Annotated in this window: 101 protein-coding genes and 2 pseudogenes (1 of these 103 only partly in view); 53 read left to right on the top strand and 50 right to left on the bottom strand. The window is 72.6% G+C overall.

Going from position 1 to position 111347, the window contains the following annotated elements; genetic code table 11:
- Window positions 1–87 precede the first annotated feature (87 nt).
- From ACZ6RC_RS03775 to ACZ6RC_RS03760, 4 genes are all read left to right on the top strand, one after another.
- Complete coding sequence (locus ACZ6RC_RS03775; protein ID WP_391140847.1) at window positions 88–447, top strand: arsenate reductase family protein; 360 nt, start codon at window positions 88–90, stop codon at window positions 445–447.
- Window positions 448–647: 200 nt separating this feature from the next.
- Window positions 648–1802, top strand: a complete 1155-nt coding sequence (locus tag ACZ6RC_RS03770) for a Mucin-2 (RefSeq protein WP_469579085.1) — start codon at window positions 648–650, stop codon at window positions 1800–1802.
- Window positions 1799–3280, top strand: a complete 1482-nt coding sequence (pdxR, locus tag ACZ6RC_RS03765; protein WP_469579083.1) for a MocR-like pyridoxine biosynthesis transcription factor PdxR — start codon at window positions 1799–1801, stop codon at window positions 3278–3280. Before ACZ6RC_RS03770 ends, pdxR begins: the two co-directional genes overlap by 4 nt.
- Window positions 3281–3363: 83 nt before the next feature.
- Window positions 3364–4041: a hypothetical protein gene (locus ACZ6RC_RS03760; RefSeq protein ID WP_469579081.1), complete on the top strand. Its 678-nt coding sequence runs from the start codon at window positions 3364–3366 to the stop codon at window positions 4039–4041.
- Window positions 4042–4098: 57 nt separating this feature from the next.
- On the opposite strand, the gene ACZ6RC_RS03755 is transcribed toward ACZ6RC_RS03760, so the two are convergent.
- Complete coding sequence (locus tag ACZ6RC_RS03755; RefSeq protein ID WP_469579079.1) at window positions 4099–5013, bottom strand: Gfo/Idh/MocA family protein; 915 nt, start codon at window positions 5011–5013, stop codon at window positions 4099–4101.
- 160 nt (window positions 5014–5173) lie between these two features.
- Here ACZ6RC_RS03755 and ACZ6RC_RS03750 point away from each other — a divergent pair, with 160 nt between their 5' ends.
- The 6 genes from ACZ6RC_RS03750 (at window position 5174) to ACZ6RC_RS03725 (ending at window position 8697) form a co-directional block, all read left to right on the top strand.
- On the top strand, window positions 5174–5452 hold the full coding sequence (locus ACZ6RC_RS03750; protein WP_356847521.1) for a GlsB/YeaQ/YmgE family stress response membrane protein: 279 nt from the start codon (window positions 5174–5176) through the stop codon (window positions 5450–5452).
- 128 nt (window positions 5453–5580) lie between these two features.
- Complete coding sequence (locus ACZ6RC_RS03745; protein ID WP_469579077.1) at window positions 5581–5778, top strand: type II toxin-antitoxin system Phd/YefM family antitoxin; 198 nt, start codon at window positions 5581–5583, stop codon at window positions 5776–5778.
- Between the two features lie 34 nt (window positions 5779–5812).
- Window positions 5813–6181 (top strand): DUF6247 family protein, encoded by a 369-nt coding sequence (locus tag ACZ6RC_RS03740; RefSeq protein WP_391140853.1) that lies wholly within the window; start codon window positions 5813–5815, stop codon window positions 6179–6181.
- Complete coding sequence (locus tag ACZ6RC_RS03735; protein WP_391140854.1) at window positions 6178–6501, top strand: hypothetical protein; 324 nt, start codon at window positions 6178–6180, stop codon at window positions 6499–6501. Before ACZ6RC_RS03740 ends, ACZ6RC_RS03735 begins: the two co-directional genes overlap by 4 nt.
- A gap of 168 nt (window positions 6502–6669) precedes the next feature.
- On the top strand, window positions 6670–7701 hold the full coding sequence (glnII, locus tag ACZ6RC_RS03730) for a glutamine synthetase (protein WP_453615524.1): 1032 nt from the start codon (window positions 6670–6672) through the stop codon (window positions 7699–7701).
- 393 nt (window positions 7702–8094) lie between these two features.
- Entirely contained in the window at window positions 8095–8697 is a 603-nt protein-coding gene (locus tag ACZ6RC_RS03725; RefSeq protein ID WP_469579076.1) for a winged helix-turn-helix domain-containing protein, read from the top strand.
- On the opposite strand, the gene ACZ6RC_RS03720 is transcribed toward ACZ6RC_RS03725, so the two are convergent.
- Together ACZ6RC_RS03720 and ACZ6RC_RS03715 are read right to left on the bottom strand one after the other, a co-directional pair.
- On the bottom strand, window positions 8698–10224 hold the full coding sequence (locus ACZ6RC_RS03720; RefSeq protein WP_469579074.1) for a PepSY-associated TM helix domain-containing protein: 1527 nt from the start codon (window positions 10222–10224) through the stop codon (window positions 8698–8700).
- Between the two features lie 45 nt (window positions 10225–10269).
- Complete coding sequence (locus ACZ6RC_RS03715) at window positions 10270–10947, bottom strand: hypothetical protein (RefSeq protein WP_469579073.1); 678 nt, start codon at window positions 10945–10947, stop codon at window positions 10270–10272.
- A gap of 252 nt (window positions 10948–11199) precedes the next feature.
- Between ACZ6RC_RS03715 and ACZ6RC_RS03710 the strand changes: the two genes are divergently transcribed.
- A complete protein-coding gene (locus tag ACZ6RC_RS03710; protein ID WP_469579072.1) occupies window positions 11200–12192 on the top strand; it encodes an NAD-dependent epimerase/dehydratase family protein in 993 nt (330 codons plus the stop codon).
- Window positions 12193–12326: 134 nt separating this feature from the next.
- A complete protein-coding gene (locus ACZ6RC_RS03705) occupies window positions 12327–13829 on the top strand; it encodes a DUF1996 domain-containing protein (RefSeq protein WP_469579070.1) in 1503 nt (500 codons plus the stop codon).
- 70 nt (window positions 13830–13899) lie between these two features.
- On the opposite strand, the gene ACZ6RC_RS03700 is transcribed toward ACZ6RC_RS03705, so the two are convergent.
- Window positions 13900–14370 (bottom strand): hypothetical protein, encoded by a 471-nt coding sequence (locus ACZ6RC_RS03700; protein ID WP_469579069.1) that lies wholly within the window; start codon window positions 14368–14370, stop codon window positions 13900–13902.
- 117 nt (window positions 14371–14487) lie between these two features.
- Here ACZ6RC_RS03700 and ACZ6RC_RS03695 point away from each other — a divergent pair, with 117 nt between their 5' ends.
- The 4 genes from ACZ6RC_RS03695 to ACZ6RC_RS03680 all read left to right on the top strand — a co-directional run bounded on the left by ACZ6RC_RS03695 (window position 14488) and on the right by ACZ6RC_RS03680 (window position 19559).
- Window positions 14488–15288: a tyrosine-protein phosphatase gene (locus tag ACZ6RC_RS03695; RefSeq protein ID WP_469579067.1), complete on the top strand. Its 801-nt coding sequence runs from the start codon at window positions 14488–14490 to the stop codon at window positions 15286–15288.
- Between the two features lie 222 nt (window positions 15289–15510).
- A complete protein-coding gene (locus tag ACZ6RC_RS03690; RefSeq protein ID WP_469579066.1) occupies window positions 15511–17472 on the top strand; it encodes a hypothetical protein in 1962 nt (653 codons plus the stop codon).
- Between the two features lie 117 nt (window positions 17473–17589).
- Window positions 17590–18474: a metal-dependent hydrolase gene (locus ACZ6RC_RS03685; protein ID WP_469579064.1), complete on the top strand. Its 885-nt coding sequence runs from the start codon at window positions 17590–17592 to the stop codon at window positions 18472–18474.
- Entirely contained in the window at window positions 18471–19559 is a 1089-nt protein-coding gene (locus ACZ6RC_RS03680; protein WP_469579433.1) for a PDR/VanB family oxidoreductase, read from the top strand. The genes ACZ6RC_RS03685 and ACZ6RC_RS03680 overlap by 4 nt, the downstream gene beginning before the upstream one ends.
- A gap of 80 nt (window positions 19560–19639) precedes the next feature.
- Here the strand turns inward: ACZ6RC_RS03680 and ACZ6RC_RS03675 are convergent, their stop codons facing one another.
- The gene (locus ACZ6RC_RS03675; protein WP_469579062.1) at window positions 19640–20104 is read right to left on the bottom strand and encodes a hypothetical protein; all 465 of its coding nucleotides are present in this window, start codon (window positions 20102–20104) and stop codon (window positions 19640–19642) included.
- Between the two features lie 38 nt (window positions 20105–20142).
- Between ACZ6RC_RS03675 and ACZ6RC_RS03670 the strand changes: the two genes are divergently transcribed.
- Window positions 20143–20856 carry a TetR/AcrR family transcriptional regulator gene (locus ACZ6RC_RS03670; RefSeq protein WP_453615547.1) on the top strand — a complete coding sequence of 238 codons (714 nt, stop codon included), beginning with the start codon at window positions 20143–20145 and terminating at the stop codon, window positions 20854–20856.
- Window positions 20857–20952: 96 nt separating this feature from the next.
- Here ACZ6RC_RS03670 and pulA read toward each other — a convergent pair whose 3' ends face one another.
- The 7 genes from pulA to ACZ6RC_RS03635 form a co-directional block, all read right to left on the bottom strand.
- Window positions 20953–26334, bottom strand: a complete 5382-nt coding sequence (gene pulA, locus ACZ6RC_RS03665; RefSeq protein WP_469579060.1) for a pullulanase-type alpha-1,6-glucosidase — start codon at window positions 26332–26334, stop codon at window positions 20953–20955.
- 67 nt (window positions 26335–26401) lie between these two features.
- Window positions 26402–28102, bottom strand: a complete 1701-nt coding sequence (locus ACZ6RC_RS03660) for a carbohydrate-binding module family 20 domain-containing protein (protein WP_469579059.1) — start codon at window positions 28100–28102, stop codon at window positions 26402–26404.
- Between the two features lie 291 nt (window positions 28103–28393).
- A complete protein-coding gene (locus ACZ6RC_RS03655; protein WP_469579057.1) occupies window positions 28394–29455 on the bottom strand; it encodes a LacI family DNA-binding transcriptional regulator in 1062 nt (353 codons plus the stop codon).
- Window positions 29443–31110 carry a glycoside hydrolase family 13 protein gene (locus ACZ6RC_RS03650; RefSeq protein ID WP_391140871.1) on the bottom strand — a complete coding sequence of 556 codons (1668 nt, stop codon included), beginning with the start codon at window positions 31108–31110 and terminating at the stop codon, window positions 29443–29445. Before ACZ6RC_RS03650 ends, ACZ6RC_RS03655 begins: the two co-directional genes overlap by 13 nt.
- A gap of 61 nt (window positions 31111–31171) precedes the next feature.
- A complete protein-coding gene (locus ACZ6RC_RS03645) occupies window positions 31172–32026 on the bottom strand; it encodes a sugar ABC transporter permease (protein ID WP_391141218.1) in 855 nt (284 codons plus the stop codon).
- On the bottom strand, window positions 32020–33033 hold the full coding sequence (locus ACZ6RC_RS03640; protein ID WP_391140872.1) for a carbohydrate ABC transporter permease: 1014 nt from the start codon (window positions 33031–33033) through the stop codon (window positions 32020–32022). The genes ACZ6RC_RS03645 and ACZ6RC_RS03640 overlap by 7 nt, the downstream gene beginning before the upstream one ends.
- A 20-nt stretch (window positions 33034–33053) precedes the next feature.
- Complete coding sequence (locus ACZ6RC_RS03635) at window positions 33054–34328, bottom strand: extracellular solute-binding protein (RefSeq protein ID WP_391140873.1); 1275 nt, start codon at window positions 34326–34328, stop codon at window positions 33054–33056.
- Between the two features lie 345 nt (window positions 34329–34673).
- Between ACZ6RC_RS03635 and ACZ6RC_RS03630 the strand changes: the two genes are divergently transcribed.
- From ACZ6RC_RS03630 to ACZ6RC_RS03620, 3 genes are all read left to right on the top strand, one after another.
- Entirely contained in the window at window positions 34674–36470 is a 1797-nt protein-coding gene (locus ACZ6RC_RS03630; protein WP_469579056.1) for a glycoside hydrolase family 13 protein, read from the top strand.
- Window positions 36471–36495: 25 nt separating this feature from the next.
- Complete coding sequence (locus ACZ6RC_RS03625) at window positions 36496–37524, top strand: LacI family DNA-binding transcriptional regulator (protein WP_391140875.1); 1029 nt, start codon at window positions 36496–36498, stop codon at window positions 37522–37524.
- A 102-nt stretch (window positions 37525–37626) separates the two neighbouring features.
- On the top strand, window positions 37627–38607 hold the full coding sequence (locus ACZ6RC_RS03620; RefSeq protein WP_469579055.1) for a phosphatase PAP2 family protein: 981 nt from the start codon (window positions 37627–37629) through the stop codon (window positions 38605–38607).
- A gap of 42 nt (window positions 38608–38649) precedes the next feature.
- On the opposite strand, the gene ACZ6RC_RS03615 is transcribed toward ACZ6RC_RS03620, so the two are convergent.
- Both ACZ6RC_RS03615 and ACZ6RC_RS03610 read right to left on the bottom strand, forming a co-directional pair.
- The gene (locus ACZ6RC_RS03615) at window positions 38650–40227 is read right to left on the bottom strand and encodes an amidohydrolase (RefSeq protein ID WP_469579053.1); all 1578 of its coding nucleotides are present in this window, start codon (window positions 40225–40227) and stop codon (window positions 38650–38652) included.
- Window positions 40137–41723 (bottom strand): APC family permease, encoded by a 1587-nt coding sequence (locus ACZ6RC_RS03610; RefSeq protein WP_469579052.1) that lies wholly within the window; start codon window positions 41721–41723, stop codon window positions 40137–40139. The genes ACZ6RC_RS03615 and ACZ6RC_RS03610 overlap by 91 nt, the downstream gene beginning before the upstream one ends.
- A gap of 124 nt (window positions 41724–41847) precedes the next feature.
- On the opposite strand from ACZ6RC_RS03610, the gene ACZ6RC_RS03605 reads away from it, so the two are divergent.
- Complete coding sequence (locus tag ACZ6RC_RS03605; protein WP_469579051.1) at window positions 41848–42471, top strand: TetR/AcrR family transcriptional regulator; 624 nt, start codon at window positions 41848–41850, stop codon at window positions 42469–42471.
- Window positions 42472–42520: 49 nt separating this feature from the next.
- On the opposite strand, the gene ACZ6RC_RS03600 is transcribed toward ACZ6RC_RS03605, so the two are convergent.
- Window positions 42521–45514, bottom strand: coding sequence for a bifunctional [glutamine synthetase] adenylyltransferase/[glutamine synthetase]-adenylyl-L-tyrosine phosphorylase (locus ACZ6RC_RS03600; RefSeq protein ID WP_469579049.1), 2994 nt, complete (start codon window positions 45512–45514; stop codon window positions 42521–42523).
- Between the two features lie 165 nt (window positions 45515–45679).
- Between ACZ6RC_RS03600 and ACZ6RC_RS03595 the strand changes: the two genes are divergently transcribed.
- Both ACZ6RC_RS03595 and ACZ6RC_RS03590 read left to right on the top strand, forming a co-directional pair.
- Entirely contained in the window at window positions 45680–46279 is a 600-nt protein-coding gene (locus tag ACZ6RC_RS03595) for a pyridoxamine 5'-phosphate oxidase family protein (RefSeq protein ID WP_391140886.1), read from the top strand.
- Window positions 46280–46290: 11 nt separating this feature from the next.
- Window positions 46291–46722 (top strand): VOC family protein, encoded by a 432-nt coding sequence (locus tag ACZ6RC_RS03590; protein ID WP_453615570.1) that lies wholly within the window; start codon window positions 46291–46293, stop codon window positions 46720–46722.
- Between the two features lie 107 nt (window positions 46723–46829).
- Here ACZ6RC_RS03590 and ACZ6RC_RS03585 read toward each other — a convergent pair whose 3' ends face one another.
- Both ACZ6RC_RS03585 and ACZ6RC_RS03580 read right to left on the bottom strand, forming a co-directional pair.
- The gene (locus tag ACZ6RC_RS03585) at window positions 46830–47261 is read right to left on the bottom strand and encodes an Asp23/Gls24 family envelope stress response protein (RefSeq protein ID WP_469579046.1); all 432 of its coding nucleotides are present in this window, start codon (window positions 47259–47261) and stop codon (window positions 46830–46832) included.
- Window positions 47262–47430: 169 nt separating this feature from the next.
- Window positions 47431–47517: pseudogene (locus ACZ6RC_RS03580) on the bottom strand (glutamine synthetase); the annotation flags it as partial.
- 390 nt (window positions 47518–47907) lie between these two features.
- Here ACZ6RC_RS03580 and ACZ6RC_RS03575 point away from each other — a divergent pair.
- Entirely contained in the window at window positions 47908–48300 is a 393-nt protein-coding gene (locus ACZ6RC_RS03575; protein ID WP_469579044.1) for a hypothetical protein, read from the top strand.
- 75 nt (window positions 48301–48375) lie between these two features.
- Here the strand turns inward: ACZ6RC_RS03575 and ACZ6RC_RS03570 are convergent, their stop codons facing one another.
- Entirely contained in the window at window positions 48376–49737 is a 1362-nt protein-coding gene (locus ACZ6RC_RS03570; protein ID WP_391140898.1) for a glutamine synthetase family protein, read from the bottom strand.
- A gap of 344 nt (window positions 49738–50081) precedes the next feature.
- Here ACZ6RC_RS03570 and ACZ6RC_RS03565 point away from each other — a divergent pair, with 344 nt between their 5' ends.
- The 4 genes from ACZ6RC_RS03565 (at window position 50082) to ACZ6RC_RS03550 (ending at window position 52433) form a co-directional block, all read left to right on the top strand.
- On the top strand, window positions 50082–50459 hold the full coding sequence (locus ACZ6RC_RS03565) for a hypothetical protein (RefSeq protein WP_469579042.1): 378 nt from the start codon (window positions 50082–50084) through the stop codon (window positions 50457–50459).
- Window positions 50460–50538: 79 nt separating this feature from the next.
- Entirely contained in the window at window positions 50539–51186 is a 648-nt protein-coding gene (locus ACZ6RC_RS03560) for a DUF3105 domain-containing protein (protein ID WP_391140900.1), read from the top strand.
- Window positions 51183–51866 carry a DUF305 domain-containing protein gene (locus ACZ6RC_RS03555; RefSeq protein WP_391140902.1) on the top strand — a complete coding sequence of 228 codons (684 nt, stop codon included), beginning with the start codon at window positions 51183–51185 and terminating at the stop codon, window positions 51864–51866. The genes ACZ6RC_RS03560 and ACZ6RC_RS03555 overlap by 4 nt, the downstream gene beginning before the upstream one ends.
- Before the next feature lie 147 nt (window positions 51867–52013).
- Entirely contained in the window at window positions 52014–52433 is a 420-nt protein-coding gene (locus ACZ6RC_RS03550) for a CBS domain-containing protein (protein ID WP_391140904.1), read from the top strand.
- A gap of 5 nt (window positions 52434–52438) precedes the next feature.
- Here the strand turns inward: ACZ6RC_RS03550 and ACZ6RC_RS03545 are convergent, their stop codons facing one another.
- Entirely contained in the window at window positions 52439–53269 is an 831-nt protein-coding gene (locus tag ACZ6RC_RS03545; RefSeq protein WP_469579040.1) for an alpha/beta fold hydrolase, read from the bottom strand.
- A gap of 185 nt (window positions 53270–53454) precedes the next feature.
- Here ACZ6RC_RS03545 and ACZ6RC_RS03540 point away from each other — a divergent pair, with 185 nt between their 5' ends.
- Window positions 53455–55215, top strand: a complete 1761-nt coding sequence (locus ACZ6RC_RS03540; RefSeq protein ID WP_469579039.1) for an NAD+ synthase — start codon at window positions 53455–53457, stop codon at window positions 55213–55215.
- Here ACZ6RC_RS03540 and ACZ6RC_RS03535 read toward each other — a convergent pair.
- From ACZ6RC_RS03535 to ACZ6RC_RS03520, 4 genes are all read right to left on the bottom strand, one after another.
- On the bottom strand, window positions 55181–56464 hold the full coding sequence (locus ACZ6RC_RS03535; RefSeq protein ID WP_469579037.1) for an MFS transporter: 1284 nt from the start codon (window positions 56462–56464) through the stop codon (window positions 55181–55183). The two genes, ACZ6RC_RS03540 and ACZ6RC_RS03535, sit on opposite strands and share 35 nt — an antisense overlap.
- A 218-nt stretch (window positions 56465–56682) precedes the next feature.
- On the bottom strand, window positions 56683–57705 hold the full coding sequence (locus ACZ6RC_RS03530; RefSeq protein ID WP_391140911.1) for an endonuclease/exonuclease/phosphatase family protein: 1023 nt from the start codon (window positions 57703–57705) through the stop codon (window positions 56683–56685).
- 225 nt (window positions 57706–57930) lie between these two features.
- Window positions 57931–58605: a TetR/AcrR family transcriptional regulator gene (locus ACZ6RC_RS03525; RefSeq protein WP_469579035.1), complete on the bottom strand. Its 675-nt coding sequence runs from the start codon at window positions 58603–58605 to the stop codon at window positions 57931–57933.
- A gap of 48 nt (window positions 58606–58653) precedes the next feature.
- Window positions 58654–60432, bottom strand: a complete 1779-nt coding sequence (locus tag ACZ6RC_RS03520; RefSeq protein WP_469579033.1) for an MFS transporter — start codon at window positions 60430–60432, stop codon at window positions 58654–58656.
- Between the two features lie 206 nt (window positions 60433–60638).
- Here ACZ6RC_RS03520 and panB point away from each other — a divergent pair, with 206 nt between their 5' ends.
- The 3 genes from panB to ACZ6RC_RS03505 all read left to right on the top strand — a co-directional run bounded on the left by panB (window position 60639) and on the right by ACZ6RC_RS03505 (window position 63518).
- Complete coding sequence (gene panB, locus ACZ6RC_RS03515; protein WP_391140914.1) at window positions 60639–61502, top strand: 3-methyl-2-oxobutanoate hydroxymethyltransferase; 864 nt, start codon at window positions 60639–60641, stop codon at window positions 61500–61502.
- A gap of 166 nt (window positions 61503–61668) precedes the next feature.
- Window positions 61669–62661 (top strand): ATP-binding cassette domain-containing protein, encoded by a 993-nt coding sequence (locus ACZ6RC_RS03510; RefSeq protein WP_469579031.1) that lies wholly within the window; start codon window positions 61669–61671, stop codon window positions 62659–62661.
- Entirely contained in the window at window positions 62658–63518 is an 861-nt protein-coding gene (locus ACZ6RC_RS03505; RefSeq protein ID WP_469579029.1) for an ABC transporter permease, read from the top strand. The genes ACZ6RC_RS03510 and ACZ6RC_RS03505 overlap by 4 nt, the downstream gene beginning before the upstream one ends.
- A gap of 82 nt (window positions 63519–63600) precedes the next feature.
- Here ACZ6RC_RS03505 and ACZ6RC_RS03500 read toward each other — a convergent pair whose 3' ends face one another.
- Window positions 63601–67176: an AfsR/SARP family transcriptional regulator gene (locus ACZ6RC_RS03500; protein WP_469579027.1), complete on the bottom strand. Its 3576-nt coding sequence runs from the start codon at window positions 67174–67176 to the stop codon at window positions 63601–63603.
- 98 nt (window positions 67177–67274) lie between these two features.
- On the opposite strand from ACZ6RC_RS03500, the gene ACZ6RC_RS03495 reads away from it, so the two are divergent.
- Window positions 67275–68069, top strand: coding sequence for a site-2 protease family protein (locus ACZ6RC_RS03495; protein ID WP_391140922.1), 795 nt, complete (start codon window positions 67275–67277; stop codon window positions 68067–68069).
- Between the two features lie 189 nt (window positions 68070–68258).
- On the opposite strand, the gene ACZ6RC_RS03490 is transcribed toward ACZ6RC_RS03495, so the two are convergent.
- The 3 genes from ACZ6RC_RS03490 to npdG all read right to left on the bottom strand — a co-directional run bounded on the left by ACZ6RC_RS03490 (window position 68259) and on the right by npdG (window position 70245).
- The gene (locus ACZ6RC_RS03490) at window positions 68259–69164 is read right to left on the bottom strand and encodes a MerR family transcriptional regulator (protein WP_469579025.1); all 906 of its coding nucleotides are present in this window, start codon (window positions 69162–69164) and stop codon (window positions 68259–68261) included.
- Between the two features lie 138 nt (window positions 69165–69302).
- Window positions 69303–69482 carry a hypothetical protein gene (locus ACZ6RC_RS03485; RefSeq protein ID WP_453615598.1) on the bottom strand — a complete coding sequence of 60 codons (180 nt, stop codon included), beginning with the start codon at window positions 69480–69482 and terminating at the stop codon, window positions 69303–69305.
- A gap of 64 nt (window positions 69483–69546) precedes the next feature.
- The gene (gene npdG, locus ACZ6RC_RS03480) at window positions 69547–70245 is read right to left on the bottom strand and encodes an NADPH-dependent F420 reductase (protein ID WP_469579023.1); all 699 of its coding nucleotides are present in this window, start codon (window positions 70243–70245) and stop codon (window positions 69547–69549) included.
- A 103-nt stretch (window positions 70246–70348) separates the two neighbouring features.
- On the opposite strand from npdG, the gene ACZ6RC_RS03475 reads away from it, so the two are divergent.
- A complete protein-coding gene (locus ACZ6RC_RS03475) occupies window positions 70349–70951 on the top strand; it encodes a hypothetical protein (protein WP_391140928.1) in 603 nt (200 codons plus the stop codon).
- A 105-nt stretch (window positions 70952–71056) separates the two neighbouring features.
- Window positions 71057–72400 (top strand): MFS transporter, encoded by a 1344-nt coding sequence (locus ACZ6RC_RS03470; RefSeq protein WP_469579430.1) that lies wholly within the window; start codon window positions 71057–71059, stop codon window positions 72398–72400.
- Window positions 72401–72454: 54 nt separating this feature from the next.
- Here the strand turns inward: ACZ6RC_RS03470 and ACZ6RC_RS03465 are convergent, their stop codons facing one another.
- Window positions 72455–72685: a hypothetical protein gene (locus ACZ6RC_RS03465; protein WP_469579021.1), complete on the bottom strand. Its 231-nt coding sequence runs from the start codon at window positions 72683–72685 to the stop codon at window positions 72455–72457.
- A 58-nt stretch (window positions 72686–72743) separates the two neighbouring features.
- On the opposite strand from ACZ6RC_RS03465, the gene map reads away from it, so the two are divergent.
- Both map and ACZ6RC_RS03455 read left to right on the top strand, forming a co-directional pair.
- Window positions 72744–73601, top strand: coding sequence for a type I methionyl aminopeptidase (gene map, locus ACZ6RC_RS03460; protein WP_391140932.1), 858 nt, complete (start codon window positions 72744–72746; stop codon window positions 73599–73601).
- Window positions 73602–73723: 122 nt separating this feature from the next.
- The gene (locus ACZ6RC_RS03455) at window positions 73724–74374 is read left to right on the top strand and encodes a biliverdin-producing heme oxygenase (RefSeq protein WP_469579019.1); all 651 of its coding nucleotides are present in this window, start codon (window positions 73724–73726) and stop codon (window positions 74372–74374) included.
- A gap of 73 nt (window positions 74375–74447) precedes the next feature.
- Here the strand turns inward: ACZ6RC_RS03455 and ACZ6RC_RS03450 are convergent, their stop codons facing one another.
- Window positions 74448–75140: a PhzF family phenazine biosynthesis protein gene (locus tag ACZ6RC_RS03450; protein ID WP_469579017.1), complete on the bottom strand. Its 693-nt coding sequence runs from the start codon at window positions 75138–75140 to the stop codon at window positions 74448–74450.
- 196 nt (window positions 75141–75336) lie between these two features.
- Here ACZ6RC_RS03450 and ACZ6RC_RS03445 point away from each other — a divergent pair.
- A pseudogene (locus ACZ6RC_RS03445) lies at window positions 75337–75558 on the top strand (iron transporter); the annotation flags it as partial.
- Entirely contained in the window at window positions 75530–76522 is a 993-nt protein-coding gene (locus ACZ6RC_RS03440; protein WP_469579015.1) for an SCO2278 family lipoprotein, read from the top strand. The pseudogene ACZ6RC_RS03445 and the gene ACZ6RC_RS03440, both read left to right, overlap by 29 nt.
- A gap of 152 nt (window positions 76523–76674) precedes the next feature.
- Here ACZ6RC_RS03440 and ACZ6RC_RS03435 read toward each other — a convergent pair whose 3' ends face one another.
- Together ACZ6RC_RS03435 and ACZ6RC_RS03430 are read right to left on the bottom strand one after the other, a co-directional pair.
- Window positions 76675–77451, bottom strand: coding sequence for a bifunctional DNA primase/polymerase (locus tag ACZ6RC_RS03435; RefSeq protein WP_391140937.1), 777 nt, complete (start codon window positions 77449–77451; stop codon window positions 76675–76677).
- Window positions 77452–77544: 93 nt separating this feature from the next.
- On the bottom strand, window positions 77545–78165 hold the full coding sequence (locus ACZ6RC_RS03430; protein WP_453615612.1) for a TetR/AcrR family transcriptional regulator: 621 nt from the start codon (window positions 78163–78165) through the stop codon (window positions 77545–77547).
- Between the two features lie 230 nt (window positions 78166–78395).
- On the opposite strand from ACZ6RC_RS03430, the gene ddaH reads away from it, so the two are divergent.
- The gene (gene ddaH, locus ACZ6RC_RS03425) at window positions 78396–79235 is read left to right on the top strand and encodes a dimethylargininase (RefSeq protein ID WP_453615613.1); all 840 of its coding nucleotides are present in this window, start codon (window positions 78396–78398) and stop codon (window positions 79233–79235) included.
- Window positions 79236–79281: 46 nt separating this feature from the next.
- Here the strand turns inward: ddaH and ACZ6RC_RS03420 are convergent, their stop codons facing one another.
- Complete coding sequence (locus ACZ6RC_RS03420; RefSeq protein ID WP_469579013.1) at window positions 79282–80262, bottom strand: small ribosomal subunit Rsm22 family protein; 981 nt, start codon at window positions 80260–80262, stop codon at window positions 79282–79284.
- A gap of 249 nt (window positions 80263–80511) precedes the next feature.
- Window positions 80512–81777: a Bcr/CflA family multidrug efflux MFS transporter gene (locus tag ACZ6RC_RS03415; protein WP_453615617.1), complete on the bottom strand. Its 1266-nt coding sequence runs from the start codon at window positions 81775–81777 to the stop codon at window positions 80512–80514.
- A 79-nt stretch (window positions 81778–81856) separates the two neighbouring features.
- Here ACZ6RC_RS03415 and ACZ6RC_RS03410 point away from each other — a divergent pair, with 79 nt between their 5' ends.
- The gene (locus ACZ6RC_RS03410; RefSeq protein WP_469579011.1) at window positions 81857–82933 is read left to right on the top strand and encodes a Gfo/Idh/MocA family protein; all 1077 of its coding nucleotides are present in this window, start codon (window positions 81857–81859) and stop codon (window positions 82931–82933) included.
- Here the strand turns inward: ACZ6RC_RS03410 and ACZ6RC_RS03405 are convergent.
- Window positions 82920–84551 (bottom strand): alkaline phosphatase D family protein, encoded by a 1632-nt coding sequence (locus ACZ6RC_RS03405; RefSeq protein WP_469579009.1) that lies wholly within the window; start codon window positions 84549–84551, stop codon window positions 82920–82922. The genes ACZ6RC_RS03410 and ACZ6RC_RS03405 overlap by 14 nt on opposite strands.
- 135 nt (window positions 84552–84686) lie before the next feature.
- Between ACZ6RC_RS03405 and ACZ6RC_RS03400 the strand changes: the two genes are divergently transcribed.
- On the top strand, window positions 84687–85442 hold the full coding sequence (locus tag ACZ6RC_RS03400) for an SDR family oxidoreductase (protein WP_469579007.1): 756 nt from the start codon (window positions 84687–84689) through the stop codon (window positions 85440–85442).
- A 94-nt stretch (window positions 85443–85536) separates the two neighbouring features.
- On the opposite strand, the gene ACZ6RC_RS03395 is transcribed toward ACZ6RC_RS03400, so the two are convergent.
- Window positions 85537–85860: a nuclear transport factor 2 family protein gene (locus ACZ6RC_RS03395; protein WP_391140949.1), complete on the bottom strand. Its 324-nt coding sequence runs from the start codon at window positions 85858–85860 to the stop codon at window positions 85537–85539.
- A gap of 142 nt (window positions 85861–86002) precedes the next feature.
- On the opposite strand from ACZ6RC_RS03395, the gene ACZ6RC_RS03390 reads away from it, so the two are divergent.
- The 5 genes from ACZ6RC_RS03390 to ACZ6RC_RS03370 all read left to right on the top strand — a co-directional run bounded on the left by ACZ6RC_RS03390 (window position 86003) and on the right by ACZ6RC_RS03370 (window position 89710).
- Window positions 86003–86317 carry a MazG-like family protein gene (locus ACZ6RC_RS03390; protein WP_469579005.1) on the top strand — a complete coding sequence of 105 codons (315 nt, stop codon included), beginning with the start codon at window positions 86003–86005 and terminating at the stop codon, window positions 86315–86317.
- Between the two features lie 157 nt (window positions 86318–86474).
- Window positions 86475–86657 carry a hypothetical protein gene (locus ACZ6RC_RS03385; protein ID WP_469579004.1) on the top strand — a complete coding sequence of 61 codons (183 nt, stop codon included), beginning with the start codon at window positions 86475–86477 and terminating at the stop codon, window positions 86655–86657.
- A 122-nt stretch (window positions 86658–86779) separates the two neighbouring features.
- On the top strand, window positions 86780–87982 hold the full coding sequence (locus tag ACZ6RC_RS03380) for a serine hydrolase domain-containing protein (protein WP_469579002.1): 1203 nt from the start codon (window positions 86780–86782) through the stop codon (window positions 87980–87982).
- Window positions 87983–88107: 125 nt separating this feature from the next.
- A complete protein-coding gene (locus ACZ6RC_RS03375) occupies window positions 88108–88899 on the top strand; it encodes an SDR family NAD(P)-dependent oxidoreductase (RefSeq protein WP_469579001.1) in 792 nt (263 codons plus the stop codon).
- Between the two features lie 58 nt (window positions 88900–88957).
- Entirely contained in the window at window positions 88958–89710 is a 753-nt protein-coding gene (locus ACZ6RC_RS03370; RefSeq protein ID WP_469578999.1) for a TylF/MycF family methyltransferase, read from the top strand.
- A 66-nt stretch (window positions 89711–89776) separates the two neighbouring features.
- Here the strand turns inward: ACZ6RC_RS03370 and ACZ6RC_RS03365 are convergent, their stop codons facing one another.
- From ACZ6RC_RS03365 to ACZ6RC_RS03350, 4 genes are read right to left on the bottom strand one after another with little or no spacing between them, the layout of a single operon-like run.
- Window positions 89777–90721 carry an aromatase/cyclase gene (locus ACZ6RC_RS03365; protein ID WP_469578997.1) on the bottom strand — a complete coding sequence of 315 codons (945 nt, stop codon included), beginning with the start codon at window positions 90719–90721 and terminating at the stop codon, window positions 89777–89779.
- A gap of 3 nt (window positions 90722–90724) precedes the next feature.
- Complete coding sequence (locus ACZ6RC_RS03360) at window positions 90725–90979, bottom strand: acyl carrier protein (RefSeq protein WP_469578996.1); 255 nt, start codon at window positions 90977–90979, stop codon at window positions 90725–90727.
- 31 nt (window positions 90980–91010) lie between these two features.
- The gene (locus tag ACZ6RC_RS03355; protein WP_469578994.1) at window positions 91011–92219 is read right to left on the bottom strand and encodes a ketosynthase chain-length factor; all 1209 of its coding nucleotides are present in this window, start codon (window positions 92217–92219) and stop codon (window positions 91011–91013) included.
- Window positions 92216–93481 (bottom strand): beta-ketoacyl-[acyl-carrier-protein] synthase family protein, encoded by a 1266-nt coding sequence (locus tag ACZ6RC_RS03350; protein WP_469578992.1) that lies wholly within the window; start codon window positions 93479–93481, stop codon window positions 92216–92218. Before ACZ6RC_RS03350 ends, ACZ6RC_RS03355 begins: the two co-directional genes overlap by 4 nt.
- 169 nt (window positions 93482–93650) lie before the next feature.
- Between ACZ6RC_RS03350 and ACZ6RC_RS03345 the strand changes: the two genes are divergently transcribed.
- Window positions 93651–94787: a glycosyltransferase gene (locus tag ACZ6RC_RS03345; protein ID WP_469578990.1), complete on the top strand. Its 1137-nt coding sequence runs from the start codon at window positions 93651–93653 to the stop codon at window positions 94785–94787.
- Between the two features lie 56 nt (window positions 94788–94843).
- On the opposite strand, the gene ACZ6RC_RS03340 is transcribed toward ACZ6RC_RS03345, so the two are convergent.
- From ACZ6RC_RS03340 to ACZ6RC_RS03320, 5 genes are read right to left on the bottom strand one after another with little or no spacing between them, the layout of a single operon-like run.
- Entirely contained in the window at window positions 94844–95869 is a 1026-nt protein-coding gene (locus ACZ6RC_RS03340; protein ID WP_469578988.1) for an NAD-dependent epimerase/dehydratase family protein, read from the bottom strand.
- On the bottom strand, window positions 95866–96471 hold the full coding sequence (locus ACZ6RC_RS03335) for a dTDP-4-dehydrorhamnose 3,5-epimerase family protein (protein WP_469578986.1): 606 nt from the start codon (window positions 96469–96471) through the stop codon (window positions 95866–95868). The genes ACZ6RC_RS03340 and ACZ6RC_RS03335 overlap by 4 nt, the downstream gene beginning before the upstream one ends.
- On the bottom strand, window positions 96468–97220 hold the full coding sequence (locus tag ACZ6RC_RS03330) for a class I SAM-dependent DNA methyltransferase (protein ID WP_469578984.1): 753 nt from the start codon (window positions 97218–97220) through the stop codon (window positions 96468–96470). The genes ACZ6RC_RS03335 and ACZ6RC_RS03330 overlap by 4 nt, the downstream gene beginning before the upstream one ends.
- Before the next feature lie 45 nt (window positions 97221–97265).
- Window positions 97266–98390, bottom strand: a complete 1125-nt coding sequence (locus ACZ6RC_RS03325) for a DegT/DnrJ/EryC1/StrS family aminotransferase (RefSeq protein ID WP_469578982.1) — start codon at window positions 98388–98390, stop codon at window positions 97266–97268.
- Window positions 98387–99745: an NDP-hexose 2,3-dehydratase family protein gene (locus ACZ6RC_RS03320; protein ID WP_469578980.1), complete on the bottom strand. Its 1359-nt coding sequence runs from the start codon at window positions 99743–99745 to the stop codon at window positions 98387–98389. Before ACZ6RC_RS03320 ends, ACZ6RC_RS03325 begins: the two co-directional genes overlap by 4 nt.
- A gap of 258 nt (window positions 99746–100003) precedes the next feature.
- Here ACZ6RC_RS03320 and ACZ6RC_RS03315 point away from each other — a divergent pair, with 258 nt between their 5' ends.
- A complete protein-coding gene (locus ACZ6RC_RS03315) occupies window positions 100004–101176 on the top strand; it encodes a serine hydrolase domain-containing protein (RefSeq protein WP_469578978.1) in 1173 nt (390 codons plus the stop codon).
- A 38-nt stretch (window positions 101177–101214) separates the two neighbouring features.
- Window positions 101215–102438 carry a nucleotide disphospho-sugar-binding domain-containing protein gene (locus ACZ6RC_RS03310; protein ID WP_469578976.1) on the top strand — a complete coding sequence of 408 codons (1224 nt, stop codon included), beginning with the start codon at window positions 101215–101217 and terminating at the stop codon, window positions 102436–102438.
- Between the two features lie 95 nt (window positions 102439–102533).
- Here ACZ6RC_RS03310 and ACZ6RC_RS03305 read toward each other — a convergent pair whose 3' ends face one another.
- From ACZ6RC_RS03305 to ACZ6RC_RS03285, 5 genes are all read right to left on the bottom strand, one after another.
- Window positions 102534–103568, bottom strand: coding sequence for an LLM class flavin-dependent oxidoreductase (locus ACZ6RC_RS03305; protein ID WP_469578975.1), 1035 nt, complete (start codon window positions 103566–103568; stop codon window positions 102534–102536).
- 14 nt (window positions 103569–103582) lie between these two features.
- Window positions 103583–104314: an SDR family NAD(P)-dependent oxidoreductase gene (locus ACZ6RC_RS03300; protein WP_469578973.1), complete on the bottom strand. Its 732-nt coding sequence runs from the start codon at window positions 104312–104314 to the stop codon at window positions 103583–103585.
- 47 nt (window positions 104315–104361) lie between these two features.
- Entirely contained in the window at window positions 104362–104820 is a 459-nt protein-coding gene (locus ACZ6RC_RS03295; protein WP_469578972.1) for a nuclear transport factor 2 family protein, read from the bottom strand.
- Between the two features lie 130 nt (window positions 104821–104950).
- Complete coding sequence (locus tag ACZ6RC_RS03290; protein ID WP_469578971.1) at window positions 104951–105892, bottom strand: MBL fold metallo-hydrolase; 942 nt, start codon at window positions 105890–105892, stop codon at window positions 104951–104953.
- Window positions 105893–105900: 8 nt separating this feature from the next.
- Window positions 105901–106737, bottom strand: a complete 837-nt coding sequence (locus ACZ6RC_RS03285; RefSeq protein WP_469578970.1) for an AfsR/SARP family transcriptional regulator — start codon at window positions 106735–106737, stop codon at window positions 105901–105903.
- A 376-nt stretch (window positions 106738–107113) separates the two neighbouring features.
- On the opposite strand from ACZ6RC_RS03285, the gene ACZ6RC_RS03280 reads away from it, so the two are divergent.
- Window positions 107114–108283 carry an acyl-CoA dehydrogenase family protein gene (locus tag ACZ6RC_RS03280; RefSeq protein WP_469578968.1) on the top strand — a complete coding sequence of 390 codons (1170 nt, stop codon included), beginning with the start codon at window positions 107114–107116 and terminating at the stop codon, window positions 108281–108283.
- A 50-nt stretch (window positions 108284–108333) separates the two neighbouring features.
- Here ACZ6RC_RS03280 and ACZ6RC_RS03275 read toward each other — a convergent pair whose 3' ends face one another.
- Window positions 108334–109242 carry a nitroreductase/quinone reductase family protein gene (locus ACZ6RC_RS03275; protein ID WP_469578967.1) on the bottom strand — a complete coding sequence of 303 codons (909 nt, stop codon included), beginning with the start codon at window positions 109240–109242 and terminating at the stop codon, window positions 108334–108336.
- Window positions 109243–109663: 421 nt separating this feature from the next.
- Between ACZ6RC_RS03275 and ACZ6RC_RS03270 the strand changes: the two genes are divergently transcribed.
- Together ACZ6RC_RS03270 and ACZ6RC_RS03265 are read left to right on the top strand one after the other, a co-directional pair.
- Window positions 109664–110650, top strand: a complete 987-nt coding sequence (locus ACZ6RC_RS03270; RefSeq protein ID WP_469578965.1) for an NHL repeat-containing protein — start codon at window positions 109664–109666, stop codon at window positions 110648–110650.
- Window positions 110651–110688: 38 nt separating this feature from the next.
- Window positions 110689–111347, top strand: partial view of an acyltransferase family protein gene (locus ACZ6RC_RS03265; RefSeq protein ID WP_469578963.1) — the 5' portion only. It continues 514 nt past the right edge of the window; only the first 659 of its 1173 coding nucleotides appear in the window; its start codon is at window positions 110689–110691; its stop codon lies beyond the right edge, outside the window.

The following is a 111347-nucleotide window of genomic DNA, read 5'->3' as shown; positions in this document are numbered from 1 at the left end:
CCTTCACTCATGATTTTACCCGTCACCACTGACAATCATCCCTGGCCAGAACGGTTTTGGGGCTCCACGGGGGTACCGTTTCGCCCCATGGAGATCTGGATCAATCCCGCCTGTTCCAAGTGCCGCGCCGCCGTCGGTCTGCTCGACGAGGAGGGCGCCGACTACACCGTGCGCCGCTACCTGGAGGACGTACCGTCGCCCGACGAGATCCGGGCCGTTCTCGCGCGCCTCGGGCTCGAACCGTGGGACATCACGCGGACGCAGGAGGCCGACGCCAAGCAGCTGGGGCTGAAGGACTGGCCGCGGGACGAGGGGAACCGGGACCGCTGGGTGGAGGCGCTCGCCGCGCACCCGAAGCTGATCCAGCGGCCGATCATCACGGCCGACGACGGCACGGCCGTGGTGGGGCGGACCGAGGAGGCCGTCCGGGACGCGCTGGGACGCTGACGGGCGCGCGGGCCTACGGGGCGGGGCGGGGGTCACGGGGGTCGGCGCCGTGACTCCGTCCGGCCTGGTGTGGCCGGTGTGGTCGGGGCGGTCGGTCCCGGCCGGTGCGGTCGGGGCGGTCGGGGCGGTCGGGGCGGTCGGGGCGGTCGGGGCATCATGGACGCCGGCAGGACGGTCGCGGACGTACGGGGAGTCGAGGCATGGTCGGGTTCCACTCCTCCGCGCTGGACGGGGTCGCCGCCAACCCGGCCCTCCCCACGCCGCTGTTGCTGCGGCTGCTCGCCTTCGACGGCGGCGGTGAAGGTCCGCCCTTCCAGGCCCTGTACCGGCCGGGGCTGCCCGACGCGGCGGTCGCGGCGATCGTCGCCCATCCCCTCGCCGGCGTACGGATCGACTTCGCGCGCAGCGCCCAGGCGGAGCCCGGGCAGCGGGCCCGGCTCGTCGACGACCCCGATCCCGAGGTGCGGGCCGCCCTCGCCTGGGGCCCCGACCGGAACCACGATCCGCGCAGGCCCGTCCGCCCGCTGCCGGACCCCGTGTGCGGACGGCTCCTCGCGGATCCCGAACCGGCGGTCAGGGAGCGGCTGTTGCGGTCACGCCATCTGGCGCCGCGGTTCCTCGCCGAGGACGTCCACCCGGCCGACCTGGCCCGGAACCCGTCCCTGCCCGCCGACCTGGTGGACCGGCTCGCCGTCCACCCCGACGAGAGTGTCCGGCGCGCCGTCTCGCTCCGCCCCGACCTGACCGAAGCCCGGCGCGCGGCGATCGACCGCACGGTGGGGCCGCTGGTGGGGGCGGACGACGACGTGGACTGGGTGGCGACGGGCATCGCCGATCAGGAGGTGCTGCGCCGGGCCGCGACCTCCTCCCACCCCCTGCTGCGCCGGGCCGCGGCCCGCAGCCCCCATCTGCCGTCCGATCTGCTGCGGCTGCTGGCGCAGGACGAGGACGTCATCGTCCTCACCCACCTGGCCGTGCACCACCCCGACACCCCGGAACGGGTGCTGATGCGCGTGTACGCCCGGCTCGGCGGGACGTTCTCCGCCTGGATGGCGACCGGGCACCCCCACTTCCCGCGCGAGGGGCTCGCCGCCCGCTTCGCGGACCATCCCGAGGGCAGGTACCGGCAGCTGGCCGTACGCGACCCCGCGGCCGGCCCCGGCCTGATCGAGCGGCTCAGCCACGACCCGGACGTACGGACCCGGCAGGCGGCCGCCGCCGACCCGCGCCTGCCGCTCCCCCGGCTCCTGGCGGTTCTCGCCCTGCCCGAGACGGCGTGCGGCGCGGGTGTCAACCCGGCCCTTCCCGAGCGGGAGATGGCCCGGGTCATGGACGGGGCCGGGGTGCCGCGATGACGGCGGGCGGCTGGAGCGACGCGGCCGAGGTGCTCGGAGCCGATCTGCATCTGGAGCTGACCGGGGCGGGGAGCCGGCGGGCCGTGCTGATCAGGGCGTTGCGCGAGGCGGTACGGAGCGGGCGGCTGGAGCCCGGGACGCGACTGCCGCCGTACCGCTCGCTCGCCGCCGATCTGGGGCTGGCCAGGAACACCGTCGCCGACGCGTACGCCGAGCTGGTGGCGGAGGGCTGGCTCACCTCCCGCCAGGGATCCGGGACGCGGGTGGCCCGCGGGGCGGCGGCCCCGGAGCCGGGCGCGGGGGCGGGTATCGGGGCGGGTTCCGCCTGGGCGGGCGTAGGGGCGGGGGTGGGGGCGGCCCGGGCGGGTGTTCCCGGGGGCCTCCCGGAGGCCGTCCCGTACGACCTGGTCCAGGGCAAGCCGGACCCCGCCGCCTTTCCGCGGGCGGCCTGGCTGGCGGCGGCCCGGCGGGCGTTGACGGCGGCGCCGCACGAGGCGTTCGGGATCGGCGACCCACGGGGACGGGTCGAGCTGCGGCACGCGCTCGCCGGATATCTGGCGCGGGTGCGCGGGGTGCGCACCTCCCCGGACCGGATCGTGGTCTGCTCCGGCGCGGCCCACGCCCTGCGGCTGCTCGCCCGTACCGTGCCGGGCCCGTGGGCCGTGGAGTCGTACGGTCTCCCCTTCCACCGGGGGCTTCTGGCCGAGGCCGGGGTCCTGACCCGGCCCGTCGCCGTCGACGAGGGCGGTGCCGACGTCGGAAGGCTGCCCGGGGGCGTCGGCGCGGTGCTGCTGACGCCGGCGCACCAGTTCCCGACCGGGGGGCCGCTGCTGCCCGACCGCCGGGCGGCCGTCCTGGACTGGGCGCGGGAGACCGGCGGGCTCGTCGTGGAGGACGACTACGACGGGGAGTTCCGCTACGACCGGCGGCCCGTGGGCGTCCTCCAGGGCCTCGCCCCGGACCGTACGGTGCTGATCGGTTCCGTCAGCAAGAGCCTGTCCCCCGCCCTCCGGATCGGCTGGATGGTGCTGCCCGCGCCGCTGGTGGACGAGGTCGTGGCGGCGAAGGGGGAGCGCGAGCCGTACTCCTCCGCCACCGAGCAGCTCACCCTCGCCGCCTTCCTCGTGTCGGGGGCGTACGACCGGCACGTCCGCCGGATGCGCCGGCACCACCGGGGGCGCCGCGACCGGCTGGTGGCGGTCCTCGCCGAGCGCGTACCGCGGGTGCGGGTGACGGGGGTCGCGGCCGGGCTGCACGCGGTCGTGGAGCTGCCGGCGGGCACCGAGCGCGCGGCGGTCGGGGCGGCGGCCCGGCACGGGGTGGCGGTGGAGGGGCTGGGCGACTACCGCCACCCCGAAGCGGGCGGGGCGGCACGGGTGGACGGCCTGGTCGTCGGCTACGCGACGCCTCCCGAGCGGCTGTACGGCGCCGCCCTCGATGCCCTGTGCGCGGCGCTGCGGGAGACCTTGGACGCCTGAAGAGCCGCCTCCGATTGAGCGGAACGGGCCCGCTCCGCGTATCTGACGCCACAGGAACCGACAGGAATCGAACGGAGCCTCAGGTGTCACGCAGGAGAACGCTCAGCCGGAAGAAGAAGATCGCGCTGGTGGCCGGGGCCCTCGTGCTCGTCGGGGGGACGGCGGTGGTCCTGACCGGTACGAGTCAGGCCTCCGCGGCCTGCGACGGCATGGCCGCCGCGCTCGCCACCAACGAGCGGTTCATCGCGGATCAACGTGCCCGTCCCGACGCGCTCTCGGGGGCCCGTATCGCCAACCGCGAGGCGGTGATCGCAGAGATCCGACGCCAGCAGGCGGCGGCCGGGTGCGGCGGCGCGGAGGGCGGCGGGGGCGAGGCCGGGGCAGGCGCCGGTGCGGGTGCGGACGGCGGCGCCGGTGCGGGCGGCGGCGCGGCGGACGGAGACGGTACGGGGGCGCCGCCGGCCGGTGCCGAGCCCGCGCCCCCCGCCTCGGCGCCGCCGGCCGACGGGGCCGGTGACGTGGTGTGTGCCGGGTCCACGGTCACCCTCTCCGGCGAGGCGGGCGCCCCGGCGGCGTCCAGCGGGCAGTTCCCGCCCGGGACCCGCCTCAAGGTGACCAACCTCGACAACGCGAAATCGATCACGGTCGAGGTCACGGCCGCCTCCGGAAGCTGCGTCCTGCTCAACAACGAGGCGTTCGAGCAGGTGCGGGAGCCGGGGAAGTTCCTGATCCGCAAGGCGCGGATCGAGCGCGTCGGCTGAGCGCGGGGGGGGGGGGGGGGCGCCTGCGGCGGCCGCCGGCGCCCCCCGACGCCGGACTCAGGCCTCGGTCCTGGCCGCCGCCAGGGCCTCCGCCTCGGTGAGGATCTCGGTCAGCCGCAGACCGAACCGGGCGTCGCATCCGTGCGCAGCCCCCGTGCGGGCCGACTCGAGCAGCGCGTCGACCGCCCGGCCCAGCGCACCCACCGCGCCGTCCCATCCCGGCATGACCGCGCGGCCGTGCTCGCCGTGCAGCGTGAGCGCGGCCTCGGCCGCCCCGGGCGGGGCGCTCAGGCTGAGGGTGGCCGTGCTGCCGGCGCCGGAGGCGTGCCGCAGGATCAGGTGGCGGGTGTCCTCGGGGCCGGGGACGCACGTGATGTCCGTGACGTCGCCGAGCACGGGGAGGAGGACGGAGAGCACGTGGGGGCCGACGTCCCAGAGGCCGCCCTTCTCGCGTCGCCAGGGGGAGGCGGCGTAGGCGCTGGTGGAGCCGGGGGCGAAGAGGGAGCCCAGCCAGTGCGCCTCGCCGAGGAACCAGCCGCCGGCCGCGGCCTGTTCGTCGATCCAGCGGGCGGTCGGCTCGGCGAACCGGAGCGTGCAGAAGACGACGGAGGCGACCTCGGCCTTCTCGACGGCCTCGGCGACCTCCCGGGCCGCGGCGACCGTGGTGGCCACCGGCTTGTCGAGGAGCACGTGACAGCCGGCGGCGGCGGCCCGCACGGCGAGCGGGGCCTGGATGTCCGGCGGCAGGGCGAAGGCCACGGCGTCGCTCGCCTCGAAGAGGGCGTCGACGTCGTCGTAGGCGCGCGTGCCGCAGGCGTCGGCGATCTCGGCCGCCGCCTCGGTCCGCCTGCCCCACACCCCGCTGAACTCCACCCCCTCGTGCGCGGCGAGCGCGGGCGCGTGCGCCCGGCCCGCCCAGGGTCCGGTGCCGAGGAGTCCGATACGGGGCGTGCCGCCCGAGAGCTTGGTCATCCCCCCAGTCTGCCGTCCCGCACCGACACCCGGCCGGGCGGTGCCGCGCCGTCCCGTGAGCGCCCGCGCGCAACGATCAGCGAGGCGGGACGTTTGGAACTCCCGAACCGGTGAAGACGATCGTTGACACGGTCTTTATCCATCGAGGTAGGAGCACATCATGGGCATTCTGGCTTGGATTCTCATAGGGCTGTTCGCGGGCCTCATCGCCAAGGCGCTCATGCCTGGCAAGGACCCGGGCGGCATCATCATCACCATGCTCATCGGCATCGCGGGCGGCCTGCTCGGCGGCTGGCTCGGCAAGGTGATCTTCGGCGTCGACTCCATCGACGGCTTCTTCGACCTCTCGACCTGGATCGCCGCCATCATCGGCTCCGTCATCCTCCTCGCGGTCTACCGCCTGGTCACCGGCAACCGACGCCACCACAGCCACGCCTGACCGGCCCGGCTCTCCCCCCGCGCGATCGATCCTCGCGCCACCGAAAACGGCTCCCCCTCTCCCGAGGGCGGAGCCGTTTCGCATACAGTCAACTATCTCAACTATGATAGTTGGGATAGTTTGGGCGCATGGAGCCGAAGACGTACACGACGATCGACCTCCGGAAGCAGATGGGCGAGATCCTCGACCGCACCCGCATCGCGGGCGAGCCCGCGGCGATCACCCGCAAGGGCAAGACGGTCGCCTACCTCGTATCGCCCGAGTGGTTCGAGCAGTCCGTGGCGCAGCACCCGGACGCCGGCTCCGGCGACCAGGACGCCGCCTGAGCGCGCCGGACCGCAGACCAGGAGCCCCTCAGTCATGACAGCGCAGCCTCTCCACTTCGACGGCCCCGGCGGCGACCGCCCCCGCCCCGTGCCGCCCATGCCCGAACGCACTCCGCAGGCCTTGCGTCTGGCCATTCAGGAACACGCCCCGCACCTGCTGCCGGATTTCGAGGAGCACTGGCACCGCGCGATCGGCGGAGCCTTCAACCTCACCCCGGTCCCGGCCTTCATGCGGCTGTGGTGGACGCAGTACGCCATCGCCCGCGACCCCGGCCTGGAAGCACATCTGCTCGACCTCGAGGACCGCGCCACGAAGTCCGAGGATCCCGAGGAGTCCGCGGCGCTCCTGGCCGAGTACAGCCGACTGCGGCGTCAAGCGGCCGGCGTGGAGCCCGGCCGGTGAGCGATGAGCTCCCATGCCCGCCCTGGCAGATGGACTGGACGGCCGAAGCGTGGCGCGACTTCGAGCTCATGCCCGCGGACGCCCGACAGTTGGTGACTGCGGCACGCGCGGAACTGGTCACGGCCATCGACCCGTACTACCGCGGGATCGACGCGGATGCGCTCCTGCCGCACTGGATCACCGTCCGGCCGCTGGCCTCGACCAGGCCGGGTGGCGCACACATCGCCGATCTCGCCGGCGGCCGCGGCTGGCTCGTCTTCACCTTCATCCGGCGCCACGCCGAGCCTCAGATCACCGTGACCGACGCCTTCTGGACGTAGGCCGGCGGGCCGAGTAACACGGGGTTCACAATCGGGCAACGGGCGGGAAATCCGGTGTTGCGAAGCTGCGCGCAGACACCGAGCACGAACCGAGCACGACATCGCAGCTCTCGCAGCGTCGCGAGCCGCCGCGCGTCCCCGCAGCAGCATGCCCAAAGGATGAGGCCCGTGACCTTCAAGGCTGAGTACATCTGGATCGACGGCACCGAGCCGACCGCGAAGCTTCGCTCGAAGACGAAGATTCTGGCGGGTTCGGGCGCCACCCTCGCCGAGCTGCCGATCTGGGGCTTCGACGGATCCAGCACGAACCAGGCCAAGGGCCACGCGTCCGACCGTGTCCTCCAGCCGGTCTTCGTCTGCCCGGACCCGATCCGCGGCGGGGACGACATCCTGGTGCTGTGCGAGGTCCTGAACACGGACATGACGCCGCACGAGTCCAACACCCGTGCCGCGCTGGCCGAGGTCTACGCGAGGTACGCCGCGCAGGAGCCGATCTTCGGCATCGAGCAGGAGTACACCTTCTTCGACGGCGAGCGCCCGCTCGGCTTCCCGGTCGGCGGCTTCCCGGCCCCGCAGGGCGGCTACTACTGCGGTGTCGGCGCCGACGAGATCTTCGGCCGTGACGTCGTCGAGGCGCACCTGGAGAACTGCCTGCAGGCGGGTCTGGGCATCTCCGGCATCAACGCCGAGGTCATGCCGGGTCAGTGGGAGTTCCAGGTCGGCCCGCTGGCCCCGCTGGAGGTCGCGGACCAGCTGTGGGTGGCCCGTTGGCTGCTCTACCGCACGGCCGAGGACTTCAAGGTCTCGGCGACGCTCGACCCGAAGCCGGTGAAGGGCGACTGGAACGGCGCGGGCGCGCACACGAACTTCTCCACCAAGGCGATGCGCGAGGGTTACGACGCGATCATCACCGCGGCCGAGTCGCTGGGCGAGGGCTCGAAGCCGCTCGACCACGTCAAGAACTACGGCGCCGGCATCGACGACCGTCTGACCGGTCTGCACGAGACCGCCCCGTGGGACGAGTACTCCTACGGCGTATCGGACCGCGGCGCCTCGGTCCGTATCCCGTGGCAGGTCGAGCAGGACCGCAAGGGCTACATCGAGGACCGCCGCCCGAACGCGAACGTCGACCCGTACGTGGTGACCCGCCTCCTGGTGGACACCTGCTGCGAGGCCCTGGAGAAGGCCGGCCAGGTCTGATCCGCACCCGCACGACGCTTGAGGGCGCCCGCCGTGACCACGGCGGGCGCCCTTCCGGCGTTCCGGCGGGGCCACTTGGCCGCCTCGCGCCACGGCGCGGGGTGCGGCATTCGTCGGTGATCCGAGCGGCAAAGCGGGGGTCAGGGGCATTCCCGAGTAGTAGAGTAGGGATATGGCCATCACTCAGAACGACACCGCGACGGGTCGTCACGACCTCGAGCCGTTCTGGCCCTCCCGCCAGCACCACGACTTCGACCGGTGCTGTCGGCGCGTGAGGAACGCGTCGGCCCTCTAAAGCCCCGATCGGCACGGTCCGATCCCCCGGCCTTCGGCCGACGCGCACGACGTACGACGCCTCTCCGTCCGTTCTCGCGCGAAATGAGCTGATCCGTCATGGCCCCCACCCAGAGCGCCTCCCTGAGCACGCCGCTGAACACGTCCCTGAACACGTCCCTCGCGGCCGTCCGTCCCGGCCGGCACCGACTCCGGGCCGTCGATCCGAACGAAGTCGCCGAACTCTCGCGGGTCGCCGAGTTCCTGCCCCCGGGCGCCACCCTGCTGCCCGCACCCCCGCACACCCTGCCGACCCTGCCCGGGCGGCCGCCGATGGTCGGGTACCTCGTCCTCGTCCCGGCCGACCAGCAGGTGACGCTCCCGTCGCCGGCGGGCGCCGGGGCGGCGGCGACGCCGGCGGGCGAGGAGACGCCCGCCGATCGGGGGCCGGTGACGATCGACGGTGCCCAGCGGATCGCCGTGGTCGACGGCGAACCGCTGGACCTCACGTACCTGGAGTTCGAACTGCTCGCCCACCTCGTCGCCCACCCCCACCGGGTCCACACCCGGGACCAGTTGGTGACGACGGTGTGGGGGTACGGGCACGTCGGCGACGGCCGGACCGTGGATGTCCACGTGGCCCGGCTGCGCCGCAAGCTGGGCGCCGAGCACCGCCACACGATCCAGACCGTGCGGCGGGTCGGCTACAAGTACACGCCCTGATCAGACGCTCGGGGTGAGGTCCCGGTCACGGTTCCGGGACCTCGCCTTCGTCACGGCGCCGACGGCGATGTCGACGACCAGGAACGCCAGCAGGCTCAGGCCCAGCATCGGCACGAACCAGCCCACCAGCGCCGTCGCGGCCAGCAGCGGCAGCAGCATCGTCGGCGGGATCTTCCGCCAGGCCCCGCGCGCGGCCGGACGGCCGGGGCGGCGCAGCCACCACATGCGGTAGCCCATGACGATCAGCAGGATCAGCGCGAGCGCCAGCGCGGCGAGCGCCAGCTGGTTGAACAGGCCGAGGAAGACGCCCATATGGGCGTCGATGCCGTACCGGGTGAGCTGGGCGAGCACCGGGTAGTCGGCGAACCGGAGCTCGTCGATGACCGTGCCGTCGGCCGGGTCTACGGCCACCGAGTCCAGGTGCACCGGGAACTGCGCGTCGGTCTCCTTGACGACGTATCCCTTGCCCTCGGTGGGCAGGGTGACGGCCGTCGGGCCGTCGATGCCGGCCGCGCGGGCCGCCTCGACCGCCTTGTCGATGCCGACGTCCGGCCCCTGGGCGGGCGCGGCCCCATGGCCGGCGCCGTGACCCTCGTGCTCCCCGGACCCGCCGGCGGCGGCGCCGTCGAGGGTCGCGGAGACCGCCGGCGTGGCGCCGCCGAGCTGCGAGCGGACCACGTCGATGTTCTCACCGGCATACCGCGACCAGGTCAGACCGGTGGCGGAGAGCAGGACCAGTCCGGCGACCGCCCACAGGCCGACGACGCCGTGCCAGGAGAGGGTGCGGCGCCGGGACTTCGGTCCGCGCTCCGGTACGAACAGGGAGCGGCGGTTCCTGCGGCGGCGGCCCAGCCACAGGGCCAGCCCGCCGAGGGCCACCACCCACAGCCAGCTGGCGGCCAGTTCGCTGTAGTTGCGGCCGAGGTCGCCGAGGTGCAGATCGCGGTGGAGTTCGTCGGTCCAGGTGCGCAGCGGCAGCGCGCCGGAGCCGCCGTAGCTGGGCAGCTGGCCGCGTATCTCGCCGGTGTAGGGGTCGACGAAGACGGCGAGGGACCGCCCCTCCTCGACGTCCGGGTCGGCCATCAGGACACGGGTGGTGGCGCCGGGCTCGGCGGGGGGCCAGACGGCGGTGACGGTGCCGTTGGGGTTCACCTTCGTGGCGGCGTGCACTTGTTGCGACAGCGGCAGGGTCCGCTCGCCGACGGGGACCTCCAGCTCGTGCGCGTACACCACCTTCTCGGCCTGGAAGGAGAGGGCGTACAGCAGACCGCTGGCGGCGGCGACCAGCAGGAAGGGGGCGATGAGCACGCCGGCGTAGAAGTGGAGCCGCAGCACGAGGGGCCGCAGGGCGCTCCAGCCCCGGGGCCTGGCGCCGCTGCCGGGCTCGGCCGGGGGCTCACCGTCGGACGCGGCGGTAGCGGATACGCCGTCGGGGGCGGGGCCGGGGGCCGGCTGGGTTCCGGCGGTGGCCGGTTCGGTGGTTCTCGGCTCGGCCGTATCAGGGCGTGCGGGATCGTCGATCGTCATGGCTGTCCTCGAATGCGGTGTCGACAGGGGGAATCGGCCCCCGGGTCAGACGTGCGCTCCGAGGGCCGTGGCGCGGGGTACGGACAGCCGGGGCGGACCGCGCCGGGAGAGGGTGTGCGCGAGCACGACGCCGCGCAGGCGGTGGTGGTGCGGACGCGTGCGCGCGGGGCGCACGCGCGGCGGAGCCGGTACGGGCACCACGGCGAGCAGCAGGCGCAGCGGGGTGAAGGCGAGCGCCCCGACGGCCCGGGCGAGCGCGAAGAGCGCGGCCTCGCCGTGGGCCAGCCAGAGGCCGCAGACCACGGCGGCGAGGAGGTGGGCGGCGACCATCCCGAGGGAGGTGTGGCCGGCGACCATCTCCAGGGCCGTGCCCATGGTCGTCTCGGCCGTGGGCGGATCACCCATGGGTGCGTGGCCCATGGAGCCGTCCCCCATGGGTGTGTCCCCCATGGCCGGTCGGCCCATAGCCGGGTGCCCCAGGGGTGCGCCCCACATGGAGCCGTGGGACAGATGGTCCGCCGACGACGCGTGTCCGTCCGGCCGGCCGCCGGCGGGGTGCGCTCCGCTCCACGAGAAGACCAGGTGCAGAGCCGACTGGACGGCCAGCAGGCCGCCGCCGATCGCGAGCGGCCCGTGGCGCCGGCCGCTCACCAGCCAGGCCAGGACGCTCGTCGCGGCGAAGGCGACGAGCAGCGATCCCGGCGGGAGGTCATGCGCAGACATGGACGAATGCCCCACGGCGGTCAGTGTCACGCACACCGCCGCGAAAAGTGCGGCTCGCAGGGCGCGTATCGGCGACCGGGCATCCGTCATGGTCCGGACATGGTGACATCCCGCCGTCCGGCGCGGGAGACCACCCGCCCTCCCGCTCCGGAAGACGCCCGTGCCGCCGTTCCCCGAGTTCCCTCCCCGGCCCTTTTCCTCCCGTGGCGGAACCACTGGGTAAACGGCCCCGGTCGGGTGCACAGTCGGGGTATGCGACTTTTGATCTTGGGTGGGACGGAGTTCGTCGGCCGGGCCGTGGCCGAGGCCGCGCTCGCGCGCGGCGGGGAGGTGACGGTCTTCCACCGGGGGCGCCACGAGCCGCCGGCCGGTGTCCGCACGCTGCTCGGCGACCGTACGGCCCCGGTGGCGGACGGGCTCGCCGCGCTCGCCGACGGGGAGTGGGACGTCGTCGTCGACACCTGGTCGTCGGCGCCCTCGGCGGTCCGGGACGCGGCGCGGCTCCTCGCGGAGCGGGCGGGGCGGTACGTCTACGTGTCGAGCCGTTCGGTGTACGCCTGGCCGCCGAAGGCCGGTCTGGGTGAGGACGGGCCCCTGGTCGAAGGGGACCCGGACGCCGGTGAGGTGCCGTACGCGGAGGCCAAGCGGGGCGGCGAGCTGGCGGTCCTCGACGCCTTCGGACCCGAGCGGAGCCTGTTCGTCCGGGCCGGGCTGATCATCGGACCGTACGAGAACGTCGGCCGGCTGCCCTGGTGGCTGGGCCGGATCGCCCGGGGCGGTCCGGTCCTCGCGCCCGGGCCGCGCACGCTGCCACTCCAGTACATCGACGTCCGCGACCTCGCGGAGTGGACGCTCGACGCCGCAGAGGCGGGGCTGTCCGGACCGTACAACCTGGTCTCGCCGCCCGGGCACACCACCACGGGCGAACTCCTCGACGCCTGCGCCCGGGTCACCGGCTCGGACGCCGAACTGCGCTGGACGGACCCGGAGACGATCCTGGCGGCCGGGGTCGCGCCCTGGTCCGATCTGCCGGTGTGGATCCCGCCGGGCGAGATGTACGACGCGATGCACACCGCCGACGTGTCGAAGGCGGTCGGCGCGGGGCTGCGCTGCCGGCCGGTGGCGGAGACGGTCGCCGACACCTGGGCCTGGCTGGAATCGATCGGCGGGTCGGCGCCCCGACGCCCGGACCGTCCGCCGCTCGGCCTCTCGCCGGAGCGCGAGGCGGCCCTCCTGTCGCCCTGACCCCGGCCGGCCTCGCCCGACCGGGCGGCGGGCCGACTCGCCCTGGCCTGCCGGTTGTTCACGGACCGGGCGCGGGCAGAGGTCCGGTCACGGAGGCGTTGAACACTTCACGGGTCCTCTGCGTATAGAGCCCCATGGGACGCACAAGAAAACGTTCGACACGCGCGAAGCGCGTGGTGGCCGCCTCCGTCGCACTTGTGCTGGGCGGGGGCGGCCTCATCGCCGCCAATGTGTACGCATCGGCCGGTCAGGGCTGGGGCGACCCCCCGCCCGCCGCCCGGACCGTCTCGCTCTCCACGATCGACTGTCCCGACGTGGCCGAGGAGCTGCCCGAGGTGCCCGGGTCCGTGCGGGGCTCGGTGGACCGGGAACTGGCCACCCTGGACAGCCAGATCACGGTCGCGTACCAGCGGTTCGCCGACAACAAGCGGCGGATCGAGAGCGACCCCGAGTACGGGGAACAGCAGATCCTGACGCCGTTGCGGAACGAACGCGTCAACATCCTCCAGCGCATCGCCCTCATGCTCCAGCAGCCGTCGATGGAGAGCCTCGCCCCCTGCACCCTGCGGGCCGACGACGAAGCCCCCGCGAACGGCGGGCAGGACGGCGGTCAGAACGGGGGAGGTCAGAACGGCGGCCAGGACGGCGGTCAGGACGGCGGAGGCGACGAGGGCCAGGACGGCGGGCAGGGCGAGGGCGAGAACGGCGGCCAGGACGGCGGCGAGGACGAGGAGCCCGGGCAGGCCGGCAACGGCCCCGAGGCCTCCGACTTCGTCGACATCCGCTCCGTACAGCCCAACGTGCAGCTGCCCAGGCAGCGGAGCGGGGCCTCCCGGGGCACCTTCACGACGAACTGCGGGCGGAACGAGAACGGCAAGTTCAATCCGGACAACGTGATCGTCGCCCCGGGGGTGAGCAACGGCGCCCACCACATGCACGACTACGTCGGCAACCAGGCCAACGACGCCTTCGCCGGCGACGACGATCTGGCCCGGGGCCGGACCACCTGCCGCAACCAGGGCGACCGCTCCACCTACTACTGGCCGGTGCTCCGGCTGCAGAACGGCCAGTCGGAGGACGACGCCGAGGCGGACGGCGGCGGCAAGGACCAGAACGTCGGCGAGATCCAGACCCCGGCGCAGGTCACCCTGAACTTCGTCGGCAGCCCGGTCTCGAAGGTCACCGCGATGCCCCGCTTCCTGCGGATCATCACCGGCGACGCGAAGGCGTTCACCAACGGCGACGCCAACGCCAACGCCTCCTGGTCGTGCACCGGGTTCGAGAACCGTCAGCTGAAGGACAAGTACCCGATCTGCCCGCAGGGCAGCAAGGTGGTGCGGACGTTCCGGTTCCAGAGCTGCTGGGACGGACGGAACACCGACAGCGCCAACCACCGCACGCACGTGGCCTTCGCCGACCCCGCCTCGGGCCGGTGCGGGCAGGGCTTCCGGGCCATCCCGCAGCTCGTCCAGCGGATCGTGTACGACGTGCCGCCCGGCCCCGGGTTCGCCGTCGACTCCTTCCCCGAACAGCTGCACAAGCCGATCACCGACCACGGCGACTTCATCAACGTCTTCGACCAGCGGCTGATGAAGCGACTGGTCGGCTGCCTCAACGAGGGACGCCGCTGCGCCTGACCCGCGCGACCGGCCCCAGGGGCGCCCTCCGGGGCGCCCCTTCCGTCATGCCCTCGGCCAGGGCACGCCCTCAGTGATGCCCCTCGGCATGGGACGGGCTCGCGGAGTGGGAGGGGTGCGGGGCGTGGGACGGGTGCGCGGAGCCGGAGGAGGGGGCGGGCGCGTGGTGCGGTGCGGTGGTCTCGACCTGGCCGCCGAGCCGGGTGCGTACGCGCTCCACGGTCCGTTCGTCCCCCGCCACCGTCCACTTGCGGCCCACCAGGTACGAGCCGCCGTAGTCCTTGGCCTCGTTGATCCACTCGCGCTGGCCCCGGTCGCTGGCGAAGGTGAGCAGGACGTACGTCCCGTCGCCCGTCGCGCACTTCGCCTGACGCAGCTCGGCCGCCTCCGTCTGGAGGTCCGGCCGGCACTCCGCCTTCGCGGCGATCTGCTCCAGGGTGCCGGCGGCCTCCTCCGGGGCCTCGGCCCCGCCGCCGCACCCGGTCAGCACCAGCACCGCGGCGGCCAGGGCCGCCCCCTCCACCGTTCGACGCGCACGCATCAGCATCCGCTCATCCTGCCCTTCCGGTCCTGTGTTCGGTGGCCGAACTCCAGGAGTGGTGGAATCCGATCGATTACGGTTTGGTACGAAAAGGACCGATCCGGAGGAGTCGACGCCATGCCCGCCCTTCCCGCCGCCACCGTCGCCAACCTCCGGGACCTGGGGACCCTCCCGCTCGGCGGGAACCGCAGCGTCCGCTCCGGCCGGGTCTTCCGCTCGGGGCGGCTCGACCGGCTGGACGCGGCCGACCCGGTGGTGGCCGGTCTGGGCATCCGTACCGTCGTCGACTTCCGCACCGCGGCCGAGCGCGCCGACCGGCCCGACCGCGTCCCGGACGGCGGCCGGCTGCTCGTCGCGGACGTGCTCGCCGACCATCTGGCCGCGAGCGGCCTGCCGCCCGCGGCGCGGCTGAAGACGCTCCTCGGCGACCCGGCGCTGGCCGAGGAGCTGCTCGGCGGGGGCAAGGCGCGGGACGCCTTCGTCCGGACGTACCGGGCCTTCGTGACCACCGACTCCGCCCGGGCCGCCTACCGGGCGTTCCTCATGGAGCTGGGCGACCCGCACGCCGGTCCGCTCCTCTTCCACTGCACGGCGGGCAAGGACCGCACCGGCTGGGCGGCGACCATCGTGCTGTCGGTGCTCGGCGCGGACGACGAGACGGTGATGACGGAGTACCTGTCGGTCAACCCGGCGGTCCGGCAGGCCTTCGCCCCGATGATCGAGGGGTTCACGGCCCAGGGCGGCGATCCCGAGCTGGCGCTGGCGCTCATCGGGGTCGTACCGGAGTACCTGACGGCGGCGCTGGACGAGGTCGCGGTCCGGCACGGCTCGATGGAGGGGTACGTACGGGAGGGGCTCGGGGTCCCCGACGAGGTGACGGGCACGATCCGGGAGCGGCTGACGGTGTACGCCGCCTGAGCCGGGGCGTCCGGGGGCGGCTGACGGTGTACGCCGCCCGAGCCGGAGATCCAGAAGCGGCTGACGGTGTACGCCGCCCGAGCCGGAGATCCGGGAGCGGCTGACGGTCCACGGCCGGAGCGCGCACCCTGCCGACGGGGGTGTACGGGCGGACCGCGCACCCCGCCGCCGGGGCCGTGCGGGCCGGGGTGACCATCGGATGATTCGCTCGTTCTGCTGAACGTGAGCACCCAGGAACTCGCCCCCTCCCCCCACGGCCCCGGGCGGCCCGGCCCCGGTCCGGTCGACGTCGAGCAGGCCGAGGCGGCGCTCGTCGAGCACTATCCGCGGCTGGTCCGGATCGCGTACCTCGTGCTGCCGCCCTCGCTGGGACGCAACCGGCGGGTGCTGACCGCGCACGCGGTCGTCCAGCGGTCGCTGCCGCGCCGTCGCGTCTCCGGCGCCGGCGTCCCGGCCGCCCTCCGGCCGGAGGACGCCGTCGACCCCGGGTACGCGTACGTCCGGGGCGAGGCGCTGCGCCAGGCGCTGACCGCCGGGCTTCCGCTGCGGCGCCGGGCGCTGCCCCGGCGGGCCCAGTTCCCGCCGCTGCTGCCCCACGTGTGGGGGCTGCGGCTGTTCCCCCGCGCCGGTGGCGCCGACGAACTGGCCCTGGACCAGCGGCTGTCGGCGCTCTCCGGGCCCGGGCGGGCGGCATACGTCCTGCGCGGCCTGGAGCGCCAGGGGGACCCGGAAGTGCTGCGGGTCCTCGCGGCGGCGGGCGTGCCGGAGGAGGAGGCGCGCGCCGCGCTCGCGGAGGCGGACGGGGCGGAGGCCGCGGGAGGAGTGGGCACCGCCGCGCTGCTCGACTCGCCCGAGTTCGATCCGTGTTCGCTGCAGGCCCGCCCGACGGACCTGATGCGGCGCCGGCAGCACGCCAAGGCGGCACTCGCCGCGGTGGCGGCGGTGGCGGTGTGCGGCACGCTGCTCGGGCTGCCGGGGGACGGCTGGGGCAGAAACGGTGCCGCAGCGCCTTCGTACGCGCGCAACCCGGCGGCCCAGGCGGCGCTCGACCCGGACGGTCTGAAGCGGGTGCCGGCGGGATATTGGCAACGGGCGACGCGCCGGGACTTCTCGGTGTGGCCGGAGCGCGGCGGCCTGGTCGGGGACCGGGCGCTGCTGCGCCGGGCCCTCGCGGTGTGGGCGCGGCCCGGCGGTTCGGTGCGGACGTCGGCGACGCCCGGGACTCCGGTGGGGCCGCCGATGGGGTCGCCGCAGCTGTTGTACGCGGGCGAGGTGGACGGGTCGCGGGTGGTGCTGTTCCACGACGGGCTGCGGGCGGTGCGGTACGCGGAGCAGGCCGGCGGGGCGAGCGGCGCGGCGCTGGACTTCGCCCGGACGGACGGGGCGGACGAGGTGGGCGCGGCGGCGCTCGTCGCCTCCCGGGCGGCGGGCAACGTCCGCTATCTGACGGCCCCTTGGGTGCGCGAGACGGCGGTACGGGACCTGCTCGCGCCGTCGAAGGAGCCCTGGTCGCTGGGTCGGGACGCGGACGGCCTCACGCAGGCGCTGCCCGGGCCGGCGTCGGCTCGGGAGTGCGCGGTCTGGAACACCCTCCAGGTGCGGGACGGGGAAGGGGTGCGGCTGCTGACCGATCTGGGCGAGCTGGCCCCCGCCCGGCTGACGGCGGGGCCGCCCGCGGCGCCGGTGGACGCGACGGGCGAGGAGGCGCGGGCCGCATGGGCGCGGACGGCGTGCCAGCTGGCGACGGTCCGCTCGCGCGGGGTCCGTACCGTGAACTCCTGGCGGTTCGCGACCCAGCGGCTGCCGGAGGGCGGCGGGCGGGCGGCCTGGCTGTGCACCCGCGCGGAGACCTGGCGGGGCACGGGCAGCAGGGTGCTCGCCCAGTTCCTGACGCCCGCCGGGGCGGCGGCCCCGGCCCCGGCGGCCCTCGCGGCGCGGGCCGAGGAGTCGCCGGCCTGCGGGGTGCGGGACCCCCGGCTGGTGGCGGGCGTGCTGTGGCAGGCCAAGAGCGGCCAGTGGTACGTCCTGGCGGCCGGCAGCGAGGACATCGCCTCGCTGACGACCTCGGGCGGGGTCGTGGGCCGGGCGGACGGCCCTCTCCTCGCCCTGAAGGCGAAGCCGGGCGCCCGCGCCGACCTCCGCGGCACACTGAAGGACGGCACGGGCGTCGGGGCGCTGCGCTAGGGAGTGTCCCCGGGGGGATCCACCGGCGCGGCTCGTGTGGTCGTGCCCCCCGGCGGTTCGGGAAAAGCCGGTGCACGACCCTGTTGCCAACCAGCTACCCCTCAGTACATTGACGCCATGTCTAATACGCAGCCTGCACCGGTGGCGTCGGAGCACATCGAACTCAAGGCCCGGAAGGTCTCCTTCGCCTGGGAGGAGACCCCGCTCCACTGGGTGCCCGGCGACCCGTTCACCACCCACACCATCAACGTGCTGCACCTGCTGCTCCCGGCCGGTGAACGCTGGTTCGTGCACGTCTACAAGCAGGTGCTCCCGCTCATCACCGACGACCGGCTGCGTGCGGACGTCATCGGCTTCATCGGGCAGGAGGCCGTCCACTCCCAGGCCCACGACGACGTCCTCCCCCACCTCAAGAAGCTCGGCCTCGACCCCACCCCCTACACCGCGCAGGTCGACTGGTTCTTCGAGAAGCTGCTCGGCGACCGGACGCTGCCGCCCGGCCGGCCGCGCCGGTGGTGGCTGATGGAGCGGGTCGCGCTCATCGCCGCCATCGAGCACTACACCGCCTTCCTCGGCGACTGGGTCCTCAACGCCGAGGAGCTGGACCGCCGCGGCGCCGACCCCACCATGCTCGACCTGCTGCGCTGGCACGGCGCCGAGGAGGTCGAGCACCGCTCGGTCGCCTTCGAGCTGTTCATGCACCTCGACGGCGGCTACCGCCGCCGGGTCCGCACCTGGGCCACCGCCTTCACCGCGATGGTCTTCCTCTGGCAGCGCGGCACCCGCTTCTTCATGGAGAACGACCCGACCCTCACCAACGGCAGGGCCTCGGTCGGGCAGCTCGTCCGCAAGGGCCGGGAGGGCGTCCTGCCGTCCACCCCCGACCTGCTGCGCTCCATCCCCCGCTACCTCAGCCGCGCCTACCACCCCTCCCAGGAGGGGGACACCGCCCAGGCCGTCGCCTACCTGGCGAACTCCCCCGGCGCCAACGGAGGTCGCTGACCATGCCCCGCCTGCGTACCGTCGTCCTCGTCGCCGGGACCGCGCTCCTCGCCGGCCGGGCCAGGCGCGCCGTGCGCCGCCGGATCGAAGCCGCCCCGCTCTGGCCGATGCCCGCCCTGGAGGAGCCGGTGTCGGGCCGCGGCCGCCTCTCCACCGTCCCGCGCAAGGTCCTCGTCACCGGGCGCACCGAGCCCGCCGAGGGCGTGGTCCAGCTCCGTCTCGAAGGGACCGGCCTGCCGGCCTGGCAGCCGGGCGCCCACATCGACCTGGTCCTGCCGTCCGGCCTGGTGCGCCCGTACTCGCTCTGCGGCGACCCGGCCGACACCGACGCGTACACCGTCGCCACCCGCCTGATCGAGGAGGAGCGCGGGGGCCGGGGCGGCTCGCGCGAGGTGCACGAACAGCTCCACGTGGGGGCGGAGGTCGAGATCCGCGGGCCGCGCAACCGGTTCCCGCTCGTCGACGCCCCCGCGTACGTCTTCGTCGCCGGCGGCATCGGTGTCACCCCCGTCCTGCCGATGCTGCGCGCCGCGGCGGCGGCGGGCGCCGACTGGCGGCTGCTGTACTGCGGGCGGTCCCGCGCCACCATGCCGTACCTCGCCGAGATCGAGCGCCTCGCCGGCGAGGCGGCCGGGGACCGGCTGACGGTCGTCGCGGAGGACGAGTCCGGCCTGCCGGACCTCGGCTTCCTCGCGGACACCCCGCCTCGGACCGCGGTGTACTGCTGCGGTCCGGACGGGCTGATGGAAGCGGTGGCCGCCGCCCTGCCGGCCGGACAGGTCCCGCGTCTGGAGCGCTTCTCCCCCGCCGCCATCGCCGCCGGAGGCGCCTTCGAGGTCGAACTACGGCGCTCCGGGCGGACGTTCACGGTCGCGGCGGGGCAGTCGGTGCTGACGGCGGTCCGGGCCGAGGTGCCGGGGGTGTCCTACTCCTGCGAGCAGGGGTTCTGCGGGACCTGTCGGCTGGGGGTACTGGAGGGCGAGGTCGACCACCGGGACGAGCTGCTCACCGACGCCGAGCGCGCCGACTCGATGCTGATCTGCGTCTCGCGGTGCGCGGGCGAACGGCTGGTGCTCGACCTCTAGATCAGACGCGAGCGCCGCCACGGGCTGTGGCGCTACGGGCTACGGGCTACGGGCTACGGGCTACGGGCTACGGTTCCGAGCTACGGCAGGATCAGCCAGTCGAAGGCCAGGGCGGCGGCGAGGCCGCTCACCAGGAGCCAGGTCGCCAGGCGGGTACGGCCGTTGCGGGACAGCTCGATGACGACACCGCAGAGGATCATTGCCAGTCCGTACACCCCGACGACCAGGACGGACGTCCGGCTGGCCAGCCGGATCACGAGGACCGCGGCCATCGCGACCAGCAGGACGGAGGCCGCGGCGATCCGGAGCCGGCGGGCCTGCTTGGGCGTCAGGCCGGCCGTCCCGGCCCCGGCGTCCCCCGCCTCGGGCTCCTCCTCCGCCTCGGGGGCCTCGTCCTCGACCCCCGCCGGGACCACCGTGTCCGCCGCAGCGGTCTCGGCGGTCTCGGCGGTCTCGGCGCCGGGGTTCACGGCCTCGGTGGTCTCTGCCTCGGTGTCCGGTACCGGCGTGTCCTTCGCCGGTGTGGCCTGGTCGGAAGCGCTCATATGGTGGGAGCGTAACGGACGCCCGTTAGGCTGTTCGCATGACGACCGGGGTACGCCGCAGGATGGGCGTCGAGGAGCGCAAACAGCAGCTGATCGGGGTGGCCCTCGAGCTGTTCAGCCACCGATCGCCCGACGAGGTCTCCATCGACGAGATCGCGGCGGCCGCGGGCATCTCACGGCCGCTGGTCTACCACTACTTCCCCGGCAAGCAGAGCCTGTACGAGGCGGCGCTGCGGCGGGCGGCCGACGAGCTGGCCGCCCGGTTCGTGGAGCCCCCGCAGGGTCCGCTGGGGGCGCGGCTGCTGCGGGTGATGGGCCGGTTCTTCGACTTCGTGGACGACCACGGGCCGGGCTTCTCCGCACTGATGCGCGGCGGTCCCGCCGTGGGCTCCTCCACCACGAACGCGATGATCGACGAGGTGCGGCAGGCCGCCTACGAGCAGATCCTGTCCCACCTGGAGGTGGAGACGCCCTCCGCCCGGCTCGAACTGGTCGTCCGCTCCTGGGTGTCGCTGGCCGAGTCGACGGCGCTGCTCTGGCTGGACGGGCGGCGGATCCCGCGCGCGGAGCTGGAGCTGCAGCTGGTGCACGACTTCGCGGCGCTGGCGTCGGTGAGCGCGGCGTACGACCCGGAGATGGCGGAGGTCATGATCCGCATCCTCGGCGACGAGCCGGCGGACGGCCCCTTCGGCGACCTGGTCGGCCGGCTCCTGGCACTGGCGCCGCGGATCCCGGCTCAGCCCCAGCGGTAGGACGCGGCGAGGCGGTAGGACGCGGCGAGGCCGGCCGGGAGGATCCCGGCCGGCCTCGCGTGTGCGGTGCGGCGGTGTCGTGGCGGGTGGCGCCCGTCAGCGGGTGGTGAAGACCGCCACCGTGCGGGGCGGGACCGTGAAGGTGCCCGAACCGGCCTCGTAGGAGGCGGACTTGACGGTGGTGTCCGTGCCCGACGCCTGGACCGGGTGGAGGGCGTAGCCCTTCCCGGCGAGGGCGGCGACCCGCTGGGTCTGCCGCTGCGGGGTGGCGTTGAAGACCACGACCAGGTCACCGAGGCGCATGGTGATCACTCCCGGGGTCTCGCCGGTGCCGGAGAGGGGGAAGGACAGGCTGTCCTGGACCTGACCGGCGGTGGCGAGGGAGAAGGCGGGTTCGGTGGTACGGATCTTCTGCAGGTCGCGGTAGGCGGCCGCGGCCCCGTCGATCTGGGCGCAGCCCACGGTGAGGCCGGGGGCGGTGAGCAGCGGCTTCCCGAACGCCCACTTGGGCTGGTTGTCGGCCGCCGGGGGCAGCCCGCGGCCGAAGCCGTTGCCGTCCCGGCAGTCCCAGTGGATCGCGTTGAACCAGTCGCCGCTGTCGTACGAGTTGCGGTCGAGCGACTTGGAGCGCAGCAGGTCCGAGCCCGCCTGGGAGAGCGCGGGGCCCTGCGAGAGCGTGGCCGTGGCCATGGCGAGGACCTGCATCCTGGCCCGGTCGGCGGGCGAGGTGGCCGCGGGGAGCTTGAAGGCGAGCGCGTCGTAGAGGGTTTCGTTGTCGTGGGCGTCGGCGTAGGCGAGGGCGTCGCCGGGGGCGGCGGCGTAGCCGGCCGGGGCGCCGTTGTAGTCGACCTCGGAGCCCTTGACCGTACGCCCGGAGGTGTCCGTGAAGGAGTAGGAGGCGAGGTTGCCGGAGAGGCCGACCTTGATCAGGTCCTGGTAGTGCAGGAGGCGGGCCTTCTGCTGCTCCGGGGTGCCGTTGGCGGTCGAGGGGTTGGGGTCGGTGAAGAGGCCGGAGGCGAAGCCCTGGACGCCGGGGTCCTCGTCGAAGGGGCCGCCGCCGCGGACGGCGTCGCGGGCCCGGTCGGAGAAGGTGGCGATGCCGGTGCCGGCCATGTTCTTCTGGGTGGCCTGGACGAAGCGGGCGTCGTCGGCGATCTCGCCGAAGTTCCAGCCCTCGCCGTAGAGGACGATCGCCTTGCCGTCGACGCCGTCCTTGGCGACGGTCAGGGCGTCCAGGGCCTTGCGGACGGCGAGGATGTTCTCCTTCGGGTGGTGGCCCATGAGGTCGAAGCGGAAGCCGTCGACCTTGTACTGCTTGGCCCAGGTGACGATCGAGTCGACGACGAGCTTGCCCATCATGGCGTTCTCGGGCGCGGTGTTGGCGCAGCAGGTGGAGGTGGCGACCGAGCCGTCGGCCTGGAGGCGCTGGTAGTAGCCGGGGACGACCTTGTCCAGGACGGACTTGTCGGCCTGGCCGCTCGCGACGGTGTGGTTGTAGACGACGTCCATGACCGTGCGCAGTCCGGCGCCGTTGAGGGCCTGGACCATCTGCCGGAACTCGACCGTGCGGCGGGTCCCTTCGGGGTCGGTGGCGTAGGAGCCCTCGGGGACGGTGTAGTGCAGCGGGTCGTAGCCCCAGTTGTAGGCGTCCTTGGCCGCGGCGGCGGCGACGCAGGCCTGCTGCTCCTCGGAGTCGGGGGCGAGGATCTTCAGGTCGCAGGCGGGTCCGCTCTGCTCGGACTTCTTCTCGGGGATGGTGCCGATGTCGAAGGCCGGCAGGAGGTGGACGTAGGAGGTGCCGGACGCGGCGAGGGCCTTCAGGTGCCGGGAGCCCTTGCTGCCGGTGTCGGTGAAGGCGAGGTAGGTGCCGCGGTGGGCGGCCGGGGTGGTGGTGTCCGCGACGGAGAAGTCGCGGACGTGCAGCTCCTGGATCTGGGCGTCGCGCAGCGGGACGGCGGCGGGCTTCCTCAGTCCGCTCCAGCCCCGGGGGGCGAGCTTCGGGTCGGCGAGGTCGACGACGAGGCTGTGGGTGGAGTCGGTGGTCAGGCCGGTGGCGTAGGGGTCGGTGACCTTGTTGGTGACGATCTGCCGGACGCTGGGCGCCCAGACCTTGACCACGTAGCGGTACGGCTTTCCGGTCCACGCGCGCGTGCCGGTGGCCGACCAGACGCCGGAGGCGTCGTCACGGCGCATGGGGAGGGTCTTCCCGTCGAGTTCGAGGGCGACGGACTGGGCGGTGGGGGCCCAGAGGGAGAGGGTGGGGCGGCCGTTCCGGAACACCGGGCCGAGGTCCGCCCGGGTGGCCTTCGTCGCGTACAGGTCGTCGAGGACGCCGGCGAGCTGGACGCCGGTGGCGGTCAGGACGGCGCCGTTGGCCGCGTACTGGGCGGCGACGAGCTGGCCCTTGAGCGCCTCGCGGACGCGGTCGCGGTCGCGGGGGTCGACGGTGAAGGCGCCGTAGGCCTTCAGGTGCGGGAAGGCGGCCTTCTGCGCGTCGGTCAGCTCGGTCCGGTGGAGCCGGAGCGCCTGCCGGTCGCCGGTGAGCGCCCCGTTCTCGGCCTTGATCGAGCCGTCGCGGGAGGCGAGGAGGACACTGGAGGCGGCGGTGTCGTTGCCGTTCCAGGCGAGGGTGGTCGCGTCGATCCAGACGGCCTGGGCCTTGGTGAGGTCGAGCGCGGCGCCGCTGCCCTTGGGCTGCGGGAGGAGGTACTTCTCCTGGCCGCCGAGCATCCAGACCTCGTGGCCGTCGGCCTTGAGGTCGAGGGACTGGTCGGTGGGCAGGTCCTTCTCGTCGCCCTTGTGCAGGATGTACGAGAGCGAGGTCGCGCCGGGTGCGAGGGGCACTTCGTAGACCGCGCCGTAGGCGTCGGTGCGCACGGGCTCCAGCGGCTTGGACCAGTCGGTGGGGTTCGCGGCGCCGGTCCAGGTGTGCAGGCCCCAGCCCGCGTAGTCGCCGTCGGGGCGCTGGTAGTGCAGGACGGCCTTCGTGGTGTCCTGGGGCGGGTAGGCGCCCTCGGGCGCGGCGTTCAGAACCTCGGGCTTGCCCTGTTCGATCCACACCTCGCCGGTCGTGGAGAGGTCGACGGCGCGGTCGGCGTCGGTGTCCTTCACGCCGTCCTTGTTCACGACGACGAAGCCGACCGAGGAGGCGCCGGGCTTCAGCTTGACGTGGGCGAAGGCGCCGTAGGCGTCGCGGCCGGTGAAGGGCTTCCCGGCGGGCCAGGTGGTGCCTTCGCCGTCGGCGATGTCGCCCCAGGTGTAGAGGCCCCAGTCGTCGTAGTTCCCGTCGGCGCGCTTGTAGTGCACGATCGCGTGGTCGCGCTGGGTGGCGGTCGGCGGCTGCTCGACGGCCGGGGCGCCGCTGGTGGTCGCCGCGGTGGCGCTCGCGGTGCGGCCGGTGCGGTCGACGACCACGGCCTTGTAGCGCAGTGCGGTGCCGGCGGGGGCGGTGACCTTCTGGGTGACCTTGTACGGGGCGTGGTCGGCGGAGCCGAGGACCTGCCACCTGCCGTGGCCGGTCTGGGCGGCGAACACGACGCGGTTCAGCTGCCCGCCCTCGACGTCGGCGGAGAGTTCGACGGTGCCGGTGGCGCCGGCCTCGGGGGCCTTGAGGGTGATCGTGGGCGGGGCGGCGGGCGCGGCGAGCGGCTGCGCGGCCTTGAGCACGAGGGAGCCGAGCGCCGGGACGGTCACCTTGATCTTCGTGTCGCCGGCGCTGGTGACGCGGGTGTCGCCGCCGTGGATCGCGGTGAAGTCCATGCCCGCGGAGCCGGTCGGGATCTCGACGGTCTTCGGCTCGGTGGCGCTGTTGACCGCGACCACGTACTCGGCGGGCCCGCTCTTCGCACGGGCGTCGGTACGGGAGAAGGCGTAGACGGAGCCTTCGGCGTACCGCTGCTCCTGGACGCCGTCGCGCAGCGCCGGGTGCTTCTTGGTGAGCGCGGAGAGCGCGGCGATCTGCCGGTAGAGCGGGTGCGTGGGGTCGTACGCGTCGCTCGCGTGGGTGCGGTCGGTGCCGAGCTGGTCGTCGTCGAGGTAGTCGGCGGTCTTCGACGCGAAGAGGGTCTGGCGGGAGTCCTTGTCGCCGCCGGGGCCGGTGAAGCCCTGCTCGTCGCCGTAGTAGACGACGGGGTTGCCGCGGCCGAGGAACATCAGCTCGTTGGCGAGGGCGTAACGGCGGAGCAGTTCGGCGTCGCCGGCCTTCGGATTGTCCTGCTTGAGGAAGGCGCCGAAGCGGCCCATGTCGTGGTTGCCGAGGAAGGGCACCGATTCGTAGGCGTTGGCCTTGTCGGTGGTGTAGCGGTAGTCCTGGGCGAAGAGGTGGGCGAGTTTGCCGGCGGGGCCGCCCTGGGAGGCGAAGGAGCGGGCGGCGTCCTGGAAGGGGAAGTCGAGGGTGGCGTCGAGGCGGCCCTCGGTGACGTACGGCGCGGTGATCGCGGGGTCGGCGGAGTAGACCTCGCCGAACATGAAGAAGTCGTCGCGGCCGCGCTGCGCGGCGTACTCGTCGAGGGCGGTGGCCCACTGGGTCCAGAACTCGGTGTTGACGTGTTTGACGGTGTCGATGCGGAAGCCGTCGATGTCGAAGTCGCGCACCCAGCGCTGGTAGATCTTCTCCATGCCCTCGACGACCTCGGGGCGCTCGGTCCACAGGTCGTCGAGGCCGACGAAGTCGCCGTACTCGGAGGACTCTCCGGCGAAGGTGGAGTCGCCCCGGTTGTGGTACATCGTCGGGTCGTTGAGCCAGGAGGGGACCTTGACGTTCTTCTTGTCGGGGGCCACCACCGGGGTGCGCGGGAAGGACTCCCGGTCGACGGGCGGGAAGCGCTTCGTCCCGTCGGCGTAGTCGCCGTCGTCGAAGGGGACGCCGTCCTTCGTCAGATAGGGGAAGGCGCCCTTGGAGAGGTAGTCGTAGGACTTCTCCTGGTAGTCGACGACGTCGGCGGTGTGGTTGGTGATGACGTCGAAGAAGACCTTCATGCCCTTGGCGTGGGCCTGGTCGATCAGCTTCTCCAGGTCGGCGTTGGTGCCGAAGTGCGGGTCGACCTGGGTGAAGTCGGTGATCCAGTAGCCGTGGTAGCCGGCGCTCGCGTTCGTGCCCTCGCCCTGCACGGGCTGGTTCTTGAAGATCGGCGCCATCCAGATGGCGGTGGTGCCGAGGCCCTTGATGTAGTCGAGCTTCCGGGTGAGGCCCTTGAGGTCGCCGCCCTGGTAGAAGCCCTTGTCGGTGGGGTCGAATCCGGTCTGCAGGCGGGTGCCGGTGAGGCCGCCGCGGTCGTTGCGGGTGTCTCCGTTGGCGAAGCGGTCGGGCAGGACGAAGTAGAACTGCTCCCGGGTGAGGTCGTGGCGGGCGGGCTGCGCGGCGAGCGCCTTGTCGGAGGGCGGGGGCGGCGGCGGGGGCGCGGCCGCCGCGGGGAGGGCGGGCACCAGCGCCGCGCACAGGGTGGTGGCCACGACGGCCGCCGTTCGCTTGCGTATCACGGAGGTTCTCCCTGGAGGTACGGGAAGGAGGGCCGCCCCGGCGGGGCGGCCCTGGTGGGAGGGGCGGTCAGTTGCGGAAGGTGTCGTTCAGGACGAGCTGTCCGGAGGCGGGGACCGTGGCGACGCGGTTCGCGCCGGATTCCCAGGTGACGTTGCCCGCGGCGTCCTTGCGGACGTACTTGTACGAGAAGGTCGTGCCGGCCGGCAGCGGGACCGTCAGCTTCCAGACGGGGTAGCTCGTCGGGTCCAGCTTGGGGGCGGAGGCCGGGGACCAGGCGCCGAGGGCGGGGTGGTCGCCGGTGACGTGGATGTTCCGGCCGGGGACGGTGGTGGCCTGGACGTTGAAGGCGGCGGCGCTGCTCGCGGGCGGCGGGGTCGTCCCGCCGGCCTGGCAGGTCCGGGCGCCGACGTGCAGGGCGAGCGCGGTGTTCGCGCCCAGCGACGCCGTGAACCGTCCCGCCGTGTCGACCGTGACGGTGGTGTTGCTCTGCACGTCGCAGTAGGTGCCGGCGGGCAGGGCGGTCTGGAAGGTGCGGGAGAGCGCGGAGCCCTCGCGGTTGATCGCGACGAACGCCTTGGCGCCGCGCCCGAAGGCGATGGCGTTGTTGCCGTTGTCCCACCAGTTGCCGACGGCGGCGCCGCGGGCGGCGTTGCGGAAGCCGACCATGGAGCTGATCTCGCGCCAGGCGTGCTGGCACTTCCAGCCGTCGGTGTAGCAGGCGTTCACCTGTCCGCCGTTCGGGGCGCCCGCGTCCTTGTCGGAGAACTCGTAGCCGGAGTGGACGTCCGGGGAGCCGTAGGGCCAGGCCAGCATGAAGACGGAGGCGAGGGTGTAGGCGGCGCCGTTCTTGTAGCTGAGGGTCTCGCCGTTGCGCTCGGTGTCGTGGTTGTCGACGAAGACGCCGGACGTGCCGGAGGACATGTAGCCCCAGGACTCGCCGAAGGTGCTGAGGTGGGCGAGCTTCTCCGAGCCGAAGATCCGCTTGAGGTCGCGGGCGTAGCGGAACTCCTGGACGTCGCCGGTGCCGAGGTACTCGCTCGGGGAGACCGCCTCGCCGGCCCCGAATATGGCCTCCTGCTTCCAGTGGACGCCGGGGTTGCTCAGCCGGGACTTGATGTTCGCGAGGTCGGCGGCCGGCATGTGCTTGGCGGCGTCGATGCGGAAGCCGTCGACGCCGAGGGAGAGCAGGTCGTTCATGTAGCCGGCGATCCGGCCGCGGACCCAGTCCTCGCCGGTGTCGAGGTCGGGCAGGCCGACCAGTTCGCAGTTCTGGACGTTGGCCCGGTCCTGGTAGTTCGAGATCGTGGCCCGGCAGTCGTCCAGGTCGGCGCCGCCGTACAGGCCGGGGTAGTCGTACTTCGAGAACGAGGTCCCGCCCGTTCCCGTGCCCGACGCGTTGGCCATGTGGTTGATGACGGTGTCGGCGACGACCTTCACGCCCGCCGCGTGACAGGTGTCGACCATGTTCTTGAAGGCGGTGCGGTCGCCGAGGGGGCCGGCGATCTTGTAGCTGACGGGCTGGTACGCGGTCCACCAGGTGGGGCCCTGGATGCGTTCCTGCGGCGGCGAGACCTGGACGTAGCCGTAGCCGGCCGGGCCGAGCTGTTCGGTGCAGGCCTTCGCCACGGAGGCGAACTTCCACTCGAACATCACGGCGGTGACGTCCTTCTGCCCGGGCGGGGCGGCCTGCGCCGGGGCGGGTGCCGTGACGGCCACAGCGGCTCCCGCCACGACGGCGAGTGCAGCGGCCACGGTCTTTCTGGCCATGATTCCTCCTGCTGAATCCTCGGGGGATGGGAGGTGCGAGGGGGGCGAGGATCGCAATCTCTTGCTGCAAGAAAGCAGCAACTATTTTCGGACGTGACCGTACGAGGACCCCGGCCCGGGGTCAACCCCTCGGACACACTCGCGACACATGCCGGAAATCAGCAGGAAGCTTCAACGCAAGGACTTACGCAAGGAGTTGCAGTGGTGCTACGTTCAACCACGGCTCCGGGCCGGCCGCCGAGGGTTCCGCTCCCCCGGGGCGGGTCCCACGCGCCCGGCCGGCCGGTCCGGTCATCGACCCGGCTGGGCAGCGGTGGATCCCCGGACCACCAGCTCCGGCTGGAAGACGAACTCCGTGCGCTGCACCGGATTGCCCTCGATCTCCTCGAGGAGCGCCCCGACCGCCGCGGTCGCCATCGCCTGCACCGGCTGGCGCACGGTGGTGAGCGGCGGACTCGTGAACGCGATCAGCGGCGAGTCGTCGAAGCCGATCACCGACACGTCGTCCGGCACGTCCAGGCCGCGGGCGCGCACCGCGCGGATCGCGCCGAGCGCCATCAGGTCGGAGCCGCAGACGATCCCGGTGCACCCCTGGTCGAGCAGGATGTCGGCCGCCGCGTGGCCGCCCTCGACACCGAACAGCGTGGGACGGACGTACCGTTCGGCCTCCGCGCGCTCCATCCCCAGGAGGTGGTGGAGCTCGGCGGCGAAGCCCTCCGCCTTGCGGCGCGAGGGGACGTAGCGGGTCGGCCCGATCGCCAGGCCGATCCGCTCGTGGCCCAGCTCGACCAGGTGCCGTACGGCCATGCGCGCCGCCGCCCGGTCGTCGGGCGAGACGAAGTTGGCGTCGACGCGCTCGTTGAAGCCGTTGATGAGGACGAAGGGCACGCCCCGCGCGCCGAGGCGCACATAGCGTTCCGGGTCGGCCATGGCGTCGGCGTGCAGCCCGGAGAGGAAGACGATGCCGTTGACCCCGCGCTCCTCCAGCTGCTCCACCAGCTCGTCCTCGGTGGCGCCGCCGGGCATCTGGGTGCAGAGCACCGGGGTGTAGCCGTGCCCGGCCAGGACCTGCTCGATGACCTGGGCGAAGGCCGGGAAGATCGGATTGGTCAGCTCGGGCACGACCAGGCCGACCAGGCCGGCGCTGCGCCGTTTGAGCCGTACGGGACGTTCGTAGCCGAGGACGTCGAGCGCGGCGAGCACGCGGTGCCGGGTCGCGCCGGCCACCCCCGCCTTGCCGTTGAGGACCCGGCTGACGGTGGCCTCGCTGACCCCGGCCTGGGCCGCGATGTCCGCGAGCCGCGGGGTGCCGTTCCCGGCACCCCGCGGCAGGGGGATCGTCACACCGCCCACCAGACGGTGGTGTCCGCGGGCAGCTCCACGACGCCTTCCCCGTGGGAGACCGGCTCGTTGGAGAGGAGGAACCGGCCGGGCAGCGGGACGGAGATGGCCCGGCCGGTGGTGTTGGCGGTGCAGACGAAGCCGTCGCGGCGGAAGGCGAGGACGCCCTCGGGCGCCTCCGTCCACGTGACGTCCTCGCCCGCACCGAGCCCGGGCTGCTCGCGGCGCACGGCGAGCGCGCTGCGGTACAGCTCCAGGGTGGAGCCGGGGTCCCCGGCCTGCGCCTCGACGCTCAGCGCGCCCCAGGTGGCGGGCTGCGGCAGCCAGCTGCCGCCGTCGCCGAAGCCGTACGACGAGCCCTCGACGGTCCACGGGATCGGCACCCGGCAGCCGTCGCGGAAGCCGTCCTGGCCGGTGGCCCGGAAGAACGACGGGTCCTGGCGGACCTCGTCGGGCAGGTCGGTGACGTCGGGCAGGCCGAGCTCCTCGCCCTGGTAGACGTAGGCGGAGCCGGGCAGCGCCAGCATCAGCAGGGTCGCGGCGCGCGCCCGGCGCAGCCCGAGGTCGCGGTCGCCGGCCTCGCGCAGCTGGGTGCCGAGGCCCGCCGGATTGGCGAACCGGGTGGCGTGCCGGGTGACGTCGTGGTTCGACAGGACCCAGGTGGTGGGGGCGCCGACCGGACGCATCGCGGAGAGCGAGGCGTCGATGACCCGGCGCAGCTCGACGGCGTCCCAGTGGGTGCCCAGGTACTGGAAGTTGAACGCCTGGTGCATCTCGTCGGGGCGCACGTAGTTCGCGGTGCGTTCGACGGTGGGGGTCCACGCCTCGGCGACGAGGACGCGCTCCCCGTCGTACTCCGCCAGGACCTGCCGCCAGGAGCGGTAGATCTCGTGGACGCCGTCCTGGTCGAAGAAGGGCATGACGTCGTTGCCGAGCAGCTTGAGCTGGTCGTGGGCGCCGATGTCGGGCAGGCCCTCGGCCTTGACGAGGCCGTGGGCGACGTCGACGCGGAAGCCGTCGACGCCCATGTCGAGCCAGAAGCGCAGGATGGAGCGGAACTCGTCGCGTACGGCCGGGTGGTCCCAGTTGAAGTCGGGCTGCTCGGGCGCGAAGAGGTGGAGGTACCACTCGCCGGGGGTGCCGTCCGGCTCGGTGACCCGGGTCCAGGCCGGGCCGCCGAAGATGGACTCCCAGTCGTTGGGCGGCAGTTCGCCGTCGGCGCCCTTGCCGGCGCGGAAGTGGTAGCGCTCGCGCAGCGGCGATCCGGGGCCCTCGCGCAGGGCGCGCTGGAACCACTCGTGCTGGTCGGAGGAGTGGTTGGGGACCAGGTCGACGATGATCCGCAGGCCCAGCTCGTGCGCGTCGCGGATGACCGCGTCGGCGTCGAGGAGGCTGCCGAACATCGGGTCGATGGCGCGGTAGTCGGCGACGTCGTAGCCGGCGTCGGCCTGCGGGGAGGCGTAGAAGGGGGAGAGCCAGACGGCGTCGACGCCGAGCTCCTTCAGGTACGGCAGCCGGCTGCGGATGCCCTCCAGGTCGCCCATGCCGTCGCCGTTTCCGTCGGCGAAGCTGCGGGGGTAGACCTGGTAGATCACCGCGTCTCTCCACCAGCCCGTGTGCGTGCCGGTGGTCGGGGCGGCGGCGGGGGCAGCGAGGTGCTGGGTCATGACTTCCCTGGGAGGTAAGGAGTTGCGTACACGTACGGGCGGGTGGGCCGCCAAGGGGTGCTCAGCCCTTGACGGCGCCGGCGGACATGCCGGTCACCAGGTGCCGTTGGGCGACGAGGAACACCAGCGCGGCCGGGACGGCGATGAGCACGGACGCCGCGGTCATCGGGCCCCACTGCGCGCCGTACTGGTTGACGAACTTCTGCAGTCCGCCGGCCAGGGTGAGGTTCTCGTCGCCGACCATGAAGGCGGAGGCGTAGGCGACCTCGCCCCAGGCGGTGATGAAGGAGTAGAACGCGGTCACCGCGATGCCGGGCTTGGCGAGCGGCAGGATGAGCCGCCAGAAGGTGCCGAACGGGGTGAGGCCGTCGACCTGGCCCGACTCGTCGATCTCGCGCGGGATGGTGTCGAAGAAGCCCTTCATCATCCAGGCGCAGAAGGGCACGGCGATGGTCAGGTAGGTGATGACCAGTCCGGCCGGCTGGTTGAGCAGCCCCATCGACGACATGATGTTGTAGATCGGCACGATGAGGACGGCCACCGGGAACATCTGGGTGATCAGCAGCGTCCACATCAGCCCGCGCTTGCCGGGGAAGCGGAAGCGGCTGACGGCATAGCCGGTGGTGGAGGCGATGAAGACGCCGAGGAGCGTGGTCAGGCCGGCGACGAGCAGCGAGTTGCCGAACCAGCTGAGGAACTCGGTGTTCTCCAGCAGGTCGGTGTAGTTCGCGAACGTCGTCTCCTTGAAGAAGTCGGTGGTGTTGGCGTACTGCGCCGGCTTGATGGAGGTCAGGAAGACCCAGAGCACGGGGAAGACGGCGATCACGGAGGCCACCGCGAGGGTGGTGTGCAGCGCGATGGAGGCGAGCGGCGAACGGCGGCCGCGGGCCGGCGCGTGGGTGGCGGTGGTCACCAGACTTCTCCCTGCTTGCGGAGGACTCGCCGGTAGACCGCGGCGAAGATCATCAGGAGGACCAGGATCAGGACGCCCCAGGTGGACGACTGGGCGTAGTCACGCGGGCTGATCTCGAAGGAGAACTTGTACGCCTGGGTGACGAGGATCTGGGTGGCCTCGCCCGGTCCGCCCCGGGTCAGCAGGAAGATCACCGGGAACATGTTGAAGGTCCAGATGGTGCTCAGCAGGATCACGGTGGTGGACACCGAGCGCAGGCCGGGCAGGGTGATGTGGCGGAAGCGCTGCCAGGCGCTCGCGCCGTCCATCTCGGCGGCCTCGTACAGCTCGCCGGGGATGGACTGCAGGCCGCCGAGGAGGGCGACCATCATGAAGGGGATGCCGAGCCAGACGTTGACGGCGATGACCGAGAACTTGGCCCAGGTGGGGTCGTTGAGCCACGGCACGGCGTCGATGCCGCCGCCGGCCAGGATCTGGTTGAGCATGCCGCGGCGCTCGTCATAGAGGAAGCGCCAGGCGAAGACGGAGACGAAGCCGGGGACGGCCCAGGGCAGGATGAGCAGCATCCGGTAGACGGAGCGGCCGGCGATCCTGCGGTTGAGCATGTTGGCCAGGCCGAGGCCGAGGACGAAGGTCACCGAGACACAGGCGACCGTCCACACGAGCGTCCAGCCGAGGGTGCCGAGGAACTGGGTGCCGGTGAGCGCGTCGACGTAGTTGTCCAGGCCGACGAACTCGTAGGTCGCGGGTATCTCGTTGACGCCGATGCTGCGCGCGACGTTGCGCTCGTTGGCGTCGGTGAGCGAGAGGTAGATCCCCCGGACCAGCGGATAGCCGATGATCACGCCGATCACCACGGTCACCGGGAGGACCATCGCCCAGGCGTACCAGTGGGTGGAGAGGGAACGCCGGAGCTTCCTCTCGGGGGTGCCAGTACCGCGGCTCCGGCCGCGGGCGACAGTGTCGCCCGCGGCCTTCGCCACCGACTGGCCGGTGGTGTCCACAGCCATCAGCCGGCCTGCCTTCCTTGTTACTTCCAGTCCTTCAGGAGCTTGCGGTAGGCGTCACCCGTCGCCTTGGCGCCCTGCTCCGGGCTGGTCTGGCCGGTGAGGACCTTGGTGTACTCGACCTGCAGCGGGGCGAAGAGGCTGCCGCCCTCCGGGACCCAGGGGCGCTCGACGGCCTTCTCGACGACCGGCTTGAAGAAGCCGATCATCTCGTTGCTCGCGACGTCGGGCTTGATGTAGACGGACTCGCGGGTGGGCAGCAGGCTCAGCTCGGTGGCGGCGGTGGTCTGCGCCTCGGCGGAGGTCATGTACTCGGTGAAGGCGTAGGAGGCCTCCAGGTTCTTGGAGCCCGCGTACACGGCGAGGTTGTGACCGCCCTGCGGGGCGCCCTGGCCGGCGGCGCCGGCCGGGACCGGGGCGATGCCGAGGTTCGTCTTGTCGGCGAACTCCTTGCCGGCGTAGGTGTCGGTGACGGCCCACGGGCCGTTGATCATCATCGCGACCTTGCCGTCCTTGAACGCGGACTGCATGTTGTCCCAGCCGTTGGTGGCGTCGGTGATCGCGGCCTTGGAGTCGACCAGGTCCTTGACGGTGCCGAAGGCCTTCACGCCGGCGGCGTTGTCGATGGTGATCTTCTTCTGCTCGGCGTTGACCATGTCACCGCCCTCGCCGTAGAGGAAGGAGAGGAACCAGTAGGCGTCGTCGCCGCGCAGGTAGAGGCCGGTCTTGCCGGTCTTCTGCTTGATCGTGGTGGCGACGGTCTTCAGCTCGGCGATGCTCTTCGGCGCCTCGACACCGGCCTCCTTGAAGATCTTCTTGTTGTAGAAGATGCCCATGGAGTCGATGACCTGCGGGACGGCGTAGGTCTTGCCGTTGTACTTGGTGGAGGCGGCCGCCTGCTCCAGGAAGTCGTCCTGGTTCTTCAGGGCGGCGGTGCCGTCGAGCGGGGCGAGGTAGCCCAGGTTGGCGAAGTCCGGGGTCCAGGCGACCTCGGAGCGGATGACGTCAGGAGCGCCGGAGCCGGACTGGGCGGCGTTCTTGAACTTGTTCTGCGCCTCACCGAACGGCACGTTCACGTACTTGACGGTGACCTTGGGGTGCTTTTTCGTGAAGCCCTCGGCGAGCTTCTTGAAGACCTTGTCCTCGCTGCCGACGTTCGACGTGTCCCACCAGGTCACGGTGCCGGAGAGCTCGCCCGAGCCCTTCGAGGCACCGGTGTCGCCGTTGTCGCTTCCGCACGCCGCCAGGGTCACGCCCAGGGCCGCGACCAGCGCGGTGGCCGCTATGCCACGCCGCATGTGAACTCCTTCAAACGATCCCGGATGAACGAGGGGCGAAGACCTTCCTCATGCGACCGCTCCCTCGCGGCGCGCCGGGTTGCCAGGAACGTAACAGGGATGAAAACGAGCCGAAAGAGCTTGCGAGAAATTTCTGCAAGGACCGGGGATCGTTACATCCGCGTGTCCCGAAGGTTGCCATCGAGTCGCTTGACAGGGTGGTCAGGCGGGCTCTTGCGGTGCCCCGCGCACCCTGCAAGCCTTTTCGGCATTCCTTGCAGGACCGTTTCATGAGTGGCCTGACCTCGTTGTCAGGGCACACCCGCACCACCGTCGGCCCCTGGAACACGCGAGAGGGACCCGCCCATGGCCCACGAGCTCACCTCACCGTCGCCGCTGCCGGACCTTGCAAGCCCTTGCGCCCCCACCACGGGATGGTGGCGGGACGCGGTCATCTACCAGGTGTACGTCCGCTCCTTCGCGGACAGCGACGGCGACGGGGTCGGAGATCTGCGCGGGGCCCGCGAGCGGCTGCCGCACGTGGCGGGCCTGGGCGCGGACGCGGTGTGGCTCACGCCGTTCTACGCCTCCCCGCAGGCCGACGGCGGCTACGACGTGGCGGACTACCGCGCGGTCGACCCGGTCTTCGGGGACCTGGCGGACGCCGACGAGCTGGTCCGGGCGGCCCACGCGCTCGGCCTGAAGGTCATCGTGGACATCGTCCCCAACCACACCTCGGAGCGGCACCCCTGGTTCGCGGCGGCCCGGGCGGGCGCGGGCCCGGAGCGGGACCGCTACGTCTTCCGGCCCGGCCGCGGCCCGGACGGCGCCCTGCCGCCCAACGACTGGGAGTCCGTCTTCGGCGGCCCGGCCTGGACCCGGGTCGCCGACGGCTCCTGGTACCTCCACCTCTTCGCACCCGAGCAGCCCGACCTCGACTGGGAGAACGCCGAGGTCAGGGCCGAGTTCGACTCCGTGTTCCGGTTCTGGCTCGACCTGGGCGTGGACGGCTTCCGGATCGACGTCGCCCACGGCATGGTCAAGGCCGAGGGCCTGCCCGACATCGGGCACGGCCGCCAGGCCCGGATGATCGGCACCCAGCGGCTGCCCTTCTTCGACCAGGACGGGGTCCACGAGATCCACCGCGGCTGGCGGCGCCTCCTGGAGTCGTACGGCCCCGACCGCATCGGGGTCGCCGAGGCCTGGGCCCCGACCCCCGAGCGTCTCGCCCTGTACGTACGCCCCGACGAACTGCACCAGGCGTTCAACTTCCAGTTCCTCGACTGCCCCTGGGACGCGCCCGCGCTGCGGTCGGTCGTCGAGGAGTCGCTGCGCGCCACCGCCTCGGTGGGCGCGCCCACCACCTGGGTGCTCTCCAACCACGACGTCGTGCGCCACACCACGCGGTACGGCGCCGGCGACCCGGCCGCGGGCCTGCGGCGGGCCCGGGCGGCGGCGCTGCTGATGCTGGCACTGCCCGGTTCGGTCTACCTCTACCAGGGCGAGGAGCTGGGCCTGCCGGAGGTCACCGACCTGCCGGACGCCCTGCGCCAGGACCCGGCGTTCCGGCGCGGGGAGGGCCAGGACGGGCTCCGCGACGGCTGCCGGGTCCCGCTGCCGTGGACGGCCGACGGTCCCTCGCTGGGCTTCGGCCCGGCCGGCGCGTGGCTCCCCCAGCCGCCCGCGTGGGCCGGTCTCAGCGTCGCCGCCCAGAGCGGCGATCCCGGCTCCACCCTGGAGCTGTACCGCTCGGCCCTGCGGCTGCGCCGCGCCCATCCGGCGCTCGGCGCGGGCGAGGCGGTGGAGTGGCTGGACGCCCCCGACGGCGTCCTGCTCCTCCGGCGCCGCTCGGCCGGCGGCGACGTGCTGGTCGCCCTGAACACGACGGACCGGGACGCGCGGATCGAGACCCCGGCCCCGGTGACGCTCCTGCTGAGCAGCGCGGGCGCCGAGGCGGCGGGCGGCGCCCCGCACTCCGGCGGCGGCGCGGGCGGCGACGGTACGGCCCCGGCCGGCGCGGGCCCCGGCGGCGGTGCGGACGGGGTGGCGGGCGCCGTCCTCCCGCCTTCCGGCGCACGGCAGTTGACCCCGGCCGCCGTTCCCGCGCAGGACACCGGGAACGTCCCGGTTCCGGCCGAGTCCTGCGTCTGGTGGGCAATCTGACGTGCGACCGGTACAGTCCAATCCCATGACCGCGCGGCTTGCCGACATCGCAGCCCAGGCGGGGGTCAGTGAAGCCACAGTCAGCCGCGTGCTCAACGGCAAGCCCGGTGTGGCCGCGGCCACCCGTGAATCCGTGCTTGCCGCACTCGACGTCCTCGGATACGAGCGTCCGGTACGGCTGCGCCAGCGCAGCGCCGGACTCGTCGGACTGATAACCCCCGAACTGGACAACCCGATCTTTCCCGCGCTCGCGCAGGTCATCGGGCAGGCCCTGACCCGGCAGGGCTACACCCCCGTCCTCGCCACCCAGACCCCCGGCGGGTCCACCGAGGACGAGCTCACCGACATGCTGGTCGAGCGCGGGGTCTCCGGCATCATCTTCGTCTCGGGGCTGCACGCCGACACCACCGCCGACATGACGCGCTACGACCAGCTGCGCGGCAAGGGCGTCCCGTACGTCCTGATCAACGGCTTCTCCCCGAAGGTCCAGGCCCCCTTCGTCTCGCCCGACGACCGGGCCGCGATGCGGCTGGCCGTGACGCACCTGGCCTCGCTCGGGCACACCCGGATCGGTCTCGCGGTGGGCCCCAAGCGGTTCGTGCCGGTGCTGCGCAAGATCGAGGGCTTCCAGCTCGGCATGCGGGACCGTCTCGGTCTGTCGCCGGAGGAGTCCGAGAAGCTGATCCAGCACTCCCTCTACACCCTGGAGGGCGGCCAGGCCGCCGCGGGCGCGCTGATCGCCGCCGGCTGCACCGCCGTCGTCTGCGCCAGCGACATGATGGCGCTGGGCGCCATCCGGGCCGCCCGGCAGCAGGACCTGCATGTCCCGAAGGACGTCTCGGTGGTCGGCTTCGACGACTCCCCGCTGATAGCTTTCACGGACCCACCGCTCACCACCATCCGCCAGCCCGTGCAGGCGATGGGACAGGCCGCGGTCCGCGCGCTGCTCGAAGAGGTCGGGGGGACCCCCGCGCCGCACAGCGAGTTCGTGTTCATGCCCGAGCTGGTGGTTCGTGGTTCAACCGCTTCCGCCCCGACCCCGAGGAACCCCTGATCCCAGCGGCCCTCCCCTCCTCCCGGAGGTGGAGCACATGCGCCGGGCACCCGACCGGAGGATGATCGGTCGAGGGGCGTGGATCTGGCAGACTCTCTCCCCATGGGTGAAACGACTGTGAAGAGTTCGGAAGGCCGCACGGCGGCCAGCCCGTCACCCATCGTGGCCGACGGCAGGTGGGCGCGACTGCGGTCGCGCGTACCCCGGCGACCGCGGATCTGGTTCGAGATCCTGCTCATCGCGGTCAGTTACTGGACGTACTCGCTCATTCGCAACGCGGTGCCGGAGCAGAAGGCACAGGCGCTGCGGAACGCCGACTGGATCTGGCAGGCGGAGGAGTCCCTCGGGCTCGCCTTCGAGCAGACGGTCAACCACGCCGTGAACTCGGTGACATGGCTGATCGTGTCGATGAACTATTACTACGCCACCCTGCACTTCATCGTGACGATCGGTGTCCTGGTGTGGCTGTACCGCTGGCAGCCGGGCCGATATGCCGGTTTCCGTACGGTTCTCTTCTCCACCACCGGTGTGGCGCTGGTCGGTTACTACCTGTACCCGCTCGCACCCCCTCGGCTGATGAACGGCCAGGCCTTCGTCGACACCGTGCTGGTGCACCACACCTGGGGCTCGATGGCCTCGGGCAACCTCAAGAACATGTCGAACCAGTACGCGGCCATGCCGTCGATGCACATCGGCTGGTCGCTCTGGTGCGGTCTGACCATTTTCCTCCTGGCCAAGGCGCCGTGGGCGCGGATCCTGGGCCTGGTGTACCCGGCGGCGACGCTGGTCGTCATCGTGGCCACGGCCAACCACTTCTGGCTGGACGCCGTGGGCGGCATGATCTGCCTCGCCTTCGGCTTCGGCGTCTCGTACGTCTGGTACGGCTCGCTGCCGCAGCGGCTGTCCCGCACGGTGGACGGCCCGGCGCCCGCGCGCCGGGGCGCCGTCCCGGACTCCGCCGAGCAGGACCCGGCCCGTCCGGAGGCAGCGCCCGCGGACGCCCGCCGGGAGAGTGCCGGACAGGGCGCCGCGCGGTCCGCCGACCGGGACACCGAGGAGTCACGGGTCGGTTCCGGCAGGTGACCCGGCCCGCGGCGCCCCGCCGCGCGTGCGGGGAGTCGCCGGTCAGCTCCGGTGGGTGACGCGGCCGCCGCTCACGGTCAGCCGAACAGGGGCCCCCTCGGTCTCGTCGGCGGGGGCGTCCACCGGGTCCACCGCGAAGGCCGTCAGGTCCGCCCGCTGCCCCGGGGCGATCCGCCCGGCCCACCGCTCCTCCCCCGCGGCGACCGCCGCGTGGGTGGTCATCCCCTCCAGGGCCATCAGACCGGTCAGGCCGTGGCGCGCCGAGGCGGCTCCGCGCGGGGCCCGGGCGGTGGCCAGGACCTGTCGGGCGTCGTAGTGCGCGATCGGCCAGTCGGAGCCCAGCGCCAGGTGCGCCCCCGCGTCCCGCAGGTCACGGCAGCGCCAGGCGCGCGCAGCGCGCTCCCCGCCCAGCCGCCTGGACCATTCGTCGGTGCGGTCGGCGCGGGTGTACGCGGTGTGCGGGGGCTGCATGGAGGCCACTACGCCCAGGGCGGCGAAGCGGCCGAGCTGGTCGTCGGGGACGGTCTCGATGTGCTCGACGCGGTGCCGCGGCGCGTCGGCGCTCCTCGGCCCGAGGGCCTCCACGGTGTCCAGGACGTGCCGGACGGCAGCGTCGCCGATGGCGTGGGTGGCGGTGCCGATCCCGGCGGCGTGGAAGTGGCGTACGGCGGCGGAGTAGGCGGCGGGGTCGGGCCAGAAGGCGTCCGTGCCCTGGCCGTGGCAGTCGGCGTGCTCCAGCCAGGCGGTGCCGCCCTCGACGGTGCCGTCCATGAAGAACTTCACGCCGCCGACCCGCCACAGGCGCCCGGCCCGCTTCTGGAGCCGCACCAGCTCCTCCAGCTCCTCCCGGTCGGCGCCGGGCATGCACCAGGGGGCCAGCCGAAGCCTCAGCGGCAGGTCGCCGTCCTCCTCCAGGGCGGTGAGCAGCCCCGGTACGTCGTGCCCGCCGAGGTCCATGACATGGGCGCCGGTCAAACCGGTGGCGGCCATCGAGCCGAGCAGCCGGACGAGCCGGTCGCGCCGGTCGGCGTAGGGCGGGGTGGGCAGCAGCGGGGTCATGAGGTCCATGGCCGCGTGTTCGATCAGATGGCCGGTGGGCCGCCCCTCGGCGTCGCAGACGATCTCGGAGCGCTGGGCGAAGGTCCGGGGGCCGTCGATGCCCGCTGCCCTGAGTGCGGTGGCGCTCACGAGGGCGGAGTGTCCGTCGTAGAGCCGCAGGTGGGCGGGGGCGCCGTCGAGGACGTCCTCGACGAGGTCGTAATGGAGGGGCCGGCCGCCGAAGACGTTGTGGTCGAGGCCGACGCCGAGGATCCAGCCGTCGCGGCGTTCGGCCCGGACGAGCGCCGCCCGCAGCTCGTCGAGGTCGCGCACGGCGGAGAGGTCGGTGCCGGCGAACATCTCCAGACCCCAGACGGGGTGGCTGTGGGCGTCGGTGAGGCCGGGGGTGAGGGTAGCGCCCGCCAGGTCGATCGTCTCGGTGCCGGGGCCGGTCCAGGCCCTCGCGTCCGTGTCGTCGCCGACGGCGGTGATCAGTCCGTCCTGGACGGCGACAGCGGTGTGGCCGGTGAGCTCGGGGGCGCGGACGCGGGCGTTGACGAGGACGAGGTCGGGTGCGGGCACGGCGGTTCTTCTCCTGAGCGGGGTGCGGGGGCGGGGAGTTCTGCGGCGGGGTCTGCGGGTTCGGCGGGTTCGGCGGCGAAGTGCGCGTAGACCTCGGGGCGGCTGCGCCGGAGCCGGTACGCGAGGAGCAGTCCGAGCAGGAACACGCCGGGGACGAGGGCGAGGAGGACGGTGTTGACGGTGGAGGAGGCCCCCGTGAAGACGTCGATCTTCGAGACCACCAGGGCGAGGGCCCCGGTGAGCAGGACGGCCGCGATGACCGGGGCGACGACGGTCCGCAGGACTCCCTCATCGTGCCGGATCCGGCGGAAATAGAAGGGGACGGCCAGGGCGGCGAGCAGTTGGAGGGCCATCAGTCCGATGCCGCCGGGGGTGTTCACCCAGAGCAGGAGCTGGGTGTACGGGTCGGCGTCGGCGGCCGCGAAGCCGAGGACCACGGCCAGCCCGAGGACGGTCTGCGCGACGCCCGCGGCGTACGGGGAACGGTGGCGGGGGTGGACCTTGCCGAAGACGGGCGGCAGGACGCCTTCCTGGGCGAGTGCGAGGCCGTAGCGGTTGATCGCGTTGTGGAAGGCGAGGAGGGAGGCGAGCACGCTGGTGACGATGAAGAGGTGCATCAGGTCCGCCGCCCAGGCGCCCACGTAGGTGGTGATCGCGGCGAAGAAGAGCCCGCCGGTGTCGCCCGCGGCGGCCGCCACGACCTGGTCGTCGCCGAAGGCCTGGATGACGGTCCAGACGATGAAGGCGTAGAAGAGGCCGAGGAAGCAGACGGCGAGGTAGGTGGCCCGCGGGATGGTGCGGGCCGGGTCGCGGGCCTCGCGCCGGTAGATGACGGTGGACTCGAAGCCGGTGAACGCGGTGAAGGCGAAGGCGAGGACGGCCGCGCTGCCGGGGACGAGGACGTTGCCGGGGGCGAAGGAGGCGAGGGAGAGGCCGTCCGCGCCTCCCTCGATCAGCACGCCGCCGGCGAGCAGGACGAGGATGCCGGTCTCCGCGACGAGCAGCACGCCGAGGAGCTTGGCGCCGAAGTCGATCGAGCGGAAGCCGCCGTACCAGATGAGCAGCAGCCCGGCGATCGAGACGGGCAGCCAGGGGATGTCGATGCCCCACAGGGCGTGGCCGGTGTCGGCGGTGGCGGAGCCGAGGAGGCCGTAGACGCCGATCTCCATGCCGTTGTAGCCGAGCATGGCGAGCAGTGCGGCGGCGATGCCGACGGGCTTGCCGAGGCCGCGGGTGATGTACGCGTAGAAGGCGCCGCCGTTCCTGACGTGGCGGGTCATCGTGGTGAAGCCGACGGCGAAGACCGCGAGGGTGATGCCGGCGAGGAGATAGCCGGCGGGGGCGCCGATGCCGCCGAGGACGATGGCGATCGGGGCGACGCCGGCCATCACGGTGAGCGGGGCGGCGGCGGAGACGACGAAGAAGGAGATGTCGGCGGTGGAGAGCGTGCCGGTTCTCAGCCCCTCGGGCTCGTCGGGGGAGGTGGGTGCGGGCATGGAAGGGGAAGCCCTTCTGCTGGCGGGGCAGGGCGGCGGGGACCCGTAAACCTAAAGGCTTTCGGTTGCGGCAATGTAGCCTCCGGGACGACGTACGGGAAGACCTCGACGAGAGAGCGGGAACATGGGACGGCCGCGGACACCGCTGATCGACCGGGAGCGCATCACCACCACCGCCCTGCAACTCGTCGACGAGCAAGGGGAGTTCAGCGTCCCGCAGATCGCGCGGGCGCTGGGCGTGCAGACGGGGTCGCTGTATCACCACGTGGACGGCCGGAGCGGGGTCGTGGAGTTGCTGCGCGAGCGGGTCTGCGAGGCGATCGACGGCGGGACGCTGGACCTCGAACCGTGGGACGCGGCCATGGCGGCCTGGGCGCGCACCTACCGCTCCGCGTTCGCGGCCCACCCCCGGGTCATCCCGCTGCTGATGACCTCCCCGGTCCGGGCCCCCAGGGTGCTCGCCCAGTACGAGCGGGCGGTGGGCGTGCTCCTCGCCGCCGGCTTCGGGAACGAGGACGTCATGACGGTGATCGTGGCCCTGGAGAACCTGGTCCTGGGCTCGGCGCTGGACCTGGCGGCGCCGGAGACGATGTGGGAGCTGCCCGACGACACCACCACCCCGCGGCTCGCCGAGGCCCTGACGGCGGTGGCCACGGACCGCGCCGACGCCGCCTTCGAGCTGGCGCTCGGAGCGTTCCTCGCGCACTGCCGGTCCATGGTGGCCGGGGACGACGGTCAGGCGCCGTAAAACGGCTCACCCGGCCGGAACGGGCCGGGTGCCCGACCCGGGACGACGGTCAGGCGCCGTAGAACAGCTCCTCGACCACGGCCCGGGCCCGGCGCGTGATCCGGCGGTAGTCGTCGACCATCTCGCCGACGCGGCCGGGGCCGTAGCCGAGGTAGCGCCCCACCGCCGCCACCTCGCGGCCGTCGGAGGGGAAGGTGTCCCCCGGCCGGCCCCGGACCAGCATCACGGCGTTGCGGACGCGGGTCGCCAGGACCCAGGCCTCGTCCAGGATCCGCGCCTCCTCCGCCGGGATCAGCCCCGCCGTCCGGGCGGCGGCCAGGGCCTCGCGGGTGCGGGTGGTGCGCAAGCCGGGTTCCGTCCAGGCGTGGCGCATCTGGAGCAGCTGGACCGTCCACTCGACGTCGCTCAGACCGCCCCGGCCCAGCTTCGCGTGGAGCGTCGGGTCGGCGCCGCGCGGCATGCGCTCGGTCTCCATTCGGGCCTTCAGGCGGCGGATCTCGCGGACCGCGTCCTCGCCCAGACCCCCCTCGGGATAGCGCAGCGGGTCGACCAGCTCGACGAACCGGCGACCCAACTCGGCATCCCCCGCCATGGGTTCGGCGCGCAGCAGGGCCTGGCTCTCCCAGACCAGGGACCAGCGGCGGTAGTAGGCCTCGTACGACTTCAGCGTACGGGCGAGCGGACCGCTCTTGCCCTCCGGGCGCAGATCGGCGTCGATGAGCAACGGCGGGTCCGCGGTGGGGAGTTGGAGGAGCCTGCGGATCTCGGTGACGACCCTGTTCGCGGCCCGGGCGGCCTCGTGCTCGGGCACGCCCTCGCGCGGCTCGTGCACGAACAGGACGTCGGCGTCGGAGCCGTAGCTCAGCTCGTGCCCGCCGAACCGGCCCATGCCGATGACCGCGAACCGCGTCGGCAGCCGGTCGCCCCACTCGGCGCGCACGGCGGCCCGCAGCGCGCCCGCGATGGTGGCGGCGTTGAGGTCGGTCACCGCCTGGCCCACCCGGTCGACCAGCGCCGGATCGGTTTCGCGCGGGCTGTCCTCCGTGCCGTACGAACCGATCAGGTCGGCCGCGGCGGTGCGGAACAGCTCCCGGCGGCGTACGCCACGCGCCGCGGCCACCGCCTGCTCCGGGCCGTCGGCGCGGCCGACCGCAGCCAGCACCTCCTGCTCCAGATGGTCCCGGCCGCGCGGCTCCAGCCCCTCCGGGTCGCCGAGGATCGCCACCGCCTCGGGCGCCCGCAGGAGCAGGTCGGGGGCGAGGCGCCCGGCGGAGAGCACCCGGGCCAGGTTCTCGGCCGCCGCGCCCTCGTCCCGCAGCAGCCGGAGGTACCAGGGGGTCTTGCCGAGCGCGTCGGACACCTTGCGGAAGCCGAGCAGCCCGGCGTCGGGATCGGCGGAGTCCGCGAACCAGCCGAGCAGGACCGGCAGCAGCGTCCGCTGGATCGCGGCCTTGCGGGTGACGCCGGAGGCGAGGGCCTCCAGATGCCGCAGGGCCGCGACCGGGTCGGCGTAGCCGAGCGCTTCGAGCCGCTGGCCGGCGGCCTTCGGGCTGAGCCGGGTCTCGCCGGGGGCGAGCTGGGCGACGGCGTCGAGCAGCGGCCGGTAGAAGATCTTCTCGTGGAGCCGGCGGACGACGGCGGCGTGCCGCTTCCATTCCCGGTTGAGCTCCGCGACCGGGTCGGTGCGCAGCCCGAGCGAGCGGCCGAGACGGCGCAGGTCCGCGTCGTCCTCGGGGACGAGGTGCGTACGGCGCAGGCGGTAGAGCTGGATGCGGTGCTCCATGGCGCGCAGGAAGCGGTACGCCTCGTCGAGCTGGGCGGCGTCCGCCCGGCCGACGTAGCCGCCGGCGGCGAGCGCGTCCAGGGCGTCCAGCGTGGTGCCGCTGTGCAGGGTGGCATCGCTGCGACCGTGCACCAACTGCAGGAGCTGGACGGCGAACTCGACGTCCCGCAGACCGCCGGGGCCGAGCTTCAGCTCCCGCTCGACATGGGCCACGGGGATGTTGTCGACGACCCGGCGGCGCATCTTCTGCACGTCGGGGACGAAGTTCTCGCGCTCGGCGGCCTGCCAGACGAGGGGCGCGACGGCCTCGATGTAGTCGGCGCCCAGCTGGGGGTCCCCGGCCACGGGCCGGGCCTTCAGCAGCGCCTGGAACTCCCAGGTCTTGGCCCAGCGCTGGTAGTACGCCAGATGGGAGGAGAGCGTGCGGACGAGGGGGCCGTTGCGGCCCTCCGGGCGGAGGTTGGCGTCGACGGGCCAGATGGTGCCCTCGACGGTGGTCTCCGAGCAGATCCGCATCAGGTGCGAGGCGAGCCGGGTCGCCGCCTGGATCGCCTGGCCCTCCTCCGCGCCCGAGGCGCCCTCGGGCGGCTCCCCGACGAAGATGACGTCGACGTCGGAGACGTAGTTCAGCTCGTGGCCGCCGCACTTGCCCATCGCGATGACGGCGAGCCGGCAGCGGGACGCGTCCTCGGGGGCGGCGGCGCCGGCGAGGGCGAGGGCGGCGCGCAGGGTCGCGGTGGCCAGGTCGGCCAGCTCGGCGGCGGTCTGGGCGACGTCGGCGGTGCCGCAGACGTCGCGGGCGGCGATGGCGAGGAGACAGCGGCGGTAGGAGACGCGGAGGGCGACGGGGTCGGTGGCGCCGGAGAGGCAGCGCTCGAACTCCGCGACCCCGGGGTTCAGATCGGCCGCCTCGTAGGTGACGAGCGCCTGCCAGTCGTGGGGGTGGCGGGCCAGGTGGTCGCCGAGCGCCTCGGAGGCGCCGAGCACGCCGAGGAGCCGGTCGCGGAACGGCTTCGCGGACAGCAGCGTGGAGACGAGGGTCTGGTGGCCCTCCTCCGGCTGGGCCTCCACCAGCCGGACCAGACCGCGCAGGGCCAGATCGGGGTCGGCGGTGGCCCCGAGGGCGTCGAGGAGCACGGAATCGTCGCGCAGGGTGGCCATCTCGGGCACGTCGAGCAGACGCTCGGCACCGGACGGATCGGTGAACCCGTGCCGCAGCAGCCGCGTGAAGATACTGCTCCTGCGTCCCGGCACCGTCATTCCGCCGCTCCCTCCACCGTTCACGGATTCGAGCCTATCCGGAGCGGGGATCGGGGTCGCCCCGGGCACGGGCGACCGATGAGTTCCGGACCGGGGGACGGTCTGCCCTGGTGACAGCCCGCGTTGACCCGCAGCCCGCGCAGCCCGCGCAGAAAGGACCGTGCCATGCCCTCCCCCACGGATCCCCCCGTCCCCGGCCCGCCCGCGGCGCCCGCTCCCCCGCCTCCGCCCGCCGCATCCGGCGAGCCCCCGCCTCCGCCCGTCCTGCCCCGCGAGACCACGCTGGACCCCCGCTTCAGCGACCCGCGGGCCGAGGCCGCCGACTGGTCGCGGGCCCTCGACCGGCTCACCGCGGCCGAGGTCTTCTGGCTGACCACGGTCCGCCCGGACGGCCGCCCGCACGTCACCCCGCTGATCGCCGTCTGGTCGGAGGACGCCCTCCACTTCTGCACCGGCCCGCAGGAGCGGAAGGCGCGCAACCTCGCCGACCGGCGCGAGGTGGTCCTCACCACCGGCACGAGCGCCCTCGCCGAGGGCTTCGACCTCGTGGTGGAGGGCGAGGCCGTCCAGGTGACGGACGAGGCACGGCTGCGCGCCCTGGCCGACGCCTATGTCGACAAGTACGGCTCCGACTGGCGATTCGACGTGCGCGACGGCACGTTCGTGGGTGACGGTGGACCCGCCCTGGTGTTCGCCGTCGCGCCGCGCACGGTCTTCGGCTTCGCCAAGGGCGGGCCGTTCGGCCAGACCCGCTGGCGTTTCTGAGGAGACTCTCCATGAACTGGACGCTCGAAGTCGTCCCGGTGCCCGTGTCCGACATGGACCGGGCGAAGGCGTTCTACGGTGACAAGTGCGGTTTCAAGATCGACCTGGACGACGAGGTCGCCCCGGGGATGCGGATCATCCAGGCGACCCCGCCCGGCTCGCGCTGTTCGATCGCGATGCTCAGCGGCATGCCGACGATGCCGGGAACGAAGGAGATGGCCCCGGGCTCGCTCCACGGCCTGCAGATCTGCGTGACGGACATCGAGGCGGCCCGCGCGGAACTGGTCGACCGCGGTGTGGAGGTCACCCCGATCCGCCATGTCGGCGAACGGGGCTGGGAGGAGGGCAAGGGCGAGACGTGGAACTCGTTCATGTCCTTCGAGGACCCGGACGGCAACGGCTGGGTGGTCCAGGAGGCCCCGTCGGAGCTGTCGGAGCGCTGAGGGACGCGTGCGGGGCGGCCGGCAACCCGGCCGCCCCGCACGGATGGTGAGGGACCGATGGGCCGGAAGGCGTCACGCCGTCACTCGGCGGCGGCCCCGCCCGCCCGCTACCGGGTCCGCTGCTGTTCCTCCCCTTCGTCCTCCTCGTCGGGCAGCTTCACGTCATTGACGGTGATGTTGACTTCTACGACGTCCCGCCCCGCCATCCGCTCCACCGCGGAGATCACGTTCTCCCGTACCGCGCCGGCCACGTCCGTGATCGAGACGCCGTAGTCGACCACGATGTCCAGATCGACGGCCGCCTGCGTCTCTCCGACCTCGACGCCGACCCCGCGGGTGGCGGACGTACCGCTACCGGCGCCGGGCATCTTCCCCCGCATGGTTCCCATCGAGCGCGAGAGCCCACTGCCCAGGGCGTGCACACCGGGCACGTCCCGTGCGGCCATTCCGGCGATCTTCGCCACGACCACGTCGGCGATGGTCGTCCGGCCCCGGGAACCTGGCGCACCACCGTACTTTCCACCGGAGTTGTCACTCATCAGGCCGATCCTCCCTCAGGGAGCAAACCTGTAGAAATTGCCTGGGATAGGTACATTCTAAAACGAGATCGCCGCCACGGCTCGGGCCGGTGGAACGCCTCAGGGCCGACGGTCGCATCACCATCGGCCCTGAACGTCGTTTCCTGGCTGTACCCGCTCCGACCTGCGCTTACAGCACGGGAAGGTTCTTCCGCAGCTCGAAGGCCGTGACCTCGCTGCGGTACTCCTCCCACTCCTGCTTCTTGTGGCGCAGGAATGAGGCCCCGCCGGCGCCAACAGGAACGATCGGGGACGCTGCACGTGAGAACACTTACCCATAGGCGGCCAACGGTGGGTACCGGCGGCCCGCGGTGACCCTCGGACGGCCCACAGACGGCCCAGCACTGGGCAGCCTGGGGCCCGCTGGGCTGCTGCGCGACGCCACCACTGATTCCACCCCCAACGCGCCGGACGGCGGCTAGCCGAACACGGCATCAGCTATCTCTTCCAGCCAGTACCGCACTTGGTGTCGCCGGCGGCAGAACCGCTTCGGACGCCTCCACCGGCGGCCGTCGAGCGGCCGGTGGCACTGCTTGCACTGCTTCACGCGCGTGTGTCGTTCCCCCATGGCCGTGACTCTAGCGGCCCCTCTGACCAGGGAGAACCCATGACCAATCTGCCCGAGCCCGTACCGGTGGTGCGGCTGCCCGATGGCACCTACGCCTACGCCGACCTGCCCACCACCGGATGGCTTCACGTGGCGAATCAAGTGAACGTGGTCAGCGGGCACCTCGTCTTCGGCCGGCCAAAGCGCGGAAAGGAGCGTGACGTCCCACTCCCCCGCCAGGTCGCCCGAGTTCTCCGTGAGCACGCCGAGGAATTCCCGCCCGTCGACGTCACCCTGCCGTGGGCAAGGCCCGACGGGCCACTCGTCACGAAGCGGCTGTTCTTCTCGCTCACGGGTGGCGGCGCCGTCCGGCGGACCGACTTCAGCACCCGCGTCTGGAAGCTCGCGCTCGGTGAGACGTCGGACCGCCCACAGACGGCCCAGGGCGGATGAGACGACTCAGGGCCAGCGGCAGTCAGCCGCCGGCCCTGAACGTCGTTTCCGGGCTGTACCCGCTCCGACCTGCGCCTACAGCACCGGCAGGTTCTTCCGCAGCTCGAAGGCCGTGACCTCGGAGCGGTACTCCTCCCACTCCTGCTTCTTGTTGCGCAGGAAGAAGTCGAAGACGTGCTCGCCCAGTGTCTCCGCGACCAGTTCGCTCTTCTCCATCAGGGCGATCGCCTCGCCCAGGTTCTGCGGCAGCGGCTCGATGCCCATCGCCCGGCGCTCCGCGTCCGAGAGGGCCCAGACGTCGTCGTCGGCGCCGGCCGGGAGTTCGTAGCCCTCCTCGATGCCCTTGAGGCCCGCCGCGAGGAGGACCGCGTAGGTGAGGTAGGGGTTGGCGCCCGAGTCGATGGAGCGGACCTCGACGCGGGAGGAGCCCGTCTTGCCCGGCTTGTACATGGGGACGCGGATCAGGGCCGAGCGGTTGTTGTGGCCCCAGCAGATGTACGACGGGGCCTCGCCGCCCGCGCCCGCGCTGCGGGCCGAGCCGCCCCAGATGCGCTTGTAGGAGTTGACCCACTGGTTGGTGACCGCCGAGATCTCGGCCGCGTGCTTCAGCAGGCCCGCGATGAAGGAGCGGCCCACCTTGGAGAGCTGGTACTCCGCGCCCGATTCGTAGAAGGCGTTGCGGTCGCCCTCGAAGAGCGAGAGGTGGGTGTGCATGCCCGAGCCCGGGTACTCCGAGAACGGCTTCGGCATGAACGTCGCCTGTACGCCCTGCTCCAGCGCGACCTGCTTCATGACCAGGCGGAAGGTCATGATGTTGTCCGCCGTGGAGAGCGCGTCGGCGTAGCGCAGGTCGATCTCCTGCTGGCCCGGGGCGCCCTCGTGGTGGGAGAACTCCACCGAGATGCCCATCGACTCCAGCATGGTGATGGCCTGGCGGCGGAAGTCCATGCCCACGTTCTGCGGGGTGTGGTCGAAGTAGCCGGAGTTGTCGGCGGGGGTCGGCTTCGAGCCGTCCAGCGGCTTGTTCTTCAGGAGGAAGAACTCGATCTCGGGGTGGGTGTAGAAGGTGAAGCCCAGGTCCGAGGTCTTCGCCAGGATGCGCTTCAGGACGAAGCGGGGGTCCGCGAAGGACGGCGAGCCGTCCGGCATCAGGATGTCGCAGAACATCCGGGCCGTGCCGGGGGCCTCGGCGCGCCACGGCAGGATCTGGAAGGTGCTCGGATCGGGCTTGGCGATCATGTCGGATTCGTAGACGCGGGCGAAGCCCTCGATCGCCGAACCGTCGAAGCCGATGCCCTCGTCGAACGCCTGCTCAAGCTCGGCGGGCGCGACGGCCACCGACTTCAGGAAACCGAGCACGTCGGTGAACCACAGCCGCACGAACCGGATGTCACGCTCCTCGAGCGTCCGGAGGACGAATTCCTGCTGCTTGTCCATTTCCACACCCATCTTTGCTGGTCAGGCCGCCTGTTCCCACCGCCTCGGGTACATCGGGGGGCACCTGAGCATCCCACCACTTGGTTTCGCGCACGTTGCATACCCATAGTGCCTGGTCGCTGTGGCGCAGGTAACAGGGGGACCGGCCGATTCCGGGTGCCCGCCGGGTGCCCCGCGGTACCCACCGGAGGGGCCGCCCCCGTGCCCGCTCCCCCTCGGCCGCGACCGAGGGGTACCCCGTACGGCCCACACGCGGTCTTCTCCTACTACGATCTCGCCCCATGGGGGCCCCGCGGCTCGTACGGCCGCCTCGGCACGCGCGTCCCACGGCACTGGTGAGTGCCGTGGCGACGCTCCTCGCCGCGCTCTTCGTCTGCGCGGGCACCTCCGACTCCGCCGCGCACCACCCCGGGGAACGACGGGTGACGCTCGCCGCTCCGGCCCACCACTCCGGTGCGCCGCGGGCCGCGCTCGCTCCCGGCGGTCCGGCCGTCCCGACCGTACGGGCCGTCGAGTACGTCTGCCCGTACGACCGCGGCGACTGCTCCCTCTTCCCCTCGCTCGGCCCGGCGGTGCTCACCGCGCCGCCGCTCGACCCGCCGCCGCACGCGGAGGGCCGTCTCCCGCGCCTCGACACGCCGCACCACCCCGGCCGGGCGCCCCGCTCGGGCGCGCAGCCCCGCGCGCCCGACCTGCACGTCCTTCAAGTCCTGCGGACGTGACGGCCGGATCTGCCTCACCGCTCTTCCCGTACGCCACGTCACGTCATGACACCCCTCACCGAAGAAGGACGACATCACCATGGCCGCCAACCGCTCCTCCACCGCCGACCGCCGCGCCCGAATAGAGGAGATGCGCCGCGCCGAGCAGTCCCGCGAGCGCCGTGTCCGCTTCCTCACGATCGGCGTCGCCGGCGTCATCGTGCTCGGCCTCGTGGGCTTCGGCGCCTACGTGCTCAACCAGGAGTCCGAGAAGAAGGAGGAGAAGGAAGCCGTCGCGAAGGCCCCCATCAAGGACGAGAAGTCCTGGGACGCCAAGAAGCTCGGCCGCAACCACGTCACCACGGCCGTCTCGTACCCGATGAAGCCCCCGGTCGGCGGCGATCACGACCAGGTCTGGCAGAACTGCGACGGCGACGTCTACAAGACGCCGGTCGCCGAGGTGAACGCCGTGCACTCGCTGGAGCACGGCGCCGTCTGGGTCACGTACAACAAGAAGGCCCCCGAGGGCGAGGTGAAGAAGCTGGCCGAGAAGGTCGGGAAGACGCCGTACTCCCTGATGAGCCCGGTCGACGACCAGGCCGGCGCGATCATGCTGAGCGCCTGGGGCAAGCAGGTGTCGGTGGACAGCGCGACCGACCCGCGCGTCGACGCCTTCTTCACCAAGTACGTCCAGGGCCCGCAGACCCCCGAGCCGGGCGCCGCCTGCACCGGCGGGATCGGCCAGTGAGCGGCGTCCGGCCGAACCGTACGCAGTGGGCGGCGATCACCGCCGTCGTCCTCGCGCTGCTCTTCGCCGGGGGCGCCGTCACCGTCGCCTCCGCGGACCGCGAGGAGGCCCCGGCCACACCCGCGTCGGACTCGGCGGACGCGGGCTTCGCCCGTGACATGTCGGTCCACCACCAGCAGGCCGTCGAGATGTCGTTCATCGTCCGGGACCGTACGACGGACGAGGAGGTGCGCCGGCTGGCGTACGACATCGCCAACACGCAGGCCAACCAGCGCGGCATGATGCTGGGCTGGCTGGACATGTGGGGGCTGCCGAAGGTCGAGTCGGGCACCGAGCCGATGACCTGGATGGACATGGGCGCGGAGCACGGCGCGTCCGGCCACGGCGGGTCGGGGCACGGCGAGGCCGGTCCGGCCGACGGGGCGCTGATGCCGGGCATGGCGACCAAGGCCGAGATGAAGCGGCTGCGGGAGGCCCGCGGTGAGGAGGCCGAGATCCTCTACCTGCAGCTGATGACCGACCACCACGAGGGCGGTGTGCACATGGCCCAGGGCTGTGTGGACAGGTGCTCGGTGGAGGTCGAGCGGGGCCTCGCGCAGGGCATGGTCGACGCCCAGGAGTCGGAGATCCGCCTCATGGCGGAGCTGCTGGAGAAGCGGGGCGCGAAGCCGCGTCCCTGAGCCGACGGAGCCGGTGACGCGCGTGACGCGCGTGACGCGTGGCGGCCCCCGCGACCCGCACCGGTCGCGGGGGCCGCCGCGTACGCGGAGAATGGATGGGGGCTCGGGGAGGCAGGCACCACCACGTTCGACGGAGGGACGCACCCCATGACCACGGCGAAGGACATCATGCACTCCGGGGCCCGATGGATCCCCCGGCACGAGACGCTCGACCGCGCGGCGCAGATGATGCGCGACCTCGACGTCGGCGCGCTGCCGATCGCCGACGAGGAGGAGCGGCTCTGCGGCATCATCACGGACCGGGACATCGTCGTCGGCTGTGTGGCCGAGGGCCACGACCCCTCGAAGATCACGTGCGGTGAGATGGCGCACGGCACCCCGCGCTGGATCGACGCCGGCTCGGATGTGAGCGAGGTCCTCGACGAGATGACGGGCCACCAGATCAAGCGGCTCCCCGTCATCGAGAACAAGCGTCTGGTCGGGATGATCAGCGAGGCCGATCTGGCGCAGCATCTGGACGACGAGCAGATCAAGGAGTTCTGCGCGCGCGTCTACGCCACCTCCTGATCAGCTCACCGGCCGAGTTCAAGCACCGCCCGCGCCACCGCGTCCGGCCGGTCCAGCATCATCAGATGGCCCGAGGGTTCGACCGCCTCGTAGCGGGCGTCGAGCCGTCGGGCCAGCGCGCGTTGCCGGTCGGCCCAGCGGGCCGAGCCGTCGGGGGCGGCGAGGACGGTGACGGGGACGTCCGGAGGCAGGGGGAAGCGCTCGCGCAGGGCGAGGAGTTCGGCGGCGACGGCGCGGTAGTGGGTGTTCTCCAGGAGCGCTCCCCGCATCACGCGGGAGGTGCCGTACACCCGGCGGAGCAGCGCGGCGGGCGCCGGGTCGCCGCCCGAGGCGCGGGAGAGCCGGACGGTGGCGCGCCGGACGGCCGGCCCGGCGGCGGCGGGACCGCCGACGGCGCCGACCAGGGCGCCGAGCGCGCGGGCCGCGGCGGTGCGCAGGGCGGGGGCGGCGGGCGTACGGGCGTGCTCCTCGACGGAGGCGTCGACGAGGACGATCCCGGCGGTGCGGTCCGGGTGCAGCCGGGCGAAGGCCTCCGCGTGGAATCCGGCGATGGAGTGCCCCACGACGGTGGCCGGGCCCGGCATGCCGAGGGCGTCCAGGAGGGCCGCGATCCGGTGGGCCTCCCCCGGGGCGCTGGGGGCGACGGCGGCGGGGGCGGAGAGTCCGTGGCCCGGCCGGTCGAAGCGGACCACCGTGCGGTGCGGGGTGAGCAGCGGGACGACCCGGTCCCAGTCGAACCAGCTCATGGCGAGACCGGCGCTCAGGACGCAGACGGGGCCCGAGCCCTCGACGACGACATGGTGGGCCACGCCGCCGATCCGTACGAACACGCTCAAGAACGCTCCCTGGCCGACGAGTCGGAGAGTAGTCCGGCCAGCCTGCCACGTGCTCGCGCGGCGCCCGCCGCCGGGCACCCGGTGGGCGCCGGGACCCCTGTCCACGCCGGGGAGGCGCCCTGCGGTCAGGGGCTCCGGGGGGCGATCCCAGGACATCGCGTCGCTTTGACGATTACAATGGCCGGGTGCCTCAACTACGCCTCGCTCTGAATCAGATCGACTCGACCGTCGGCGATCTCGCCGCGAACGCCGAGGCGATCGTGCACTGGACCCGGCACTCCGCCCGGCAGGGCGCGCATCTCGTCGCGTTCCCCGAGATGGCGCTGACCGGCTACCCCGTCGAGGACCTGGCGCTGCGGTCCTCGTTCGTCGAGGCGTCCCGGGACGCCCTGCGGGCGCTGGCGCGGCGGCTCGCCGACGAGGGGTTCGGGGAGCTGCCCGTGGTCGTCGGCTATCTCGACCGCTCCGGGCGGGCGCAGCCGAAGTACGGTCAGCCCGCCGGCGCCCCGCAGAACGCCGCCGCGGTGCTGCACCGGGGCGCGGTGGTGCTGTCCTTCGCCAAGCACCACCTGCCCAACTACGGCGTCTTCGACGAGTTCCGCTACTTCGTCCCCGGCGACACGATGCCCGTCCTGCGCGTCCACGGGGTCGACGTGGCGCTCGCGATCTGCGAGGACCTCTGGCAGGACGGCGGCCGGGTCCCGGCGGCCCGGAGCGCGAAGGCCGGGCTCCTGCTGTCGGTCAACGCCTCGCCGTACGAGCGGAACAAGGACGACACCCGGCTCGAACTGGTCCGCAAGCGCGCCCAGGAGGCCGGTTGCGTCACCGCCTACCTCGCGATGACGGGCGGGCAGGACGACCTCGTCTTCGACGGTGACTCGATCGTCGTGGACGCGGCCGGCGATGTCGTCGCCCGCGCGCCGCAGTTCTCCGAGGGCAGTGTGGTCCTCGACCTCGATCTGCCGGCCGCCGCCGCCGACGCGCCGATCGGTGTGGTGGACGACGGGCTGCGGATCGACCGCGTGGTCCTCTCCGAGGAGCCGCTGCCGACGTACGAGCCGGAGCTGACGGGCGGGTACGCGGAGCGGCTCGACGACGACGAGGAGCTCTACTCGGCGCTCGTCGTCGGCCTGCGGGCGTACGCGGCGAAGAACGGCTTCCGGTCCGTCCTCATCGGCCTGTCCGGCGGCATCGACTCGGCGCTCGTCGCCGCGATCGCCTGCGACGCGGTCGGGGCGTCGAACGTGTACGGCGTCTCGATGCCGTCGAAGTACTCCTCGGACCACTCCCGGAGCGACGCCGCCGAACTGGCCCGCCGGACCGGGCTCGACTTCCGTACGGTGTCGATCGAGCCGATGTTCGACGCGTACATGGGCGCGCTCGGTCTCAGCGGCCTCGCGGAGGAGAACCTCCAGTCGCGGCTGCGGGGCACCATGCTGATGGCGATCTCCAACCAGGAGGGCCACATCGTCCTCGCGCCGGGCAACAAGTCCGAGCTGGCGGTGGGCTATTCGACGCTGTACGGCGACACGGTCGGGGCGTACGGGCCCCTGAAGGACGTGTACAAGTCGACGGTGTTCCGGCTGGCGCGGTGGCGCAACCGGGCGGCCGAGGCGCGCGGCCTGACCCCGCCGATCCCGGAGAACTCGATCGGCAAGCCCCCGAGCGCCGAGCTGCGCCCGGGCCAGGTCGACACGGACTCGCTCCCGGACTACGACGTCCTGGACCGGCTCCTGGAGCTGTACGTGGACCGTGACCAGGGCAAGGACGCGATCGTCGCGGCGGGCTTCGACGAGGAGCTGGTGGCGCGGACGCTGCGGAGGGTGGACGCGGCGGAGTACAAGCGGCGCCAGTACCCGCCGGGGACGAAGATCTCCGCGAAGGGCTTCGGCAAGGACCGCCGTCTGCCGATCACGAACCGCTGGCGGGAGTCGACGGCGGGCTGACCCGCTCGGCACGGGTCCCGGCCGCGGCCTCCGTCCCGGTCGTGGTCCCGGTCGTGAGCGGGCTTCCCGCGACGACCCGGGAGGCGCCCTCCGGGGCCGGGCGGCGGCCCGTCCGGTCGAGGAGGCCCGCCGCCACGGCGATCGCGAGCCCCACCACGGCCAGGGCCGCCCCCACCAGGGTCGGGGACGTCCAGCCCCACCCGGCGGCGACGGCCGCGCCGCCCGCCCAGGCACCGCCCGCGTTGGCGAGGTTGAAGGCGGAGTGGTTGGAGGCGGAGGCCAGGGTGGGCGCGTCCTTCGCCTTGTTCATCACCAGCATCTGCAACGGGGTGGTGGTCATGAACCCGACCGCGCCGAGGACGACGACGGTCACCAGCGCCAGCCACGGCACGTGGATGGTGAAGCGGAAGGCGACCAGGACGAGGGCGAGCGCGCCGAGGGAGCCGTAGAGCGTCGGCCGCAGCGCCCGGTCGGTCAGCGGGCCCGCGGCGAGCGCGCCGGCGGTCATGCCGATGCCGAAGAGGGCGAGGACGAGGGTGACGGAGGACTCGCCGAAGCCCATCACCTCCGTGGTCATCGAGGCGAGGTAGGAGTAGACGGCGAAGACGCCCGCGAAGCCGAGGACGGCGGTGAGCAGCCCGAGCAGCACCTGAGGGCGGCGCAGCGCGCGCATCTCCCGGCCGAGGCTCTGGTGCGTCTCGACGGGGACGTACGGGACGAGCCGTGCGAGCGCCGCCATGGCCACCAGGCCGATGACGGTGACGACGAGGAAGGTGGCGCGCCAGCCGAGGTGCTGGCCGAGCAGGGTCGCGGCGGGGACGCCGAGGATGTTGGCGACGGTCAGGCCGAGGAACATCGTGGCGACAGCCCGGGCCTGCCGGCCCTCGGGGACCAGGCGGGCGGCGACGACGGCGCCGACGCCGAAGAAGGCGCCGTGCGGCAGGCCGGCGAGGATCCGGCCGCCGATCAGCCAGCCGAAGCCGGGCGCGAACGCGGAGGCGAGGTTGCCGACGACGAAGAGGGCCATCAGCAGGAGCAGCATCCGCTTGCGCGGGACCCGGGAGCCGAGGGCGGTGAGCAGCGGGGCGCCGATGACGACACCGATGGCGTACGCGGAGACGAGGTGGCCGGCCGTGGGGACGGAGGTGCCGAGATCGCCGGCGACATTGGGCAGCAGGCCCATCATCACGAACTCGGTCGTGCCGATGCCGAAGGCGGAGACGGCGAGCGCGAGCAGCGCCAGGGGCATGAGGAGAGCCTTTCCGAGGGTTAGTTCTTCTTCGGAACAAATACTCTCAGGCGGAATGTTCCCACCGGCTTCGGCCGGGTGAAGGTGAGGTTGCGGGCGCGCGGCCGGGTCAGCGGACCCGGGCGCGCGGGGGGTGGAGCGGGCCCGGGCGCCGGGCGCGGGCGGTGGAGCGGGCCCGGGCGCCGGGCGCGGGCGGCCGGGTGGTCAGAGGCGGACGGTCAGAGGCGGACGCGGGCGGCGATCGGGAGGTGGTCGCTGCGCGTCTGCGGGAGCGTCCAGGAGGAGACCGGTTCGAGGCCCTTCACCATGATCTGGTCGATCCGGGCCATCGGGAACGAGGCCGGCCAGCTGAAGCCGAAGCCGTCGCCCGAGGCGCCCTGGGTCGAGCGCATCTGGGAGGTCACGGCGTTGAGCGAGCGGTCGTTCATGGTGCCGTTGAGGTCGCCGAGGAGCACGACCCGCTCGTTCGGGTCGTGTGCGATGGCCTCGCCGAGCGCGTCGGCGCTGTTGTCGCGCTGGTTGGCGGTGAAGCCGGCGTTGAGCTTGACCCGCACGGACGGGAGGTGGGCGACGTACACGGCGACCTCGCCCCGGGGCGTGTCGACGGTGGAGCGCATGGCGCGGGTCCAGCCCATCTGGATGTCGACCTCGCGCGAGTCGCTCAGCGGGAACCTGCTCCACAGCCCGACCGTGCCCAGGACGGAGTGGTACGGGTACGCCTCGGCCAGGCCCCGCTCGTACACCGGGACCATCTCGCCCTTGAGCTCTTCCAGGGCCACCACGTCGGCGCCGGATCCGGCGATCTGGCGGGCCGTGCCCTCGGGGTCGGGGTTGTCGGCGTTCACGTTGTGGGTGGCGACGGTCAGGTCGCCGCCGGTGGCGGACTTGTCGCTGACCAGGCCGCCGAAGAGGTTGAGCCACACCACGGACGGGAGCAGCAGGGCGATCAGCGCGGTCGCGGAGCGCCGCAGCAGGGCCAGGACCAGCAGGACCGGGACGAAGAGGCCGATCCAGGGGAGGAAGGTTTCGGTGAGGCTGCCGAGGTTGCCGATCCGGTTGGGGATCTCGGCGTGGAAGACCATCAGGAAGGTCAGCAGCACCGCGCAGACGGCGAGGAGGATCCCGCGGCGCCAGATCCCCTGGTCACCGCGCCAGCGGTCGAACGCCGATCGGACCCGCGACGCGGAGCGCTCGTCCCGTGCGCCGCCGCTCTCGGTCTCCGTCATGTCCACCCGCGCCATGTCCGCTGTCCTCACTGCCTTGCCGTCGTGCCGCCCGGCCGTCCGGCCGTGGTGCCTTCGTGCCGTACGGCGGTCGTGCCGTTCTTCTTCCGCGACCCGACGTCGACACTAGGTGATGTCGGGCCGGACCTCCTTCCCCGAGGACGTGGGAAGGCGCGCGGCGGGTTCCTGCGCGGGAGGCGCGCGCCGGGGCTGTGACAGAACGCGCACATTCGTGCGGGTCGCTCAGCCCGGCGGGCGGACGCCCGCCAGGACGGCGTCGACCACCTGCTCCGGCAGGCCGGGGTCGAGCGGGGCGCCCGGCCGGATGATGGTGCGCAGCAGGAGGGGGCCGACGAAGAGGTCGTTGACCAGTTCGATGTCGAGGTCGGCGCGGATCTCCCCGGTCTCCACCCCGCGCCGCAGCGCGTCGAGGCCCATCCGGCGGCGGGGCTCGATGACGGTGTGGTGGTACGCGTCCCAGAGCCGGGGATACGACTGCATCTGCGAGAACACGTTGTGGAGCAGGGCGGAGGTCCGCTTGGCCAGGCCGCGCCGCCGCAGCGCTTCGAGCAGGGTGACGAGATCGTCCCGGACGGAGGTGCCGGGCAGCACCGGGTCCGGGGGTTCGACGGAGCGCAGCAGGTCGACGAAGAGCTCCTCCTTGCCGGGCCACCGGCGGTAGATGGTGGCCTTGCCGACGCCCGCGCCGCGGGCGATCTTCTCGATGGAGAGATCGGCGAGCGGTATCCCGTCCTCCAGCAGCGCGACCGCCGCCGCGAACACGGCCTCCTCCACCCCTTCGCTGCGCGGCCGCCCGCGCCGGGGGGCGGGGGCGGCCCCGGCGCCGGGGGCCGGGGGCGCCGGCGGGTGCCGCTCGTCGCGCGGGTCTTCCGGGGCTCCGCCGTCATCCAGGGACACGTTCCGCTCCACCTCTCACCGTTCTCGCCGCCGCGCGGGGGGCGCGGGTCACCGCCGTACCGATTCTCCCGCCCCGGCGGAGGGCCCCGGCACCGAGGGCCGCGAGCCGGCGGGACCCGGCGTGCCGCCCGCCACGGCCCCCGGGCCCGTCGTACCGCCGCCGTCCTTCCGCGCGTCACCCGGGCCCGCCGTACCGCCGCCGTACCGCCGTGCGTCGCCCGGGCCCGCCGTACCGCCGGACCCCGGGCCGTCGGCGCCCGCGGGCCCGCCGGCCGTCGGGGTGCGACCGGGGAGGAACAGCGCCACCACGACCGCGCCGATCAGGGCGACCGCCGCCGAGCCGATCGCCGTCACGTGCATCGCGTCCAGGAAGGCCTCCTGGGCCGGGGCCACCAGAGACCTCCCGGCCGGGCCCAGCTTCTCGGCGACGCCGAGGGTCGCCTCGATCGATTCGCCCGCCGTCGCCCGCAGCGCCGGCGGCAGCGCCCCCAGGTGTCCCTCGATCTCGCCCCGGTACGTCGTGGAGAGCACCGAGCCGAGGACGGCGACGCCCAGCGCCCCGCCCACCTGCCGGAAGGTGTTGTTGATCGCCGAGCCGGAGCCGGCCTTCTCCCGGGGCAGGGTCTGCATCACCGACACGGTCACCGGCGGCATGATGTGGGCCATCCCGGCGCCCTGGAGGAAGAAGACGATCTCCAGGACCCAGACCGGCGTCGACGCGTCGAAGAAGGTGAAGGCCGCCAGGCCCAACGCGACCGCCAGCATGCCCGCCGTGCACACCACCCGGGCGCCGAAGCGCTCCACCACCAGCCGGGCGCGCGGCGCGAAGACCATCTGGGCGACGGCCAGCGGCAGGATCAGCAGCCCGGACTCCAGCGCGCTGTAGCCGCGCACGCTCTGGAGGTAGAAGGCGGAGAAGAAGGTCACGCCCATCAGCGCGAAGAAGACCAGGGCGATCGCGGCGACGGCGGCGGAGAACGCCGGCTTCCGGAAGTACGCCATGTCGATCGCCGGATGGTCGCTGCGCCGCTCGTACAGCACGAAGCCGACGAGGACCGCCAGCCCGGCGAGGAGCGGCGCGAGGACCGTGGCGTCCGTGAAGCTCGCCAGCTCGCCGCCGCGGATGATCCCGTACACGAGCAGGACGAGGCCGACGACGGACAGCAGCACGCCCGGTACGTCGATCCGGCCCGGCTTCGGGTCCTTCGAGTCCGGAACCAGCCACATCATCAGCGCCAGGGCGAGGAGCACGACGGGGACGTTGACGAGGAAGATCGAGCCCCACCAGAAGTGTTCGAGCAGGATGCCGCCGGTGATCGGGCCGATCGCGATCGCCAGGCCGACGCTGCCCGCCCAGATGCCGATGGCCTTGGGCTGCTCGTCGCGCTCGAAGACGTTCATCAGGATCGCGAGGGTGGCCGGCATCACGAAGGCGGCGCCGAAGCCCATGACCGCTCGGTAGCCGATGAGCTCGGCGGGCGAGCCGGAGACCGCGGCGAGGGCGGAGCCGACGCCGAAGACCGTGAGGCCGAAGAGCAGGACCTTCTTGCGGCCGAGCCGGTCGCCGAGGAGGCCGGAGGTGAAGAGCAGGCCCGCGAAGACGAGCGTGTAGGAGTTGATCGCCCACTCCAGCTCGCTCTGCGTGGCGCCGATGCCGGTGGGGGCGGGGGCCGCGATCGTCTTGACCGCGACGTTCAGGATCGAGTTGTCGAGGACGACGATCAGCAGGCTGAGCATGAGGGCCGCGAGGATCGCCCACCGGCGGCGGTGGACCGCCTCGGAGACGCGGGACGGGGGCGCGGGGGCGGTGGTGGACGGCTGAGACATGTGGTCCAGGCTAGATCGCATTTCGATACGAGACCGTCTCGTATAGGAATCCTGGGGAAATTCTTTGCTCGACTTTGCGCCATCGTTGCCGTCGTGTGAACAGCGCCACTCCGCGCCACTTCCCCCGCTCCGGCACGAAGTGCCACCATGGATGTGGTCCGGGGACGCCGTGAGGGCGCCTCGAGATGACGAAGGAGCCGTTCACCATGACGCTTCAGGCTGCCCCGAAGCAGTCCCCCGACAGCAGCAAGGCGCTGTACGGCGGGACGGGCACACGCCGCATCACCGTCCACGACATCGCCGCCGCGAAGACCCGCGGCGAGAAGTGGCCCATGCTCACCGCCTATGACGCGATGACCGCCTCCGTCTTCGACGAGGCCGGCATCCCGGTCGTCCTGGTGGGCGACTCCATGGGCAACTGTCACCTCGGCTACGACACCACCGTGCCCGTCACGATGGACGAGATGACGCTGCTCTCCGCCGCCGTCGTACGGGGCACCAAGCGCGCCCTCGTGGTCGGCGACCTCCCCTTCGGCTCGTACCAGGAAGGGCCCGTCCAGGCCCTGCGCAACGCCACCCGGCTCGTCAAGGACGCCGGAGTCGGGGCGGTCAAGCTGGAGGGCGGCGAGCGGTCGCTGCCGCAGACCGAGCTGCTCGTCCAGGCCGGCATCCCCGTCATGTCGCACCTGGGCCTGACCCCGCAGTCCGTCAACACCATGGGCTACCGCGTGCAGGGCCGGAGCGACGAGGCCGCCCACCGGCTGCTCAGCGACGCCAAGGCCGCGCAGGACGCGGGCGCGTTCGCGGTCGTCCTGGAACTCGTACCGGCCGAGCTGGCCGCCGAGGTCACCCGCTCCCTGCACATCCCCACCATCGGCATCGGGGCCGGGCCCGAGACCGACGCCCAGGTCCTCGTCTGGACGGACATGGCCGGGCTGACCGGCGGCAAGGTGCCGCGGTTCACCAAGCAGTACGCCGACCTGCGCCGGACGCTCGGCGACGCCGCGCGCGCCTTCGCGGACGACGTGGCCGGCGGGGCGTTCCCCGCGGAGGAGCACACCTTCCACTAGCCATCGCGGCACCAACGACAGCCCGCCGACATCCCCCATCGGCGGGCTGTCGGCCGTCGCGGCCCGAGCCGCGGGACGGCGGTGCGTCGGTGGTGCGTCGGTGGCTGCGGGCGGGCTGTCGGACGCCTGTCGGTGCTTTGTCAGTGGCGGCTGATGTAGTAGGGCCATGACGCGATCCGCACGCAACGCCGTCGAGGTACGAGGCCTCGTGAAGCACTACGGCGAGACGAAGGCCCTCGACGGGGTCGACCTCGATGTCCGCGAGGGCACGGTCCTGGGTGTCCTCGGCCCCAACGGCGCCGGCAAGACCACGCTCGTCCGCTGCCTCTCCACCCTGATCGTCCCGGACGCCGGCACCGCCGTCGTCGCGGGGTACGACGTGGTGCGCCAGCCCCGGCAGCTCCGCCGCACCATCGGCCTCACCGGGCAGTACGCCTCGGTCGACGAGAAGCTCTCCGGCTGGGAGAACCTCTACATGATCGGGCGGCTGCTCGACCTGTCCCGGGGGGACGCCCGGCGCCGCGCCGACGAACTCCTGGAGCGCTTCTCGCTCACGGAGGCCGCCAAGCGGCCGGCGATGAACTACTCCGGCGGTATGCGCCGCCGGCTCGACCTGGCCGCCTCGATGATCGGGCAGCCGGCCGTCCTCTATCTGGACGAGCCCACCACCGGCCTCGACCCGCGCACCCGCAACGAAGTCTGGGAAGAGGTGCAGCGGATGGTCGCGGAGGGGGTGACCGTCCTGCTCACCACCCAGTACATGGAGGAGGCCGAGCAGCTCGCCGACGAGCTGACCGTGATCGACCGCGGCCGGGTCATCGCCAACGGCCAGGTCGACGAGTTGAAGGCGCGGGTCGGCGGCCGGACCCTGAAGGTCCGCCCCGTCGACCCCTCCCAGCTGTCGGCCATGGCCGACGCGCTGCGCGAGACCGGTCTCGACGGCATCGCCGGCTCGACCGTCGTCCCCGACGAGGGCGCGCTGTACGTGCCGATCCTCAGCGACGAGCAGCTGACCGCGGTCGTCGGCCTGTTCGGTGCGCGCGGCTTCGGCATCGCCCACATCGGAACCCATCTGCCCAGCCTGGACGAGGTGTTCCTGGCCATCACCGGCCAGAAGACGTCCCTGTCCGACGCGATTCCCGAGGAGGTCGCCGCGTGAGCGCCACCACGACCACACAGCTCACCGAGTCCCCCGTCGAGACGCCGGGCCCCGCCCCGGCGCGCGGGCCGAGCGGCGAGGGCCGGATCGGCCTGCGGGCCAACCTCCGTCACATCGGCGCGCTGGTCCGGCGCAACGCGCTGCAGATCAAGCAGGACCCCGAGTCGATGTTCGACGTCGTCCTGATGCCGATCATCTTCGTCCTGCTGTTCGTGTACGTCTTCGGCGGCGCGATCTCCGGCAAGGGCAACAACCAGGAGTACGTGAACTACGTCGTCCCGGGCCTGATGGCGATGATGGGCATGAACATCGCCATGGCCGTCGGCACGGGGATCAACGACGACTTCAAGAAGGGGGTCATGGACCGGTTCCGGACGATGCCGATCGCCCGGTCCTCCGTCCTCATCGCGAAGATCGTCGTCGAGATCGGCCGGATGCTGGTCGCCGTCGCGATCCTGCTCGGCATGGGCTTCCTGCTCGGTCTGGAGATCCGGACCTCGGTCGTGGACCTCTTCGCCGCGATCGGCCTGTCCACGGTGTTCGGCGCCTCACTGATGTGGATCTTCATCCTGCTCGGGCTCACCCTGAAGACGGCGCAGGCGGTCCAGGGGATGGCCATGATCGTGCTGATGCCGCTCCAGTTCGGTTCGTCGATCTTCGCCCCGCCGACCTCGATGCCCGGCTGGCTGGAGACGTTCACCGACTACAACCCGCTGTCCAACCTCGCCGACGCGGCGCGGAACCTCATCAACGGCGGTCCGGTCGCCGAGTCGGTGTGGATGACGCTCGGCTGGGCGCTGCTCATCACGGTCGTCACGGCGCCGCTCGCGGTCGCCAAGTTCCGCAAGAAGACCTGAGCCGTACGGGAGCGCCGGGCGTCCCGGCGCCCCGAGGGTCCGGAAGCGCCGGCGTCCGGGTGCCGGGGTCCGGGTGCCGGGGTCAGGGTTCGGCCGGGCCGGTGATCGCGTCGGCGGTGCGGCCGAGCAGGGCGGCGGCCTCCCCGAGGGAGAGCCCGCCGCCTTCGGCGTACGCCGCTTCGTAGGCCGCGTCGCCGAGGGCGGACCTGGTCAGGCGGGTGGCCTGGTCCAGGCTCTCCCGCTCGGGCGGCGTGGGCACATGGCCTGCCGGGCAGAGCGCGGCGCGGGCGCCGAGCAGCCGGGCGGCGACCTCTGCGTGGGGGCCGCCGATACCGGCCAGGGACCAGGCGGCGGTGACCAGATGGACCGTCGGCATATGGGGGGCGACCAGCATCGACAGGGAACCCTCCGCGCGTTCCAGGGCCTGCCGGATGAGCGGAAGCGCCGCTTCGTACCGCCGGTCCAGGTTGTCGAGCCAGCCCAGCATGCCGAGGGTGAACCCACCGAAGATCGACAGGGTCTCGGTGCCGAACTCGCCCAGGACCGCTTCGAGGTGCTCGCGCGCCTCGGCGGTGCGGCCGGTGCGGCCGAGGTGGAGCGCCAGGAAGATCCGGGCGGCGAGCATCGGCTCGTGCCCGCGCGCCGTTCCGGCCTCCAGGACCTCGCGCAGGATCGCCTCGCCCTCCTCGGACCGTCCGGTGGCGTTGAGCATGTCGGCGTACCGGGCCCGCAGCAGGACCTTCTGGGCCTGGGCGCCGATCCGTTCGGCGTAGCCGATGGCGGCGACGTAGTCCTCGGCCGCCTCCTCGAACGCGCCGCGCTTCTCACGGGCCTCGCCGCGCGCCGCGAGCGCCTCGGCCGCGCCCCAGGCGTCGTCGAGGCGGACGAAGAGGGCCAGGCTCTCGTCCGCGTCGGCGTCGGAATCGCCCGCCCAGTCGGCGCGGTTGGCGGAGACGTTGGCACGCAGCCGGAGGGCGTGGGCGAGGTCCCAGTCGTAGCCGTGGGCGCGGCAGGCCTCGACGGTGGTGTCGAGCATCTCCCGCAGGCGGCCCACCTCACCGGTCAGCAGGACGGCGAACACCACGAAGAAGCCCGGCAGTCGGCAGGTCTGCGGCAGCCCCGGGGGGTACATGTCGGTGATCCGGCGCAGGCGCCGCATCCCGTCGGGCGAGATCCAGTCGCCGCCCTGGTGGTCCATGTTGAGCAGCTCGATGAGCCGCACTCCGCGCCGGGCCTCCCACAGCCGGGCCTCGTCGAACGGGGGCGGGGCGGCGGTGCACGGCTCGTGGAGCGGTACGACGGGGGGCGCCGAGGGCCCGAAGGGGTCGGGGCCGAGGGCGGCGACGGCCTCGGCCCAGTGCAGGGCGTCGGCGCGCAGATCGCGCATCTGCCAGTACCAGAGCAGGGCGTGGACGAGGGCGAGGGCCTCGTGCTCGTCGCGGGCGGAGACGGCGCGGCGCAGGGCGGTGCGCAGGTTCTCGTACTCGCGGCCGAACCGGGCGATGGCTTGGATCTGCCCGGCGCCGCGGAGCCGCGGGTCGCCGGTGCGGGCGACCTCGCGGTAGTGGACGATGTGCCGCCGCTCGGCCGCCGCCCGCTCCCCCGCCTCGTCGAGCCGCTCGGCGGCGTACTCGGCGACGGTCTCCAGGAGGCGGTAGCGCATGGCGCCGCCGTCGACGGGCGCGGCGATGACGAGCGACTTGTCGACGAGGGAGCCGAGCACGTCGAGAACGTGGGGTGCGGGTGAGGCGGTGGGGGCTGGGGTGGAGCAGACCGCTTCCGCCGCCTCCAGGTCGCAGCCGCCGGTGAAGACCGACAGGCGGCGCAGGACGGCGCGTTCGGGTGCGTCCAGGAGGTCCCAGGACCAGTCGACGACGGCGCGGAGGGTCTGCTGGCGGGGCAGGACCGTGCGGGCGCCCGAGGTGAGCAGGCGGAAGCGGTCGTCGAGGCGGTCCGCGATCTGGCGCGCGGTGAGCATCCGCAGCCGGGCGGCGGCCAGTTCGATGGCGAGGGGGAGGCCGTCCAGGCGTCGGCAGATCTCGTCGGCGGCCAGCGGGTCGTCCTCGACGCGGAAGCCGGTGCCGGTGGCGGCCCCACGGTCGGCGAGGAGCCGGAGCGCGGTGTCCTGGGGCAGCGGGCCGACCGGGCGGACCGCCTCTCCCGGCACGCCGAGCGGTTCGCGGCTGGTGGCGAGCACGGTCACGCCGGGGCAGCGGGCCAGCAGGGTCTCGGCGAGCCGGGCGGCCGCGCCGCCGACGTGTTCGCAGTTGTCGAGCAGCAGGAGCATCCGGCGGCCGGCGCAGTGGTCGACGAGCCGCTCCGAGGGGTCGTCGGCGCCGCGCAGCTCCTCGGCGCCCGCGGCCCGCAGTACGGTCTCGCGCGCGCCGACGGCCCCGAGCACGGCCTCGGGCACGGCCTCCGGGTCGGTGACGGGGGCGAGTTCGACCAGCCACACCCCGTCGGGCCATCCCCCGCCGCCGGCCGCCCGCTCGGCGGCCTCCTGCGAGAGCCGCGTCTTCCCGGCCCCGCCGGGCCCGAGGAGCGTGACGAGCCGTGCGCGCGCCAGTTCGTCGCGTACGGCGGCGATGTCGTCCTCCCGCCCGACGAAACTGGTCAGCCGGGCACGGAGGTTGCCGACGGAGGGCGGGGCGGGCGGGGCAGGCGTGACGGGCGGGGCAGGCTTGACGGACGGGGCAGGCGTGACGGACGGGGCAGGCGTGACGAGCGGGGTGCCGGTCCCGGGTGTGCCGGCCGGGCGCTCCGGCTCCCGGCCGGGGCTCCGTACCGCCGGGGCGGGCACCGGGCCACCGTCGGCCCCGGGGAGGGCGGTGCGGCCGGAGCCGTGCGGCGCGGCCCGCCTGTCCGGATCCGCGGCCGGCGCGGGGCGGCCGTCCGGCGCCGCGGAGCCGTCCGGCGCCGTCGCAGTGCCCTCCGGCGCCTGCGGGGAGAGGAGTTCCGCGTGCAGGGCGCGGAGGGCCGGGGAGGGGTCGGTGCCCAGGCGGGTGGCGAGTTCGCGGCGGAGCGACTCGTACGCCAGGAGCGCCTCCGCCGCGCGGCCCGTGTCCCGCAGGGCCCGGATGCGGAGCGCCTGGAGCGGTTCGTCCAGCGGGTGGGCCTCGCAGAGGGCGGCCAGTTCGGGGAGGGCCGCGGCCGCCTCGCCCAGGGTCAGGGCCGCGCCGAAGCGGGCGCGGCGGGCGTCCAGGCGGCGGGCCTCCCAGCGCGCCGCTTCCGTGGCCCGGTCGGGCAGGTCGGCGAGGGCGGGCCCGCGCCAGAGGCCGAGCGCCTCGTCGAGGACGGCCGCGGCCCGCGCCGGGTCGCCCGCCTCCAGCTCCCGTACGCCTTCCGCCGCCAGCCGTTCGAAGCGGTGGGCGTCCACGTCGTCGGGGCCCGCGGCCAGGGCGTAGCCGCCGTCCGCCGAGACCACCGCCTCCCGTCCGAGGGCCCGGCGTACCCGGCCCACCAGGGCCTGGAGCGCCGCCCCGGCGTCGGCCGGCGTCTCCCCGCCCCACACCTCGTCCACGAGGAGGGCGACGGGAACGGTCCGTCCCGGGCGGAGGGCGAGGACGGTCAGCAGGGCGCGCAGCCGCGGCCCGCCGACCGGGACGGGCGTCCCGTGGACGGTGTGGACCTGGGTGGGGCCGAGGACGGAGTAGCGCACAGGCCCTATTCTCCGTGAGCCGGGGATCACCGCAGGAACTCACCCCGGCTCCGGCACGTTCCCCGCTCAGACCCGCCGCTTCCCAGGGAGTCCCACCGATGTCCACGGCCACCACCCGCAGCCACGAGCGCAGGATCAGCCCGGTCTTCCTGGCGATCCTCGCCGTCATGGGCGTCACCGGCTGGGCCGTGTGGACCGGCTTCGCGGCCTCCCCCGGGCTCGCGATCTTCCTGTTCGTGACCTCGGCGTGGGTCGTCTCGCTCTGTCTGCACGAGTACGCGCACGCCCGCACCGCCCTGCACGGCGGGGACATCACGGTCGGCGCGAAGGGCTATCTGACGCTCAACCCGCTCGCCTACACCCATGCCGTCCTGAGCATCATCCTGCCCGTCCTCTTCGTGATCATGGGCGGTATCGGTCTGCCGGGCGGCGCCGTCTTCATCGAGCAGGGCCGGGTCAAGGGCCGGTGGAAGCACAGCCTGATCTCGGCCGCGGGCCCGCTCACGAACGTCCTGTTCGCGATCGTGTGCACGGCGCCGTTCTGGCTGGACGCGCTCGACGGCGTGCCGCTCGCCTTCCAGTTCGCCCTGGCGTTCCTGGCGTTCCTCCAGGTGACGGCCGCGCTCCTGAACTTCCTGCCGGTTCCCGGGCTGGACGGTTACGGCGTGATCGAGCCCTGGCTCTCGTACAAGGTGAAGCGGCAGATCGAGCCGTACGCGCCGTACGGCTTCTTCGTGGTGATCGCACTGCTCTTCGTGCCGGCGGTCAACGGCGCGTTCTTCGACGCGATCGACGCGCTGATGCGGGCGCTCGGCGTGCCGGAGCTGTCCCGCTACTGCGGCTCGAACCTCTACCGCTTCTGGCAGGAGCAGCCGGACCTCTGCCGGATCTGACCCGCGAGGCCGGCCCTAGGGCCTGTCTGACAATTCCCTCCTGCCTCGCGACGCCATGCACGCACTCTCGCCGCACCGGGCGCAGAGCCAAGTACATCCAGTACGACGCTCTACGCCCGGCACGCCGAGAGCACGCACCTGACGCCGCGAGGCCGCCTGCCGGCGACGGCGGGAATTGTCAGACACCCCCTAGGAAGCGGGTGACTCGCGGGCGGCGAGTTCCTCGGCCAGTTCCATGCAGCGCAGGCGGGCCGGGGAGAAGTCGTAGGGCATTTTTCCGGTGGCTTCGCAGGCGCTCATGGACTCGTTGCCCCTGCCGGAGCTCCGGCCGGTCTCGTCCTCACACTCATCGGCAGCGACGGGGTGCGACGCGTCCCAGGAGTCGAAGAGCGCATCGTCGCTCCGCGCCAGGCCGGAATCCTCGATGACGGCGTGCAGCACCCTTTCGAAGGCGTGCCGTTCGGCGGCCACCCGGGCCACGCGGGGGTCGTCGACAGCGATCGTGTCATCGAGTGCCTCCTCGGCGGCATCCACACGGTCGGATTCCTCCCGCAGATCCGGGTGAGTGGCCAGGGCGACGAAACGCGTGGCCTGGACCGCCGCACCGAGCGGGCCGAAGATCCGCTCGGTGACCAGCAGGCTGTCCAGGTCCGCCTGGCGCAGGGAGCCTTCGGGAAGATTCTCGAGGCGGCTGGTGACGAGCTCGGAGAGCAGGCCCTTCCTGCTGCCTTCGGCACGCATGCGCCGCACGGCGGTCCGCTTCCGCCGCAGCTCCGCCTCCTGGGCGACAAGGGTCTCCTCCAGCCGTTCCAGGACGACCGCGATGCCGTCCTCGCTGTCGGCACCGGCGGAAGCCGTGTCGGCGAACGCGTCACGGATGTCGTCGAGGGCGATCCCCGCGTCGGCCATCGTGCGGATCCACAGCAGCCGGATCATGTCGTCGTAGCCGTAGCGGCGGCGGTCGTCACCGCCCCGCTCGGGCTCGGGGAGCAGGCCGATCTCGTGGTAGTGACGGATCGCCCGCGGTGTGGTGCCGACGAAGGCCGCCGCGTCACCGATCTTGACCTGGCGCGGCGGGATGAAGGACGCGAACACGAGCAGGGCCTTCCTCAGCGGGGCGGGACGTGGGTCCCCCCAGGGACGTGGGTCCACCGGACCACATACCGCTACGGAAGGTGCAACTCCCGGAAGACCCTGGTGCCCGCGAGCCCGGCCTGGTCCGAACGGAAGACCCTAGACCTCGGCGCGCGTCTCGGACTTGGCGCGGCGGAGGTAGTACCAGGCCATGTTCGAGGAGAGGCCGGCGAGCAGCACCCAGATCACACCGAGCCAGCTGCCCGAGACGAAGGAGACGACGGCCGCGACGACCGCGAGGGCGCAGACGGCGAGGGCGTACAGAGCGAGGCGGGGCATGGGGGTCGGCTCCTGTCCGGGTACGGCTGAGTGCCCGTCCAGTGTCCCCCATGCCCGGGAGCGCTCAGACGTCGGTGACGCGCAGGCCCGCGTGGGCCTTGTACCGGCGGTTGACGGAGATCAGGTTGGCGACGAGCGACTCGACCTGGTGGGCGTTGCGCAGCCGGCCGGCGAAGACGCCGCGCATGCCGGGGATCCGGCCGGCGAGCGCCTGGACGATCTCGACGTCGGCGCGCTCCTCGCCGAGGACCATGACGTCGGTGTCGATCTCGTCGAGGGAGGCGTCCTGGAGGAGGACGGCGGAGAGGTGGTGGAAGGCGGCGGCGACCCGGGAGTCCGGGAGCAGCGCGGCGGCCTGCTCGGCGGCCGAGCCCTCCTCGGGCTTGAGGGCGTAGGCGCCCTTCTTGTCGAAGCCGAGGGGGTTGACGCAGTCGACGACGAGCTTGCCGGCGAGCTGCTCCCGCAGGGACTCCAGCGTCCTGGCTTGTCCGTCCCACGGAACGGCGACGATCACGATGTCGCTGCGGCGGGCGCACTCGGCGTTGTCCGCGCCCTCGACGCCGAGACCGAGCTCGCCTGCCGCCGCTTCGGCGCGGTCGGCGGCGCGCGAGCCGATGATCACCTTCTGGCCGGCCTTGGCGAGGCGATAGGCGAGGCCGCGCCCCTGGTCGCCGGTGCCGCCGAGGACGCCGACGACGAGTCCGGACACGTCGGGGAGGTCCCAGGGGTCCTTGGGCGCGGGGGTGGGGTTCGTGGAAGTCATGGCCCCGACATTACTGGCCGGTCGGTCGGGTCCCCGTCCCTTCCGGGTGGAACCCCCGGCAACCGGCCCCGCGCCCGGTCCGGCTGCGGCAGGATGCGGCTCCATGGATGCCGTACGCGTCGCACTGCTGCGGGACGTGCTCGCCGGGACCGAGTGGCCGCGGGCCGCCCGGCGGTTCGCGGGCGCCCTCCGGTCGTCCGTGGTGCCGCACCGGGGCGGCCTGCTCCTGGTCGGGACGGAGGAGTACGAGCCGTGGCACCTGGCGGCGCACCTGGTGGACGAGGCGGCCTGGTCGGGACTGCCGGAGCTGGCGCCGACCCTCGTACGGCACCGGGCGCGGCCGGGAGACCCGGCGCATCTGGCGGTGGGGCTCGGCCGCCTGGAGTCGGCGGGGCGCGGGGCGACGCTGCTGATGGTGGCGCCCGAGCGGCCGGGCGCCGGGCTCCTGGAACGCGTCCACGACGCCCGGCGGGCGGGGGCGACGGTCCTGGCCCTGGACCGCGGGGACCCGGAGGTGCGCGGTCTGGCCCATGAGGCGCTGGTGGTGGGCGCGACGGCCGACGTCGATCTGGACCTGGTCCAGCACCTGGTGAGCGCGGCGGCGGGCGAGAACAGCCTGACGTCGCCGCGCGGGCGCCGCCGTTTCCGTGACCGTCTCTCCCGGCTGGCGGACCATCTGACGGCGCCACCGCCGCCGCGCTGGTAGCGGTCCGCCGGCCCGGGGTCGGCGGTCCGGCGGCGGCCCGGAGCACCCTGCGGGAAAAAACGGTTTGCCCTCGATGCCCGGGCCCACGGAGCATGGCCGCTCGTGATGCCGAAGCTCTCCTCCCTGCTGCCCGACCCCGCTCCGTGGCGGGCCTCGGCCGACTTCCGGCTGCTGTGGATCCAGGGCCTGGTCACGTACTTCAGCAGCTTCATGGCGCTGATCGCCCTGCCGCTGCAGATCAAGGACCTGACGGGTTCGCCGTTCGCCGTCGGCGCGATGGGGCTCGTCGAGCTGGTGCCGCTGATCGTGTTCGGGCTCTACGGCGGCGCGCTCGCCGACGCCGTCGACCGGCGCAAGGTGATCGTCGCGACCGAGGCGGGGCTGGGGCTGCTTGCCCTGATCCTGCTGGTCAACGCGATGCTCCCGTCCCCCATGCTCTGGCCGCTGTACGTCGTCGCGGCCGGTGTCTCCGCGCTGGCCGGTCTCCAGCGGCCGGCCCTGGACTCCCTGATGGCCCGGATCGTGCCGCACGAGCACCAGACGGCCGCGGCCGCCCTGAACTCGCTGCGCTGGCAGATGGGCGCGATCGCGGGACCGGCACTGGCCGGCCTGGTGGTGGCGTACGCCGGGCACGCGACGGCGTACGGCGTCACGGTCGCCGGCTTCGCCGTCTCCGTGCTGCTCTGCCGCCGGCTGGCCCCCGCGCCGCCCGCGCACGACGCCGAGAAGCCCTCGCTGCGCGGGATCGCGGAGGGCGCGCGGTACGCCTGGTCGCGGCCGGTGCTGCTGGGCACGTACGCCATCGACCTCGCGGCGATGTTCTTCGCCTTCCCGAACACGATCTTCCCGTTCCTCGCGGACGAGCTGGACGCGGAGTGGTCACTCGGTCTGATGTACGCGGCGGGCTCGGTCGGCTCGCTCGTGCTGGGGCTGACCAGCGGCTGGACGTCGAGGATCCGGCGGCACGGGCTGCTCGTGGTGTGCGGCGCGGCCGGCTGGGGGCTGGCGATCGCCGCCGCGGGCTGGTTCTCCAACGTGTGGCTCGTGCTGCTCTGCCTGGGCTTCGCGGGCGCCGGGGACATGTTGAGCGGTCTGGGCCGCTCCACGATCTGGAACCAGACGATCCCCGAGGAGCTGCGCGGCCGGCTGGCCGGCATCGAGGTCCTGTCGTACAGCGTCGGTCCGCAGCTCGGGCAGGCCCGCGCGGGCGCCATGGCCGGCTGGACGGGCACGCGCGCGGCGGTGTGGACCGGCGGCGTCGCCTGTGTCGCCTCCGTGGGCCTGCTCTGCCTCGCCCTGCCGAAGCTCCTCACCTACGACGCGACGACGGACGAGGACGCGGCGCGCCGCAAGGCCCGCCAGGAGGAGGACCGCGACCGGCAGGGCCCGGGCCCCGACCACGGGACGGGGCGCGGCACGGAGGAGGCCGGGGCCGGAGCCCCGGCCTGACCGGCCGGTCCGCGCGACCCGCGCCCGCCCGGCGGGCCCGCGTCCGGGGCCCGGCTACTCCTGAGCGCCGTCCGCCCTGGAGGAGTCGTGCCACTTGGGGTCGTTCTCCCACTCCTGGTTGCGCTCCCGCGCGGTCTCCATCGCGTGGGAGGCCTCCTCACGGCTCGGGTAGGGGCCGAAGCGGTTCTTGGAGGGGCACTCCGGTCCCTCCTCGACCTTCTTGTGCTCCAGGCAGTAGTACCACTCGCCCGCCTTGCCCGCCGTGCGCTTCTTGAACAGGGCCATCGTCGGCTCCTTCCTCTGTCGCCATGCTGCCCCAGACGCGGTCGTTAGACTCGCTGGTATGTCTGGCCAGTCGCTTCTCGAACCGGGGGAGCTCTCCCCCCACCGCTCCGTTCCCGGAGCCATCCGCCGTCCCGAGTACGTCGGCAAGTCCGCTCCTACCCCGTATTCGGGCCCTGAGGTGCAGGACTCCGACACCATCGAGCGGATGCGGATCGCCGGCCGCATCGCCGCGCAGGCGATGGAGGAGGCCGCCAAGCACATCTCGCCGGGTGTGACCACGGACGAACTGGACCGGGTCGCGCACGACTTCATGTGCGACCACGGGGCGTACCCCTCCACCCTCGGCTACCGCGGCTTCCCGAAGTCGCTCTGCTCCTCGGTCAACGAGGTCATCTGCCACGGCATCCCCGACTCGACCGTCCTGCGGGACGGCGACATCGTGAACCTCGACGTCACGGCGTACATCCACGGCGTGCACGGCGACAACAACGCCACCTACCTCTGCGGCGACGTCGACGAGGAGTCGCGGCTGCTGGTGGAGCGGACCCGGGAGTCGCTGAACCGCGCCATCAAGGCCGTGAAGCCGGGCCGGCAGATCAACATCATCGGCCGGGTCATCGAGTCGTACGCCAAGCGCTTCGGCTACGGCGTCGTGCGCGACTTCACCGGACACGGCATCAACTCGTCCTTCCACTCCGGTCTGATCATCCCGCACTACGACTCCCCGCACGCGACCACCGTCATCCAGCCCGGCATGACGTTCACCATCGAGCCGATGCTGACGCTGGGCACGCACGAGTACGACATGTGGGACGACGGCTGGACCGTGGTGACGAAGGACCGGAAGCGGACGGCGCAGTTCGAGCACACGCTGGTCGTGACGGACTCCGGGGCCGAGATTCTCACGTTGCCCTGACGCGTTCGCGGGGTAGCTTTTTACCGACAGGCGGTCGGGAACCAATTGACTTAGGTAAGCCTAAGTAGCAGGATCTGAGCAGGTTCCCGTCCCCATCGGTCGTTCGGCCCCGGAGGCTCGCCTTGGACACGCCCTTCTCGACGCTCATCCGCACCGCCTCGCACGAGCAGCACACCGAGGCCGAGACGTCGACCTTCATGAGCGACCTCCTCGGCGGCCGGCTGGCCGTGGACGCGTACGCGCGCTACACGGAGCAGCTCTGGTTCGTCTACCGCGCCCTGGAGGACGGCGCCGAGGCGCTGAAGGACGACCCGGTCGCCGGGCCGTTCATACAGCCGGAGCTGTTCCGTACGGCCGCGCTGGAGCAGGACCTCGCCCACCTCCGCGGGCCGGACTGGCGCGCCGCGCTCTCGCCGCTGCCCGCGACCGCCGCCTACGCCGAACGGGTGGCCGAGTGCGCCCGCGCCTGGCCGGCCGGGTATGTGGCGCACCACTACACCCGCTATCTCGGCGACCTCTCGGGCGGCCAGATCATCCGGGACAAGGCGGAGCGGACCTGGGGCTTCGCGCGCAAGGGCGACGGCGTCCGGTTCTACGTCTTCGAGGAGATCGCCAACCCGGCGGCCTTCAAGCGGGGGTACCGCGAGCTGCTCGACGGTGTGAACGCCGACGACCTGGAGAAGCAGCGGATCGTCGACGAGTGCAAGCGCGCGTTCGACTTCAACGGCGCCGTCTTCCGTGAGCTGGGGAGCGAGTTCCCGCTCAGCGCGTAGCCGCCGGGAAGCGGATCAGAGCCGAGCGGTCCGGGCGGAGCGAATCAGAAGGGCACGGGCAGAGGGGTACGGATCAGAGGGGCAGCACGAGGGTCCGCTCCAGGCGGACCCGTCCGCCCAGTTCGATCACGCCGTCCGGGCCGGGGGCCGTCAGGATCTGCGACCCCCGGCCCTGCGTGATGTTCAGGGCCCGGCCGAGGGCCGCCGTGAGCAGCAGGGCCGCCGCGCCGGTCGCCTCGTCCTCGTCGACGCCGTCCCCACGGCCCGGGAACGCCCGCGCCCGGACCCGGCCCGCGGCCTCGTCCGCCCAGGCCCAGGCGTAGACCCACTCCCCCGGCCCCGGCACGTCGAGCGCGTCGACCTCGGCCGCGGAGCCGTACTGCCGCAGGGTGCGCGCCGGGGCCCACTCGGCGCGGGCCTCGATCCAGGTGAACTCGCCGTCACCGGTCACCCACACCTCGCCCGCCGGCGGGCGGACGACCTCCAGGTCGAGCAGCCAGGCGGCGCCGACCAGCGGGTGTCCGGCGAAGGGCAGCCGGGTGCCCGGGGTGTAGATGTCGACGTCCCCGCGCTCCGGATCGTCCACGAACACCGTCTCGCTGAAGCCGAGTTCCTTGGCGAGCGCCTGCCGGGACGCCTCGTCGGGGCGGGCCCGCCCGTCGCGTACGACCCCGAGGGCGTTGCCGTACCGGCCGTCGCCCGCGCAGAAGACGCGCAGGACGTCGATGTCGGTGGTGGTGGCGCGGTACCGATCGGACGTGTTCATGGCGGAATTCAAGCATTCGGGCGGCCTTTTCCGCCGGTCCACCGGAGACGGCCTCCCCGCACCGGCGCGCCGCCCGTCGCGCCTCGCCGGCCATCACGGACAAATCGCCCTGCTTGAGGGAGCCGGCGTGTTCGGCAACTATCTGATCGACCTGCGCGAGGGCCCGGAGGCCGGCCTGGTCGTCTGCATCCTCGCGTCGGCCACGATCCCGCCGGACAGCTGGTACGGCACGCTCCTGAAGGGCGTCTTCGACTTCCAGCCCGACCCGACGGTCCTTCAGGTCACGGTGTGGGCGCTCTATCTGATCCCGACGCTCACCCTGTTCCTGGCCCCGGTAGGGTCGGGTCCGTCCGAGAGGGACGAGCGGGTCGAGGGGCAGAAGGCAACCGATGAGAAGGCTGAGGCGGCGGCGACCGCTGACGGCGGTCGTGACGACGACGGTGCTGGCGCTGGCGGCGAGCGGCTGCGTGACGGTGCACGGCGAGCTGGAACTGCTGCCGGCGGCGACGAAGTCCGAGGCCGAGCAGGCGCTCGCCGACTTCACGGCCGCGTACAACAAGTCCGACCAGGCGAACGATCCGGCCTTCTCCGCGGGCCGGGTCACCGGTCCGCTGGGCGAGATCAACCAGGCGGGTCTGAAGTCCCGTTCGGTGACCAGCCCGGGCAACAACGCGAACCACCGGCCGCTGGAGCTGACCGACGCGAAGTTCGTGGTGCCGAGGAAGGCGGGCTGGCCGCGCTGGTTCGTGGCGGACACCGACTCCAACCGGGACACCGACCAGGGCGCGGGGGACAACCGCTGGCTCCTGGTCTTCGTGCGCAACGGCGCCGACCAGCTGTGGGAGGTCGCCTATCTGTCGGTGCTGACGCCGGACGAGATCCCGGTGTTCGCGGCGGACGGCGGCTACGCGGTGCCGGTCCCGGCGGACTCGGGGCGGCTCGTGGTCGCGCCAAAGGATCTGGGCGGGAGGTTCACCGCCTTCCTGCAGGGGGGCGAGCAGGCGCCGTTCGCGGCGGGTCCGCACACGACGGCGTGGCGCGAGCAGCGGCAGCGGTCGGCGAAGCGGGCGGGGCTCGCGACGCAATATCTGGACCGGGCCGAGAACTCCGGGGACTTCGCGCCGCTGGCCCTGGCGACGGAGGACGGCGGGGCGCTGGTGTTCTTCGCGACGCGCTTCTTCGAGCGGCAGACGGCCGCGCAGGGCTACCGGCCGAAGGTGGGGCCCGAGGTGAAGGCCCTGATGACCGGTGAGGTGAGGAACACGGTCACGAAGGAGTGGGTGACGAGCCAGGCGGTCCTGGCGAAGCCGGTGGGCGCGGACCGGGACGGCATCACGGTCGTGAGCCGCCTCCAGGGCGTGACGGCGGCGGTCGGGTCCTAGGGTCGTGTCCGGCCCACGAGTGGGGGCGCCTCCCCTGCCCGCAGGGCCACCCGGAAGCAGGCCGGACGGGACTTCGGTACACGCCCTGAGACGCGCCCCCTAGGGGGTGCCTTGTCGATCAGGCGACCCCGGCAAGCTCGGCAAGAGGCTCCCTAGCGGCCCAGGGGCCAGGCGGCCTCGTGGTCGGTGCGGCGTTCCTCTTCCGTCTGGACGGCGGCGTGCCGGGCGCAGGCCTCGGTGAGGGTCTCCAGGAGGTTCAGCGGGTCCGGCAGGGCGTGCTCGGGGCCGCGGACCCAGGCGACGGACGGCTGTGCGTCCTCGTCACCGAGCAGGCGCGCGGGCGGTACGAGCACATAGCTGCCGCGGCAGTGCCAGCGCAGCCCCGGGTGCTCGTCCATGGTCTCGGGGTGGCAGTCCAGCTCGCAGGGCCACCACTCGTCCTCGTCCTCGGGGGTGCCCCGGGTGGCGGTGAAGAAGAGCATCCGGCCGCCGTCGCCCGCACTCTCGCCCGCCTCGGCGACGGGGCCCACGTCGACGCCGTCGGCGAGCAGGCGCTCCAGCGCGGCGCGGCCGGCCCGGAGGGGGACGTCGAGGACGTCATGGACCATGCCGGTGGCGGTGACGAAGTTCGCCTCGGGCTGGGCGTGGGCCCAGCGCTCGATCTGGGCGCGGTCGGTGGTCGACTGGGTCTGCCAGGCGAAGGAAACGGGGTGCCGGGCCGGGGTGGGACAGCCGATGCGTTCACAGGAGCAGCGGTAGCCGACGGGGTACGCGGCGGGGGCGAGGGGCATTCCAGCGGCGGCGGTGGCCAGGAGCAGCGTCTCGCGGCTGTTCTCGTCTTCGGCGGGGCCCGTGCGTTTGGGGCGCCTGCGCAGCCATTGTGGGAGCTTGCTCTCCGTGCCGCGGTAGCGGCCGATACCGTCGCCCATCTATCCCCTCACACCTCGTGCTCGCCCGTTCGGCTCTGCCCATGGTCCCACCATCCTGCGCTCCGGGTGACCGGACCGCCCAACCGGGGTGGGTCAACCCCGCGGCGCGAGCCCGCGCAGCACGTACCGCACGAGGGTGTCGGCGTAGGCGTGGGTCAGCGGCAGGGTGCGGTGGAGCCAGCGGTGGTTCAGGGGGCCGACCAGGAGTTCGAGGGCGATACGGGGGTCGACGTCCGGGTCGACGTCCCCGGCGGCCTGGGCCCGCTCGATGCGGCGTACGTAGTACTGGAGCTGGGGTTCGAGGAGCCGTTCCACGAACCGGGCGCCGAGCTCGGGGTTGACGATGCCCTCGGCGGCCAGGGCGCGGGAGGGGCCGTCGTAGACGGGGTCGTTCAGCTCGTCGACCGTGGCGCGCAGGACGTACGACAGGTCGGCGGCGAGGTCGCCGGTGTCGGGGATCTCACTGCCGGCCTCGCCTCCGAGGGCTTCCTCGGCCCGGGCGGCGAGGTCGAGGAAGGCGTCGAGGAGGACGGCGGCCTTGGAGGGCCACCAGCGGTAGATCGTCTGCTTGCCGACACCGGCGCGGGCGGCGATGCCCTCGATGGTGGTCCTGGCGTAGCCGGCCTCCGAGACGAGGGCGAGGGCGGCGTCGAAGATCGCGCGGCGGGAGCGCTCGCTGCGGCGGGAGGCGTCGGGCGCCTTGGTGTCGGGCATGGGCCCAATCTAACAGCCTGCGAGACGGCACGTCTCGCGAGAGGGGTGGTGCGGAAGGGAGGGGAGGTACGCCGCCTCGCCGCGCGGTCCCGTCGATCCGCCGCGCGGCCCCGCGTCCGCCCGCCACACCCCGCCGATATTCGGCCGAATCACCCGAACGGTTCACTGCGCGGACGCCGGAGAGGGCGGACCATGGGGCCTATCCGACCCACGTCCGTGAGGAGCCCTCATTGCGCCACACTCCGCGCGAGGCTTCGCCCCGCCGTTATCTGATGTGCCCACCCACGCACTTCCAGGTGACGTACTCCATCAACCCCTGGATGGACCCCACGAAACCGGTGGATCTGCCGCTCGCCCTCGCCCAGTGGGAGGACCTGGTGGACCGCTACCGCTCGCTCGGCCACACCGTCGAGCTGCTCGAACCGGACCCCGCCCTGCCGGACATGGTCTACGCCGCGAACGGGGCGACCGTGGTGGACGGCCGGGTGCTCGGCGCCAGGTTCGCCTACCCGGAGCGCGCGGGCGAGGCGGCCGCGCACCTGGACTGGTTCCGTACGCACGGCTACACCGACGTGCGCGAGCCTGAGCACGTCAACGAAGGCGAGGGCGACTTCGCGGTGACCTCGTCGTGGATCCTGGCCGGCCGGGGCTACCGCGCCAGCCCGCTGTCGCACGGCGAGGCGCAGGAGTTCTTCGGCCGCCCGGTGATCGGCCTCGACCTGGTGGACCCGCGCTACTACCACCTGGACACCGCCCTGTGCGTCCTGGACGACACGCGCGACGAGATCATGTACTACCCCGGCGCCTTCTCCCCCGGCAGCCGGGCCGTCCTGGCCCGCCTCTTCCCCGACGCGCTGATCGCGACAGCGGAGGACGCCGCCGCGCTGGGTCTCAACGCGGTCGGCGACGGGCGGCACGTGCTGCTCCCCCAGGCCGCGACGGGCCTCTTCGGCCCCCTGCGGGAGCGGGGCTTCACCCCGGTGGGGATGGACCTGATGGAGCTCCTCAAGGGCGGCGGCAGCGTCAAGTGCTGTACGCAGGAGCTGCGGCCCCCGGCCCCACGGCCCTGACGTTCTCGCCCCGGGTCATCCGCACCGCGTGGGGTGGCGTCCGGCCTCATTCCGGGGGCCAGGCGTCGCCCCACTCCGCGTCCCGTGCCGCCTTGTACAGCGTCCCGTGGCGCTTGGTGACCGTCTCCCGGGCGAGGCCGTCCGGCCCGCAGAGGTCGAGCAGGACCTGGCCCTTGCGGATCTGGGGCCTGCGGACGACCCGGGCGGCGGCCGGGTCCACCGGGAACCTGGTCGCGGCGACGTAGCTGAACTTCTCGTCCTCGTACGGCAGCGAGCCGCCCTTGACCTGCCGGTGCAGCGACGACCGGCTGACCCGCGCCGCGAAGTGGCACCAGTCCGTGCCCGGCTCGATCGGGCAGGCGCCGCTGTGCGGGCACGGCGCCGCCACCGTCAGACCGGCCTCCACGAGCAGCGTGCGGGCCGCGATGATCCGTTCGTAGCCGTCGGGCGTCCCGGGCTCGACGATCACGACCGCCCGCGCCACCCGCGCCGCCTCGGCGACGACCGCCCGGCGGTCGGACTCGGTCAGCTCCTTCAGGACGTACGACACCGTCACCAGGTCCGTGTCGTCCAGCGTCAGGGAGCCGCTGATCCTGGCCCGCCGCCACTCCGCGTCGAAGGCCCCGTCGGCCAGCTCCCGTCCGAGGGCGAGCGCCGGCTCGGCCCAGTCGAGGACGGTCGTGCGCGCCGTACCCTCCCAGGCCTCCGCGACGGCCCAGCTCGCCGCGCCCGTGCCGCCGCCGATGTCGGTGTGCGTGGCGGGCTCCCAGTCGGGCGCCGCGTCCCGCAGGGCGTCGAGCGACGCCCGTACCGCCTCGAACGTCGCCGGCATGCGGTACGCGGCGTACGCGGCGACGTCGGAGCGGTCGCGCAGGACCGGGGCGTCGGTCGGGGTGGTCCCGCGGTAGTTGGCGATCAGCCGCTCGACGGCCTGGGCGGCCTGCCGCGGCGGCAGCCCGTCGAGGAGCCCGGCGAGGGCGGCGCGCAGCGCGTCGGCGGTGGGAGGGGGCGGGGGTGCGGCGTTCACCCCCGTATTTTAGGGCGCGTGTCGGAAGTAGCGTCGTCCGCCCGCAGGGCGGGGCCGGGGGCGTCTGGTGCGTGCGATCGCAAGGCGGAGGATGGGGGCACCTCCCGCGCCGCCAGGCGCAGGGGGAGAGAGCGCAGCGGGCTGCGCCGACGACCGACAACGCGGCGTGGGGGCACCTCCCGTGCCCGAAGGGCTACGGGGGAGCGCGTGCCAGGCGCCCCCAGCCAGACGGGACTTCCGACACACGCCCTAAGCGGCTGCCGGGGTCCGCCAGGGACGGCACAGTCCCAGGAAGCAGCCGAGGGCCGCGACCGCGCAGACCAGCTGGACCACGGCCATCGGGACGGCCGTCGCCTCCCCCGCGATCCCGACGAGCGGCGAGGCCACCGCCCCGACCAGGAAGGAGGAGGTGCCGAGCAGCGCGGAGGCGGAGCCCGCCGCGTGCGGGGTGCGCATCAGGGCCTGCGCGTTGGTGTTCGGCAGCGCGAGCCCCATCGCCGACATCAGCACGAACAGCCCCGCCGCGACCGGCACCAGACCGGGCTCGCCGAACACGCCGCTCGTCAGCAGGACCAGCGCCACCGCCGCGAGCAGGATCACGCCGAGGCCCAGGCCGAGCGCCTTGTCGAGGCTGACCCGTCCGACGAGCAGCTTGCCGTTGATCTGGCCGACGGCGACGAGCCCGATGGAGTTCAGCCCGAAGAGGAGGCTGAAGGTCTGCGGCGAGGCGCCGTAGATCTCCTGGACGACGAACGGCGAGGCCGAGATGTACGCGAAGAGCGCGGCGAAGGCGAGCCCGCCGGCCAGCATGTAGCCGGTGAAGACCCGGTCGGCGAGCAGTCCGCGCATGGTGCGCAGCGCCTCGCCGACCCCGCCGGAGTGCCGCCGCTCGGGCGGCAGCGTCTCGCCGAGGAACCGCCACACCACGACGGTGAGCAGGACGCCGATGACGGCGAGGACGTGGAAGACGCCCCGCCACTCGGTCACCCGCAGGATCTGTCCGCCGATGAGGGGCGCGATGATCGGGGCGACCCCGGAGATCAGCATCAGGGTGGAGAAGAACCGGGCCATCTCGACGCCGTCGTACAGGTCGCGGACGACGGCCCGGGCGATCACGATGCCCGCCGCTCCGGCCAGGCCCTGCAGCAGCCGGAAGGCGATGAGCAGCTCGGCGGAGGGGGCGAACGCGCAGACGGCGGTGGCGGCGACGTACACGATCATGCCGATGAGCAGGGGGCGGCGGCGGCCCCACCTGTCGCTCATGGGGCCGACGACGAGCTGGCCGAGCGCCATGCCGGCGAGGCAGGCGGTGAGGGTGAGCTGGACGGTCGCGGCGGGTGAGCGCAGCGACTCGGTGACCTCCGGCAGTGCGGGCAGGTACATGTCCATGGAGAGCGGCGGGAGGGCCGTGAGTCCGCCCAGGACGAGGGTGACGAGCAGCCCCGCGCGCCGGGCGGCGGCGACGGGGGTGGGGACTATCGGGCCTTGTGCCGTTGTCGGGCCGCTCTCCGGCATGGACTGCTCTCCGTTTCGTTGAAACTTTCCCTATGCTCTCAGCTCGTCCGGAGTGGTAGAGACCTTGTAGGGGTGGGGCATGGGCGGGACCGTACGGTGGGGCGTGCTGGCGACGGGTGGCATCGCGGCGCAGTTCACCACCGATCTGATGGCGATGGAAGACGCGGAGGTGGTCGCCGTGGCCTCCCGTACGGAGGCGTCCGCGCGGGTCTTCGCCGACCGCTTTGGGATCCCCCGGGCGTACGGCTCCTGGAGCGCGCTCGCCGCCGACCCGGAGGTCGACGTGGTGTACGTGGCGACCCCGCACCACGCGCACCGGGCGGCCGCCGGGCTCGCCCTGGAGGCGGGGAAGGCGGTGCTGTGCGAGAAGGCGCTCACGATCCACGCGGGCGAGGCGGAGGAGCTGGTCGGGCTCGCCCGGGAGCGCGGTCTGTTCCTGATGGAGGCCATGTGGATGTACTGCAACCCGCTGGTCCGGCGGATGCGGGAGCTGGTCGCGGACGGCGCGATCGGCGAGGTCCGCACGGTGCAGGCGGACTTCGGGCTCGCCGGCCCGTTCGCCGCGGACCACCGGCTGCGCGACCCGGCGGTCGGCGGCGGGGCGCTGCTGGACCTCGGGGTCTATCCGGTCTCCTTCGCCCAGCTGCTGCTCGGCGAGCCCGACTCCGTACAGGCGCACGCTCTGCTGTCCCCGGAGGGCGTGGACCTGAACACCGGGATGCTGCTGGGCTGGTCGGAGTCCGGCGCGTCCGCGCTGCTGTCCTGCTCGATCGTCGCCGACACCCCGATGACGGCGTCGGTGACGGGCACGAAGGGCCGGATCGACGTCCCGCACGGCTTCTTCCATCCGGAGCGTTTCACGCTGCACCGCGCCGACGGGAGCGCGGAGGAGTTCGCGATCGCGGGCGACGGGCCCGTCGAGCGGCACTCCCTCCGGTACGAGGCGGCGGAGGTCATGCGGTGTCTGCGGGCGGGCGAGACCGAGTCGCCGCTGGTGCCGCTGGACGGGTCGCTCGCGGTGATGCGGACGCTCGACGCGGTACGGGACCGCATCGGCGTCCGCTACCCCCAGGAGGCGGCTCACCCGGCGCGGGCCCTCCCGTCGGCGCCCCGCACGCCGCCGCCGGCCGCCGGTCTTGCGGTCACGCCGGCCTGAGGCCCGGGTCGCCGGCCTCGGTGACGAAGGACGCGGCGGTGGTGACCGGGGCGCCCGGGGTCGTGACGGCCGCGACCGTACGGAAGTCGGCGCGGGCGCTCCGCTCGCCGAGCGCCACCGTCACATAGCCGCGCCGTCCGTTGTAGAACCGCAGGTGCGGGTTGGCGCCGGTGAGGTCGTCGTAGTTGGCGGGCCGGTCGGCGCCGTCCTTGCCGCTGCTGATGGAGGTGGCGACGATCTCGGTGCCGACGGTCCGGGAGGCCGGGTCGCGGAAGTCGGCCTTGATGTCGAGGCCGTAGCCGACGTGGACGTCGCCGGTGAGGACCATCAGGTTCTCCACTCCGGCGGCGGCCGCCCCGTCGAGGACGCGGCGCCGGGAGGCAGGGTAGCCGTCCCAGGAGTCCATCGAAACCGTGTGGCCGGGGGTCGGGTTGCTGCGGCGCTCGGAGAAGACGACCTGCTGGGGGACGACGTTCCAGCGGGCGTCGGAGGCGCGCCAGCCGTCGAGCAGCCAGCGCTCCTGGGTCGCGCCGGTCATGGTGCGCGCGGGGTCCTCGGACTCCGGGCCCGGCACCCGCCAGCCGTCGCCGTACGCCTGGTCGGAGCGGTACTGGCGGGTGTCGAGGATGTCGAACTGGGCGAGCCGGCCGAAGCGCAGCCGGCGGTAGAGGCGCATGTCGGGGCCGTCGGGCCGTTGGGGGGCCCGCAGGGGCTGGTTCTCCCAGTAGGCGCGGTAGGCGGCGGCGCGGCGCAGCAGGAACTCCTCCGGCGGCACGTCGTTCTCGGGGGTCTCGTCCGCGTAGTTGTTCTCGGTCTCGTGGTCGTCCCAGGTGACGACGAAGGGGTGCGCCGCGTGGGCGGCCCGCAGGTCGGCGTCCGACTTGTAGAGGGCGTAGCGCAGCCGGTAGTCCTCCAGGGTGAGGGTCTCCCGGGCGAAGACGGCGGGCAGGCGCCGGTCGGTGTAGGCACGGGCGCCGCCGGTGGCGTTCACGGCGTACTCGTAGAGGTAGTCGCCGAGGTGGAAGACGACGTCCACGTCCTCCTGGGCGAGGTGGCGGTAGGCGGTGAAGTAGCCGTCGTGGTACGCCTGGCAGGAGACGGCGGCGAGGGTGAGCCCCGCGATCCGGGCGCCGGGGGCGGGCGCGGTGCGGGTGCGGCCGACGGGGCTGATCCGGTCGCCGACGCGGAAGCGGTAGAAGTAGGGCCGGTCGGGGGCGAGAGCGGTGACCTCGACGTGGACGGTGTGGTCGAACTCCGGGTGCGCGGTGGCCGTGCCGCGACGCACGACGCGCGTGAAGCGCTCGTCGTGGGCCAGCTCCCAGCGGACGGCGACCCGTGCGCGGGGCAGCCCGCCGCCGCTCTCGAAAGGCCGGGGCGCGAGCCGGGTCCACAGCAGGACGGAGCCGGGCAGCGGGTCGCCGGAGGCCACGCCCAGGGTGAAGGGGTCCTCGGTGATCCGGCGGCCGTCCAGCTCGGCGGCGCTCGCCGCGCCGGCGGCCGGGAGGTTGACGGCGAAGGCGAGCGCGGCGGCGGCGCCGGCGGTGGTGAGGAATCTGCGGCGGCCGAAGTGCCGGGCGGCCGCGCGGAGTTCGTCGGTGTGGGTCTGTGCGTACGTCATGTGCCCCTCCCCTGACGGATGGTGTCCCTCCGGTATTGGAGTGGGGCGGGACGACCCAGGGTTGTCGGGTACAGAACATCCGCGTGTCGGACGGATGAGTTCCCTGTGCACCGATCTCCCGTACGCTGCGCGCCCATGAGCACTGAGTCGCGCATCGCGGTGGTGACGGGAGCGGGATCGGGCATCGGCCGGAGTGTGGCCGTGGCCCTGGCCGAGGCGGGCTGGTCGGTGGCGCTGGCGGGCCGCCGGCGCGAGCCCCTGGAGGAGACGGCGGCCTCCGCCCCGTCCTCCGACGTCCTGTGCGTCCCGACGGACGTGACCTCACCGGATCAGGTGGCGGCCCTCTTCGCGGCGGTACGGGACCGGTTCGGCCGGGTCGACCTGCTCTTCAACAACGCCGGCACCTTCGCGGGCGGCGGGGTCCCGGTCGAGGAGCTGACGTACGAGACCTGGCGCTCGGTCGTGGACGTGAACCTGACGGGTTCGTTCCTCTGCGCCCAGGCCGCCTTCCGGGCCATGAAGGAGCAGGACCCGAGGGGCGGCCGGATCATCAACAACGGCTCGATCTCGGCCCATGTGCCGCGCCCGCACTCGATCGCGTACACGGCGACGAAGCACGCCATGACGGGACTGACGAAGTCGCTGTCGCTGGACGGCCGGCCGTACCGGATCGCGTGCGGGCAGATCGACATCGGCAACGCGGCGACGGAGATGACGGCGCGGATGCAGTCGGGGATCCTGCAGGCCAACGGGGAGCTGGCGCCGGAGCCGGTGATGGACGCGGCGGACGTGGCGGCGACGGTGGTGCACATGGCGGGCCTGCCGCTGGAGGCGAACGTCCAGTTCGCGACGGTGATGGCGACGTCGATGCCGTACATCGGCCGGGGGTAGGGCGGAAAGGCCCTCCCCCTCCGCGACCCGGGGCGGGGTACGGACCGGGGGACGACGGTCCGGGAGGGCACGGGGCCCGGAGAGGGGCGTGGCCCTACGCCTGGCCGGTCTCGAAGCGGAGGATCTTGCCGTCCTCCACGACGAAGCGCCAGCGGGTGCGCATCTCGCCCCAGGTGTCGTTGCGGAACCGGGCGACGAGGGCGTGGCCGTCCTCCTTCACGGACTCGATCTCCATGTGCCCGCGCGAGGAGAAGATCTCCTTCTCCGTCCACTCGGCGAGGTCACGGTCGGAGCCGTCGTCGGACATGGTCGCGCCGGGGGCCAGGGCGGCCTGGAAGGCCGCCTGGTCGTTGGCGTTGAGCGCGCTCACGAAGGCGCGCACGGCGGGGTCGCCGAGCTTCTCCACGGGGATGGTCATGGGCCTACCCGTACACCGGTCCGCCCGGATCCCGGCGGATCCCGGGCCGCGGCACGGCCCGCGCGGGGGGACGAACTCGGCCACCTGGACGAGCCGACCGGTCCCGGCCCGCAGGGGCGTCCGCCCTGGCACGCTGGGCACCATGACCGACACCTGGGCCACCATCAACCGCCTGCACACCTGGCTGAACGGCCACCAGGACCTGCCGCCAGGCCAGGACGTCCTGCTGCGCGTCCTGAAGCTCTCGGAGGAGGTCGGCGAGGTGGCGGAGGCCGTGATCGGGGCGACCGGGCAGAACCCGCGCAAGGGGACGTCGCACACCTGGGGGGACGTCGAGGCCGAGCTGTGCGACGTGATCATCACGGCGATGGTGGCCCTGCGGACGCTGACCCCGGACGCGGCCGAGGTCTTCGCGGGCCACGTCCGGCGGGTGGCGGAGCGGTCGTCGACGGACTGACGCACCGCGTCGGGAACGGCGGGCGCGGCCGGGGCCGCGATGGCCGTCGCCGGTGGCGGCGCCGCGCGGCTGTCGCGCTGTCAGTGCCGTGCGCGATCCTGGGAGCATGCCCATGCCCCGAGCAGCCTGCCCCGTCTGTGGCCGTACCGTCGCCCTCATGCCCACGAAGAGGGTGGGGCACGGCGTGGTCGTCGACCACAAGCGCGAACGGAAGTCCCTCATGCTCTGCGCCGGCTCGGAGACCCACCTGCCCCTCGCCGAGGCGACGGCGTGGCAGCTGGCACTGGAGGGGGGCGAGCCGACGCCCGCCCGTCCCGACGAGACGACGCCGCTCTTCTGAAGGTGTCCGGCTCCCCGCGGCCCCGCTTGCACGTCCGCTCGAGGGAGACCCGAGCAGCGGTCCGTAAAGAGACGGCAGCAGGCCGTCAGGAAGGAAGGCCTCTCTCCCCGCGTGAAGGACGGATGACTGTGCAGCAATACCCCCAGGCAGGCCTGACCGAGGACGCGTTCACGGAGGTCCGGCGCGCCTTCGAGGACAACTTCGCATCGGGCGAAGAGACGGGCGCGGCCGTCTGCGTCTACCACCGAGGCCGCCCGGTGGTAGACCTGTGGGGCGGCTGGGCCGACCCCGACCACACCGACCCCTGGCGGGCCGACACCCTCGCGGTGCTCGCCTCCCCCACGAAGGCACTGGTCACCGCCGCCTTCCTCCACCTATGGGAGAAACAGGGCCTCGACCTGGACGAACCGGTCGCCGTTCACTGGCCGGAGTTCGCCGCCCACGGCAAAGCCACCATCACCCCCCGCATGATCCTCGCCCACCGCTCCGGGATCGTCTGCCTCGACCACGCACCACTCACCCTCGACGCGCTGCGCGCCCACACCCCCGTGGCCGAAGCACTCGCCGCGGCCCGCCCCGAATGGGAACCCGACACCGCGCACGGCTACCACGCCACCACCTACGGACACCTCCTGAGCGAACTCATACGACGCCGCACCGGCCTGACCGTAGGCCGCTACTTCGCCCGCCACCTCGCACACCCCCTCCGCCTCGACGCGCACATCGGGCTACCGACCGACTCCGGCGCCCACCTCGCCACCATGATGGAATCCAAAGCCGAAGCCCTCATGGCCGGCGCCGACCCCGGTACGGAGCTGGACATGCTCCGGGCCCTCGGCGACCCCGTATCGCTCACCCACCGGGCCATGATCGGCAGCATGCGGCTGTACGACGCCCTGGACCCGGCCGTCGAGGACCCCTCGTACGGCGGCCTCGCCAGCGCCCACGCCCTGGCCCGGCTCCTCGCCGCCCTCGTCGGCGAGGTCGACGGCATCCGCCTCATCGGCCCCGACCGCACCGCCGAAATGGCCCGCCCCCACTCCCACGGCACCTGCCGGGTGGTGCTGCTGCCCAGCACCTGGGGCCTGGGCTTCATGCAGACGGACAGCCCGGTCTTCCCCGCCTCCGCCGGCCTCGGCCCCCGTGCGCTCGGCTTCGACGGCGCCAACGGCACGTTCGTCTTCGCCGACCCGGACCGCGAACTGGCCTTCGCGTACATCCAGAACGCCGGCTCGCGCACCATAGGCCGGATGAACGACCGGGCTCACCACCTCGTGGAGGCCGTGCACCGCTGCGTCGAAGGGGTCCCCGCGCGGGCGGCGTGAGAGACCGGCCGGCCACGGAACCGGCCGGTTGACGCGCGCCCTAGCGGTTCTCCAGGGCACGTGGAGAGCGCTTTGAGCCGGCACTGCGAGCTTGGCGCCTCCCAGCCGACCCACCGGGAGGAAACATGGCCGGCGCCACCGCCGACGCACGCACCGCACTTGTCACCGGAGCCACCAGCGGAATCGGCCTCGAGATCGCCACCCGGCTGGCCCGCGCCGGCCACCGGGTCTTCCTCGGTGCCCGCACCGCCGACCGGGTGGCCGAGACCGTCGCCGCCCTGCGGGCCGAGGGGCTGGACGTCGACGGCCGGAGCCTGGACGTGACCTCCCGCGAGGACATCAGCGCGTTCGTACGGGCCGCGACCGCGCGGTTCGGGCCCGTGGGAATCCTCGTCAACAACGCGGGCCGCTCCGGCGGCGGCGTGACCCGCGAGGTTTCCGACGAGCTCTGGCTCGACGTCATCAACACCAACCTGAACAGCGTGTTCCTGATGACGAAGGACGTCCTCAACCACGGGGGCATGCTGGAGCAGGGCTGGGGCCGGATCATCAACATCGCCTCCACCGGTGGCAAGCAGGGCGTCCTGCACGGCGCCCCGTACTCCGCCTCCAAGCACGGCGTCGTCGGCTTCTCCAAGTCCCTCGGCCTGGAGCTGGCCCGCACCGGCGTCACCGTCAACGCCGTCTGCCCGGGCTTCGTCGAGACCCCGATGGCCGCGCGCGTGCGCGAGACGTACGCCGGCCTGTGGGACGTCACCGTCGACGAGGCGCACGCCCGGGTCAGCGCCCGGGTTCCGGTCGGCCGCTACGTGATGCCCGAGGAGGTCGGCGCGATGGTCGACTACCTCGTCGGGCCGGGAGCCGCCGCCGTCACCGCACAGGCCCTCAACGTCTGCGGCGGCCTCGGCAACTACTGAGGCCCCGCCCCGCATCGCACGTACCGCACCGGCATACCCGGAAGGACACATACTCCCCGTGGAGAACACGACAGAGCTGTACCTGGACCTCTTGGAGAAGGTCGTCACCAACCTCGTCTACGAGGACGCCCCGATCCCCAACGAGTGGTTCCCCGAGCAGGAGTTCCGCCCCGAGAACCGCGAAACGGGCAAGGACTGGCCCAGCGTCGCGCACACCATGGTCGGCCTCAAGCGCGTCCGCAACATCCGCACCCTCCTCGACCGGGTCGTCGCCGACGGGGTGCCCGGCGACTTCATCGAGACCGGTGTGTGGCGGGGAGGCGTGTGCATCCTCGCCCGCGGCTACCTCAAGGCCCACGGAATCACCGACCGCACCGTCTGGCTCGCCGACTCCTTCCAGGGCATCCCGGACACCGGAGAGGAGGGCCACCCCATGGACCAGGAGATGGCCCTGCACCGCTCCAACCACGTACTCGGCGTCTCCGCCGACACCGTGCGGGAGAACTTCGGCCGGTACGGGCTCCTCGACGACCAGGTCCGCTTCCTGCCGGGCTGGTTCAAGGACACGCTGCCGACCGCCCCCGTGGAGCGCCTCGCCATCCTGCGGCTCGACGGCGACCTGTACGAGTCCACCCTGGACGCGCTCGACAACCTCTACCCGAAGCTCTCCACCGGCGGGTTCGTCGTCATCGACGACTACTTCATCCCGGCCTGCCGCAAGGCAGTGGACGAGTTCCGCGAGAAGCACGGCATCACGGACGAGGTCGAGGCCATCGACGAGTACAGCGTCTTCTGGCGCCGCTCCGCCTGACCGACCCGCTCCACGACTTCGGCCTCCAGAACCTGACGGTCTGGAGGCCGAAGTCGTGTCGTCGAGTCAGGCGGAGGTGTGGGCCGCCGCCAGGTCCAACGTGGTACGGCTGTTCCTGCCGAGCGCGTCACGCAGGTACCGGCGCGCGTCGGCCAGTGTGGCTTCCGCGCCCAGCACCTCCGGTACGGCGGCAGGGTCGATCAGGACGGTGTGCTCGGCGGTGACCCGAGCCTCCGTCCCCGTCCCGGAGCCGGTGAAATCCCAGACACCGCTGTGTCCGAGCAGCAGCCGTGGCGGGACCAGTTGCTTGTAGGCGATGCGCTCGCCAGGCCGGCAGATCCGCAGCGAACGGGTGCTGTGCGCCGAGCCGTCGGCGGTGACGGTGTCCATCTCCAGCTCCTGCACCCCGGCGGCGTCCTCCGACAGCTCCACGCGCCGCACGTGCGGCAGCCGCTCGGGCCACAGGTCCGCGCGGTGCACGAACGCGTACGCCTGCTCGGTGGTGCAGTCCAGGGTGACGGTGTCGCTGAAGGAGAGCAGCAGATCACCGACCTCCGCCCCGTGGTCCGCGGCGAGCTCGGCGGCTCCGGCGAGCGCGGCCAGCTCCACCGGGCTGTTCCGGTCCAACACGGCGTTGATCCACTCCACCTGGTCCGGGGCGTCACCGACCGCCGTGAAGTCGTGCAGCAGCACGATGTCCGTGCCGCCGTCCTCCCGCGCCTCGAAGATCCACTCGCCGCCCATCGAGGCGATGGGCGGCGCGCTCTCTTCCTGATCGAAGCGGATCCGGAGGTTCACCGGGTCCAGCGCACGCCGCGAGACCCAGGTCTTCACCTCGCCGCCCACCGACGCCCACAATCGGAAACGCTCGGAGAGCTCGCCGCGCTCCAGGTAGTGCGCGGCAACGCTGGGCGCGAACAGGGCCGGCCACCGGCCGACGTCGGAGGCGAGGGCGTACAGCGCCTCCGGCGGGGCCGTGGAGGTCAGCGTGTGGCGGGTGTGCCGACGCATGGCTCAGCCCGCCGAGGAAAGGGCGCCGTTGACGGAGTCCAGCAGCTCGCGCGGGGTGGCCACCTTGTCCGGGACCTCCACCCCGTACTCGCGCTGGACGACAGCCGTGGTCTCCAGCAGGGCCAGCGAGTCGTAGCCCAGCTCCGCGAACGAGGTGTCGAGGATGTTCCCGTCGAGCTGGCCGCCTTCGCTGCCCGCGGACTCCGACAGGATGCGGCGCAGGTCGTCCAGCGTCATGGTGGTGATGTCGTCGCTCATCGTTCCTTCTTCACCTTTTCTGTTGCTTCCGTCAGTGGTCGTACGTCCGCACGACGGCGGCCGAGTTGAAGCCCGACACGCCCCGGGCGAGGACCAGGGCCGTCGCCAGCCGTGCCTCCCGCGGGGACTTGCGGACCAGGTCGATGCCGTACTCCTCAGGTGTCACGTCGGTGTTCGCGGTCGGCGGGATCACCCCGTCGCGCAGCGACAGCAGCGCGGCCACCACGTCCAGCGGTCCGCCCGCGGACTGCAGCCGCCCGGTCAGTGCCTTGGGGGCCGTGACCGGGACGCCCCGTTCGCCGAACACTCCGCGCAGCGCCTCGGCCTCCTGCCGGTCCGCAGCGGGCAGGCCCGCCGAGTCCGCGAAGACGACGTCCACCTCGGACGGCGCCACGCCCGCCTGGGCCAACGCCGCCTCGATCGCACGGCGCAGCGCCGGTGGCCGTGGGGAGCCTGGCGGCGGATCGAAAGTGGAGGCCTGCCCGGCGAGTTCGCCGTGGATCCGTGGCGCACCGCGCCCGCGGGCCGCCGCAGCGTCCTCCAGGACCAGGATCGCCGCCCCCTCGCCGGGCACGTGCCCGCTCGCCGTCGGGTCGAACGGCCGGTATTCGCCGGTGGTGACCCGGCCGCCGGCCCACTGCGCGGCCCATCCCCACGGGTCCAGGGCCGAATCCGCGCCACCGGTGACCATCAGCTTCGCCTCGCCCCGCAGGAGCGCACGCCGGGCGTGGCCGACGGCGTCCAGCCCACTCGCCTGTTCGGCGACGAGGGCCTTGCCCGGGCCGCGCAGCTGGTGGCGGATGGAGATCTGACCGGTGTTCACGGCGTAGAACCAGGCGAACGACTCGTACACGCTGACGAACTGCGATCCCTTCGACCACAGCTTCGCGAACTCGCGGTGAGTGAACTCGAAGCCGCCGAACGCGTTGCCGGTCATCACGCCCATGTCGTAGTCGACGAGCGCGGCGGGGTCCACGCCCCCGTCGGCCAGGGCCAGCCCGGCGGCGGTCAGCGCGAAGCGGGTCGATCGGTCGGTCTGCGGAAGCAGCCGGTTCGGCAGGTGCGCGGCCGGATCGAAGTCCCTCACCTCGCCCGCCTGCCTGGCCGGGTAGCCGGCGGCGTCGAAGCCGGTGATCTCCGCGATGCCGCTGCGGCCCTCCACCGTCGCGGACCAGAACTCCTCGGTCCCCAGACCATTGGGGGCGACGACTCCCAGCCCCGTGAACACCGTGCTCGTCATGACGCTCCTTCCGGCCGCCGCAGCAGCATCGCGGTCTGAAAGCCCCCGAACCCGCTGCCCACGGTCAGCACGGTGTCCACCCGCTGCTCGCGGGCGGTCAGCGGCACGTAGTCGAGGTCGCACTCGGGGTCGGCCCGGTGCAGGTTGGCCGTGGGCGGCACCACGTTGTGCTTCATCGCGAGCGCGCACGCGGCGATCTCGACCGAGCCGATGGCCCCCAGGGAGTGACCCACCATGGACTTGATCGAGCTGATCGGCGTGCGGTACGCGTGGTCGCCCAGGGCTCGCTTGAACGCGGCCGTCTCGTGCCGGTCGTTCTGCACGGTGCCCGAACCGTGCGCGTTGACGTAGTCGATCGCGTCCGCGTTCAGCCGGGACTGGTCCAGTGCCGTCCGGATGGCCTCGGCCAGCTCACGGCCGTCGGTCTTCAACCCCGTCATGTGGTAGGCGTTGAGACGCGTGGCGTACCCGCTGACCTCGGCGTAGATCGTCGCGCCGCGGGCCCGCGCACCCTCCAGCTCCTCCAGAACGAACACCGCCGCGCCCTCGGCCAGGACGAAGCCGTTGCGGGAAGCGTCGAAGGGCCGGGAGGCGTGCGCGGGGTCGTCGTTGCGGTTCGTGGTGGCCTTGATGGCGTCGAAGCTGGCCGCCACGACCGGGGTGACAGGGGTGTCGGAAGCCCCGGCGAGCATCACGTCGACGGTGCCGTCGGCGATCAACTGGACGGCGTTGCCGACGGCGTCGAGCCCCGAGGTGCAGCCGTTGGACACCAGGGCCACCGGCCCCTCCGCGCCCACCGTCCACGCCACCTCGGCGGCCATCACCCCGGGCGTCAGGTAGTCGTACATGTGTGGCGACAGATAGCGCGGGTCGACCTCCCACTGCCGGCCCGCGTCGGAGAGCACCAGGTACTCGTTCTCCAGGCTGGTGGCGGCAGCGACGGCACTGCCCAGGCTCACGCCCGTCCGGGACGGGTCGAGCGCCCCGAAGTCGAGGCGGCTGTCCGACACCGCGTCGCGGGCGCAGACCACGGCGAACTGCGTCGCCCGATCCATCCTGCGGGTCTCCCGCGGGGTGAGCCCTTCGGCGCCGGCGTCGAAGTCGCATTCGCCCGCGAGCTGGGAACGGAAGGTGGTGGGCTCGAAGAAGCTGATCCGGCGGGTCGCGGTACGACCCGCGGCCAGCAGCGACCAGAACTCCTCCGTGCCGCTTCCTCCCGGTGCGCGCACCCCCATACCGGTTATCACGACACGCCGGGACATCGAATCGGTTTCCTTCTCGCAGAGGTGACTCGGTAAGGCCGGAGAGACCGGCCGACACTCTTGATAAGCGGGGGCGGTCGACGTCTGCTCAAGAGGCGCTCGATGTCCGCTCAGGGAGGCCGTACACCGGTCCAGCGGTTCTCGAGCGCCGCGGTGCACCCTCAGTGCGATGAAGATCCTCTTTGTCACCGGCGGGAGCCCAGCGACCGTCTTCGCGCTCGCCCCGCTCGCCTCGGCGGCCGGCCTCGCCGGGCACGACGTCCTCGTCGCGTCGCCCGAGGACATGGCCCCGTACGTCACGGGCATCGGCCTGCCCGTCCTGCCCGTCACCGATGGGTCCATGCGCCGGTTCATGCTGGAGGACCGGGCGGGGGCGTCGCTGTCCATCCCCGTCGACCCGCAGGAGCGGATCCACTTCAACGGGGAGGGCTTCGGGCGACTGGCCGCCGCGACCCTGCCCCGGCTGCGGTCCCTGGCTGCCGACTGGACCCCGGACCTGGTCGTCGGCGGATCGCTCTGCTACGCGGCGCCCCTCCTCGCCCACGAGCTGGGGGCGCCGTGGGTGCGGCACACCTGGGACCTGGGCGAACCGCCCGGAATGGACGACGGCGCCGCCACCGAGCTGGCGACCGAACTCGAAGCGGCGGGGCTGGACGGGCTGCCCGTGCCCGCGCTGTGGGTGGACATCTGCCCGCCCAGCCTGCGCGCCGCCCACCCGGCCCCGGGTCCTCGCCATTCGATGCGGTTCGTCCCCGCCAACCTGCGCAGGCCGTTGGAGCCGTGGATGCTGCGCCGGGCGGGCCGGCCCCGGGTGTGCGTCACCGCGGGCAGCCGGGTCTCCGGCGCGGACGGGGTGGCCGAACTGGTCGAGCTGGCCCGGACGGTGGAAGGCCTCGACGGGGAACTGGTCGTCGCCGCCCCGCAGGACGTGGCCGACGCGCTGGCCGTCGAGGTCCCCGGAGTACGGGCCGGCTGGTTCGCCCTGGACACGCTCCTCGCGACCTGCGACCTCATCGTCCACCACGGCGGCGGGCAGACCGCCCTGACCGCCCTGCACGCGGGTGTGCCCCAACTGCTGGTGCCGACGATCCCGAAGATGCTGGAGCCGTGCCGCCGCATCGAGGAGCGTGGGGCGGCCGTGGTGCTGGCCGAGGGGGAGCAGTCCGGAGCCCGCATCGCGCGCGCCGCGACCGAGCTGCTGACCGCCCCCGGACCCCGGGAGCGGGCGGCGGAGATCAGCGCGGAGATCGCCGCCCAGCCCTCCCCGCACCGGGTGGTGTCCGTACTGGAGTCGCTGCGGCCCTGACAAGGAACGCCACGTCGGGTGGCCCCGCCCGGTCCCGGGCGGGGCCCTTCCGCAGGTCACAACCGGGACGCAGCCCCGGCCTCCTGAGCGGCGGCCACGGCGGCGACCGTCCGGTCCAGTGCCTCGTCCATCGCGGTGTCCCGGACGGCCAGTGCCCGCCAGCCCGTCGCGGCCGAGAAGGCCGACGGATCGACCGCCAGGCTGCGGAAGTCGGTCGGGTCGGCGTGTGGGGGCGGTTCCACCGACAGCACCGGCACCGCGGGCGTCCCCGTGTACCGGGACACGGCACGCGCCACCGCCTCGAACACCTCGCCCAGCGGCCGCGCCCGCCCGGTCCCGACCAGGTAGTGCCGGCCGGACAGCGCGTCGGCGTGGGCCAGGGCCGCCGTGAACGCTCGAGCGGCGTCCTCCACGTACAACAGGTCGCGGCGGACCGTGCCGTCGTGCCACATCGTCAGCGGCTGTCCCGCCAGCGCCCGCCGGATCATGGTGGACACCACCCCGCGGTCCTCGGCGGTAGGAGAACCCGGACCGTACACGGGAGGCAGCCGCAGGCTCACCGCCCGTGCCAGGCCCGCCGCCGCGGCCCGCTTCAGTACTGTCTCGGCGGCGTGCTTCTGCCGGTCGTAGACCCCCGTGGGCCGGTCCGGCTCGGATCCGTCGATCAGCTCGGCGGTGACCCGCCCCACCTGGGTGTTGCTGCCCGGGAAGACGATCGCGGGCGGCTCCCCGGCGACCGGTGCCCGCTCGGCGAGCAGCGCCACCAGGTCCCCGAGCAGGCCCACGTTGACCCGTTCCGCCTCCGTGTCGTCCTCGGACAGCCGCCACCCGGACGCACCGCGGATCCGCGCCATGAACGGCAGCACGGCGTCCGCACCGGCCACCGCCCGAGCCAGGGCGCCCCGTTCGGTGAGGTCGGCGGTGCACACCTCCACCCGCCCGGCGAACGACTCCGGGACCACGACCGGCCGTCTCGACACCGCTCGCACCCGGACACCGGGGTCGGCCGCCAGCGTGCGAACCACAGCCGAGCCGAGGAACCCGGAGGCGCCGAGCACGACGACCTGACGCGGCGCGCTCACCGTCCGTCCCCGTCCGCCCCGGCCGCCGTACAGTCCGCGTACCGCGGCAGCAGACCCCGGTCGCGTGCCTCGGCCAGCGTAGGCGCCGACCGGTCGCGCTCGGAGAGCACCGGTGCGTGCCCGCCCGGAAGCTCCAGACCCAGCTCAGGGTCGAGCGGGTGCACCGCCCGCTCCTTGTCCGCCCGGTAGGCCGCCGACAGCAGGTACACCATCACCGTGTCGTCCTCCAGCGCGGTGAACAGGTGTCCCACGCCCGGCGGGAGGTAGAGCGCGGTGCCCGCCTCGGGGGAGAGTTCCACCCGCTCGCTGCGCCCGAAGGTGGGTGAGCCGAGCCGGACGTCGACCACCACGTCGAGCGCCCGCCCGCCCGTGCACAGCACGTACTTGGCCATGGAGCCGGGTGTTGCGGTGAAGTGCACCCCGCGCACCGCCCAGCGGCGCGAGCTGCTGGTGCTCACCTGGGCGACCGGGAACAGCGGCCGGCCCAGCGCCGCACCGTACACGGCCTCCTGGTACGGGGAGCGGAACGAGCCGCGCTCGTCGTGGAAGACCTCGGGCTCGAACGCGTACGCGCCGTCGATGGCCAGTTCGCGGACCTTCACACGGCACCGCCGGGGCGGGTGGCGACGAACAGCCCCGGACCGTACAGCTCGTGGCGCAGGTATGCGGGCTCCAGGCCCGCTCGGCGGAAGGCCTCCTCGTACTCCACCCGCTCGAACAGGGTCATGACGTGCGTGTCCGTGAAGTACTCGACACCCGTGTCGGACGCCGCGACCGTGTAGTGCACCTCCATCCGGCTGGTCCGCCCGGCACGGACCGTGTGGGAGACCCGGGCGATCTTCCGCCCGCCGACCTCGACCACGTCGGCGCCGACCCAGCCGGGCAGGAAGTCCTCCGGGAACCACCAGGGTTCGACGACGAGGACACCACCCGGGGCCAGGTGCCCGGCCATGTTCGCCACCGCCGCGTCCAGGCCGCCGGTGGACTCCAGGTAGCCGACCGAGCTGAACATGCAGGTGACGACGGAGAAGGTACGGCCGAGCCGGAAGTCCCGCATGTCCCCCTCGGTCAGGGGCACACCGGGGTTGGTACGGGCGGCGATGGAGAGCATGGGGGCGGACAGGTCCACTCCGGCCGCCTCGGCGAAGAAGCCGCTCAGCTCGGCCAGGTGGGAGCCGGTGCCGCAGGCGACGTCCAGGAGCGATCCGGCGGCCGGGGCCACCGCGGCGCGCTGCTCGACGAGCTCGCGGACGACGGCCGACTCGGCGCGGTAGTCCTTGCCGCGGCCCCGGTAGAAGTCGTGGTAGACGTCGGCGCGGTCGTAGATGTGGGTGTCCGTGCTGGACGGCATGGTGTGGGCCTTTCGATCGGGCGGACGCTGCTGTGCGGACACTCCCTAGAGGGTCCGCAGGACCTCGTGGAGGGCGTCGATGACCTTGTCCTGCACGGCCTCCGACAGCGACGGGTACATGGGCAGGGAGAAGATCTCCCCGGCCAGCCGCTCGGTGACCGGCAGCGAGCCGGCCTCCACGCCGAGGTGGGCGAAGCCGCGCATCGTGTGAACGGGCCACGGGTAGCTGATGTTGAGCGAGATGTCGTAGCGCTCCTTGAGAGCGGGGATGATCTCGTCGCGGCGCGGGTGGCGTACCACGTACACGTAGTAGACGTGTTCATTGCCCGCGGCCGTGGCCGGCAGGGTCAGTCCGTCCGGCCCGCACAGGTCCGAGAGCCCCTCCGCATAGCGGCGGGCCACCCGGCGACGGCCGGCCACGTAGGCGTCGAGCCGGGTCAGCTTCCGGCGCAGGATCTCGGCCTGGACCTCGTCCAGGCGACTGTTGTGTCCGGGGGTCCGCTCGACGTAGTACACCTCCTCCATGCCGTAGTAGCGCAGCCGGCGCAGTGCGCGGTCGGTGTCGGCGGAGTCGGTCAGGACAGCGCCGCCGTCGCCGTACGCCCCCAACACCTTGGTGGGGTAGAACGAGAACGCCGCGGCGTCGCCCATCGTCCCGGCGAGCGCGCCGTGGTGGCGGGCGCCGTGGGCCTGCGCGCAGTCCTCCACGATCGCAAGCCCGTGCTCGCGGGCCAGGCGCCGCAACGGCTCCATGTCCACGCACTGGCCGTACAGGTGCACCGGCAGCAGCGCCTTGGTGCGCGGGGTGATCGCCGCCGCCACCTGGTCGGTGTCCATCAGGTAGTCCTCGGCGCGGACGTCCACGAAGACGGGGACGGCACCGACGGCGTCGATGGCGACGACGGTCGGGGCGGCGGTGTTCGACACCGTGATCACTTCGTCGCCGCGCCCGACGCCGAGGGACTCCAGGGCCAGCTGCACCGCGTTGGTGCCGTTGTCCACGCCGACGCAGTGCGGCAGGCCGTGGTAAGCGGCGAACTCGTCCTCGAAGCCGCGCACACTCTCGCCCAGGACCAGCCGGCCGCTGGCGAAGACCTGTTGCACGGCGTCGAGGATGTCCTCCCGCTCCTCCCCGTACTCCGCGAGGTAGTCCCAGACATGGGTGGTCACGTGTCGTCCTCCTTGTAGAAGCCCGCGAACGTCAGCAGGCTCCGGGCCTCGACGTTCAGGTGGTTGCCGTACCGCACGAAGTCGGTGAGCTGGCGCAGGGTCATCCAGGCGTAGTCGTCGGGGACCCGCAGGGGAAAGCTGTCCCCGACCTCCACCAGCAGGTAGCGGTTCTGCGCGTGATAGAAGCGGCCCCCCTCCTCCGAGTGGATGCGGTCGAAACGGATGTTCTCGGCGGGCGCGTCCAGCACGTCCGACAGGAACCGGGGTCGGCGCGCTTCGGGCAAGCCCCGGTAACTGTCCGGCTGGCATTGCACGGTGGGGGCCATCTCCACGCCGTCGAAGGCGCCCGTCTCGGTACGGGCCTGCATCAGTACGTGCAGGACGCCCCCGATGCGGCGGACCAGAAAAGCGATGACGCCCTGGCTACGCGGCTCGAACATGGGCTGCTGCCAGTGGCTGACCTCGCGGCTGTCGGTGTCGACGGACACCCCGATGACGGCGAAGTGCTGATCCCGGTCATGGACGATGGCACCGGCGCGCCGGCTCCACCCGTCGACCTTGGTCAGCGGGATCTGCTCGCGTGTCAGGGTGCAGACGTTCTTGGCCTCGGTGAACCAGCTGAGCAGCTGCGGGGTGTCGTGCAGGGCGACGGTGCCGGGAGCCCAGGACCGGGCCAGCGCGCCCCGGAAGGTGTCCGCGACCAGATCGGCGCCTCGGTCTCGCCAGGACGCCGCGCCGGCCAGCACCGTGCGGGTATCCATGTTGACCAGGTTCGGCTCGCGCAGCAGCTCGGCGATCTGCTCGAAGTCCAGCCAGCAGAAGTCTTCCAGCAGCGGGACGTCTTCATGTACCTGGACGATCATGTTCCGGTTCCGCTTGGCCAGGAACCAGGACGCCTGCTCGGACTGGAGCACGTCGGACAGGATCCGGCCGGAGCGGGGGGCGGCGAAGTGCTCCAGGTACGGCACCGATCTGCCGCCGTGCGCCCCGGTGAAGTTGGACCGGGTCGCCTGCACGGTCGGGGACAGTTGGAGGCCGTTGACGTTGCCCGGCTCCATCTTCACCTGGAGCAGAAAGTGCGGGACGCCCGCGAACTCCTTCACCAGGATGCCGAGGACACCCTGCTCGGGCTGGACGATGATCGGCTGCTGCCAGGCGTCCACCTCCCGGCCGGAGTCCGCGACGTCCAGCCCCTCGACGCTGAAGAACCGCCCGCTCCGGTGCACGAGGTTGCCGGATTCGGGGTCGGTGCGCCAACCGTCGAGGGAGTCGAGCGGGACCCGATCCACCCGGTAGCGGTGGGCGCGACGACGCCCGGCGTACCAGTCGCGGAATTCGGCTATATCGGAGAACATGTGGCCACCTTCGGTCCGAAAAATGCCCTCCCATTCCCGCGGGGGATAGCTCGGTTTTCGAGGAGAACAGACCTTGCGGGGAATCGCATGACACCGATCCTGCCAGAGGATTTCCGTCGAGGTCACCCCGCCAGGAGCTCTGCATTCCCTTGCGAGCGGAACATGACCGGCATTCGAGTGGGGCCCGAGTGACGGCCGCATCATCACAGGTCGAAGCCGTCTGCCGAGGCGGTCCCGCTCTCCCCGCGTGAAGGACGGATGACTGTGCAGCAATACCCCCAGGCAGGCCTGACCGAGGACGCGTTCACGGAGGTCCGGCGCGCCTTCGAGGACAACTTCGCATCGGGCGAGGAAATGGGCGCAGCCGTCTGCGTCTACCACCGAGGCCGCCCGGTGGTAGACCTGTGGGGCGGCTGGGCCGACCCCGACCACACCGACCCCTGGCGGGCCGACACCCTCGCGGTGCTCGCCTCCCCCACGAAGGCACTGGTCACCGCCGCCTTCCTCCACCTCTGGGAGAAACAGGGCCTCGACCTGGACGAACCGGTCGCCGTTCACTGGCCGGAGTTCGCCGCCCACGGCAAAGCCACCATCACCCCCCGCATGATCCTCGCCCACCGCTCCGGAATCGTCTGCCTCGACCACGCACCACTCACCCTCGACGCGCTACGCGCCCACACCCCCGTGGCCGAAGCACTCGCCGCGGCCCGCCCCGAATGGGAACCCGACACCGCGCACGGCTACCACGCCACCACCTACGGACACCTCCTGAGCGAACTCATACGACGCCGCACCGGCCTGACCGTAGGCCACTACTTCGCCCGCCACCTCGCACACCCCCTCCGCCTCGACGCCCACATCGGGCTACCGACCGACTCCGACGCCCACCTCGCCACCATGATGGAATCCAAAGCCGAAGCCCTCATGGCCGGCGCCGACCCCGGCGAGGTCGTCGAACTCCGCGAACCCACCACGCTCACCTATCGGGCGACCATCGGCAGCATGTCCCAGGACCCGGCCGATCCGGCCGTCGAGGACCCCTCCTACGGCGGCCTCGCCAGCGCCCACGCCCTGGCCCGCCTCTTCGGCGCCCTCGTCGGCGAGGTCGACGGCATCCGCCTCATCGGCCCCGACCGCACCGCCGAAATGGCCCGCCCCCACTCCCACGGCACCTGCGAGGTCATGCTGACCCCGCTCACCTGGGGACTGGGCGTGCAGCTCGCGGACAGCGCGGTGTTCCCCGCCGACACAGGCCTGAAGAATTCGTTCGGACTCAGTGGCGCGAACGGCGTCTTCGTTTTCGCGGACCCGGAACGCGAGCTGTCTTTCGGCTATGCACCGAATATGGGTTCTGCGGTGATGGGCAGCATGGACGGACGTGTCCGCAGGCTCGTCGAGGCGGTTTTCCGCAGCGTCGACAGAATTGTTTGATCCACGCCACCCGTCCGAATCCTAAGGAGTCATCCGCCATGCGGATCCTGTTTCCGGCAGCGCCGGGCTACGGCCTGATGCTGCCCCTCGTGCCGCTCGTCTGGGCGGCGCGCGCGGCGGGACACGAAGTCCTGATCGCCACCACCGCCCACATGGCGAAGGCCGCCGCCTGGTCCGGGGCGCCGGTGGTGGACGTGTTCCCCCGCCGTGACGTCGGCGAGGACCTGGTCGCCGGTCCGGACGGGCCCGTCCCCGACGCCAACCCGGACCTGCCCGAGGGGTACTGGGAACTCGCTCGCACCATGCGCCCGTTCGAGCTGTTCACCCTCGCCATGACCGAAGGAACGGTCGACGCCGGCCGCGACTTCGGCGCGGACCTCGTCGTCTACTGCTCCGACCACCAGGCCGGAAAACTGGCCGCCGTGGCCCTCGGCGTGCCTGCCCTGGAGGTCGGCAACCGGGTGTCCTGGTCGATGCGGGACCCCGGCGTGCGCGAGGCAGCCCGGACCAACGCCCGTCTCGGCGTGGTCCCGGACGACAGCCCCGTCGTCCTGCGACTGCGCGCTCAACTCGGCCTCGGCGAACGTGAGCCGGACCTCCTCGGCCGCATCGACCCCCGCGCCCCCAGTCTCGGCGGCCTGGAGCACGAGGCAGCCGACACGTACGACGGCGTGCCCTGGCTGCCGATGCGCTACGTGCCCTACAACGGCGGCGCCGTCCTGCCCGACTGGGCGCTGCGCCGACCGGCCCGGCCCCGCATCTGCCTCACCCTCGGCACCGTCGCACCGCTCCTGCCGGGCGGCACCGCCAGCCTGCGGCTGCTGATCGACGCCCTCGCCGCCCTGGACGCGGAGGTGGTCCTCGCCGACGACGAGACCGACCTGACCGCGCTCGGCCCGCTGCCCGCCAATCTCGTCCCGGCCGGCTTCGTCCCCCTCTCCGGCATCCTGCGTGACTGCGCGCTCGTCGTCCACCACGGCGGATCGGGCACCACCGCGGCCGCGCTGCACTACGGCGTGCCCCAACTGCTCGTCCCCAGCGGCGCGGACAACGAACTGTGTGCCGGCCGGATCGTCGAGCGCGGGGTCGGCCTGGCCGTGTCGCCGGAGACGGCGGACGCCGACCGGATCGCCGCGGCCGCCGTACGACTGCTCACGGAGGCCTCCTTCCGGCAGGCCGCCGCACAGGTCCGTCAGGAGATGGCGGGGCAGCCGTCCCCCGCCGAGCTGATCCACCGCATCACCGCCGGCGTGGCCGCCTGAGGGCGTCCCTCCCGCACACGAGCGCGCCGCGGGCGGGGCCCTGTCACCAGGTGCCCCGCCCGCGGCGCGTCCCACTGTGCGGGCCGACGGCCGCCTCAGTCGCGTACCCCGGACCGTTCCAGCGCGGTCATCGCCCGCTCCAGGACCGCGATCCGCTCCTCGACCCCGCCGGCCATGGCGGAGATCATGATGCCGAGCGTGGTGACACCCACCTCCGCGTACTGCCGCATCCGCTCCGCGACCCGGTCCACCGGCCCGGTCAGCGCGGTCAGTTCCACGAATCCGGCGGGCACCGCCGCAGCGGCGCCCGCCCGGTCCCCCGCGGCCGCGCGCCTGCCCACCTCGGTGGCGGCCTCGCCGAAGCCCAGCCGTGTCGCCAGTGCGATGTAGAAGTTCCGCTCCGGTGCCCCGATGCCCATCAGGTAGGCGTAATGGGCCCGGAGCAGGTCCACGCAATCGTCGGTGTCGTCGCCGATCGCGGTGGCAAGGCAGGGCATGACGTCGAAGCCTGCCATCGGCAGGCCGGTCCGCGCCCGACCCGCCGTGACGTGCGCCACCGACTCCGCGACCTGCTCGGGTGCGGCGAACACCCCGATCCACCCGTCGGCGATCTCACCTGCCAGCGCCAGGTTTCCCGGGCCGACCGCCCCCAGGTACACCGGTACGGGCGCGCCCTGCGTCTCGGTGATCACGTGCAGCGGGGCCGCACCCGAGCCGGAGGACGGCAGCTGGTAGTGACGGCCGTCGTAGCGGACCGGCTCACCCGTCAGCGCCCGCCGTACGATCTCCACGTACTCCCGGGTCCGGGCCAGCGGCTCCGCGAACGAAACCCCGTACCAGCCCTCGGAGACGTCGGGGTTGGACACCCCCAGCCCCAGCCGGAACCGTCCGCCGGACAGCGACTGCAGGGTCGCGGCGGTCAGCGCGGCCAGCGCCGGGCTGCGGGCGGGGATCTGCATCACGGCGGAGCCGAGCGCGATCCGCTCGGTCCGGCCCGCGACCATACCGAGCACGCTGGCGGCGTCCGAGCGGTAGCCTTCGGGGGCCAGCGCCACGTCATAGCCCAGCCGCTCGGCCGCGAGGGCCAGCTCCACGGCACCCTGGTAGCTCAGGTTCACACCAAGCTTCACGGTGTTTCCTCCTCTCAGATCAGCAGGTGGGCGCCGCCGTCGGCGAGCACCACCTCACCAGTGGTGTACGCAGCCCGGTGCAGGCCCATCACCAGCTCCGCGATGTCCTCGGGGGTGCCGGTGCGACGCAACGGCACGGCTTCCCGCACCCGCGCGCGGATCTCGGTGAAGCCTTCCGTCCACGGGGTGTCGATCAGCCCCGGGGCGATGGCGTTCACCCTCACCTCCGGGCCGACCGAGGCGGCCAGCAGCCGGGTCATGTGGTTGACGGCGGCCTTGCTGACCGCGTACGGGACGGAACTGCCCGCCGGCCGCACCCCGGCGACCGAGGAGATGTTGACGACGTGGCCGGCCCCCGAGGCTCGCAGCAGCGGCATGGCGGCCACGGTGGTCTGCCAGGTGCCGATGACGTTGACGCCGAGGATGTCGCGCCACACCTCCCCGGTCACGGCGTCGAGATCCTTGTGCGGGATGGCTCGGGTGACACCGGCGTTGTTGACCAGGAGGTCGAGGACGCCGTACACCTCGGCGATCTCGTCCAGCAACTGCCGGACCTGCCCCTCGTCGGAGATGTCCGCCTGGACGAAGCGCGCGTCGGGCAACGACTCGGCGAGTCGGCGGCCCGCGTCGGCGCTGCGGGTCGCGTTGACCACCACCGCCATCCCCTCGGCGGAGAGTCTGCGGGCGACGGCGGCGCCGATCCCGGACGATGATCCGGTCACCAGGGCGACGGGCTGACGAGGCATGAGGGGTTCTCCCTTCGGCGGGCGGCCGGGCCGAGCGGATCGGCCGCTCAACGGGACGCGTGCTGGACGTGCTCGGCGTGCTGGTCGTGCGCGACTCGGCGGGAGCGGTTGCGCACCGCCCCGTCCCTGATCTCCAGTACGTCGCGGACCAGGCAGCTGGGGCCGACCTGCGGCTCCTTGACTCCGGGCCGCACGGTGAGCACCAGGGCGTAGAAGACCGCGTCGAAGTCCCCGTCCTCACGCGGGCTGAGGTCGATCATGTTGAACCAGTGCCGGCGCTGCACCGGGTCGTCGGCGAACCGCTCGTGGAAGGCGTGCAGTTCGGCGACGATGCCGGCGGGCGTCCTGGACGGGGGGACACCAGGGGTGTGCTGGAACTCGCCGTCCTGCGTGAAGGTCTCGGCGTACTCCTCGAACCTCCCGCTGTCGAGGAACTGGACCTGGCGGGCGTAGTGCTGCCCGACCGCGGCGTAGAGGTCGGCGAAGCTGCTGCCGGCGGACGTCATCGGGTACTCCAGACGTGCTCGGGAACGACGGAGCGGGCGCCCGGGCACACGGGAGGTGCGCCGGGGCGCCCGCGAGCGCCGATCCTGTGAGCCGGTCCTCAAGACCCGCTCGAAGCGTCGTCCAGCCGCGTCAGGCGTGGCAGACGGGCCGGGACCCGCGGTAGGCGGCCATCTCCTCGAAGACGGTGCGCATCTCGACGATGACGGCCGACATGTCGAGCGCCGCGCCGTGGGCCCTGCCCCGCTCCTCGGCGAAGGCCCGGTGCAGATTGGGCACGAGGCGCTCCGGGTCCAGCAGGGCGGCGAAGGGTCCGAGGTCCGTTTCCCGCGCCAGTTCCAACGGGGACAGTCCGGCGTCGATACCCTGCCGGGCCAGCTCCTGCAGCCGGAGCAGGTACGCCTCCGTGGTGTCCAGCACGTCCACGCCACCGGACATGCCGTGCCCGGCCACGATGACGGCCGGGTCGAGCGCCCGCATCCGCGCGATGGCGCGCAGCGATCCGGCCACCGAGCCCATCGGCAGGAACGGGGTCACTCCGGACATCACCACGTCACCGGTGAACAGCACCCGCCGCTCGGGCACCCACACGGCGGTGTCGTTGGTGCTGTGTGCCACCTCCAGATGGATCAGCCGGGCCGTCAGATCACCGATGTGCAGCTCCAGTTCGGTCTGGTAGGTGGCCTGGGGCAACACGACCTCAACGGCTCCCCACCCCACGTCCGGCCACACCTCGGTGAGGTGCAGACCGGCCGCCGCCATCTCGCGCCGCGTCTCGTGGTGCGCGTACACCACCGCCTCGGGGAAGACGAAGTTGCCGAAGGTGTGATCCCCGTGCGAATGCGTGTTGACCACCGCGGAGGGGACCGGCCGGCCCTGCTCCAGTACCGCCTCGCGCAGCCGACGGGCCCGCGACTCGGTGGCCACGGTGTCGACCAGCACGGAGCGGCCCTCCGAGACGAGAAGCCCTGCGTTGTTCAGACACCAGCTGCCGTCCGGCTGGACATAGGCGAACACCCCGTCCGCGACTTCTTCCAAAAAGCCGTCACCGGCGGCGGTTTCCTTCCCACCCATGGCCGCGCTCACGTGAGGACGTAGTCGCGCAGCGACAGGTCGGTGGCGTTCGACAGCAGCTCCCGGTGGAGATTCTGGAGTCGACCCGAGGGCTCCACGCCCAGTTCCCCGATCAGCGCCTTCCGCAGGTCACGGAAGACCTCCAGGGCGCGCCATCCCGCCCCCGACCGTTGGTAGGCGATCATCAGGCAGGCGGCCAGTTTCTCGTGCAGCGGGTGCTGTTCCACCAGTTTGCGCAATTCCGGAACGAGGGTCGCACTCTTTCCCAGCCAAAGGTCGGACAGGATACGACGCTCAAGCACCTGCATTCGCACTTCGTTGAGGCCCGTCAGTTCCATTGACAGCACCCGGCCCACCGGGACGTCCATCAATGCGGGGCCGCGCCACAATTCCAGCGCCTGATGCAGGTACTTTGACGCGGCGGCAGCATCGCCGCGCTCCAGCGCGTTTTCTCCGGACCCGGCCAGGGACTCGAATTCGACAAGGTCGAATGACCTGGGCTTGACGGTGATCTGGTAGCCGTTGAAGCGGGTGGCCAGCAGATCCTTGGGGGTGACCCCAGCGCCCTCCGGCAGCCCCTCCACGATGAGTCTGCGCAGGTGGAGGACGTACATCTGGAGAGTGGTCATGCCGCTCCGGGGGATGCCCTCACCCCACACCTCCTCCATCAGGGTCGGCACCTGGACGACCCGGCCGCAGCGCAGGGCGAGGAGTGCAAGCAATTGCCGCGGTTTCCCCGCAGTAGGAACGATCGACTGCCCGTCGATTTCAACGCGTAATGGTCCGAGCACACCTATGTCTGCGAACGGCAGCGAATCCGGCGGTCGAAAGGAATTCTTTGACATTCTACTAACCCCCGTTGCAGTGGATCGCCTCTCGTCGGCCGATCCCACGTTCGACACAGGCTACGTCGACGTCAAGTCACTATCAAGGAAGATCCGACCGTCCGGCATGGTTCTGTTTCGGACCTCACTCGCGTCCGATTCGCCTACCCCGCCACCCGCCGACCTGTGGTAGCGCGCGCCGGGGTGATTAGCCGGATGTTCGAGCGGGACATATCGACTGGCCGTACACGAACCCGCACCGGTCGACCGAAGACCCCTGTGACATATGTCCCAAGGCCCGACCCCGGCTCCAGCGGTGCTGTAGCGGGCCTGTAGTGGTGCCCGATCGGTCCGGCCGACGGTGGCTGCCTGCACCGACCGCAAGGAGAGCCGCCTGATGTCCCACCAGATCCGGTCAGCGCCCCCGGCCCCCGAAGCGGCGACAGTGAGCGCGCTCGCCGCAGGCCGGGCCACGGCAGCCGAAGCCGCCCGCTCGCTGGACCCGGACGTCGTACGAGCGCTGCTTCAGGCAGGCTTCGCCCGGCACTTCGTGCCCGAGGCCCACGGCGGCCGGGGCGGGGGCTTCACCGCCGTGACCGACGCGGTTGCCACGATTGCGGCCGCATGTCCGGCCACCGCGTGGTGTGCCTCCATCGCCCTCGGCCTGTCCCGGATGGCGGGCTTCCTGCCCGAGGAAGGCCGCAAGCGCCTCTGGGAGGACGGTCCTGACACCCTGGTCGTCGGCTCTGTCTCGCCGCGCGGCCGGGCCCTGCGGAAGGACGGGGGCTGGCAGTTGACCGGAACCTGGCCGTACGTCAGCGCCGTCGAACACTCCGACTGGGCGCTGGTGCTCGGACTGGCCAAGGCCCCGGATGCCCCGGCCGAACGGCGGATCTTCGCACTTCCGCGCTCATCGTACGCCGTCGAGCGCACCTGGTCGGATATCGGGATGCGGGCCACCGGCAGCCACACCCTCACCGTCGACGACGTCCACGTCCCCGACGCGTTGTCCTTCCCGGCCGACGACCTGATGGCCGGGCGCCTCCCCGCGGACGCGCCCGATGCCGGCACCGGAGCCGACCGTCCGGCCGTGCCGCTCGCCGCCGTGAACGGACTGTTCTTCTGCCTGCCGATGCTCGGCGCCGCCGAGGGTGCTCTCGCGCACTGGTCCGCGTACGCGGAGCGCCAACTGCGGCGCGCGGGCTCCGGGGGCCCGGGGCCGGGACGTGCCTTCTACGAGGAGACCCTGGCCCGGACCTCGGGCTCGATCGACGCCGCCCGCCTGCTGCTGGAGAGGGTCGCTGCGGTGGCCGACTCCGGCCGGGAGATCACCCCGCTGGAGACGGCGCGCGCCCAGCGCGACTGTGCGCTGGTGGGCGACCTGCTGGTCGGGGCCGTGGACCGGCTGTTTCGGGCATCCGGGACGGCCGGGCACAGCGAGGACTCACCGCTTCAGCGGCTGTGGCGGGACGTCCACTCGGCCGCCGGGCACATCGTGCTCCAGTTCGGCCCCAACGCGAGCGCCTACGCAGCCCGGGCACTCTCCACCGACCCGGCCGAACAGTAGGGGCGCCCCGCCCGGCCCCTCCATCGGGGGCCGGCCGAGGCACATCGCGTTCAGGCGGCCGGCGGCGGCCCGGGCGGGAAGGGGATCTCGGAGAGCAGCGGCAACAGCGACTCCTCCTCGTAATCAAGGTGGGCGTTCAACTCCGAGGACATCCGGGCCAGCTCCTTGCGGAACCGCTCCGGGTCGGCACTGGTGATGTCGGAAAGCAACGCGCTCAGCTCCTGCTGCAGCCGCGCCACCGTGACGTGTTCGGTCCGCAGCCGCTCGAAGACGTCCGCCAGGTGCGGGTTGTGGGCCGCGAGCGCGGGGAACAAGTGGGCGTCCTCACCGGTGTGGTGGACCTCCAGCGTCTGGCAGAAGGCCAGGCAGTGCTGGCGGATCTGGAGCCCGAGCCCCACTGTCGGCACCGCCCCCTCGCCCTCGTGCGCGGCGGCCTTCGCGAAGTACTCGTCCACCTCGGCACTCACGTGCCGCAGCTGGCCGCGCAGCCACACGTGCACCTCGACCACCTTGTCGGCCAGGCTCCGCACCTCCGCCGGGCCCTCGCCCGGAGCGGGGTCGCTCTTCTGCAGCGCCACCACGGGCAGGACACGGCTGGTGTTCTTCTGGTAGTCGCCGTAGCCCGGCTGCGCGGCCACCACGTGCGCGAACAGCCGGTCGCGGTCCGCGCCCTCGGCCGGCACCGCGACCGCCTCGAAGGAGTCGGCGCCGATCTCCACCTGCACCAGCGGGTTCGCGAGCACGTTGTGGTACCAGTCGGGGTGTTTGGGTCCGCCCATGTTGGAGCCGACGACCAAGAGCTCGTCGCCATGGGACACATAGCCCAGCGGCGTGGTCCGCTCCTCGCCTGACTTGGCGCCGGTGGTGGTGAGCAGCAGCAAGTCACTGCCCTCGAAGTAGCCGCCGACCTTTCCCTGGTTCGCGCGGAACTCGTCGATGACGGACTCATTGAAGGACATACGAGGTCGGACTCCTTGTGAGGCGACAGAAGAAAGAAGAAGGAGGGGGTGGGGGTACGTGCGTGCGCGCGCATAGGGCCGTACCAGCGACAGTGGCGCTGGAAACGGGCCTGCCGGAATTGGCAGTGCGGACACGGAGTAGAGGGCACGGCCGACTAGAGCAGCGGTGCGGGCACGCCGAGGTGCCTGTCAGGCAAAGCCTGTGAGGAGAGAACGCATGGGATGGTCCCTGATGTGCGGGTGGTCGCCCGGTCACCGGCCGGGCCAATTCTCTTTGGCCGGTGCCACGCGCCACATCCCTCATTAGAACGAGCGCTCAGGGACGTTGTCAACGCGGCCCCATCAGCCCCCTGGCCGGATTCAAGCGGTGCCCGAGTGCCCCTCCCCACACTGCGGTCGACGACCTGACGGAGGGGGCGCAATGCACGCCACGAACACGACACGACGACGTTTCCTCGGTTTCGGCGCGGCAGCGGGCAGCGCCGTGCTGTTCGGCACCGCAAGCGGAGGCGGCACGGCGGTCGCCGCCGACCGGGACCGCCGCCGGACCGGATACCCGGATGTGCTGAACCTGCCCAACGGCTTCCACCCGGCCGGCATCGGCATCGGCCCGGCACCGTATGCCTACTTCGGCTCGCTGCTCGGCGGGGCCGTCTACCGGGCGTCACTGCTCACCGGCAAGGGCAAGGTGATCAATCCGGGCCTTGGGGAGGGCTACTACGCCGTCGGACTGCAGGTGGACGAGCGGCAACGGCTGTTCGTCGCCGGCGGCTGGGGACGGCTGATCACCGTGATGGACGGGATCACGGGGAAGGTCATCCAGACGTACGAGGTCGGCAACGCCGACACCTTCGTCGATCACGTGGTCCTTACGCCGCGCGCCGCCTGGTTCACCGACTCCTTCAACGGGCAGCTGTTCGGCCTGCCCCTCGGGCCGCGCGGAGCGCTCCCGACACGCGACCAGGTGGTGACCCTGAAGCTGGGCGGCGAATGGACCCAGGGCCCTTCGGACGGGCTCACCGCGACGGGCATCGCGGCCACCCCGGACGGTTCCGGGCTCGTCGTCGTCAACATCCACGCCCACGGCGGCAGCCTGTTCCGGGTCACCCCGGCAACCGGCGACGCCCGCCGCATCGACCTGGGCGGGACCACGCTGCCCACCACCAACGGGATACTGCTGCACGGCCGCACCTTGTACGCGCCCCGCATGAACGATCTCGCGGTCCTGCGCCTCGACCCGACCGGCCACAACGCCCGCCTGGTCCGCACGGTCACCGACCCGCGCTTCGAGACCCCCTGCGCTGCCGCCATCCACGGCAACCGCATCTACCTGCCCAACTCCCGTTTCCCGCAGCCTCCGCAGCCGGACCTGCCGTACAACGCGGTGGCGCTCTCCCTGCCGCTGTAGCGGCATCGAGTGAAGACACGTGTCGAGAAAGAGGGAGCATGACCAGCGCACAGAAGGAAGCACCGCCTTCTCCGGATTCCTTGGCAGATCTGCCTGTACAGCTGCATTCGCTGACCGGGCTTCGTTGGATCGCGGCGTGCATGGTGTTCGTTTCGCACGTGGCGTATGTCGCTCTGCCGGCGGGTGAGGTGGGCCAACGGATCGGCACCGTCGCGTACATGATGGGGTACGTCGGGGTCACCACATTCTTCGTGCTGAGCGGATTCGTACTGACGTGGTCCGCGCGCACGCAGGACACTGCACCGAAGTTCTGGCGACGCCGTTTCTTCAAGATCTACCCGAACCACCTCATAGGCTTTCTGGCCGGAGTCGCCTTCATGAACTGGTGGGGTCAGGGGATATTCCTGTCGATGGGTGACCAACTGCCCGGGGCGCTTCCGCAGCTGCTGCTCGTCCACAGCTGGATTCCCGATCTCGACCTGACCTTCTCCTTCAACCTCGTCAGCTGGACCCTGTCCGTCGAAGCCTTCTTCTACCTTTCCTTTCCGCTCCTGCTCACAGCGGTACGGAGAATCCGTCCGGAGCGGTTGTGGGGTTGGGTCGCCGGCGTGGTCCTGCTGATCTTCACCATCCCCCAGGCGGCGAAGCTGCTCCCGGTCGGAGAGGTGACGTTCGAGGGACTGACCACCTGGCAGTA

The organism is Streptomyces sp. NPDC048353 (assembly GCF_055587165.1).
The sequence above is the reverse complement of the archived record's forward strand: the minus strand, read 5'-3'. Positions and strand labels throughout refer to the sequence as shown.

Coding starts and splice junctions, on each gene's coding strand:
- ACZ6RC_RS03355 (WP_469578994.1), bottom strand. CDS start 92,219: ATGACGAGCACGGTGTTCACGGGGCTGGGAGTCGTCGCCCCCAATGGT.
- ACZ6RC_RS03550 (WP_391140904.1), top strand. CDS start 52,014: ATGACCACGGCGAAGGACATCATGCACTCCGGGGCCCGATGGATCCCC.
- ACZ6RC_RS03380 (WP_469579002.1), top strand. CDS start 86,780: ATGACTGTGCAGCAATACCCCCAGGCAGGCCTGACCGAGGACGCGTTC.
- ACZ6RC_RS03400 (WP_469579007.1), top strand. CDS start 84,687: ATGAGCACTGAGTCGCGCATCGCGGTGGTGACGGGAGCGGGATCGGGC.
- ACZ6RC_RS03605 (WP_469579051.1), top strand. CDS start 41,848: ATGGGACGGCCGCGGACACCGCTGATCGACCGGGAGCGCATCACCACC.
- ACZ6RC_RS03405 (WP_469579009.1), bottom strand. CDS start 84,551: ATGACGTACGCACAGACCCACACCGACGAACTCCGCGCGGCCGCCCGG.
- npdG (WP_469579023.1), bottom strand. CDS start 70,245: ATGACTTCCACGAACCCCACCCCCGCGCCCAAGGACCCCTGGGACCTC.
- ACZ6RC_RS03430 (WP_453615612.1), bottom strand. CDS start 78,165: ATGCCCGACACCAAGGCGCCCGACGCCTCCCGCCGCAGCGAGCGCTCC.
- ACZ6RC_RS03640 (WP_391140872.1), bottom strand. CDS start 33,033: ATGGCTGTGGACACCACCGGCCAGTCGGTGGCGAAGGCCGCGGGCGAC.
- ACZ6RC_RS03270 (WP_469578965.1), top strand. CDS start 109,664: ATGCACGCCACGAACACGACACGACGACGTTTCCTCGGTTTCGGCGCG.
- ACZ6RC_RS03705 (WP_469579070.1), top strand. CDS start 12,327: ATGGGACGCACAAGAAAACGTTCGACACGCGCGAAGCGCGTGGTGGCC.
- ACZ6RC_RS03715 (WP_469579073.1), bottom strand. CDS start 10,947: ATGTCTGCGCATGACCTCCCGCCGGGATCGCTGCTCGTCGCCTTCGCC.
- ACZ6RC_RS03675 (WP_469579062.1), bottom strand. CDS start 20,104: ATGAGCGCTTCCGACCAGGCCACACCGGCGAAGGACACGCCGGTACCG.
- ACZ6RC_RS03570 (WP_391140898.1), bottom strand. CDS start 49,737: ATGGACAAGCAGCAGGAATTCGTCCTCCGGACGCTCGAGGAGCGTGAC.
- ACZ6RC_RS03375 (WP_469579001.1), top strand. CDS start 88,108: ATGGCCGGCGCCACCGCCGACGCACGCACCGCACTTGTCACCGGAGCC.
- ACZ6RC_RS03475 (WP_391140928.1), top strand. CDS start 70,349: ATGGATGCCGTACGCGTCGCACTGCTGCGGGACGTGCTCGCCGGGACC.
- ACZ6RC_RS03750 (WP_356847521.1), top strand. CDS start 5,174: ATGGGCATTCTGGCTTGGATTCTCATAGGGCTGTTCGCGGGCCTCATC.
- ACZ6RC_RS03345 (WP_469578990.1), top strand. CDS start 93,651: ATGAAGATCCTCTTTGTCACCGGCGGGAGCCCAGCGACCGTCTTCGCG.
- ACZ6RC_RS03415 (WP_453615617.1), bottom strand. CDS start 81,777: ATGCCGGAGAGCGGCCCGACAACGGCACAAGGCCCGATAGTCCCCACC.
- ACZ6RC_RS03535 (WP_469579037.1), bottom strand. CDS start 56,464: ATGCCCCTGGCGCTGCTCGCGCTCGCCGTCTCCGCCTTCGGCATCGGC.
- ACZ6RC_RS03365 (WP_469578997.1), bottom strand. CDS start 90,721: ATGCGTCGGCACACCCGCCACACGCTGACCTCCACGGCCCCGCCGGAG.
- ACZ6RC_RS03520 (WP_469579033.1), bottom strand. CDS start 60,432: ATGTCTCAGCCGTCCACCACCGCCCCCGCGCCCCCGTCCCGCGTCTCC.
- ACZ6RC_RS03720 (WP_469579074.1), bottom strand. CDS start 10,224: ATGACGATCGACGATCCCGCACGCCCTGATACGGCCGAGCCGAGAACC.
- ACZ6RC_RS03610 (WP_469579052.1), bottom strand. CDS start 41,723: ATGCCCGCACCCACCTCCCCCGACGAGCCCGAGGGGCTGAGAACCGGC.
- ACZ6RC_RS03300 (WP_469578973.1), bottom strand. CDS start 104,314: ATGCCTCGTCAGCCCGTCGCCCTGGTGACCGGATCATCGTCCGGGATC.
- ACZ6RC_RS03530 (WP_391140911.1), bottom strand. CDS start 57,705: ATGGCGCGGGTGGACATGACGGAGACCGAGAGCGGCGGCGCACGGGAC.
- ACZ6RC_RS03710 (WP_469579072.1), top strand. CDS start 11,200: ATGCGACTTTTGATCTTGGGTGGGACGGAGTTCGTCGGCCGGGCCGTG.
- ACZ6RC_RS03685 (WP_469579064.1), top strand. CDS start 17,590: ATGTCTAATACGCAGCCTGCACCGGTGGCGTCGGAGCACATCGAACTC.
- ACZ6RC_RS03725 (WP_469579076.1), top strand. CDS start 8,095: ATGGCCCCCACCCAGAGCGCCTCCCTGAGCACGCCGCTGAACACGTCC.
- ACZ6RC_RS03320 (WP_469578980.1), bottom strand. CDS start 99,745: ATGTTCTCCGATATAGCCGAATTCCGCGACTGGTACGCCGGGCGTCGT.
- ACZ6RC_RS03700 (WP_469579069.1), bottom strand. CDS start 14,370: ATGCGTGCGCGTCGAACGGTGGAGGGGGCGGCCCTGGCCGCCGCGGTG.
- ACZ6RC_RS03740 (WP_391140853.1), top strand. CDS start 5,813: ATGACAGCGCAGCCTCTCCACTTCGACGGCCCCGGCGGCGACCGCCCC.
- ACZ6RC_RS03310 (WP_469578976.1), top strand. CDS start 101,215: ATGCGGATCCTGTTTCCGGCAGCGCCGGGCTACGGCCTGATGCTGCCC.
- ACZ6RC_RS03625 (WP_391140875.1), top strand. CDS start 36,496: ATGACCGCGCGGCTTGCCGACATCGCAGCCCAGGCGGGGGTCAGTGAA.
- pdxR (WP_469579083.1), top strand. CDS start 1,799: ATGACGGCGGGCGGCTGGAGCGACGCGGCCGAGGTGCTCGGAGCCGAT.
- ACZ6RC_RS03775 (WP_391140847.1), top strand. CDS start 88: ATGGAGATCTGGATCAATCCCGCCTGTTCCAAGTGCCGCGCCGCCGTC.
- ACZ6RC_RS03350 (WP_469578992.1), bottom strand. CDS start 93,481: ATGTCCCGGCGTGTCGTGATAACCGGTATGGGGGTGCGCGCACCGGGA.
- ACZ6RC_RS03410 (WP_469579011.1), top strand. CDS start 81,857: ATGGGCGGGACCGTACGGTGGGGCGTGCTGGCGACGGGTGGCATCGCG.
- ACZ6RC_RS03745 (WP_469579077.1), top strand. CDS start 5,581: ATGGAGCCGAAGACGTACACGACGATCGACCTCCGGAAGCAGATGGGC.
- ACZ6RC_RS03280 (WP_469578968.1), top strand. CDS start 107,114: ATGTCCCACCAGATCCGGTCAGCGCCCCCGGCCCCCGAAGCGGCGACA.
- ACZ6RC_RS03385 (WP_469579004.1), top strand. CDS start 86,475: ATGCCCACGAAGAGGGTGGGGCACGGCGTGGTCGTCGACCACAAGCGC.
- ACZ6RC_RS03650 (WP_391140871.1), bottom strand. CDS start 31,110: ATGACCCAGCACCTCGCTGCCCCCGCCGCCGCCCCGACCACCGGCACG.
- ACZ6RC_RS03695 (WP_469579067.1), top strand. CDS start 14,488: ATGCCCGCCCTTCCCGCCGCCACCGTCGCCAACCTCCGGGACCTGGGG.
- ACZ6RC_RS03635 (WP_391140873.1), bottom strand. CDS start 34,328: ATGCGGCGTGGCATAGCGGCCACCGCGCTGGTCGCGGCCCTGGGCGTG.
- ACZ6RC_RS03595 (WP_391140886.1), top strand. CDS start 45,680: ATGCCCTCCCCCACGGATCCCCCCGTCCCCGGCCCGCCCGCGGCGCCC.
- ACZ6RC_RS03590 (WP_453615570.1), top strand. CDS start 46,291: ATGAACTGGACGCTCGAAGTCGTCCCGGTGCCCGTGTCCGACATGGAC.
- ACZ6RC_RS03275 (WP_469578967.1), bottom strand. CDS start 109,242: ATGTCCTTCAATGAGTCCGTCATCGACGAGTTCCGCGCGAACCAGGGA.
- ACZ6RC_RS03450 (WP_469579017.1), bottom strand. CDS start 75,140: ATGAACACGTCCGATCGGTACCGCGCCACCACCACCGACATCGACGTC.
- ACZ6RC_RS03770 (WP_469579085.1), top strand. CDS start 648: ATGGTCGGGTTCCACTCCTCCGCGCTGGACGGGGTCGCCGCCAACCCG.
- ACZ6RC_RS03620 (WP_469579055.1), top strand. CDS start 37,627: ATGGGTGAAACGACTGTGAAGAGTTCGGAAGGCCGCACGGCGGCCAGC.
- ACZ6RC_RS03435 (WP_391140937.1), bottom strand. CDS start 77,451: ATGGGCGACGGTATCGGCCGCTACCGCGGCACGGAGAGCAAGCTCCCA.
- ACZ6RC_RS03560 (WP_391140900.1), top strand. CDS start 50,539: ATGGCCGCCAACCGCTCCTCCACCGCCGACCGCCGCGCCCGAATAGAG.
- ACZ6RC_RS03510 (WP_469579031.1), top strand. CDS start 61,669: ATGACGCGATCCGCACGCAACGCCGTCGAGGTACGAGGCCTCGTGAAG.
- ACZ6RC_RS03630 (WP_469579056.1), top strand. CDS start 34,674: ATGGCCCACGAGCTCACCTCACCGTCGCCGCTGCCGGACCTTGCAAGC.
- panB (WP_391140914.1), top strand. CDS start 60,639: ATGACGCTTCAGGCTGCCCCGAAGCAGTCCCCCGACAGCAGCAAGGCG.
- ACZ6RC_RS03295 (WP_469578972.1), bottom strand. CDS start 104,820: ATGACGTCCGCCGGCAGCAGCTTCGCCGACCTCTACGCCGCGGTCGGG.
- ACZ6RC_RS03575 (WP_469579044.1), top strand. CDS start 47,908: ATGACCAATCTGCCCGAGCCCGTACCGGTGGTGCGGCTGCCCGATGGC.
- ACZ6RC_RS03660 (WP_469579059.1), bottom strand. CDS start 28,102: ATGGCCAGAAAGACCGTGGCCGCTGCACTCGCCGTCGTGGCGGGAGCC.
- ACZ6RC_RS03465 (WP_469579021.1), bottom strand. CDS start 72,685: ATGGCCCTGTTCAAGAAGCGCACGGCGGGCAAGGCGGGCGAGTGGTAC.
- ACZ6RC_RS03485 (WP_453615598.1), bottom strand. CDS start 69,482: ATGCCCCGCCTCGCTCTGTACGCCCTCGCCGTCTGCGCCCTCGCGGTC.
- ACZ6RC_RS03285 (WP_469578970.1), bottom strand. CDS start 106,737: ATGTCAAAGAATTCCTTTCGACCGCCGGATTCGCTGCCGTTCGCAGAC.
- ACZ6RC_RS03390 (WP_469579005.1), top strand. CDS start 86,003: ATGACCGACACCTGGGCCACCATCAACCGCCTGCACACCTGGCTGAAC.
- ACZ6RC_RS03470 (WP_469579430.1), top strand. CDS start 71,057: ATGCCGAAGCTCTCCTCCCTGCTGCCCGACCCCGCTCCGTGGCGGGCC.
- ACZ6RC_RS03360 (WP_469578996.1), bottom strand. CDS start 90,979: ATGAGCGACGACATCACCACCATGACGCTGGACGACCTGCGCCGCATC.
- ACZ6RC_RS03670 (WP_453615547.1), top strand. CDS start 20,143: ATGACGACCGGGGTACGCCGCAGGATGGGCGTCGAGGAGCGCAAACAG.
- ACZ6RC_RS03440 (WP_469579015.1), top strand. CDS start 75,530: ATGAGAAGGCTGAGGCGGCGGCGACCGCTGACGGCGGTCGTGACGACG.
- map (WP_391140932.1), top strand. CDS start 72,744: ATGTCTGGCCAGTCGCTTCTCGAACCGGGGGAGCTCTCCCCCCACCGC.
- ACZ6RC_RS03315 (WP_469578978.1), top strand. CDS start 100,004: ATGACTGTGCAGCAATACCCCCAGGCAGGCCTGACCGAGGACGCGTTC.
- ACZ6RC_RS03495 (WP_391140922.1), top strand. CDS start 67,275: ATGTCCACGGCCACCACCCGCAGCCACGAGCGCAGGATCAGCCCGGTC.
- ACZ6RC_RS03290 (WP_469578971.1), bottom strand. CDS start 105,892: ATGGGTGGGAAGGAAACCGCCGCCGGTGACGGCTTTTTGGAAGAAGTC.
- ACZ6RC_RS03585 (WP_469579046.1), bottom strand. CDS start 47,261: ATGAGTGACAACTCCGGTGGAAAGTACGGTGGTGCGCCAGGTTCCCGG.
- ACZ6RC_RS03330 (WP_469578984.1), bottom strand. CDS start 97,220: ATGCCGTCCAGCACGGACACCCACATCTACGACCGCGCCGACGTCTAC.
- ACZ6RC_RS03395 (WP_391140949.1), bottom strand. CDS start 85,860: ATGACCATCCCCGTGGAGAAGCTCGGCGACCCCGCCGTGCGCGCCTTC.
- ACZ6RC_RS03755 (WP_469579079.1), bottom strand. CDS start 5,013: ATGACCAAGCTCTCGGGCGGCACGCCCCGTATCGGACTCCTCGGCACC.
- ACZ6RC_RS03600 (WP_469579049.1), bottom strand. CDS start 45,514: ATGACGGTGCCGGGACGCAGGAGCAGTATCTTCACGCGGCTGCTGCGG.